The 114,170-nt window shown below is 63.5% G+C and carries 112 protein-coding genes and 1 pseudogene (2 of these 113 running past the window's edge); 31 read left to right on the top strand and 82 right to left on the bottom strand.

The genetic code is table 11. The features are described from left to right. The 10 genes from DM806_RS25725 to DM806_RS25680 form a co-directional block, all read right to left on the bottom strand. On the bottom strand, nt 1-29 hold the 5' portion of the coding sequence (locus tag DM806_RS25725; RefSeq protein ID WP_372859777.1) for a TonB-dependent siderophore receptor. Its footprint begins 1,999 nt before the window's first position; 29 of the gene's 2,028 nt are visible here — the first part of the coding sequence; it begins with the start codon at nt 27-29; its stop codon lies off the left edge, out of view. A 411-nt stretch (nt 30-440) separates the two neighbouring features. Continuing rightward, entirely contained in the window at nt 441-1,628 is a 1,188-nt protein-coding gene (locus tag DM806_RS25720; RefSeq protein WP_256869499.1) for a GNAT family N-acetyltransferase, read from the bottom strand. Further along, entirely contained in the window at nt 1,625-2,461 is an 837-nt protein-coding gene (locus tag DM806_RS25715; RefSeq protein ID WP_179045991.1) for a cupin-like domain-containing protein, read from the bottom strand. The genes DM806_RS25720 and DM806_RS25715 overlap by 4 nt, the downstream gene beginning before the upstream one ends. A 125-nt stretch (nt 2,462-2,586) precedes the next feature. Continuing rightward, complete coding sequence (locus tag DM806_RS27495; RefSeq protein ID WP_179045990.1) at nt 2,587-2,748, bottom strand: hypothetical protein; 162 nt, start codon at nt 2,746-2,748, stop codon at nt 2,587-2,589. Nucleotides 2,749-3,202: 454 nt separating this feature from the next. Next, nucleotides 3,203-3,259, bottom strand: a complete 57-nt coding sequence (locus tag DM806_RS27490) for a hypothetical protein (RefSeq protein ID WP_372859790.1) — start codon at nt 3,257-3,259, stop codon at nt 3,203-3,205. Nucleotides 3,260-3,761: 502 nt separating this feature from the next. Continuing rightward, nucleotides 3,762-5,123 carry an MFS transporter gene (locus DM806_RS25700; protein WP_372859775.1) on the bottom strand — a complete coding sequence of 454 codons (1,362 nt, stop codon included), beginning with the start codon at nt 5,121-5,123 and terminating at the stop codon, nt 3,762-3,764. Nucleotides 5,124-5,182: 59 nt separating this feature from the next. Beyond that, complete coding sequence (locus DM806_RS25695) at nt 5,183-5,428, bottom strand: hypothetical protein (RefSeq protein ID WP_218647662.1); 246 nt, start codon at nt 5,426-5,428, stop codon at nt 5,183-5,185. Nucleotides 5,429-5,485: 57 nt separating this feature from the next. Beyond that, entirely contained in the window at nt 5,486-8,341 is a 2,856-nt protein-coding gene (locus tag DM806_RS25690; RefSeq protein WP_179045989.1) for a TonB-dependent receptor domain-containing protein, read from the bottom strand. 51 nt (nt 8,342-8,392) lie between these two features. Next, nucleotides 8,393-9,715, bottom strand: a complete 1,323-nt coding sequence (locus DM806_RS25685; RefSeq protein WP_179045988.1) for an MFS transporter — start codon at nt 9,713-9,715, stop codon at nt 8,393-8,395. Further along, on the bottom strand, nt 9,712-10,554 hold the full coding sequence (locus DM806_RS25680) for a substrate-binding domain-containing protein (protein ID WP_179045987.1): 843 nt from the start codon (nt 10,552-10,554) through the stop codon (nt 9,712-9,714). The genes DM806_RS25685 and DM806_RS25680 overlap by 4 nt, the downstream gene beginning before the upstream one ends. 195 nt (nt 10,555-10,749) lie before the next feature. On the opposite strand from DM806_RS25680, the gene DM806_RS25675 reads away from it, so the two are divergent. Next, a complete protein-coding gene (locus DM806_RS25675; protein ID WP_179045986.1) occupies nt 10,750-11,994 on the top strand; it encodes a cation:dicarboxylate symporter family transporter in 1,245 nt (414 codons plus the stop codon). Here DM806_RS25675 and DM806_RS25670 read toward each other — a convergent pair. Together DM806_RS25670 and DM806_RS25665 are read right to left on the bottom strand one after the other, a co-directional pair. Continuing rightward, nucleotides 11,960-12,862: a LysR family transcriptional regulator gene (locus tag DM806_RS25670; protein WP_218647661.1), complete on the bottom strand. Its 903-nt coding sequence runs from the start codon at nt 12,860-12,862 to the stop codon at nt 11,960-11,962. The genes DM806_RS25675 and DM806_RS25670 overlap by 35 nt on opposite strands. 203 nt (nt 12,863-13,065) lie before the next feature. Then, entirely contained in the window at nt 13,066-14,826 is a 1,761-nt protein-coding gene (locus DM806_RS25665; RefSeq protein ID WP_179045985.1) for a porin, read from the bottom strand. 360 nt (nt 14,827-15,186) lie between these two features. On the opposite strand from DM806_RS25665, the gene DM806_RS25660 reads away from it, so the two are divergent. Next, the gene (locus tag DM806_RS25660) at nt 15,187-15,813 is read left to right on the top strand and encodes a carbonic anhydrase (RefSeq protein ID WP_179045984.1); all 627 of its coding nucleotides are present in this window, start codon (nt 15,187-15,189) and stop codon (nt 15,811-15,813) included. On the opposite strand, the gene DM806_RS25655 is transcribed toward DM806_RS25660, so the two are convergent. The 16 genes and pseudogenes from DM806_RS25655 to DM806_RS25585 form a co-directional block, all read right to left on the bottom strand. Further along, a complete protein-coding gene (locus DM806_RS25655) occupies nt 15,795-16,073 on the bottom strand; it encodes a hypothetical protein (RefSeq protein WP_179045983.1) in 279 nt (92 codons plus the stop codon). The genes DM806_RS25660 and DM806_RS25655 overlap by 19 nt on opposite strands. A gap of 575 nt (nt 16,074-16,648) precedes the next feature. Beyond that, nucleotides 16,649-17,191, bottom strand: coding sequence for a hypothetical protein (locus tag DM806_RS27895; protein ID WP_218647660.1), 543 nt, complete (start codon nt 17,189-17,191; stop codon nt 16,649-16,651). Further along, a complete protein-coding gene (locus DM806_RS27030; RefSeq protein ID WP_218647659.1) occupies nt 17,185-17,340 on the bottom strand; it encodes a hypothetical protein in 156 nt (51 codons plus the stop codon). Before DM806_RS27030 ends, DM806_RS27895 begins: the two co-directional genes overlap by 7 nt. Before the next feature lie 145 nt (nt 17,341-17,485). Continuing rightward, nucleotides 17,486-17,841, bottom strand: a pseudogene (locus DM806_RS25645) (IS5 family transposase); the annotation flags it as partial. Nucleotides 17,842-17,915: 74 nt separating this feature from the next. Further along, the gene (locus tag DM806_RS25640; RefSeq protein ID WP_256869498.1) at nt 17,916-18,218 is read right to left on the bottom strand and encodes an acyl-CoA dehydrogenase family protein; all 303 of its coding nucleotides are present in this window, start codon (nt 18,216-18,218) and stop codon (nt 17,916-17,918) included. Between the two features lie 4 nt (nt 18,219-18,222). Further along, nucleotides 18,223-19,212 carry an ABC transporter substrate-binding protein gene (locus tag DM806_RS25635; RefSeq protein ID WP_256869497.1) on the bottom strand — a complete coding sequence of 330 codons (990 nt, stop codon included), beginning with the start codon at nt 19,210-19,212 and terminating at the stop codon, nt 18,223-18,225. A 404-nt stretch (nt 19,213-19,616) separates the two neighbouring features. Then, nucleotides 19,617-20,432, bottom strand: a complete 816-nt coding sequence (locus tag DM806_RS25630) for a thioesterase family protein (RefSeq protein WP_256869496.1) — start codon at nt 20,430-20,432, stop codon at nt 19,617-19,619. Next, nucleotides 20,422-22,053 carry an AMP-binding protein gene (locus DM806_RS25625; RefSeq protein ID WP_179045982.1) on the bottom strand — a complete coding sequence of 544 codons (1,632 nt, stop codon included), beginning with the start codon at nt 22,051-22,053 and terminating at the stop codon, nt 20,422-20,424. Before DM806_RS25625 ends, DM806_RS25630 begins: the two co-directional genes overlap by 11 nt. Continuing rightward, complete coding sequence (locus DM806_RS25620; protein WP_179045981.1) at nt 22,050-23,453, bottom strand: aldehyde dehydrogenase family protein; 1,404 nt, start codon at nt 23,451-23,453, stop codon at nt 22,050-22,052. Before DM806_RS25620 ends, DM806_RS25625 begins: the two co-directional genes overlap by 4 nt. A 22-nt stretch (nt 23,454-23,475) precedes the next feature. Then, nucleotides 23,476-25,665, bottom strand: a complete 2,190-nt coding sequence (locus tag DM806_RS25615; RefSeq protein ID WP_179045980.1) for a TonB-dependent receptor — start codon at nt 25,663-25,665, stop codon at nt 23,476-23,478. A 17-nt stretch (nt 25,666-25,682) separates the two neighbouring features. Next, entirely contained in the window at nt 25,683-26,150 is a 468-nt protein-coding gene (locus DM806_RS25610) for a c-type cytochrome (RefSeq protein WP_179045979.1), read from the bottom strand. After that, nucleotides 26,147-26,596, bottom strand: coding sequence for a c-type cytochrome (locus DM806_RS25605; RefSeq protein WP_179045978.1), 450 nt, complete (start codon nt 26,594-26,596; stop codon nt 26,147-26,149). Before DM806_RS25605 ends, DM806_RS25610 begins: the two co-directional genes overlap by 4 nt. Further along, nucleotides 26,593-27,138, bottom strand: a complete 546-nt coding sequence (locus tag DM806_RS25600) for a methylamine dehydrogenase light chain (protein ID WP_179045977.1) — start codon at nt 27,136-27,138, stop codon at nt 26,593-26,595. The genes DM806_RS25605 and DM806_RS25600 overlap by 4 nt, the downstream gene beginning before the upstream one ends. A 3-nt stretch (nt 27,139-27,141) precedes the next feature. Next, on the bottom strand, nt 27,142-27,729 hold the full coding sequence (locus tag DM806_RS25595; protein WP_179045976.1) for a methylamine dehydrogenase: 588 nt from the start codon (nt 27,727-27,729) through the stop codon (nt 27,142-27,144). Then, the gene (locus DM806_RS25590; protein WP_179045975.1) at nt 27,723-28,217 is read right to left on the bottom strand and encodes a MauE/DoxX family redox-associated membrane protein; all 495 of its coding nucleotides are present in this window, start codon (nt 28,215-28,217) and stop codon (nt 27,723-27,725) included. Before DM806_RS25590 ends, DM806_RS25595 begins: the two co-directional genes overlap by 7 nt. Further along, nucleotides 28,217-29,401, bottom strand: coding sequence for an amine dehydrogenase large subunit (locus DM806_RS25585; RefSeq protein ID WP_179045974.1), 1,185 nt, complete (start codon nt 29,399-29,401; stop codon nt 28,217-28,219). Before DM806_RS25585 ends, DM806_RS25590 begins: the two co-directional genes overlap by 1 nt. A 112-nt stretch (nt 29,402-29,513) precedes the next feature. Between DM806_RS25585 and DM806_RS25580 the strand changes: the two genes are divergently transcribed. Then, nucleotides 29,514-30,212 (top strand): TetR/AcrR family transcriptional regulator, encoded by a 699-nt coding sequence (locus DM806_RS25580; RefSeq protein ID WP_256869495.1) that lies wholly within the window; start codon nt 29,514-29,516, stop codon nt 30,210-30,212. A gap of 245 nt (nt 30,213-30,457) precedes the next feature. Here the strand turns inward: DM806_RS25580 and DM806_RS25575 are convergent, their stop codons facing one another. The 8 genes from DM806_RS25575 to DM806_RS25540 all read right to left on the bottom strand — a co-directional run bounded on the left by DM806_RS25575 (nt 30,458) and on the right by DM806_RS25540 (nt 39,774). Next, a complete protein-coding gene (locus DM806_RS25575; RefSeq protein WP_179045972.1) occupies nt 30,458-31,276 on the bottom strand; it encodes a TorF family putative porin in 819 nt (272 codons plus the stop codon). 157 nt (nt 31,277-31,433) lie between these two features. Beyond that, a complete protein-coding gene (locus tag DM806_RS25570; RefSeq protein ID WP_179045971.1) occupies nt 31,434-31,736 on the bottom strand; it encodes a hypothetical protein in 303 nt (100 codons plus the stop codon). Nucleotides 31,737-31,919: 183 nt separating this feature from the next. After that, nucleotides 31,920-32,648 (bottom strand): response regulator, encoded by a 729-nt coding sequence (locus DM806_RS25565; RefSeq protein WP_179045970.1) that lies wholly within the window; start codon nt 32,646-32,648, stop codon nt 31,920-31,922. Continuing rightward, the gene (locus DM806_RS25560) at nt 32,645-35,314 is read right to left on the bottom strand and encodes a sensor histidine kinase (RefSeq protein WP_179045969.1); all 2,670 of its coding nucleotides are present in this window, start codon (nt 35,312-35,314) and stop codon (nt 32,645-32,647) included. Before DM806_RS25560 ends, DM806_RS25565 begins: the two co-directional genes overlap by 4 nt. A 5-nt stretch (nt 35,315-35,319) precedes the next feature. Then, the gene (kdpC, locus tag DM806_RS25555) at nt 35,320-35,901 is read right to left on the bottom strand and encodes a potassium-transporting ATPase subunit KdpC (RefSeq protein WP_179045968.1); all 582 of its coding nucleotides are present in this window, start codon (nt 35,899-35,901) and stop codon (nt 35,320-35,322) included. Between the two features lie 11 nt (nt 35,902-35,912). Continuing rightward, nucleotides 35,913-37,949, bottom strand: a complete 2,037-nt coding sequence (gene kdpB, locus DM806_RS25550; RefSeq protein ID WP_179045967.1) for a potassium-transporting ATPase subunit KdpB — start codon at nt 37,947-37,949, stop codon at nt 35,913-35,915. A 16-nt stretch (nt 37,950-37,965) separates the two neighbouring features. After that, nucleotides 37,966-39,669: a potassium-transporting ATPase subunit KdpA gene (gene kdpA / locus DM806_RS25545; protein ID WP_179045966.1), complete on the bottom strand. Its 1,704-nt coding sequence runs from the start codon at nt 39,667-39,669 to the stop codon at nt 37,966-37,968. Nucleotides 39,670-39,684: 15 nt separating this feature from the next. Further along, nucleotides 39,685-39,774, bottom strand: a complete 90-nt coding sequence (locus tag DM806_RS25540; RefSeq protein ID WP_179045965.1) for a potassium-transporting ATPase subunit F — start codon at nt 39,772-39,774, stop codon at nt 39,685-39,687. Nucleotides 39,775-40,213: 439 nt separating this feature from the next. Here DM806_RS25540 and DM806_RS25535 point away from each other — a divergent pair, with 439 nt between their 5' ends. Beyond that, entirely contained in the window at nt 40,214-41,566 is a 1,353-nt protein-coding gene (locus tag DM806_RS25535; protein WP_179045964.1) for an FAD/NAD(P)-binding protein, read from the top strand. Nucleotides 41,567-41,669: 103 nt separating this feature from the next. Then, nucleotides 41,670-43,007 (top strand): LLM class flavin-dependent oxidoreductase, encoded by a 1,338-nt coding sequence (locus tag DM806_RS25530; RefSeq protein ID WP_179045963.1) that lies wholly within the window; start codon nt 41,670-41,672, stop codon nt 43,005-43,007. Nucleotides 43,008-43,046: 39 nt separating this feature from the next. Here DM806_RS25530 and DM806_RS25525 read toward each other — a convergent pair whose 3' ends face one another. Beyond that, complete coding sequence (locus DM806_RS25525; RefSeq protein ID WP_179045962.1) at nt 43,047-44,468, bottom strand: globin-coupled sensor protein; 1,422 nt, start codon at nt 44,466-44,468, stop codon at nt 43,047-43,049. Between the two features lie 317 nt (nt 44,469-44,785). Between DM806_RS25525 and DM806_RS25520 the strand changes: the two genes are divergently transcribed. After that, nucleotides 44,786-45,052, top strand: a complete 267-nt coding sequence (locus DM806_RS25520; RefSeq protein ID WP_179045961.1) for a hypothetical protein — start codon at nt 44,786-44,788, stop codon at nt 45,050-45,052. Nucleotides 45,053-45,093: 41 nt separating this feature from the next. Here DM806_RS25520 and DM806_RS27890 read toward each other — a convergent pair whose 3' ends face one another. The 8 genes from DM806_RS27890 to DM806_RS25480 form a co-directional block, all read right to left on the bottom strand. Continuing rightward, nucleotides 45,094-45,747 carry a flagellar hook assembly protein FlgD gene (locus DM806_RS27890; protein ID WP_179045960.1) on the bottom strand — a complete coding sequence of 218 codons (654 nt, stop codon included), beginning with the start codon at nt 45,745-45,747 and terminating at the stop codon, nt 45,094-45,096. 11 nt (nt 45,748-45,758) lie between these two features. Beyond that, nucleotides 45,759-47,195 (bottom strand): flagellar hook-length control protein FliK, encoded by a 1,437-nt coding sequence (locus DM806_RS25510; protein ID WP_179045959.1) that lies wholly within the window; start codon nt 47,193-47,195, stop codon nt 45,759-45,761. 75 nt (nt 47,196-47,270) lie between these two features. Continuing rightward, nucleotides 47,271-49,364 carry a flagellar biosynthesis protein FlhA gene (flhA, locus tag DM806_RS25505; RefSeq protein ID WP_179045958.1) on the bottom strand — a complete coding sequence of 698 codons (2,094 nt, stop codon included), beginning with the start codon at nt 49,362-49,364 and terminating at the stop codon, nt 47,271-47,273. 122 nt (nt 49,365-49,486) lie between these two features. Continuing rightward, nucleotides 49,487-49,930: a helix-turn-helix domain-containing protein gene (locus tag DM806_RS25500; RefSeq protein WP_179045957.1), complete on the bottom strand. Its 444-nt coding sequence runs from the start codon at nt 49,928-49,930 to the stop codon at nt 49,487-49,489. Further along, the gene (gene fliN / locus DM806_RS25495) at nt 49,930-50,220 is read right to left on the bottom strand and encodes a flagellar motor switch protein FliN (RefSeq protein WP_372859789.1); all 291 of its coding nucleotides are present in this window, start codon (nt 50,218-50,220) and stop codon (nt 49,930-49,932) included. Before fliN ends, DM806_RS25500 begins: the two co-directional genes overlap by 1 nt. A 79-nt stretch (nt 50,221-50,299) precedes the next feature. Beyond that, entirely contained in the window at nt 50,300-51,907 is a 1,608-nt protein-coding gene (fliF, locus tag DM806_RS25490; RefSeq protein WP_372859770.1) for a flagellar basal-body MS-ring/collar protein FliF, read from the bottom strand. A 98-nt stretch (nt 51,908-52,005) separates the two neighbouring features. Continuing rightward, nucleotides 52,006-52,689, bottom strand: a complete 684-nt coding sequence (locus DM806_RS25485) for a FliH/SctL family protein (RefSeq protein WP_179045955.1) — start codon at nt 52,687-52,689, stop codon at nt 52,006-52,008. A gap of 7 nt (nt 52,690-52,696) precedes the next feature. After that, nucleotides 52,697-53,725 (bottom strand): flagellar motor switch protein FliG, encoded by a 1,029-nt coding sequence (locus DM806_RS25480; RefSeq protein WP_372859788.1) that lies wholly within the window; start codon nt 53,723-53,725, stop codon nt 52,697-52,699. A gap of 113 nt (nt 53,726-53,838) precedes the next feature. On the opposite strand from DM806_RS25480, the gene DM806_RS25475 reads away from it, so the two are divergent. From DM806_RS25475 to DM806_RS25460, 4 genes are all read left to right on the top strand, one after another. Then, entirely contained in the window at nt 53,839-56,541 is a 2,703-nt protein-coding gene (locus DM806_RS25475) for a hypothetical protein (protein ID WP_179045953.1), read from the top strand. A 14-nt stretch (nt 56,542-56,555) separates the two neighbouring features. Beyond that, on the top strand, nt 56,556-56,981 hold the full coding sequence (locus DM806_RS25470; RefSeq protein WP_179045952.1) for a flagellar biosynthesis protein FlgB: 426 nt from the start codon (nt 56,556-56,558) through the stop codon (nt 56,979-56,981). A 487-nt stretch (nt 56,982-57,468) separates the two neighbouring features. After that, complete coding sequence (locus DM806_RS25465; protein ID WP_256869494.1) at nt 57,469-58,578, top strand: helix-turn-helix domain-containing protein; 1,110 nt, start codon at nt 57,469-57,471, stop codon at nt 58,576-58,578. A 68-nt stretch (nt 58,579-58,646) separates the two neighbouring features. Then, the gene (locus tag DM806_RS25460) at nt 58,647-59,975 is read left to right on the top strand and encodes a putative bifunctional diguanylate cyclase/phosphodiesterase (protein WP_179045951.1); all 1,329 of its coding nucleotides are present in this window, start codon (nt 58,647-58,649) and stop codon (nt 59,973-59,975) included. A gap of 67 nt (nt 59,976-60,042) precedes the next feature. Here the strand turns inward: DM806_RS25460 and DM806_RS25455 are convergent, their stop codons facing one another. The 8 genes from DM806_RS25455 to flgC all read right to left on the bottom strand — a co-directional run bounded on the left by DM806_RS25455 (nt 60,043) and on the right by flgC (nt 64,959). Continuing rightward, a complete protein-coding gene (locus DM806_RS25455) occupies nt 60,043-60,465 on the bottom strand; it encodes a flagellar biosynthesis protein FlgN (RefSeq protein WP_179045950.1) in 423 nt (140 codons plus the stop codon). 1 nt (nt 60,466) lies between these two features. Next, nucleotides 60,467-60,754, bottom strand: coding sequence for a rod-binding protein (locus DM806_RS25450; RefSeq protein WP_179045949.1), 288 nt, complete (start codon nt 60,752-60,754; stop codon nt 60,467-60,469). A 1-nt stretch (nt 60,755) separates the two neighbouring features. After that, nucleotides 60,756-61,877 (bottom strand): flagellar basal body P-ring protein FlgI, encoded by a 1,122-nt coding sequence (locus tag DM806_RS25445; protein WP_179045948.1) that lies wholly within the window; start codon nt 61,875-61,877, stop codon nt 60,756-60,758. A gap of 62 nt (nt 61,878-61,939) precedes the next feature. After that, on the bottom strand, nt 61,940-63,016 hold the full coding sequence (flhB, locus tag DM806_RS25440) for a flagellar biosynthesis protein FlhB (protein ID WP_179045947.1): 1,077 nt from the start codon (nt 63,014-63,016) through the stop codon (nt 61,940-61,942). 3 nt (nt 63,017-63,019) lie between these two features. After that, nucleotides 63,020-63,775 carry a flagellar biosynthetic protein FliR gene (gene fliR, locus DM806_RS25435; protein ID WP_179045946.1) on the bottom strand — a complete coding sequence of 252 codons (756 nt, stop codon included), beginning with the start codon at nt 63,773-63,775 and terminating at the stop codon, nt 63,020-63,022. Nucleotides 63,776-63,779: 4 nt separating this feature from the next. Then, nucleotides 63,780-64,043 (bottom strand): flagellar biosynthetic protein FliQ, encoded by a 264-nt coding sequence (locus DM806_RS25430; protein ID WP_179045945.1) that lies wholly within the window; start codon nt 64,041-64,043, stop codon nt 63,780-63,782. Nucleotides 64,044-64,214: 171 nt separating this feature from the next. Next, nucleotides 64,215-64,541, bottom strand: a complete 327-nt coding sequence (locus DM806_RS25425) for a flagellar hook-basal body complex protein FliE (RefSeq protein WP_179045944.1) — start codon at nt 64,539-64,541, stop codon at nt 64,215-64,217. 10 nt (nt 64,542-64,551) lie between these two features. Further along, nucleotides 64,552-64,959 (bottom strand): flagellar basal body rod protein FlgC, encoded by a 408-nt coding sequence (flgC, locus tag DM806_RS25420; protein ID WP_179045943.1) that lies wholly within the window; start codon nt 64,957-64,959, stop codon nt 64,552-64,554. Nucleotides 64,960-65,073: 114 nt separating this feature from the next. On the opposite strand from flgC, the gene DM806_RS25415 reads away from it, so the two are divergent. The 3 genes from DM806_RS25415 to fliP are packed head-to-tail and all read left to right on the top strand — an operon-like array spanning nt 65,074 to nt 66,335. Beyond that, nucleotides 65,074-65,307, top strand: a complete 234-nt coding sequence (locus DM806_RS25415) for a FliM/FliN family flagellar motor switch protein (protein ID WP_066863417.1) — start codon at nt 65,074-65,076, stop codon at nt 65,305-65,307. 7 nt (nt 65,308-65,314) lie between these two features. Next, nucleotides 65,315-65,599, top strand: coding sequence for a flagellar biosynthetic protein FliO (locus tag DM806_RS25410; protein WP_179045942.1), 285 nt, complete (start codon nt 65,315-65,317; stop codon nt 65,597-65,599). Continuing rightward, nucleotides 65,592-66,335, top strand: coding sequence for a flagellar type III secretion system pore protein FliP (gene fliP, locus DM806_RS25405; protein WP_179045941.1), 744 nt, complete (start codon nt 65,592-65,594; stop codon nt 66,333-66,335). Before DM806_RS25410 ends, fliP begins: the two co-directional genes overlap by 8 nt. Nucleotides 66,336-66,371: 36 nt before the next feature. Here fliP and DM806_RS25400 read toward each other — a convergent pair whose 3' ends face one another. The 13 genes from DM806_RS25400 to motA are packed head-to-tail and all read right to left on the bottom strand — an operon-like array spanning nt 66,372 to nt 75,626. After that, on the bottom strand, nt 66,372-67,001 hold the full coding sequence (locus DM806_RS25400) for a PilZ domain-containing protein (protein WP_179045940.1): 630 nt from the start codon (nt 66,999-67,001) through the stop codon (nt 66,372-66,374). A gap of 13 nt (nt 67,002-67,014) precedes the next feature. Beyond that, nucleotides 67,015-67,440 carry a hypothetical protein gene (locus DM806_RS25395; protein ID WP_179045939.1) on the bottom strand — a complete coding sequence of 142 codons (426 nt, stop codon included), beginning with the start codon at nt 67,438-67,440 and terminating at the stop codon, nt 67,015-67,017. A 13-nt stretch (nt 67,441-67,453) separates the two neighbouring features. Further along, nucleotides 67,454-68,317 (bottom strand): flagellar motor protein MotB, encoded by an 864-nt coding sequence (locus DM806_RS25390; protein WP_179045938.1) that lies wholly within the window; start codon nt 68,315-68,317, stop codon nt 67,454-67,456. A 17-nt stretch (nt 68,318-68,334) separates the two neighbouring features. Beyond that, nucleotides 68,335-68,607 (bottom strand): hypothetical protein, encoded by a 273-nt coding sequence (locus DM806_RS25385; RefSeq protein WP_256869493.1) that lies wholly within the window; start codon nt 68,605-68,607, stop codon nt 68,335-68,337. A gap of 34 nt (nt 68,608-68,641) precedes the next feature. After that, nucleotides 68,642-69,169 carry a chemotaxis protein CheD gene (locus tag DM806_RS25380; RefSeq protein WP_179045936.1) on the bottom strand — a complete coding sequence of 176 codons (528 nt, stop codon included), beginning with the start codon at nt 69,167-69,169 and terminating at the stop codon, nt 68,642-68,644. 5 nt (nt 69,170-69,174) lie between these two features. Then, complete coding sequence (locus DM806_RS25375; protein WP_179045935.1) at nt 69,175-69,564, bottom strand: response regulator; 390 nt, start codon at nt 69,562-69,564, stop codon at nt 69,175-69,177. Nucleotides 69,565-69,579: 15 nt separating this feature from the next. Next, nucleotides 69,580-70,599, bottom strand: a complete 1,020-nt coding sequence (locus DM806_RS25370) for a protein-glutamate methylesterase/protein-glutamine glutaminase (RefSeq protein ID WP_179045934.1) — start codon at nt 70,597-70,599, stop codon at nt 69,580-69,582. Next, nucleotides 70,596-71,489, bottom strand: coding sequence for a CheR family methyltransferase (locus tag DM806_RS25365; RefSeq protein WP_179045933.1), 894 nt, complete (start codon nt 71,487-71,489; stop codon nt 70,596-70,598). Before DM806_RS25365 ends, DM806_RS25370 begins: the two co-directional genes overlap by 4 nt. Then, nucleotides 71,486-71,980: a chemotaxis protein CheW gene (locus DM806_RS25360; RefSeq protein WP_179045932.1), complete on the bottom strand. Its 495-nt coding sequence runs from the start codon at nt 71,978-71,980 to the stop codon at nt 71,486-71,488. The genes DM806_RS25365 and DM806_RS25360 overlap by 4 nt, the downstream gene beginning before the upstream one ends. Continuing rightward, on the bottom strand, nt 71,977-74,091 hold the full coding sequence (locus DM806_RS25355; protein WP_179045931.1) for a chemotaxis protein CheA: 2,115 nt from the start codon (nt 74,089-74,091) through the stop codon (nt 71,977-71,979). The genes DM806_RS25360 and DM806_RS25355 overlap by 4 nt, the downstream gene beginning before the upstream one ends. Beyond that, nucleotides 74,088-74,453 (bottom strand): response regulator, encoded by a 366-nt coding sequence (locus DM806_RS25350; RefSeq protein WP_179045930.1) that lies wholly within the window; start codon nt 74,451-74,453, stop codon nt 74,088-74,090. Before DM806_RS25350 ends, DM806_RS25355 begins: the two co-directional genes overlap by 4 nt. Next, a complete protein-coding gene (locus tag DM806_RS25345; protein ID WP_179045929.1) occupies nt 74,450-74,758 on the bottom strand; it encodes an STAS domain-containing protein in 309 nt (102 codons plus the stop codon). The genes DM806_RS25350 and DM806_RS25345 overlap by 4 nt, the downstream gene beginning before the upstream one ends. Further along, nucleotides 74,742-75,626, bottom strand: a complete 885-nt coding sequence (gene motA / locus DM806_RS25340; RefSeq protein ID WP_179045928.1) for a flagellar motor stator protein MotA — start codon at nt 75,624-75,626, stop codon at nt 74,742-74,744. The genes DM806_RS25345 and motA overlap by 17 nt, the downstream gene beginning before the upstream one ends. A 188-nt stretch (nt 75,627-75,814) precedes the next feature. Here motA and flaF point away from each other — a divergent pair, with 188 nt between their 5' ends. From flaF to DM806_RS25325, 3 genes are all read left to right on the top strand, one after another. Further along, the gene (gene flaF / locus DM806_RS25335) at nt 75,815-76,177 is read left to right on the top strand and encodes a flagellar biosynthesis regulator FlaF (RefSeq protein ID WP_179045927.1); all 363 of its coding nucleotides are present in this window, start codon (nt 75,815-75,817) and stop codon (nt 76,175-76,177) included. Between the two features lie 226 nt (nt 76,178-76,403). Next, nucleotides 76,404-79,064, top strand: a complete 2,661-nt coding sequence (locus DM806_RS25330; RefSeq protein ID WP_179045926.1) for a PAS domain-containing sensor histidine kinase — start codon at nt 76,404-76,406, stop codon at nt 79,062-79,064. Further along, complete coding sequence (locus DM806_RS25325) at nt 79,061-79,681, top strand: response regulator transcription factor (RefSeq protein WP_179045925.1); 621 nt, start codon at nt 79,061-79,063, stop codon at nt 79,679-79,681. Before DM806_RS25330 ends, DM806_RS25325 begins: the two co-directional genes overlap by 4 nt. 8 nt (nt 79,682-79,689) lie before the next feature. On the opposite strand, the gene DM806_RS25320 is transcribed toward DM806_RS25325, so the two are convergent. The 6 genes from DM806_RS25320 to DM806_RS25295 all read right to left on the bottom strand — a co-directional run bounded on the left by DM806_RS25320 (nt 79,690) and on the right by DM806_RS25295 (nt 85,385). Continuing rightward, nucleotides 79,690-81,108, bottom strand: coding sequence for an alginate export family protein (locus DM806_RS25320; protein WP_179045924.1), 1,419 nt, complete (start codon nt 81,106-81,108; stop codon nt 79,690-79,692). Nucleotides 81,109-81,213: 105 nt separating this feature from the next. Beyond that, entirely contained in the window at nt 81,214-82,092 is an 879-nt protein-coding gene (locus DM806_RS25315; RefSeq protein WP_179045923.1) for a sigma factor, read from the bottom strand. A gap of 151 nt (nt 82,093-82,243) precedes the next feature. Continuing rightward, nucleotides 82,244-83,203 (bottom strand): peptidoglycan-binding protein, encoded by a 960-nt coding sequence (locus DM806_RS25310; protein ID WP_179045922.1) that lies wholly within the window; start codon nt 83,201-83,203, stop codon nt 82,244-82,246. Next, a complete protein-coding gene (locus DM806_RS25305; protein ID WP_179045921.1) occupies nt 83,200-83,631 on the bottom strand; it encodes a hypothetical protein in 432 nt (143 codons plus the stop codon). Before DM806_RS25305 ends, DM806_RS25310 begins: the two co-directional genes overlap by 4 nt. Then, complete coding sequence (gene fliI / locus DM806_RS25300) at nt 83,615-84,952, bottom strand: flagellar protein export ATPase FliI (protein ID WP_179045920.1); 1,338 nt, start codon at nt 84,950-84,952, stop codon at nt 83,615-83,617. Before fliI ends, DM806_RS25305 begins: the two co-directional genes overlap by 17 nt. A gap of 31 nt (nt 84,953-84,983) precedes the next feature. Beyond that, nucleotides 84,984-85,385, bottom strand: coding sequence for a flagellar biosynthesis repressor FlbT (locus DM806_RS25295; protein WP_179045919.1), 402 nt, complete (start codon nt 85,383-85,385; stop codon nt 84,984-84,986). 289 nt (nt 85,386-85,674) lie between these two features. Here DM806_RS25295 and flgE point away from each other — a divergent pair, with 289 nt between their 5' ends. The 3 genes from flgE to DM806_RS25280 all read left to right on the top strand — a co-directional run bounded on the left by flgE (nt 85,675) and on the right by DM806_RS25280 (nt 90,158). After that, a complete protein-coding gene (flgE, locus tag DM806_RS25290; RefSeq protein WP_179045918.1) occupies nt 85,675-86,991 on the top strand; it encodes a flagellar hook protein FlgE in 1,317 nt (438 codons plus the stop codon). 148 nt (nt 86,992-87,139) lie between these two features. After that, a complete protein-coding gene (gene flgK, locus DM806_RS25285) occupies nt 87,140-89,236 on the top strand; it encodes a flagellar hook-associated protein FlgK (RefSeq protein WP_179045917.1) in 2,097 nt (698 codons plus the stop codon). Between the two features lie 13 nt (nt 89,237-89,249). Beyond that, nucleotides 89,250-90,158, top strand: coding sequence for a flagellin (locus DM806_RS25280; RefSeq protein ID WP_179045916.1), 909 nt, complete (start codon nt 89,250-89,252; stop codon nt 90,156-90,158). A 1,315-nt stretch (nt 90,159-91,473) separates the two neighbouring features. Here the strand turns inward: DM806_RS25280 and DM806_RS25275 are convergent. Together DM806_RS25275 and DM806_RS25270 are read right to left on the bottom strand one after the other, a co-directional pair. Further along, the gene (locus tag DM806_RS25275; RefSeq protein ID WP_179045915.1) at nt 91,474-93,228 is read right to left on the bottom strand and encodes a hypothetical protein; all 1,755 of its coding nucleotides are present in this window, start codon (nt 93,226-93,228) and stop codon (nt 91,474-91,476) included. Then, the gene (locus tag DM806_RS25270) at nt 93,225-93,479 is read right to left on the bottom strand and encodes a hypothetical protein (RefSeq protein WP_179045914.1); all 255 of its coding nucleotides are present in this window, start codon (nt 93,477-93,479) and stop codon (nt 93,225-93,227) included. Before DM806_RS25270 ends, DM806_RS25275 begins: the two co-directional genes overlap by 4 nt. Before the next feature lie 207 nt (nt 93,480-93,686). Between DM806_RS25270 and DM806_RS25265 the strand changes: the two genes are divergently transcribed. Then, nucleotides 93,687-94,082 carry a hypothetical protein gene (locus DM806_RS25265; protein ID WP_179045913.1) on the top strand — a complete coding sequence of 132 codons (396 nt, stop codon included), beginning with the start codon at nt 93,687-93,689 and terminating at the stop codon, nt 94,080-94,082. 55 nt (nt 94,083-94,137) lie between these two features. On the opposite strand, the gene DM806_RS25260 is transcribed toward DM806_RS25265, so the two are convergent. Genes DM806_RS25260 through DM806_RS25245 form a run of 4 tightly spaced genes read right to left on the bottom strand, consistent with a single transcriptional unit; the run spans nt 94,138 to nt 96,777 of the window. After that, entirely contained in the window at nt 94,138-94,773 is a 636-nt protein-coding gene (locus tag DM806_RS25260; protein ID WP_256869492.1) for a MotE family protein, read from the bottom strand. Beyond that, nucleotides 94,770-95,240 carry a hypothetical protein gene (locus tag DM806_RS25255; protein WP_179045912.1) on the bottom strand — a complete coding sequence of 157 codons (471 nt, stop codon included), beginning with the start codon at nt 95,238-95,240 and terminating at the stop codon, nt 94,770-94,772. Before DM806_RS25255 ends, DM806_RS25260 begins: the two co-directional genes overlap by 4 nt. Beyond that, nucleotides 95,237-96,259, bottom strand: a complete 1,023-nt coding sequence (gene fliM / locus DM806_RS25250; protein WP_179045911.1) for a flagellar motor switch protein FliM — start codon at nt 96,257-96,259, stop codon at nt 95,237-95,239. The genes DM806_RS25255 and fliM overlap by 4 nt, the downstream gene beginning before the upstream one ends. Then, complete coding sequence (locus tag DM806_RS25245; RefSeq protein ID WP_179045910.1) at nt 96,256-96,777, bottom strand: flagellar basal body-associated FliL family protein; 522 nt, start codon at nt 96,775-96,777, stop codon at nt 96,256-96,258. Before DM806_RS25245 ends, fliM begins: the two co-directional genes overlap by 4 nt. 188 nt (nt 96,778-96,965) lie before the next feature. Between DM806_RS25245 and DM806_RS25240 the strand changes: the two genes are divergently transcribed. From DM806_RS25240 to DM806_RS25195, 10 genes are all read left to right on the top strand, one after another. Then, nucleotides 96,966-97,709 carry a flagellar hook-basal body complex protein gene (locus DM806_RS25240; protein ID WP_179045909.1) on the top strand — a complete coding sequence of 248 codons (744 nt, stop codon included), beginning with the start codon at nt 96,966-96,968 and terminating at the stop codon, nt 97,707-97,709. 37 nt (nt 97,710-97,746) lie between these two features. After that, on the top strand, nt 97,747-98,532 hold the full coding sequence (gene flgG / locus DM806_RS25235) for a flagellar basal-body rod protein FlgG (RefSeq protein ID WP_179045908.1): 786 nt from the start codon (nt 97,747-97,749) through the stop codon (nt 98,530-98,532). Continuing rightward, a complete protein-coding gene (gene flgA / locus DM806_RS25230) occupies nt 98,532-98,963 on the top strand; it encodes a flagellar basal body P-ring formation chaperone FlgA (RefSeq protein WP_179045907.1) in 432 nt (143 codons plus the stop codon). Before flgG ends, flgA begins: the two co-directional genes overlap by 1 nt. A gap of 13 nt (nt 98,964-98,976) precedes the next feature. Continuing rightward, the gene (flgH, locus tag DM806_RS25225; RefSeq protein WP_179045906.1) at nt 98,977-99,735 is read left to right on the top strand and encodes a flagellar basal body L-ring protein FlgH; all 759 of its coding nucleotides are present in this window, start codon (nt 98,977-98,979) and stop codon (nt 99,733-99,735) included. Between the two features lie 257 nt (nt 99,736-99,992). Continuing rightward, nucleotides 99,993-100,832, top strand: coding sequence for a flagellin (locus DM806_RS25220; RefSeq protein WP_179045905.1), 840 nt, complete (start codon nt 99,993-99,995; stop codon nt 100,830-100,832). Between the two features lie 181 nt (nt 100,833-101,013). Further along, the gene (locus DM806_RS25215) at nt 101,014-102,861 is read left to right on the top strand and encodes a methyl-accepting chemotaxis protein (protein WP_256869491.1); all 1,848 of its coding nucleotides are present in this window, start codon (nt 101,014-101,016) and stop codon (nt 102,859-102,861) included. A gap of 229 nt (nt 102,862-103,090) precedes the next feature. After that, nucleotides 103,091-104,185 carry a glycosyltransferase family 4 protein gene (locus tag DM806_RS25210; RefSeq protein ID WP_179045904.1) on the top strand — a complete coding sequence of 365 codons (1,095 nt, stop codon included), beginning with the start codon at nt 103,091-103,093 and terminating at the stop codon, nt 104,183-104,185. An 8-nt stretch (nt 104,186-104,193) separates the two neighbouring features. Beyond that, on the top strand, nt 104,194-106,410 hold the full coding sequence (locus tag DM806_RS25205; RefSeq protein WP_179045903.1) for an amylo-alpha-1,6-glucosidase: 2,217 nt from the start codon (nt 104,194-104,196) through the stop codon (nt 106,408-106,410). A gap of 204 nt (nt 106,411-106,614) precedes the next feature. Continuing rightward, the gene (locus DM806_RS25200; RefSeq protein ID WP_179045902.1) at nt 106,615-107,694 is read left to right on the top strand and encodes a type III polyketide synthase; all 1,080 of its coding nucleotides are present in this window, start codon (nt 106,615-106,617) and stop codon (nt 107,692-107,694) included. After that, the gene (locus DM806_RS25195) at nt 107,694-108,842 is read left to right on the top strand and encodes an NAD(P)/FAD-dependent oxidoreductase (protein WP_179045901.1); all 1,149 of its coding nucleotides are present in this window, start codon (nt 107,694-107,696) and stop codon (nt 108,840-108,842) included. Before DM806_RS25200 ends, DM806_RS25195 begins: the two co-directional genes overlap by 1 nt. On the opposite strand, the gene DM806_RS25190 is transcribed toward DM806_RS25195, so the two are convergent. Next, on the bottom strand, nt 108,772-109,470 hold the full coding sequence (locus tag DM806_RS25190; protein WP_179045900.1) for a methyltransferase domain-containing protein: 699 nt from the start codon (nt 109,468-109,470) through the stop codon (nt 108,772-108,774). The two genes, DM806_RS25195 and DM806_RS25190, sit on opposite strands and share 71 nt — an antisense overlap. Before the next feature lie 70 nt (nt 109,471-109,540). On the opposite strand from DM806_RS25190, the gene DM806_RS25185 reads away from it, so the two are divergent. Continuing rightward, entirely contained in the window at nt 109,541-109,942 is a 402-nt protein-coding gene (locus DM806_RS25185) for a DUF2147 domain-containing protein (protein ID WP_256869490.1), read from the top strand. Here DM806_RS25185 and DM806_RS25180 read toward each other — a convergent pair. The 3 genes from DM806_RS25180 to DM806_RS25170 form a co-directional block, all read right to left on the bottom strand. Beyond that, complete coding sequence (locus DM806_RS25180; RefSeq protein WP_179045899.1) at nt 109,899-110,777, bottom strand: class I SAM-dependent methyltransferase; 879 nt, start codon at nt 110,775-110,777, stop codon at nt 109,899-109,901. The genes DM806_RS25185 and DM806_RS25180 overlap by 44 nt on opposite strands. Nucleotides 110,778-110,888: 111 nt before the next feature. Then, complete coding sequence (locus tag DM806_RS25175) at nt 110,889-111,824, bottom strand: diguanylate cyclase (protein ID WP_179045898.1); 936 nt, start codon at nt 111,822-111,824, stop codon at nt 110,889-110,891. Beyond that, nucleotides 111,821-114,170, bottom strand: partial view of a response regulator gene (locus tag DM806_RS25170; protein WP_179045897.1) — the 3' portion only. It continues 479 nt past the right edge of the window; only the last 2,350 of its 2,829 coding nucleotides appear in the window; its start codon lies beyond the right edge, outside the window; the stop codon is at nt 111,821-111,823. The genes DM806_RS25175 and DM806_RS25170 overlap by 4 nt, the downstream gene beginning before the upstream one ends.

Raw genomic sequence — 114,170 nt, 5'->3', positions numbered from 1 at the left:
TGGCCGGCATCGCCTGCTTCGGGCGCCACGACCAGCGCCTCCTGAGCAGAAGCGACAGACGCGCACAGGCAAGCAGACGCCAGAAGCGCTGCACGAATGATGGACAAAACGACCCCCTATTATTCGACTCGCTAATGAGAGTTATTCGCGCTATCTATTTTAATCCAAGAATGCAAGCCAACGGCCATATGCAGCTTCGATTGGTCATCACAATGGGAAAGCGGACCGACCGCACCTGGGAACGGGAATTAGATGGTTGAGCGTCTTTTAAGGGGCGACGTCAGACGCTGGGCATGGGGCGGCGGGTTAGCGCCAATTGCCGATATCAGGAAGTCCAATTGCTTTGTCCGCAAAATGCCGTCGTCCAGCACTTCTTATGCTGACTGTGGAGGAGAGCGGCCGTTCGACCCTATCGACAAGGCCGCCGTCAGGAAACACACTTACCGCTTTAGTGGCCTGGAAAGATGGGTTTTGACCGCCGCATAGGCCGCCCGCGCCTTTATCAAGGCGTCGAAATGCAATCGTTGCCATGGGGAGCCGATCGCCACAGCTCCATCGATGATCCGCCGATTGCCGCGCCACAGCCGATGACAATGGCTCGCGTCGCGTGGCACGCACGTGTCGAAAGACAGGTCGGGCCGGCGCCTGATCCCATCGCTAATGTCCCGCATCAATAGCTGGCCGGGGGCATAGGCACGATAATCTTCATCGAAACTCATCTTGAAGCCATGGCCCCAGGTCATGGATTCGAACCAGCACGACATGGCGACCACGCGACTGCCAGCCGACAAGCTGCACAATCGCGCGCTGCCATTTGCGTGGCCGCGCGCAATAACAGTGCGGAACAACGCCTCCGTTGCCGCGTCGCGACTAAGCGCACTGCCCATGCGCCCCTTCCAGCCGGATGCCTCCATTGCCAGAAAGGCGTCGATCCAGGACGCGCATGGCTCACCGGGATCGAGCATCGTGACCGCAACGGGACCATGATCGCTCTCCAGTCGCCGCGACAGGCTGCGCAGTCGGCCTTGCGTCTTGGCGTCGCTGCACGCTTCGGCATCGTCGCCAGCACGATGTGCCGGGCGCTCGACGCACTGGATGGTGTGAACCGCACGACCTTCCCGCTTGCAACGGTCGAACAGCGCGGTGCTGACAGGATCATCCGCGTCGAATTTCTCGAAATGCAGCAATATCGCGCCACCCGCACGCGTATCAAGAAACGCAAGCAAAGTGTCCCAGAAAATATCGGCAGATTGCGCCGCCACCAATGGCGTACCCAGAAACTGGTTGGTTGCCGACCAACTGTGCCAGATGCGCGCAGGCCAGCGCCCGAATCGCCATTCGGCCATCAGCGGCATCACGCCCAGCCACGGCCCATGCCCATGGCTGACGACAGCAAGCAGGGCGTCACAGCCATCGTCCGACTGGCGTAGCGCGGCTTCCATGAACCAGTCCTGCGCAAATACGTTGGCGTCCCCGGCCTGTGCGGACAGCGCCGCCCAGCACGCCCGATCATGCGCTGTCAGGTCGGCATGACGCAACATGCGAACGATTGGCTGGCCGACATCTGCAACCGGCCAGTCATGGCGATTGCCCGCATGAAATATGCTGGCGGGGGACAGGCGGCTCATAACAGCCCCACCTTGCGGGCGACACGGCAACCGAGCGAACGCCATTTCGGCGTCTTTGGCCATGCGGGCAAGTCGCCGGCCGGCAACCCGCAACGGCGCAACAGCGGATTGATCTGCATGGCGGCCCCGACCGACTGGCTCCATGCGCTCTGCCAGGTTATCGACAGCGAAATGGTCGGCTCCGCGCCTGCCTTCACCCAATGCGGCGATGCATAAGGAATGAAAAGCGCATCGCCGGGCCGCAGCGTGTGAATATTCGCCTCCGCCTCATAGGCGTCGTTCCAGGGCAACATATTGTCACCCGCGCCATAATAGGCTTCATGCCGGTCCAACGGTAGCCAGGGCGCCATAGGGGGATAGGTCGCGAAATGCTTTTCGCCCGCGATCTGGAACAGGATATTATATTCGCAGTCGAAATGAAACGGCGTCAAAGTGCCAGGGGACGAAATGAAGATAAACCCTCTGACCGTCAGGCTCGGACCGGTCGCTGGAAAGATCGCAGGCCCAATCTCGTTCATCACCCTGTCCAGCAAGGCGCGATAGGCCGGCAATTGCTCTACGAAGCGGAGCATGACCCAGTTGCCGCTTGTATGGATTGCACGAATGACGCTTGCGGCATCGGCGTCGTCCGATCGGTCCATCGCGAATTCGCCGCCGTTAGGGGCGTTCGAAATCCGGCGCTCTACATATTCCGGTGGCAGTTCGAGCGCCGCCTTCGCCAGCGCCTCGATTGAAAGGAGCGGTTGATCCATGAGGCTGTGCCGGAGCATCGCAGGCGACTGGGGATAGGCACTGGCGAACGGGCCTAGACTGGATGAGGCGAGAAAGGTCATGGCGGCAATTCTTCAGCGACGACGGGGCGATGGCCTCAGCATTGCCGATGAAGGCTGAAAATCCAGTTAAATAGCCCGCGCTTGTTCTGGCGCATGCGTTATCTCATATATCACGCACTCAACCTTTAGACGACGCAAGGCAGAATATTCACATCTGGAAGTAGATCCTTGTAACCGATGATTTGTATGTCCTCGGCTTCCTTCTGCAGCCGGCCGCGCATCGCGATCATGGACACCGCCATGATGCCGACGGTAGATTTCGAAGCGGTCGGGCCACGGGATGCCATTTGCCACGCCCGTCTCATCTTCGATCGTGACGAACAGCATCCCCTTTGCCGAGCCGGAACGCTGGCGAAACAGGGTGACACCGGCCACCTCGATATTGCGCCCGTCGCAGATCGACCGTAGATCACCGCAGCGCACGCCCCTCATCGCAACAAACTGCGGCCGAAAAAAGCTCACCGGACGACCGCGCAAGGATAGCTGGAGAGACCGGTACGCCCGTGAGCTTGAATGTCGCCATAGCGCGACGTAGCTGGTCCGCCTAAGCCGGGGAGAAGCATGCGCCCACGATCGCGACCTTCATTGCCTGCTCCTGAAACAGAGGCACGCCGAACGTCTTCCAGCACCGCGTGCAACTCGGATTAAGGATTCCTTGCCCTTGCCGAGCCACAGATAGGGATGGACCACGTCGCCCTGGATTTAGCCACGCCGAACAACCGCGACCTCAATGACGAAATCTTAGAAACGGGCAGGCTCGATGCGGGGCAGTATCGACATCTGCGCACGGCTCTCGATCTGAAAGACGCCCAGCGTGTCCGCTTTTGGATCATGCCATAGACGCCCGGATCATTATCCTGAAGGTCGGCCGTGCCGCCCTTGACGCCCTTATGCTCCGTCAGCAGATTGCACGCCATGTGCATTCAGCCAGCATTACGAGGCCCTGCACGCCGACCTTCCTGAATTTCAAGACATCAATGTCATCTCCATCCCATTCAATGATTTGACGATCTTCCATCCGGACAGGCTTCATCGCACAAGATCCTCGAATCCGTCCTAGATGAGCACGGAGCCGCCAGGATGTTGCGAGACATGGCGCGGCGTACCGATCAGCTGGCGCGATAGTTACAGCGTCAGCTTCAGGCGATAATCATCTGCATTGAAATTGATGCTCTCATTCTTATCATCGGACACCGTCCATAGACCAGCCCTTAACCAAAACTGTGAGCATTTTGGTTAGGCCGCGACAGGCCAAGCGCCTTCCAACATATGCGAGCGCGCCGCGCGTCCGTTTACCAAGTCAAGTCCCCGCATCAGCGGCAAAGCGGCGATTCAGGATCGTTGCTGCTGCGGAAATGGCGCCCACAAGCAAAAACGCAATCATGAAACCGGCATAGGGGTCAGATGGTCGCGCTCCCAGTTCGAGGGCGGCGGCGGCGACGCAGATGCCGAGCGAAAGGCTGAGTTGCTGAAACGTCCCATAGAGACTGGTCGCTACGCTCATCTGCACTGGCTCGATATCGACGAAGGCGACTGCATTGTAACCCGTAAACAGGAGCGACATGCAAAATCCCGACGCGACCAATATCGCGACGATCGCCGCCAATGGCCAGTCGGGGCGGAAAAAGGCGCAACTGGCGTAGCCGATACTGGCGGTCAGAGTGGCCAAGGTGAGGCTGTCGCGATAACCGAAACGGCGGATGATAGCTGGGGCTATCGGTTTCATCGCCAACGCCCCGACCGCGCTCGCCATCATGATCGTGCCGGTCGTCGCCGCGGACAGGCCCAGGCCGATCTGGAACAGCAGCGGTAGCAGGAAGGGCTGCGCGCCCTGAGTGATCCGGGCCAGATTGCCCGCCGCCACCGATAGCCCGAATGTCGGGATGCGCAGCAGCGACAGGTCAAGGATAGGGTCGCTGATCCGGCGCGCATGGCGCAAATAAGCGAAGGTCAGAGCGCCCCCGCTGCCCAGCAGCAGCACGATGGCCGGGACGGGCAACGGACGGCTTGCCAGTTCGAAGCCGAAAATCAGACACCCCAACGCCATGCCCGACAAGATGAATCCCTTGCCGTCGAACCGACCTGGCTCATCATCCTTTAGCTGGGGAATCAGCATGAGCGAAAGGACAAGTCCCACCACGCCGATAGGGATATTGATGTAGAATATCCATCGCCAGTCCAGATAGGTGACGATCAGGCCGCCCACCGGCGGTCCCACGATCGGCCCGACGAGAGCGGGCATCACCAGCCAGGACAGGGCGGCGACCAAATCCTGCCGCGCGACGCTGCGCAACAGGACGAGGCGACCGACGGGAACCATCATCGCCCCGCCCAGCCCCTGGATGAAACGGGCCGCGACCAGCATGACAAGACTGGTCGACTGGGCGCAGGCGATTGATCCGGCCATGAAGACGGCGATCGCGCCACAAAAGATGGTGCGGGAACCGAAACGGTCGGCCAGCCCCCCGCTCGCGGGAATGAACACCGCGAGGGACACCAGATAGGCCGTCAGCGCGAGGCTGAGGCTGGACGCGGTCACGCCCAGATCGCGTGCCATGGCAGGCAGGGCGATGGTCAGCACCGTCGCGTCGAGTTGCTGCATGAACAGCGCAAAAGCGACGACCAGCGCAATGATACGGTAATTGCGGGGACGATCAGGCACCGGGCCGCCGGCCCTTGTCTGGAACGGAAACGATCAGGCCGACGGTTTCGGTCGCGATGCTATCCAGTCGGATTACCCGCGCCCGACATATCGCACATTGCGTCGTTACCAAGAACACGTCGCTCCAATCGTTGCGCAACCGAATCCCGGATCGGATCGCCCGCCAGAATCTTACGCCATGTATTATAGCTGATGCCAAATTGCATCATCAGCACGTCGCTCGTCTGGCCGCGCATCCCGGCCACCATATGATCCACCACATGCTGCGGCACCGGCCGCATCGTGGCGAGACGGGCATTGGTCATCGTCTCCTCCCTATAAGGTCGCGGGCGCGACACTAATGCCGCGCCCGCGATGGTTGGTCAGAAAGAAACCCGCACGCCCGCCGTGATGTAACGGCCGATAGGGTCGTAGGCGCTGCTCGCCGCCGTGGTGAAGGTGGTGACGGGCGGCGGCGACAGCGGCGGCGCGCGATCGAACAGATTGGCGACCGACAGGTAGATCTGTTGCTTTCCGCCGCCGATGTTCAGATTATAGGTGCCGGTGACGTTGGTGTAGAACACCGCCGGCGTGCTGTTGTCGTTGATGTCGATCCCCTCGACACGGGTGGCATCCAGTTTCGCCGCACTGATGAAGCGTTCCTGCACAAACAGGGAAAAGGCCTCGTTCGACCAATTGGCCTGAAGCACCCCGCTCCATTTGGGCGTGATCGTCTCGCCCAGCCCTTCGCGAACCGGCGAACCGGGCGTCTGCGAATTGTTCGTCGTCGCATGATTGCCGATCAGACGCACATTAAGGTCGCCGCCGGCAAAATCGGTCTTGTAGCCGATCTCGAAATCTATGCCGGCGACGGTCTGCACCGCCAGATTGAGGTTGGGGCGCAGGATGCTGAGCGATCCCGAAGGCAGCACCGTGATATTCGCGCACTGGACCTGGTTGCCCGCCGCGCATTCGTCCACCACCCGCTGTTCGGCCAGCGTGGTGATGGCGTCTTTCAGCTTGATCTTGTAATAGTCGAGCGACGCCTGAAAACCGGACAGCCAGCCGGGTTGGTACACGCCGCCGAAGGTCAGCGTGCGCGCCCGTTCCGGTTTCAGATTGGGATTGCCGGTGGCGAAGTTCACCTGCGGCGTGGTGACGCCATTATAGACAACATTGCCGTTGAGCTGCGTCGCGGGATTGAACAGTTCGAGCAGGTTGGGCGCGCGAATATCCTGCGACACGGTGCCACGCAGGCGCAGGGCATCGTTCAATTCCCAGCTTCCGCCCAGCTTCCATGTCGTGACGCCGCCTGACGTGCTGTAATCGGCATAGCGCACGGCGCCATTGAGATCGAACGACTGGGCGATCGGGCTGTCCTTCAGGATCGGGATCGCGACTTCCAGATAGCCTTCCCGGATATCATATTCGCCGGAAAAAGGCAGCGGGTTGAAGAAGCGATAGGGCCCCTGACGCCCGGACAGCGCGGCTGGCCCGCCGCGGATGCCGGTGAAATCGATGCGCGTGGGCGACAGGGCGTCGGTGGTCTGGTGCGCCGTTTCCTTACGATATTCAACACCGGCCGCGATCGCGATCGGCCCGGCCAACTGGATGTTCTCGCCCAGATCGCCATTGATATTGGCGGAAACGACATGCTGGCGCAGGCGCAGGTTCAGCACATTATCGCCGGTGACATAATCGGTGATCGCCTGATTGGCGGCCTGCGGCCCGAACAGGTTGCGTGGGGTGCAGCCCGGATCAAGGCCCGCCAGCGTGGAGCGGCAGACGATCTGGCCAGATACGTTCCGTACCGCGTCGGCGGAGGCATAGAGGTTGCGCGCGATCGTCAGATTGTTGGACCGCAGTTCCTGATCCGACTGGCCGAAATTATAGGAGGCGTCCCATTTCCACGTGCCGCCCAGTTCGCCCCGCACGCCGACCGAACCATGATAGACGTCGATTGTCGATTCATTCTCCACCAGCGGCAATTCTTTTTCGAAACGGCCAAGCTGAAACGACTGGACATTGGCCGCAATCATGCGAGCGAGGATGTCGGCGGGCAGATAGGCATTGTCGCGATAGATGGTGTAGGCTGCGTTCGACCCTACGTTCTGACTGACGAACGCCCCCTGATTGGTGTGGCTACGGGCATACAACCCTTCGACGAAGAAAGTCGCCGCCGACGACAGGTCGAATTCGGCGCGGGCGAAACCGTTATAGCGCTCCTGCGTGGGTTGCAGGCCGATATTAGCGCGCGCGCCGTCGCCCCCGCTCTGGAAGGCCGTGCCCGTCACCGTGCCATAGTTGAAGGGTGCGGATACGCCACCCGCAAGGAACTGTGTGCCCTTGAGCGGACCCGAACTGATCAGGCCGCCATAGGTGCCGATCGAACTGCGGATCGAGGGGATGATGAGGTTGAGCGGACGCGCGCCCGCCACCGGGTTCACGATCTGGCCCGCATTGTCGTCGAACCAGTCACGACCAGTCTTCTGATCGGCGCGTAACCCCTTCTGGTAGAAATAATCCACGCCCGCGACGAAACGCAGCCGGTCGTCGGCGCCGGACGTGCCATAGGCCAGCGATCCACCGAGGGAAGGCAGGTCGCCATGCGTCGAAATGCCAGTCAGCGCCTCGGCCTTGAAGCCTTTGAATTTGGTGTCGAGCACGAAGTTGACCACACCCGCCACCGCGTCTGAGCCATAGGCCGCCGACGCGCCGCCGGTGACGACGTCGACCCGGCTGACCAGCCCCTGCGGAATGATGTTGATGTCGACCGAGCCGCCGCTGTTGGTAGCCGGCAAGCGACGGCCGTCGAGGAGGATCAGCGTGCGCTGCGCGCCAAGGCCACGCAGGTTGAGCAGGTTCTGGCCACTGCTGCCGCCGCGGCTGTTGGTCGTTGACGGGCTGGACGTTTTGGTGCTGCCGTTGAAGGCGGGCAACTGGTTCAGGCCGTCCGCCAGGTTGGTGGGGGCCGCCACGCGCAATTGCTCGGAACTGGCCATCGTCACCGGGGTCGGCGTCTTAAAACCATTGGCGACGCGGCTGCCGGTGACGACGATGGAGGCATCGTCGACCGCGGCTGCGTCTTGGGCGAGCGGCGCACTGGTATCTGGTGCAGGCGTTTCCGCAACTGGTGCGGCCGCATCCTGCGCCATGACCGGCGTCGTGATCGCCAGCGCCAATGCCATCGGCATCAGCGCTGCCCCTTGCGCGAACAGGCTTTTCAGTTTGGTGTGCATCTCAAATTCTCCCGGATTTTTTATCGTTGGTATTAAAAAGTCAGTGAGTGTTTAGGCCTGATCCCCCGCGTGGCGGTTGATACGGCTGCCGATCAGCAGCGCGAGCAGGGAAATGAGGGCGGCGGCGGCGCACCATGCGCCGGGGATCGCCTTGTCCCCCGTCACGCCGATCAGCGCGGTGCTGATCGCAGGGGTGAAACCACCGAAGATCGCCGTTGCCATGCTGTAGGCCAGGCTGAAGCCGACCGTGCGGACATGGCCCGGAATGATCTCAGTCAGATAGACGATGAAGGCGCCGTTATAGGTGGCGTAGATGGCGGCCAGCAGCAGTTCGACGGCCAGCAGCTTGCCGAAGCTCGGATCGGCCACCAGCCAGCTCATCAGCGGATAGGCCAGCACCGCACCCAGCACGGTTGCGGTGATCAGCAGCGGACGACGACCGACCTTGTCCGACAGCGCCCCCATTACCGGGAGCAGGATGAAGTTGGTGAGGCCGACGCAGGCGGTGACGAAAAGCGCGTCGCCCGCACCCAGGTTCAGCACCTTGCTGCCAAAAGTGGGCGTGTAGGCGGTGATCATGTAGAAGAAGACAGTCGTCATCACCGCCATCAGAGCGCCTTGAAGGACGATGCCCCAGTTATTGCCGATGATCCGCATGATCTGGCCGATCTTGGGATGTTCCTTGCGGTTGAGGAAGGCTTCGGTTTCCTCGACATGGCGGCGGATGATGAACAGGAAGGGGATCATCACGCAGCCGATGATGAAGGGGATGCGCCAGCCCCAAGCCTGCATCGTTTCGGGCGACAGGCTGGTCGACACGATCAGACCGATCAGCGCGGCGAACACCACCGCCGCCTGCTGGCTGGCGGACTGCCACGAGGTGAAGAAACCCTTGCGGTGCGGCGGCGCGATTTCGTTGAGGTAGACGGATACGCCGCCGACCTCGACCCCTGCCGACAGACCCTGAACGAGACGTCCGGCCAGAATGATCAGCGGCGCGGCAAGGCCGATCTGCTCATAGGTGGGCGTGATGGCGATGGCCAGCGTGCCGAGCGCCATTAGGCCTAGAACCAGTAACAGCCCCTTGCGGCGACCATGATGATCCACATAAGCGCCCAGCACCAACGCGCCGACCGGCCGCATCAGGAAGCCCGCGCCAAAGGTCATCAAGGTCAGCAGAAGCGACGCGAATTCGCTGCCGGTGGGGAAGAAAGCCTTCGAAATATAGGTGGCGTAATAGCCGAACACCATGAAATCGAACATCTCCAGAAAGTTACCGCTGGCGACGATGAAGATGGACTTGAAGGCGGATGTCTTTTTTTCCGCCGTGACTTCGGCGATGTCGCCGCCAGTCAGGGTCGTTTGCGCAGTCATGGTTTCGCCTTTCGTGATGCCGGTTCCAGCCCGCTTTCACGGATGACGGCATCGGCCTTGGAGGAGGAAAGATAGTCCAGCAGGGCGCGAGCCGGCTGCTGTCTGGAGGAATAGGCGACGATGCCGCCGGAGAAGGCCGTGACCTTCTGAAGGGAGTCGGGAAGCAGGCCGATAATGCGGATCCCCTTGACGGGTTTCAGTTCCGACAATTGCTGGAAACCGATTTCGGCCTGCCCGCTGGCGACGATCTCGCCGACGGGCGTGGCGGGAATCATGCGGCCCTTGGGGCGGACCTGATCGGCGACGCCCAGTTTATCGAGCATCGTTGTCTGGATGTAGACGCCGCTCGCACTGTCCGACCACGCAACCGATTTCGCAGCGATCAAGGTGGCGCGCAGAGCCTGCGGCGTCGAAATGTCGGGAATGGGCGCGCCTGCCTTGATCGCGACCGCGATCTTCGAGAGGCCCAGGTCGACCTGCGTGCCGGGTGTCACCTTGCCCTCGGCCGCAAGACGGTCGAGCGCGGAGCGCGCAAGGATCACGACATCGGCATCTTCATGCCGTGCAAGGCGCGCAGGAATGGCCTGGGGCGTGTCTCCCATGGAGGGGCCATGTCCCGTGACGATGCGCGTGCCGGTTTCAGCCGTATATTGCTTTGCCAACGCGTCGAACGCGATGTTGAACCCGCCTGATGTGAAGACATGCAGTTCAGCGGAGGACGTCACCTTCGGGGCGGGCGTAATGGATAGGGTCTGGCACCCGAAGAGCAGGGGCGCGGCCAACAGGGCCAGCGCCGATCCCATGCGCCGCCGCAAGCGGAACGATCGCAGGGCCGTCATGAAAAATTGTTCGATGGCCGTTGCATTGCCGTTCCGCTCCCTTGCGCATGCCTCTATGGGCGATCCTTGTGTCGGTGGATGCAAACTGATCCGCGACGCGACATTCGTTTGACGATAGAAGCGGCTGGCGATAAATTTATCAAATGCAATGACCGGGGCAGTTAATGTACATTGCGCATAAATCGGGAGAACAGGGTGCTTCGTCAGCTCTATGTCCAGATGATCCTGGGCATCGTCGCCGGTACGATCGTAGGCCATGTCTGGCCTGCGGTCGGCGTCGGGCTTGGTCCGCTGGGCATCGCCTTCATCAAGACGATGCGCATGATGGTGCCGCCGATCCTGTTCTGCACCATCGTCGACGGCATCGTGCTGCATGGGGGGGCGCTGCGCACAGGATCGACCATCGCCCGTGCATTGATCATCTTTTTGGCGATAACGATCATCGCCCTGCTGGCCGGCACGACCGTCGCCAGCCTGATGCGGCCCGGCGCGGGATTGAGCCTGCCGCCGGTTCCCGTGAACCTCGACCTGCACCGACAACTGGCCGCCGCCCCCATCAACGGTCCGGGCGAATTCCTGCTGCGGATGGTGCCGGAAACCTTCTTCTCCGCCTTCACCGCCGGAGACGTGCTGCCGGTGCTGTTTATCGCGGGACTGGTCGGCTTCGGGCTGGTCCGCATCGGGCCGGCGGGCGAACCGATCGCCAAAGGACTGCGGGCGCTGACGCAATTGCAGTTCGCCATTTTCGGCTTTCTCGTGCGGATCGCACCCGTCGGAGCCTTTGGTGCTATCGCCTATACGGTCGGCACCTATGGCATCGGCTTTATCGGATCGCTGGGTATGCTCGTGGCTACGCTGGCGCTGGCCTGCCTGACCGTAATATGCGTGCTTCTGATCGTTGTCCGCGCGGTGACAGGCCTGTCGCCCTTACGGCTGCTACGCTACTTTCGCGATGAACTGCTGATCGTGGTGGGCACGTCATCCAGCGAGGTCGTATTGCCCCGGCTGATGACGAAGCTGGAAACGCTGGGGGCCAGCCCTGCGGTGGTGGGGTTGGTCGTGCCGCTAGGCTACACGCTCAATTTGGCGGGGACGGCGATCTATCTGGTGGTGGCGACGCTGTTCCTGTCCGAAGCGCTCGACATAGCGATGCCGCCGGACCGGCTTGCACTGTACCTGATCGTCATGCTGGCAACATCGAAAACGGCGGCGGGCGTGACGGGGAGCGGCTTTTCCGCCCTGCTTCTGACCCTGTCGCTGCTGCCCGACATACCGGTGGGCGCAGCGGCGATGCTGATCGCAGTCGATCGCATCCTGTCGACCATGCGGGCGCTGACCAGCGGGCTTGCGAATATCAGCGCGTCGCTGCTGGTCGCCCGATGGGACGGCGCGGCGATCCGGCTGGTCAGGCCGCAGTCCACGCCGCCGTCAGCAGATTGACGAGCCGCGACGCGGCGGGCGACAGGGGCGCAGCAGGCCGTTTGAGCAGGCCGATCGTGCGCGCGATCACCGGTTCTCCCAGCGGCCGCCAGACCAGATCGCGCGCTTCCGGCCCTTCGCAGGCGAGACGCGGCAGGATCGACGGTCCAAGGCCAGCATCGACCAGCGCCAGAGCAGACGTCAGCCGCGTGACTTCATAAAACCATGTCAGATTGATGCCCTGCGCGGCAAGGCCCGCTTCAAGCGTCGTGCGATTGCCGCTGGCCCGGTGGACGGTGACGAGCCGCATGCCGATCAGGTCGGCCCATGCCACATCCGGCTTCGTCGCCAAAGGATCGTCCTTGCGGCAGATCAGGCCATAGGGATCTTCATGCAGCGGGGTGTAGGACAAATCGGAATCGACGGAAACGGGCAGCGACAGGCCGAATTCCGCTTCCCCCGTCCGCACCGCCTCCGCACATTCGGTCGCGGACAGGTCGAGGATACGGACGCGAGTGTTGCGATAATCCTCCCCGAATTGCTGGAGCACCTGCGGCAGGAAACGCACCGTCGCGCTGGGCACGCTGGCCATGGTTATGCGCCCGGCCTGACGCTCGCCCTGCGCCATCAGCCCCACCAGCGACCCATCGATTTCGTCGAGCATCCGGCGAATGAGCGGAATAACCTCCTGTCCCGACGGTGTCAGCCGGACGGTACGCGTCGTCCGCTCGATCAGCAGGGTTCCCACCGCATTTTCAAGCTTCTGTATCCGCCGGCTCAGCGCGGGTTGCGAAAGGTTGAGCTGCTGCGCCGCCCGATGAAAGCTGCGCCCGTCCGACACGGCGACAAGGGCGCGAAGGTCGAGCAGTTCACAATTGATCGTCAGCATGAAGGCACCGGAATATCGCGTGAGGGTCGGCCACTCGATACCATAAGCGGATCATATTTGAGAAATTATTCCATTGACCGCATGTATAGTGCTATTTTATCCAACTGATCATGTCTAGCAGGCATGAATGGAAGGCCAATTTCGGGAATCCGCCTTATGCGCGTTCCGGTCTGGAGCCGATCATAAACCGCAGGCGATGCCGCTCAGAACGATATCTGCGCGCGCGTCACCACCGTTCGGCCATGGTCGGTTCCCATGATCATGCCGCTGGGGTTGTGCACCGACCATTCTATGGCGTTCAATTGTAGCCGGACGAAGTTGTTCAGATACCAGTTAAGGCCTAGAGTCGAGGCTGCGCCTCTTCCGCCAGTCGGATTGTCGCTATAATCGATGGTTTCGTATCGCACGGCGATCTCGAACGCACCGCTGCCGCCGCCGGTAAGCGGATCGATTACATTTGGCCTGCTCCATATCCCGCCTCGCGCCAGATAGGGGGTGGTTTCGCCCGTCAGGAACCATCCCGCCGCCACGGCCCAGGCAGACTGCTTGGTCGAAACAGCCGTCTCGCTCATCAAACGCCTGTTTCCGAATTCACCATAAGCCCATAGTGAACGATTAAACAGGCCTGCCTCGAACCCGTATCCGGTCCCTTTGTTCGGATCGGCGAATGTACCGGGCGTGACCCGCAAACGGTCGTTGAAGAAGCCGCCGATAGCGATAGCGCGCGTTGGCCGCGTGACGTCGCCCGCGATATGCTCGTAGAAACCCCAGACACCCAGATGGAGTATCAGGTCGTCGGTTTTGACCGGGTTCCAGTGCATGCGTCCGGCCAGTGTCACGCCGTCGCTGGCCGTTTCCGGGTTTGTGATATCGTCGCCGGACAACTGGACCCCGACATGCCAGTTACGGCCATATACGCGCGCCGCGACGCCGAGTCCGAAAAATCCGCGCACCGGAATGATGCCTTGCCCCACGACATTGCGCTCGATGAAGGGCACAGAGATGGTGCCGCTCGACCCGTCAAGGCTGCGGTCGTTCAGACGGTTGCCCAGCGCGAATTCGGCCTGTTGCCCCAGCAATCTGGCCGTCCAGGCCATATAGGCGGATTTGATGGAAACGGCATTGTCCGCAAAGTCCCCTTCCAGCACATAGGACAGGTGCCTGCCGATGGACCCCTCCATGCCGAGGCGCAGCGAACGCGCCTGCGTCGCCGTGATGTTGCGGCTGGAATCGCTGGAGCCACTGGTGTTCCCTAGGTCGATCAGGATGCGTCCACGGGGGCGGAACGTCAGATTGCCGTCGCTGCTGGAAAACTCTGGCGTTCCCTTGGACCAGTTGACGTGCACCATATCCTTCTGCGCGGCCTCGATCTGTGCGAGCCGTTCGTCCAGCGGAATTGGGTGGACATCCGATGGCAGAGGTCGGCCCAGCGGTGAGGGCTGATTGCGCGCGCGCGCCATGTCGGTCGGCGCCGTCTCAGGAAGATGCAATGGCTGGGCGGAGGCTGCGAGCGGCTCGCGCGGGTGTGTGGCCGCCATCATCCGTTCCATCACGGCCAGCCGTGCTTCTAGATCGGAAATGTGGGTGCGCTGGTCCTCGACCATCCGTCTGAGTTGCGAAACCTCGTCCGCCGTCTGTGCGGCGGCGGGCATCGACAGGACGGCCGAAAGGTACAGAGCGGCAGCGAAAGCCTGTTTTTTAGACATGCTCGACAGCGAACAACCCAAAAGTGGACGTAAATCGACCTGAAGTGATCGCATCAGCTTCAGCCAAGGCGGACTGCACGCTAACCCCGCGTTGCATGGCCTGACATCTGGGTAAGGCTGAGAAGACCCTATGCAGCATGGCCAACGGACGTAATGCCGTGACAGGATCAATAAGATGCCGACGGTGAATAAACGATGGAATGTGCATTTGCTCTTCTTCGCTGTTGCTCTTCGCAAGAACGCCAAATCGTCGATCAAGCGGCCGATAAGCGACGGCCAAGCGCATTATCCAATGCAATTATCGGACATGCCCATGCGCATGTCGCATGAGTTGTCGGAGAGATCGCCGCGACGTATCGCGCAGGCAAACGCGCAAAAAATCGACCACTCAGGTCAATCTGCGTTCCCTTGAAGTCATGCGGTGTGTGTTCCCGCTCACCTATCCGTAGCTGATAGCTTTGAAAACCATTTGGCGGGAAGCTTGTCCGTGGATCAGTGGGCCGGCTTGCAAGCCACGCCGCATTTTATGCAGCGCGGACACGAAACGTCACAAAAGAGCTATGCGTTTTTGATCAACGATACCCAACTTCTTTGCGACCGTTAAAAAGGAGAATATCGGTGGCGACATCTGTCAACGCACTTGCCAACCAGCCGACCCCGGACGAAGCCTTGCAACTGCTGGTCAGCGGCAACAACGCCTTCGTGGCTGACCAGCCGTTAACGTCCGATCTGTCGCGCGAGCGGCGACTTGCTCTCGCCGAGGGGCAGCAGCCGTTCGCCACTTTGGTGGGCTGCTCGGACTCCCGCGTAGGTCCGGAGCAATTGTTCGGAGCCGGCCTTGGCGAACTATTCATCGTCCGCACGGCCGGGAACAATGTAGATACCGCCGGCATGGGATCAATCGAATATTCGGTCGCCGTGCTGAAGGTGCCGCTGATCGTGGTTCTGGGGCATGAGAAGTGCGGAGCCGTCGCCGCAGCGGCCGATGTTGTGACGAAGGACGCGCGGTTCCCCGGGAGCATTGCCCGCATGATCGAGCCTATTGTTCCGGCGGTTCTGGCGGCGCAGCGCAATGTCGGTGAGGCGCAACTGGTCGACGCGGCGGTCGAGGAAAATGTGCGGCGGATGGTCGAACGGCTCCAGAAATTCTCTGAACCCATGCTTATCGAGCCGCAGGAGCGTGGCGAGTTAAAGGTTGTCGGCGCTGTTTATGAGCTGGCGACCGGTCAAGTCCGCTGGCTCTGACGAAACTGCCATAAATCAGCAACAGCGACAGGTCTTCCTGGCAGGCGGTGTGCACGCATCGTCTGCCAAAAACACAAAGGTTCGTCCCTTGCGACGGGCATGAAAATCGCGGAGATCTGCTTTTCAAAGACCGGCCTGCCACCCATATTTGTGCCGAGGTCGAGCGATTGTCGGGATTTGCGCAGGCGGAATTTCGTCTGCGGGCCTTCATCCTCCATTCCCGCGACCTCGGCTTTTCGCTTGAATAGGTTCTTGGCCAAGCGGAATAGGTAAACGGGCCGCCAGCATCCAGGAGCGGTCTCAACTCACGCCGCCAATGGCCCCTGACGTCAGGATCAGGGTGAGGAGAATGAGCGCCAGACCACGCGGATGACCAGCCCTTGGTACGGCGCACTAAGCCTTAACCACTGAGCTATCTCAGGAAGCAAGAACGAGGTAGCGCTCCTAAAAAACGGAGGTAAAATCCGAAGGCCTTCGCAGCGCTGGAGATTGCCGATCACGCGACTGCGGTATCGTTCCTCATATCGTGCAACGCCGGGGTCGTGGCACGCCGCGCCATAGGGCAAACTGTTGTAGGACAGCACAGCGATCATTCGGGCGGTGCAGGGCGAACGGCCGCCAGTAAAACGCGCCTGGTGGCATATCCCTCCGACCGGCAGTGGTCGCGGCCAAAGTCCGTCACCCTAAGTGCGGCGGGTAGCAGGCATTCACATAAGCGTGGCGCAGCAACTCGATGCTCCGCCACGCTTGAACTAGGATCAGATCATTACAAACCGAAGCAATCCATCATGTTATGTCGGACCATACATGAACTTGGCTTGTGCCCGTGGCATTCTCATAGTCGCTGTAGAGTCGGCCTTTGGCCGCCCAGTCGCACCCGCCCAGCGCCCTTGCCATCATCAGATAATGGCCGAAACGGGCTTCGGGCACATGTTTCAGAAATTCCGGCATGGTTTCGATGACGGCGGCATGATTGCCCTGCCTGAACCATTCCAGCCGCTCCAGATCCGCCTCTCGCGCTTCCGGGCGGCTGATGTGATGAGGTCAGACGCCTCATGATCGGCCAGCTGCGAAGCGGCCAGAAACGATGGCTCATCGAGCCGCTGGCGATCAGGACGACGCGACGACCAGACCGCGCGACGGCCCTTCCCACCCCCCTTTCTACGCGCAGAAAATCGTCCGTTTCTCCGGTCTGGGCGCAGCTAACCGACAGCCATTCCTTCCCCCGGTTCAGAAAATGGGCGATGTTCACGGTCGGATAATGGATGGGCAGATAGGGATCTTCCACCGCGCTGGTGCGCACGCCCGCGGCTGTCGCTTCCTCCGCGATCAGCCGGGCAAGTTCGGGATTTCCGGGCAGATCATAGGCACCTAGCACATACCGCGCGGCAATTCGTCGTATGCGTATAGCCCTGTTCGCCTGTGCTGCGCGGTGACGCAGAATTCAACTGTCGTGAACCAGTGCGCGTCGAACAGGATGATGGTGGGCGCGTGCGCCAGCAGGCCCGCCCCGACGATATTTCCCATGACCTGTCCTTTCGATCAACCGGCCCGGCCGGTTACAGGCGTCTTATAGGCTCCCGCCGTTAACGGGCGGAAGGGCGGCAAAGGACATTGTCCACTTCTGCTAAGGCCGGCCCCTGCCCTTTTGCCTAGGGTCAGGACACGCTGATCAGAGCCAGAAGATGACGGTTGCGGCGAGTGCGATAGCGGAGAAGAGGGCTGTTGGGCGTCGGTCATAGCGGGTCGCGACGCGGCGCCAGTCTTTGAGACGACCGAACATGATCTCGATGCGGTTGCGCCGTTTGTAGCGGCGCTTGTCGTATTTGACGGCCTTATTCCGGGACTTTCGGCCCGGGATGCAGGGGGGTGATGCCCTTTTCCTGCAAGGCTTCGCGGAACCAGTCGGCATCATAACCACGATCCGCCAGCAGCCATTGCGCTTTGGCAAGCTCGTCGAGCAGGTCGGCAGCACCGATATAATTGCTGACCTAGCTCGCACATAAAGAAACTGATCGGGCGGCCGTTCTCCTTACAGAGCCTGAATCACAGCGCGCCTCTCACATCAATGGGTCCTGACCCTAAGCTAGAAAATGCACCTATCAGTGATAGGTCATGAAGAGGATCAGCGCAGTCGACGGCTCCCCCTTCGCCACCGCGCCCAGTACACGGATCGCCTCGGAAAGCGACGCTGCCCGGCCGCCAAGCTCGCGCGAAACGGTAAGGCCGATCAGCCCCTCCTTCGCCAGCATATCGAAATTGGCACGGGGGAATTCGGCGCTGCGGTCATATTGCTCGACCGTCCCTGCCAGCTGCCTTGTCAGCCGGTCGAGTTGTTCGGCGCTCAACGCCAGTGCGCTGGCAGGATAGGTTTCCTGATCTGGGACAATTGCCTGGCTTGCCATGATGTCAGACTCTCTTCGGAATGGCGTCGTTGAAACGGGCATCCCAGAGCGGACGAACATCCACCGCCCTGGGAAGGAGTTTTTGCTGAAAGAATAGGTCGGCGACCTGCTGTTGCGAGGCGACGGCCTGATCGGTCACTGGTCGCAGTTCATAACTGGCGCTCTTGCGCTTGAACTGGTCCAGCACATAATCGCGCGGCACCCCGATATCCTGAGCGATGATGCCCGCCCATTGATCCTGATTAGCTGCGGCCCAGCCATAGGCCTTCTGAACCAAGGAGAGATATTCGCGGATGATCTTCGTCTTTTCCGGGTCGGCCAGCGCATCGACATGAGCCGACACCAGATAATTGCCAGACAATATGCCATAGGCCGTCTTCAGGATGCGCGCTCCCTCGGTCGCGATGGCGCGCTGGATCGGAAAACCATAGATCGCCCAGCCATCCAACGCCCCCTGGGAAAAAGCCGCAGCGCCGTCCGAAACGCCCATGGCAACCGGCTTGATGTCGTCCCAGGTCAGACCCACCTCTTCCAACATCCGGATCAGGAAATATTGAGACGTGGTGGCGCGCACATAGCCGACGCGCTTGCCCTTGAGGTGAGCAATGGATGTCGCCTTCGATCCCCTGGGAACCAACACGACCTGATTGTTGACGTCGCCATGGGCCACGGCGATCTGGCGGAAGCTCTGGATGGTCGACGCCGCCGCGAAGATCGGCGGAATTTCGCTCATGCCGCCATAGTCGAGCGACCCGCCGTTCAACGCTTCGACGACCAGATGACCGGACTGGAACTCACTATAGGCAAGGTCAAAGCCTTCCGGCCTGATGCCGGCTGCCTTGAACAGCAACCGCGTATCCCCCTCGCCCTTGCCGGTGACGGATACTCGCAGGACCGGGCGACCACCCTTGCCGGCAGCGCAACCAGCCAGAAGCAGGCAGGATACGGCACTGGCGCCGACAAAGTCCCGCCGGGTCAGCATTTCAGCGACCATGAGCCGTTTCGCGAACTGCCACCGATGCCTTCTCCGAGCCATGCTCGAACAATATGATGTAAGGTTCACGCAGAAACTCCTGCCGCGCCACCTCCCGCAATCGATTCCACCTTTGGCTCCAGAACCGGAACAGGCTCATCATCATCCTTCCGACACACAACAATGCCGGTTTATCTATTTATAAAGTAGAGATATGTCTCACAAGCATTGCTGCCAGAAGCATTAGAAATCTTTGATCGAACGGCCGTTTTGCAGTCCGAACGACATATAGATCGGAATAATATTACATATTATCAATTTCTTATATCAAAAAATAGGAAGCCATCACTATCGGCGCCGTGGTCGCAAAAATCATTCGTCCAGACACCGGCGGTCTTTCTCGCCACCGCAGGTCGCTGCAACATTTATTCCCGGCCGTGGGCCTTCAATGCGGGACGCACTGTCAGGCATTGCGACAGCGTGCCAAGGGGGCCGCTTTCGTCGTGAAGGATGCTGTGGGTGAGGCCCACGCCCGTCGGACCGCTCGAAACGGAAATATCGAAGCCAACCCACTCCCCTATGGGAGAACGGAAGAAATGGGCGGTGAGGTCAAGATTGGGGAAGGCGACGTCGGCCGGCGACGCGATCGGGGTGAGGCCGTTGGCGATATCGATCAAGCCCATGATCCTGGCCGTCGCCGACACCGGCTCCCCATCGATCAATGCCAGCTGCGATCGCACCCAGCAACGGGCGCGGCCTGGCCGTTCCTGCTCGCGCCTGACCTCGACACTGGCGATGAAGCCGCCAGCCCAGAGGCTGGATGGGGTCCAGGCGGACAGCGTTTCGGGTAAGGGCAGGGTCGGAAAATTGTCAGCAGCGATAGTCGCGCTGTCATATGCCTGCGTCAGCCAGGCGCGCAGGACGATCGCCGGGCGACCGTCATGGCAGAGCCGGGCTTCCACCAGCTCGATAGTCCGCCCCGGTCGCAACACCGTGATCTCGACACTGACCGCGTCCATCGGGATCGTGCCCCAAATGTCGTAGGACAGGCGCGCGACCTGAAGCCGGTCCGTCCGTCGCGCCGCATGATCAGCCTCGACCGCATGGGCAAGCAAGCCAATCGCCGGAGCGACATGCTGTTCGGTGACGTTCCAGGCGCCACCGACATGGTGCGTCGGCATGAATTGCCCATCGTCCATTCGCCGGAAATAAGCCTGCGGGTCGCTGGTGTCAGATGGCAAGGCCCAATTCCCGTTCCATGATCGCCCGCATCTCGAACTTCTGCGCCTTCCCCGTCACCGTCATCTCGAACCGTTGGACGATACGCACATAACGCGGAATCTTGAAATGAGCGATGCGTCCTTGACAATGATCGAGAATATCCTGTTCCGTCAGGCACGCGCCCGGCCTGGAAATGATCCAAGCACACACCGCTTCACCGAACTTCTCGTCTGCGACGCCGAAGACCTGTGCGTCGGCGACGGCGGGGTGGCCGAGCAGATATTCCTCTATCTCGCGGGGATAGATATTTTCGCCGCCACGGATGATCATGTCCTTGATCCGTCCGGTGATGCGAACATAGCCGCGCGAATCCATCGTCGCCAGGTCGCCTGAATGCATCCAGCCTTCTGCATCGATCGCTTCCGCCGTGCGATCGGGATCGTTCCAGTATCCAAGCATCACGGCATAGCCGCGCGAGCAATATTCGCCCTGCTGGCCGATCGGGAGGATCGCACCATCGGGACCGACGACCTTCGCCTCCGCATGGGGGTGGACGCGGCCGACCGTCGTCACCCGTTCCTCCAGCGGGTCGTCGGTGGCGGTCTGGGTGGTGAGCGGGCTGGTTTCGGTCATGCCGTAACCGATGGTGATCTGCCTCAGATTCAGCCGGTCCATCACCTGCCGCATCACCGTTTCCGGGCATGGCGATCCCGCCATTATGCCGGTGCGCAGGGTCGATATGTCGAAGGCGTCGAGGTCGGGCTGGTTCAATATGGTGATGAACATGGTCGGCACACCGTGCAGCATGGTGCAGCCTTCCCCCTGCACCGTGTCCAGCACCAGCCGGGGATCATAGGCTTCGCCGGGATAGACCATCGCCGCGCCACTGGTCAGCGCCGCCATATTGCCCAGCACCATGCCGAAACAATGATAAAGCGGTACCGGAATACAGAGCCGGTCGGCGGCGGTGAGGCGCATCGTGCGGGCCGAGAAATAGCCGTTGTTGAGCACGTTGCGGTGCGTGAGCGTCGCGCCCTTGGGCTGGCCGGTGGTGCCGCTGGTGAACTGGATGTTGATCGCGTCGTTGCGGTCGAGTGTCGCTTCGATCGCGGTCAGGCGGTCGGGATCGGCCTGCACCAGCAGGTCGGTCCAGTTCAGCCAGCCGTCATGCCGTTCATCACCCAGCACGACCACATGGCGCAGCGCGGGCAGCCGGTCCGGCCCGATTTCCCGCAACATGGCGACATAGTCGCTGCTCTTGAAGCGCGGCGCCGTAACCAGCAAGCTGCATCCGACCTTGTTCAACGCATAATCGACTTCACTGGTGCGATAGGCCGGGTTGATGTTGACGAGGACAGCGCCGATCCGTGCCGTCGCAAACTGGATCACCGTCCATTCCGCGCAATTGGGCGCCCAGATGCCGACCCGGTCGCCCTTCCCGACACCCAGATCCAGCAGGCCGGTAGCGACGGCATCGACCTGCGCCAGCAATTGCGCCCAGGTCCAGCGGATCGCCTGATGCCGCGACACCAGCGCCAGCCCGTCGCGATGGTCCGCCACGACATTCAGCAGCGCCTGACCGATGGTGGTTTCCAGCAGCGGAACGTCGGTGGCGCCCCCCGCGATCGACAACGCGCTCATCGCTTGATGTTGATGACTTGCAGCTGGGTATATTCGGCAAGCCCCTCTTCGGCCTGTTCGACGCCAAGGCCGCTATTCTTGAAGCCTGCCATCGGGATGTGCGGACCGATGGCGATATGCTGGTTGACCCACACCTGCCCGCTTTCGATCCGTGCGGCGATGGCGGCGGCGCGTTCCACATCCGCGGACCAGACCGACCCGCCCAGCCCATAGTCGGACGCATTGGCGCGGGCGATCACATCCTCCACATCGTCGAACCGGATGAGCGGAAGGATGGGGCCGAACTGTTCTTCATCGACGATCTTCATGCCGTCGGTCACGTCGCGCACGATGGTCGGCGCGATGAAATAGCCGGCACGCTCCATCGCCTGCCCGCCCGCGACGATCGTACCGTCGGCCCGTGCGGCATCGAGGAAGCCCTTCACCTTCTCATATTGGGCCGCGTTCTGGATCGGGCCGATTTGCGTCCCCTGCTCCAGCCCGTCGCCGACGATCGCCGCTTGCGCCAGCGCCGCCAGTTCCGCGCACATGGCGTCGTAAATGTCGGCATGGACATAGGCGCGCTTGACCGCGAGGCAGACCTGCCCGGCATTGAGGAAGGCGTTGCCGAAAATGGCTTTCGCCGTTTCGCGCACATCGACATCCTCCAGCACGATCGCCGGGTCGTTTCCGCCCAGTTCCAGCGTCACGCGCTTAAGCCCATCGGCGCTGCCGGCGGCGATGCGCTTGCCGGTCGCGGTCGATCCGGTGAAGCCGATCTTGGCGACGTCGGGATGGGCGGTCAGTTGCGGGCCGAGATCGTTCGCATCGGTGATAATGTTGACGACGCCGGCCGGGAAGATGTCGCGGCAAAGCGCACCCAGCGCCAGTGCCGTGACGGGCGTGGTGGGCGCAGGCTTCAGCACGATCGCATTGCCCGCCAGCACCGCCGGCCCGATCTTCCAGCAGGCGACCAGCAGCGGAAAGTTCCAGGCGATGATGCCGACGACGACGCCCAGCGGCTTGTGCTTAACCCCGATATAGCCGGCTTCGTCGTCCTGAATGATCCGGTCGGGCAGCTCCAGCGTGGCATAATGGCGCAGGAACCCCTCAGTCCAGGCGACTTCCCCTTGCGCCTCGGGCAGCGGCTTGCCCTGCTCCAGCGTCAGCAATCGGGCGAGGTCATGGGCGTTGGCGGCGATGGCGTCGGCCAGCGCCACCAGCTTGCCCTGCCGATCCGCATAGGGCACGGCCGCCCAGCCCGGCTGGCCTGCCTTGGCGGCGGTGATCGCCTGATCCGCCTGAGCGGGCGAGGCGCGCGCCACGGTGACGAAAGGCGCGCCGGTCGCTGGATTGACGACCTCCATCTGGAGGTCGCCATCGATCAGTTCGCCGCCGATCAGCAGCTTATATTCCGCCATGTTCCTCTCCTTGCGCCTTTTTTCAGAATTTTGCGCCGACCGTCACGCCATAGGTGCGCGGATTGCCGATATGATTATAGTCGAAACCGAAGCCCGCGAGCAGATCAACCCGCGAAGTGAAGTAGAATTTCTTCGTAAGATTCCTTGCCCAGAGCGAAACGTTGAACCGCTCGTCCGCGCTTTCCCAGTCGAGATGGCCGCTGAGCAGCGCATAGCCCTTCTGTTTCAGGCGGGGGATGTTGAGCACTTCGAAATATTGGCTCGACTGATAGGCGACTTCGGGATGGAAGGAGAGGCTGCCGAAGCCGCCCTGCGCGACCGTCCAGTCGATCCCGCCATTGACCGTCAGGCTAGGCGCGTTGGACAGGCGATTGTCGGATACATCGACGCCGCTGACGGTGCCCTGCTTTATCTTGGCCGATAGCACGCCCATGCCCGCGCGCAGCGTGAGCATGTCGGCGGCTCGGATGGTCAGTTCCGCTTCTCCGCCATAGATGCGCGACTTGGGTATATTGAGCAGCGTCTGGGCGGCGCTGGCCGGGTCGACATTGATGAACTGCTGGTTCTTGTAGTCATAATAAAAGCCGGCGACGTTCAGCGTGACGCGGCGATCCCAGAACTGCGTTTTCGCGCCGACTTCATAGGATGTCACTTGCTCCGCCTTCGCCACCGACAGTTCGGACGGATCGAAGAAGGCCTGGGCATTGAAGCTGGGCGCGCGATAGCCGCGGCTGACACTGGCATAGAGGAGATTGCCGTCGGCCAGCTTGTAATCGAGGCCGATCTTGCCGGAAAAATTATCCTTGCTGAAGCGCAGGTTGGATAGCGGGATCAGGGTCGCGACGACGCTGTCGTCCACGCCCAGCGCCTGCGAGATGAAGCCGTTCTGACGGCCCGTATCATGCGTGTAGCGAAGGCCGCCGCGCAGCGTCAACGCCTCCCCGATCTTGTATTTGAGGTCGGAGTAGATGGCGACGCTCTTCTTCACCTGGCTGAACTGGTTCTGCACCTTGCAGGCCAGCGGCAGGCCGTCGGCGCAATCCTGCGCATCGATCGTGCCGTCATCATTCACGTCCACATCGGTCGCGATTTCAAAGGCGGTGCGGTTGAAGACTTTCTCCCGGTTGAAATAGACGCCCAGGATGAAGTCGAACGGTCCGCCGGTATCGCTGGTCAAGCGCAGATCCTGCGCAAACTGGTTCGCCCTGTCATAATAGGGAATCTCCAGCAGCTTCGTCGCCGTGCCGTCCGTATCCTCGCGGAAGAAGAGCGTGCCCTTGTCATAGGAGGTGATGCTGGTCAGCGCGATCGCATCGGACAGGTCGACATTGGTGGTCAGCGCCACCGATGTGGTGCGGGCGCGGCGGCGGGTGGCGACGTCGGACGCGATCTCCCAGCGGGACAGGCCGGGGCGATGGTCCGCCTCGGGCTGGGCATAGATGCCGTAATTTTGCGGATTCTGGAAACTGGTTGAGGCGCGCAGCACGAAGGTTAGCCCCTCGACCGGCTCGGCCTTCAGCGTGCCGCGAAACGCATATTCGCGGGTGCTGGCGAGGTCCGGCATGCCCGGCTCGACATTTTTGAACCAGCCGTCCGCGCGGGCGAAGGTGCCCGCTACGCGCAGCGCCGCTTTCTCGCCGAGCGGTACATTGACCGCGCCGTTCGCCTCATAGCGGTTATAATTGCCATAGCCGGCGTTCACATATCCGCTGGTTTCGCCTAGCTTCGCCTCGCGGCTGATGATGTTCACCGCGCCGCCGGTGGTGTTCTTGCCATAAAGCGTGCCCTGCGGTCCGCGCAGCACCTCGACCCGTTCCAGATCATACATGGCGACGCCCAGGAAGGCGAAATTGCCCTTATATACCTCATCATAATAGGTTGCGACCGGGCTGGACTGGTTGAGGCTGTAGTCGGACATCGACACGCCGCGCAGCGCGAAGATCGGCGTATTGTCGCCCACGATAGAGGTAAGCTGGAGATTGGCGACCTTCGTCACCAGACTGTCGACATTGCTGATGCGGGACTTGGCCAGCGCGTCGCCGCCGATGGCGGAAACGGAAATGGGAACGGATTGCACATTTTCGGATCGCTTGGCGGCGGTGACGACGATGTCGCTTGTAGAGGCTTCCTGCGCGGACGCGGGATGTATCCATGCCAGTCCCGTCAATAGCGTGCCGCCGAGCGCCAGCACCCTGGTGGAGATTTTCCCCATGTCTCTTCCCTCCTATTTTATTGTGTCTGTTTCGCCTCTTTCGAAGAAAAGCCCTCCACCAACCGCGTTCTTGTGGCGACGCGGTCGAGACGGATGGGATTGCGCCGCAGCGCCGCGATTTCCGCCGCCGAATAGGGTTGAAAATCGCGCGGCAGATGCTCCGCGTCGAACCTGTGCAGCGTCCAGTTGACGAGGTCGGCGAGGCGTTCGTCATCCAGATCGACGGTCGCGACGCCCGGCACCCGGCCGATAAAGGCCCGCCCGCCCGGCACCGTCAGAAAACGGGCGACGACGCCACGCATCGGCGGATTGGAGCGATCGTCACCGCTACCGTCCGGTCGGTGGCACCCCTGGCATTTCAATATATAGTCCTGATGCGCTCTGGCCGGATTGGTAACGCCCGGTATCGTCCGATCGCTGGCCTTGGCCGCCAGCGTCGCGGACAATGCGACAAGGCCTGCCAGAGCGAGCGGGACCAGCTTCATTTGCCGCCCGCCCCTTCATGAAGCTTCGCGACGTCGGCGGCGCCCAGCGTCTTCGCCCCAGCCCGATAGCCGGCCACTTCCTGATCGGTGAAGGGCTTGAAGGCCGGCCCTGTCCTGGCGATCGTGCCGCCGACATGGTTAAGTACGGCGGCGATCCCGGCATCGTCCAGCCCGCCCTGCGCCGGCATCATGCCGCGATAGGCCTTGCCCTCCACGCTGATCGGACCGTTCAGCCCCTTGATAACGGCCAGCGCCAGATAGCGGCGGCCGCCCGGCTTCGCTGCCAGCGCGCGGAAGTCAGCGCCGAGCGGCGGATAGGCGCCCGGCACGCCGGCACCGGTGCGGGTATGGCAGGCGGCGCAGCGATTATAGATGGTCGCGCCATCGGGCGCCGCCTGCGCCATGCCGGCGCTCATCAACAGAGCGAGTGCGACGGCCGCCTTCATTTCGGCTGGTCCAGCGCGGTGCCGACGATCGCCGCAACCGAACAATTGTAGATGCTACTTTCCGTCCCCAGACACCAGTTATAGTCGTTGTTCGACTGGGGCCGGACCTGCGGCCGGTCGCCTTCATTGCGGTTGCACAGGCACTGGCCGCAGGAGGACACGCCGCAACAATCATTATAGCTGATAATATAGGCACGGCCGTCCGCCGGGTTGGTGCAGGTGCCGATCCAGGTGATGGGCGACATTTCCGTGCCGGGCGGGCAGCTGTTGACCGTGCCGCCGCAGCAGGAGCAGAGGAAGCCGTCGATCGCGCAATAGCGCCAATAGTCGCAGCTGGCCGGATTGCCGGGATCCTGCGGCGTGCCGGATGTCATTTCCGGCCGGGCCGCATCGGGATGGGTAGAGGCGCGCGCCACCGGCAAGGCGGGCAGCAGGGCCGTGCCGGTCATCCCCGCGCCCAGCCAAGCCAACAGCGACCGGCGGGAGGTGCCACGCGCTACGCCGCGCGCCATGCGTTCGGCGAACTTGTCGAAACCGGCCATGGCTCAGGCCTCCTTCCGGCGGGCGAGATAATCCTGAAGCGAGGCGACACCGCGCTCCTTCGCCTCGAACAGGCTTTCCAGATGCTCGCGGCTGTTGATGAGGCCGAGCGAGGCGATCCTGCCGCTTTCGTCCAGCAGCACCGCATAGGGTAGCTTCGCGACGCCGAAGGCGCGCCCCAGGGCCTCGGACAGGATGATCGGAAGGCCATCGAGGCCATGATCGGCCGCCATGGCGCGATAGGCGGGCTTCGTGCCGTCACCGGCGATCATGACGTCGATCCAGTCCGCCTCCGCGCGGGCGGCGGAGCGCAGCACCGGCAGCAGCGACTTGCAGACCGAACAGTCGGGCGAGGCGAAGAAGAGCAGCTGGCTGCGCCCGTCCCGCTTGCCACCCACGCGCAGCTTGGCGTCGTCGATGGTGAGGAGATCCATGGGTGTCGCCACTTCGCCGATCTTCACGCCCTGATGCAGGGTCAGAGCACCAGCCGGGGCGATCCGTTCATGCAATATGCCGACTTGCCGGGCGAGTGCGGCGATGAGCAAGGCCTGGGCGATCACCGCCGCCCACAGCAATATCTGGGATGTCAGCATCTGTTCTTCCTCCAAACGGGCCGGGGAATGGCAAGGAGTTCGGCCGCACCGAACCAGAGCGCAAGGAAGCCGGCGGCGGCGAACGGCGCATCGAGGCTGAAGGGTGCCGGCGGCAACAGGGCCGCTGGCGCCGCAAGACCGGCGAGCAACACCGGGCGGGCGATCTGGCCCCAGCCGACCGGCCGTTCCCGCGCGACAAGATCACAGCCGCAATCGAGCGACTGACCACGGCGGCGTAGCAGTAGCAGGGCGTAGAGCGCCCAGAGCAGCAGGGCGATGAGCGCGCCGGCCAAGCGCAATGGGGCGAGCAGCAGGCAGAGGGCGGCCGTGCCCTCCGCAACACCTGCCGCAATCAGCAGCAGGGAGCCGGTCGAGACCGGTGCCCCTGCGAGCCGCGCCGCCGCGATGCCGAGCCGTTGGCGATCGATCGCCTTGTGCAGCGCGGAGACGCCGAGCAGTAGGACGAGGAAAAGAGGGAGCGCGGCCATCAGGGCACCGTGATGACGATAGGGTTGGCCGCGACCGTGGCGCCCAGCGTCCGCACGAAAGCGCCGGTCGCGGCGTCATGCACATCGACTACGCCGTCCGCCCGCGCCACGATCAGTTGCGGCGCATCCTCGCGCGTCACCGCTATGGCCAGCCCCTGTCCCTTGAGCGCAATGCGGGACAGGCGGGCTTTTTTTACCGGATCGACAACCCAGACTTCGGTGCCGCCATCCTTGTGGCTGCCTTCCTTGCCGTTGGGGCTCATCAGCACATAGAGCAGCCCTTTCGCGTCGGAGGCGATGACCTGCCAGCCGCCTGGCCGCCATTGCGGCGTGCCGCCATCCGCCTTCGCCCCATCCCCTTTATCAACGCTGAAGGCGCCGGGTAGCGGTTTGGCGACCGGGCCGGACAGGTCGATGCCCTGCACCATGCCATAATAGCTGACGAACCAAGCGGTGCGCCCGACCATGGCAGGGGTGCCGAACAAGGGCTGCCGGTCGATATCCTGCACCTTGGCCACGCTGCTGGAGGAAGCCGCCTGCCCTTTGTCATCCAGCGTCACGCTGAACACCGATCCGTCAGCACACAGGCTGCTGAAGCCGCGCTCACCGCTGGGATAGATTTGGGTGCAGCCGGGCAGGTCGATCTCACCCAGCACCTTGCGGGCGTGCAGATCTACCACCGTGACCGACTGGGCAGGGGTGAAATTAGCGACCAGCGCCCATTTGCCGCCATTAGTGAACTGGAAGACATTGGGATAGGTGACAGACAGCTGCCGCTTGCCGTCGGGCAGGATGATCTCACCTTTAGGCTGGAGCGTCTTCATATCCCATATGGTTATGGCGTCGGTGCGTTTACCACGGGTCAAGCGGCCATAGAATGTTTCTGCTGTGTAAATCTCGCCACGGTCTGGCGCGACCAGCTCATTGGCGAACTGGGCCGCGCGCACCAGCCCCTTGAGTGGGCGATCGGCCGAGCGGGTGTCGACCAACGCCAGCTTGCCATCGAGGATCGACGCGAAGTTAAGATCATGGATCAAGACCCAGCTTTTCGGCCAAATACCCGGTAGTACCGCAACGTTGGGCAGCACCTCTTCAGGCAAAGGGGTGGGGAATTTCCGGGTGTCGGCAGATGCCGACTGGGGCACTGCCGCGCCAAGCAGCAAGCTCAGGCCAATGGACCGCATCTCTTCCTCTCCTGTCGCGGATCTCGTCCGCTTGAGAGGAATTATGAAGAAGTGGCAACAAATCTGTCAAGTGACCTAAATTTGTCACTCGACATAATTTTAACGAACCCATATGATCCATTCGATCGAACAGGAAACATCGAGAAATCAGATGGATGAGGCTGAAGGCCAAACTGCGGCGCTGATCATGGCGGATCGGGATGGCGGCTATTCCAAAGGGAACGAGACCCGCGAGCTCATCCTGCACACTGCCCTCACCATATTGATCGAGGATGGCTATCGCGCCATGAGCATGCGCCGAGTCGCAGCTGATAGCGGCATCAAGTTCGGCAACCTGACCTATCATTATCGCAGCCGCGAGGATCTGGTCCGCGAATTGCTGGAAGCGGTAATCCGCAGCTATGAGGTCGAATTCGACCAGATCATTCACATGCGCGGCGCGCCCGTGGAACGCCTGCGACGGATTTGCAGGTTCATTCTGGAGGATATTCGCAGCAAGAAGACAACCAATGTCTTCCCCGAACTATGGGCGCTTTCCAATCATGATGCCTTCATACTGGGCCGCGTGCAGGATCTCTATCAGAGAGCACGGGCGCCTCTTGCCGACATTGTAGGGGAAATGCGGCCGGATCTCCCATCCGCCGATCGCGCCGCCATCGCCCTTTTCATCTCCGCATCGATGGAAGGAACAACCCCTTTCGCAGGCTTTGAAAAGCCCTTCGAGCCGCTGATGCCGAGGCTTGAAGATATCGCCCTTCATTCCTTCGTGCTTCTCGTGGAAAGCTATGGCGGTTATCGCGGTGGCGAGTGACTACCACGCGACGGCGTTTCACGAACAGAAATGGATTCTGAAAACTTTAATTCGGCCATTCGGAAATCGAAGCCAAGGACTGGCCGGATACATACCGCCACCCGGATCATGGCGCATGATGTGTGTGTTCCGAGCGGTCATCTTCGGGAAAGCAAGGCCGCGACACCGCAGAATATTGCACATGGTATCGCGAACATGAAAAACCGGGCGTGCCCCGGGAGATCGAACGCCATCCCCCGGCATGTTCAGAAGGCGGCGGTCAATGAAGCGACAATTGCGCTATCCGCGATGGAACCGACGCCATCCTGCCCCTTGCTGAAATTGGGTTGCAGGCGCGCGGCTTCTCGCGTCGAGATGTCGGTATCGACATAGGATATATTCAGCGTCAGGTTGCGCCATGTTGCCTCCATGCCGAGCGACCAGTCCCAATACTCGCCCGTCGGGGCCAAGCTGGTTCCGTTCGGACCCAGTCCCGGATTCCCGTTCGAATAGCCGATATGTGCCTTTGCAGCGAACGGCGTGCCGGCAATCGCCACGACACCATCTCCCCAAAGACACAGATTGTCCTTCTTCTGACCGCGACTGTCAGGATGACCGGACATGTTGGCCAATGCTTGTTGCCTGGGCGCATAGGCTGCCCCTACGGTGAACGTCACAAGGCCGGTCGTCCTGCTGAACTTTATGAAGGGCTCGGCGAAATCCGTGTCGTCGGCGCCACCAGGATACATATACCAGACCATGCCGATATCGAGCGTGGCATTGGCCGCCAGCGGCGTCTTATAGCCGGCGATCAGATCCAGTTCCATATTGGCGCCGCCAAATGTGCCCCAGCCGGAGAGATTTGATCCCCAGGCGCCAGCGTAGATACCATTCTCATGGGCGATCGTAAGGCCGCCCTGGATCGCCATTTCCTTATCGGATTGGGAAACGCCGCGAAACCGATAGTCGGACGCTATCGTCGCGGTCCCCGTGACGGTGAGCTGCGAGGTCGCATCAGCCTGAGCCAGGGCGAATGTGGGAAAGGAGCCGAGCATCAGCAGCGGCGCGACAAAAGCGGTTTTCATGAAGCCCTCTTGAAAAGCTCCAGGCGGCGAAGTGCTGCCCGGCGAGGACTGTCATTAATGCAGGCCCGCATTTGATATCGAGATGAGGGAATAGCCTATCGCATTGTATTTTAACTATGATCCACTCCAGACGGCGACAGCATCGCTGCCCAACAATTCAGGCCGCGACGCGCACCGACGGATCGCGCCGAACAGGGAGCGGCACAGTCGCGGCCCAGCGATCCGACACGGTAACGGGCGCCCAGAGACCGGCCCCCATGACCGCAAGGGCCATGCCTGCACTTGCGGTCATGAACAAAAGGGCGGCCAGCAGGACTTGCGATGGCGAAGCCTCGCCCGCCGGGTTGGCCGAGACGAGCGTGCGCAGCAGTGCATCTTCCGGCCAGACCGATGCCAGGAGTGCGAGGCCGGCGAGCCTCAGTCCGATCCTTGCCGAAAGCCTTTCATGCCAATATGCCATGACAAACACCTCTCAAAGGAGGCCGTCAAAATACGCATCCGCGCATAATATCTCGAGATTGAGAAACAGCGATTTTAATTGAGATTGCATTGGAATCCCGACGACCGCCGAATTCGCACTAGGTTCGCCGCGCCTGCCGCCTGCTAGACGGAACCGGACGGCTGCCGGTTGTTTCTGCCGATTTCAGTGCGCGTGCGGCGCGAACTCTTCGGTTTCCCCTTCGACGTTGAAGCGCAGGCGATAGCCGATGCCGAGTTCATTGCCGATGATCCGGGGCCGCTGTGGATCGCTTTCCAGTTTCTGACGCAGCGTGCGGACCAGAACCCGCAGATATTCGACATGATGCTCCACTTCGTTGGGCCACACATGCGCCATGATCTGTGCATGGGTGATCACCCGACCGGGGAATTTGGCGAGTTGGGCCAGCACGGCATATTCCTTGGGCGTCAAATGCACTTCCTTTCCGGCCTTTAGGACGTTGCGGGCCATGAGGTCGATCTCGACATCACCCGCACGCACCATGGAGACGCCGCCATCCTTCGTCATGCGATTGCGCAGAGCCACGCGGACGCGCGCGAGCAACTCATCGGTGTCGAATGGTTTGGTCAGATAATCGTCCGCGCCCAGATCCAGCGCTGCGACCTTCTGATCGGTCGCGTCGCGCGCCGAAACGATGATGAGCGTCGTGTCCGAATGTTGCTTGAACAGGGGAACAAGTTCCAATCCGTCCCGGTCCGGCAGGCCAAGGTCGAGGAGACTGATGTCGGGGCGCTCCTCCTTCAGCTTTTCAAGCGCCTCGCGGGCATTCCCGGCCTCGACTGTCGCATAGTCGGCCCGCGTCAACGCGGCGAGGATGAGCTTGCGGATATGCGGCTCGTCATCGACGATCAACACCTTGTGACGCACTTTCATGGGATGTCCTTCTGGGGCAATTCGGCAATGATGAGAGGTTGCGGGATGGTGATCGTGAAGCAGGCGCCCAAAGGGTCGTGGTTGCTCGAAGCGGAGACGGTAAGGCCCATCGCTTCCGCAAAGCCCTTGACGATGGCGAGGCCAAGGCCGGTGCCATGCTTCGCCCTGTCCGATCCTTCCAGTCGCGTGAAGGTATCGAAGACCCTAGCCTCCGCACCGGTCGGAATTCCCGGTCCTTCATCGAGCACGGACAGCGTGATGGCGTCCGGCAGCCGCCTGCCCTGAACCCTGACGGGCGTGCCGGGGTCGGCATAGCGGCCCGCATTGTCGAGCAGGTTGATGAGGCAATGATGAAGGAGAGTCGGATCGACCCGGACAAGCGGAATGTCCGGCAATATGTCGACCTTGACCTCATGTCCCAGCAGGGACTGGCGCGTGTCGTGAACCGCCCCGGCCACGGCGTCGAACAGATCGGTCGGCTCGACCCGGAGCGGCAGGGCGCCGGCTTCCACGCGCGCCATGTCAAGGAGATTGGCGACGAACCGATTGAGGCGCTTCGCTTCCGCTTCCACCGTATCGAGCAGGTTCGATGGCTGTTGCCGCCTGAGTTCCTGCATCGCCGAAATGATCGTCGTCAGCGGGGTCCGCAAATCATGGCTGACCGATGACAGCAGCGCAGACCGCAGCCGGTCCCGCTCTCTGATCTGACGCACATCCAGCATCTCCTCCTCCAGCGCCATGCGATCGAAGGCGATCGATGCCTGATCCAGCAGGCTCATGAGCAAAGGTATCTGGTCCGATCGCAAGGGCTGACCCGCATCCTCGCGCGCCAGGCCCAGAACGCCCAGAACGCCGCGCGTGGTACGCAGCGGATGGAACAGCCAGTCGGATGCCGTCAGCGTGGATGATCCGCGCCCGGCCGGCTGTTCATTGTCCATCGACCATTGCGCAGCCGCCTTTTCGATCTGATCGAGCCGGTCTTCGGGGGGCACCGCGGCGCGCAACTGGGGGCCGTCCTTGGACGGGAGCAGCAGGACCGTTCGCACCGACAGCAAGCGCGCAACCTCGGCGCAGATGGCCTGCATCAATTCTTCCTGGCTCGCCGAAGCCGTGAGCTGGCGCGAGAAGCTGGCCAGTGCTGCGTTTTGGCGGGCGCTGGACTGGGCCAGATCGGCCTGCGCGCGAACACGCGCCGCGAACTGACTAGTCACGATGGCGACGCCCAGCAGCACCAGGATGCTGATGACATTTTCCGGATTGCTGACCGTCAGCGTGCCGGTGGGCGGGAGGAAGAAGAAATTATAGGCAAGGCTGGACACCAGGCCCGAGAACAGACCGGCGCGCAGCCCGAAGGTCGCGGCCGCGAACATGACCGGAATGAGGTAGAGCAAAGCGATGTTGCCAAGATCGATGATCTCGACCAGCAGCCGCCCAAGCGCCGTCATCGCAACGATCATCAGCGCCGACCAGATATAGCCGAGCGGATCGCCCCAACCCTGGCCCAAGGCCCCATCGGCCAGTGTCTGCCGTCTTGCCACATTGTCGCCGGGCAGGACATGGACGGCGACATCGCCAATCTCTCGCACCAGCTGGTCGACGACGGATCCATGGCGAAGTTCGAACCACCAGGGACGGGTGGACTTGCCGATGACAATCTGTGTTGCGCGCGCGTCGGCGACGGAGTGGCGAAGGCCTTCCACCACCGACGGCGCCGGAATGGTCGCGGTCGTCGCCCCCAACCGCGAGGCAAGGGCCATGGTGTCGGCCAGTTGCTCGCGCTCCTGTGCCGTAAAAGCAAGACTGCGCTGCGTTTCGATATGAACTGCCGACCAGGGGGCCTTGAGCGCGTCCGCAAGCCGCTTGGCCGCACGGACAAGGCCCTGGGCGCTCGGCACTTCGCTGATGGCAACGAGGATACGTTCGCCCGCCGCGAAGCTGCCGGCGAGCGCATGAGCCCGGACATAATCCAGCATCTGCGCATCAACGGCCTGTGCAGCCCGTCGCAGCGCCATCTCGCGCAGCGCGGTGAGGTTGGATTTGGAGAAGAAATGGGTGAGTGCGCGCGTCGCTTCCTGCGGGATATAGACCTTGCCATCCTTCAGTCGCTCGATCAGCTCGTCGGGCGGAATATCCACGACCTCGATCTCGGCCATTTCGAGAATGGAGTCCGGCACAGTCTCGCGCACGCGGACGCGCGTGAAGGAGGCGACGACGTCGTTCAGACTTTCGACATGCTGGATATTCACGGTCGAGTAGACATCGATCCCGGCATCAAGCAGTTCCTCGACATCCTGATAGCGCTTGGGATGCCGGCTCCCGGCCGCATTTGTGTGCGCCAGTTCATCCACCAGCACCAACGCAGGCGCTCGCTCCAGAATGGCGTCAATGTCCATCTCTCCGAGCCTGTGCCCCCTATGATTGATGTCGCGCCGTGGCACGATCTCATGCCCGGCCAGAAGCGCCTCGGTCTCCTTGCGCCCATGGGTTTCTACCACGCCCACCACGACATCGATTCCGGCCTTGCGGCGTTGCATGCCGTCGATCAGCATCTCATAGGTCTTGCCGACACCCGGCGCCGCGCCAAGGAATATCTTGAGACGGCCACGGCCTTCCTGCGCCACCTGGCGCAGGAAGGCCTCCGGGTCTCGACGGGTGGGATCGTTCATCAAGGCTATTTAGCGCCGATCTGGTCCAGCCGTCGATTGATTTCCAGGACGTTGACGCGGGCCTCGCCCAGGAAGCCGAGCAGCGGCGGCTCGATACTCTGATCGATCAGGGCCTTGACCTTCGCGCCGTCCACTCCGCGCACCCGCGCGATGCGATCGGCCTGATAATAGGCTGCTTCGGGTGTGATGTCAGGGTCGAGGCCCGAACCCGAGGCCGTCACGAGGTCGGTGGGCACTGGCTTGCCAGGATTGGATTGGCTCAGTTTCTCGCTATCCGCCTTCACACGATCGACGAGCGCCTGGCTCGTCGGCCCAAGGTTAGAGCCGGAAGAGGCAAGGCCATCATAGCCCTTGCCAGCCGCCGACGGGCGCGAGTTGAAATAACGGTCGCTTGAAAAGCCCTGACCGATCAGGGTCGATCCCATTATCTTGCCATCCTGTTCGATAAGACTGCCATTGGCCTGTGCCGGAAAGATCAGCTGACCGATCCCGGTCAGAGCCAGCGGATAGACCAGCCCCAGCAGGATCGCGAAGAGGATCATCATGACCAGCGCGGGCCTGAACGACGTGAGTATGTCCTTGTTCATGCTTTTGTTCCTCAGGCGAGGCCAAGGCCGTTGACGGCCAGGTCGATGAGCTTGATGCCAGCAAAGGGCGCTATCAGGCCGCCTAGGCCGTAGATTGCGAGGTTGCGCGCGAGCAGCGGACCCGCGCCTATCGGACGATAAGTCACGCCTTTCAGGGCCAGCGGCACCAGCAGCGGGATGATGAGCGCGTTGAAGATGATCGCCGACAGGATCGCGCTCTGCGGCGTGGCGAGGCCCATAATGTTCAGCACGCCCAACCCCGGATAAAGCACCACGAACATGGCCGGGATGATCGCGAAATATTTGGCCACGTCATTTGCCACCGAGAAGGTGGTAAGCGCGCCGCGCGTCATCAGGAGCTGCTTGCCGAGGCCAACGACCTCGATCAGCTTGGTCGGATCACTGTCGAGATCAACCATGTTGCCGGCCTCGCGCGCTGCCTGCGTGCCGGTATTCATGGCGACGCCGACGTCCGCCTGCGCCAACGCCGGCGCATCGTTGGTGCCGTCACCACACATGGCGACGAGGCGGCCGCCCTCCTGCTCCTTGCGGATCAGGGCCAGCTTGTCTTCCGGCGTCGCCTGGGCGAGGAAATCGTCCACACCGGCTTCCGCCGCGATCGACGCAGCGGTCAACGGATTGTCGCCGGTGATCATCACCGTGCGGATGCCCATCTGCCGCAGTTCGCCAAAGCGCTCGCGGATGCCGGCCTTGACGATATCCTTGAGGAAGATGGCGCCCAGCAGCTCGCCATTCTTCGCCACGGCCAGCGGCGTGCCGCCCGCCCGCGCGATCTCGTCGCTGACACGGCGCAGTTCCTCGGCCGTCCGGGTTTTGGCCGCATCGGGATAGGCGCGCAGGATCGAATCCACCGCGCCCTTCTGAATAGCGGAGCCATTGAAGCTGACACCGGAGACGCGGGTCTGCGCCGTGAAGGGAATGACCTCCGCTCCTGCTGGAAGCGCGTTAGCTGTCTGGCCGAACTTCTCGCGGGCAAGCAGCATGATCGACCGCCCTTCCGGCGTTTCGTCGGCCAGGCTGGCGAGCAGCGCGGCTTCTGCAAGGTCGGCCTGTTTCGTGCCGCCAACGGTGCGGAACTCGGTCGCCTGACGATCGCCGACCGTGATCGTGCCGGTCTTGTCGAGCAGCAGTACGTCGATATCGCCTGCCGCCTCGACCGCGCGCCCCGACTTGGCAAGTACGTTGAAGCGGACGAGCCGGTCCATGCCGGCAATGCCGATCGCGGACAGCAGCGCTGCAATGGTCGTCGGGATGAGGGTGATGAGCAGCGCGGCTAGGATCGACACCGGGATCGAGCCGCCCGCATAGCTGGCAAAGCCCGGAATGGTGCCGACCGCGATCAGGAAGATGATCGTAAGCCCCACCAGCAGCAGCGTCAGCGCAATCTCGTTGGGCGTCTTCTGCCGTTCCGCGCCTTCGACCAGCGCGATCATCCGGTCGAGAAACCCCTGCCCCGGATTGACGGTCACGCGCACCCGGATTTCGTCGGAGATGACGCGGGTACCGGCCGTCACCGCGGAACGGTCTCCACCCGCCTCGCGGATCACCGGCGCGGATTCACCGGTGATGGCGGCTTCGTTGACCGAAGCGACGCCTGAAACGACTTCGCCGTCGGACGGGATCAGGTCGCCCGTCTCGACCAGCACGATATCGCCGAGCTTCAGGGCACTGGCCGGGACATTCTCGACCTCGCGGCCGTCTCCCTTCAGACGCCTGGCGGTCAGTTCCGCCTTGGTCGCGCGCAGCGAGGCAGCCTGCGCTTTGCCCCGCCCCTCGGCCAGCGCTTCAGCGAAGGTGCCGAAGACAACCGTCAGCCAGAGCCAGATGACGAGTTGAAGCTTGAAGCCCATGCTCAGCCCGTCCTGCCCGACGGCAAGCAGGACGGTGAGCAGCACCGCCACGACGGCAGTGGTGAACATCACCGGATTGCGGATCAGTTCCCTGGGATTGAGTTTGCGGAACGCGTCTCCGATCGCCGGGACGATCAGGTCGGCGGTAAAGAGCGATTTGGACGCTTGGCGTGCCATGGATATGCTCCAATATTTAGAAAAGCTGGCCGTTGTTCATCGCAAGATGATCGGCGATCGGGCCAAGGGCGAGGCCGGGCAGGAAGGTGAGGCCGCCCACGATCAGGACGATGCCGACCAGCAATCCGGTCCAGAGCGGTCCGGTGGTGGGGAAGCTGCCTGCCGTCTCGGGCGTATATTTCTTCGCGGCCAGGCCACCGGCGATCGCCAGCATCGGCACGATGATGAAGAAGCGACCGATCCACATCGCGACCCCCAGCATGCCGTTATAGAAGGGCGTGTTCGCGGTCAGGCCGGCAAAAGCCGAGCCGTTGTTCGCCACGGCGCTGGTGAAGGCATAGAGGATTTCCGAAAAGCCATGCGGCCCCTTGTTGAGCGGTCCGGCAAGGCCGACGTCGAGCACGCTGGCGATGGCGGTGAAGCCCAGGATGATGAGCGGCAGGACGGCGATCGCCAGCACCGCCAGCTTGACCTCCCGGCTCTCGATCTTCTTGCCGACATATTCGGGCGTGCGACCGACCATGAGACCGGCAACGAAGACAGCCAGGATGGCGAACAGCAGGAAGCCGTAGATGCCCGCGCCGACGCCGCCGATCACGACTTCGCCCAGTTGCATGTTGAACAGCGGAATGAGACCGCCCAGCGCCGTGAAACTGTCATGCATCGCATTGACCGCGCCGCACGAAGCCGCCGTCGTGACAACCGAAAACAGCGCCGAAGCAGCGATGCCGAAGCGGACTTCCTTGCCTTCCATATTGCCCCCGGCGATGCCCATATTGTGGAGTACGGGGTTGCCGGCGGCTTCCTGCCAATAGGTGATCGTCGTCCCGACGAGAAACAGCAGCAGCATGGCCGCAAGGATCGCCCAGCCCTGACGGACATTGCCGACGGCCTTGCCGAACGTGTAGGTCAGGCCTACGCCGATCACGAAGATCGACAGCATCTGGACGAAATTGGTGAGCGCGGTCGGATTCTCGAACGGATGCGCCGAGTTGGCGTTGAAGAAGCCGCCGCCATTGGTGCCGAGCATCTTGATCGCTTCCTGGCTCGCCACCGGGCCAAGCGCGATAGTCTGCTTCACACCTTCGAGCGTGGTCACGTCGATCGATCCGGCCAGCGTCTGCGGCACGCCGCTCGCGATGTAGAAGAGCGCGATGACGAAGCAGACCGGCAGCAGCAGGTACAGCGTCACCCGGGTCATATCGGCCCAGAAATTGCCGACGCCGGAGGCTTCGCGCCGCGCAAAGCCGCGGAACAGGGCAAAGGCGAGCGCAATGCCAGTCGCGGCCGACAGGAAATTATGAATGGTCAGGCCCAACATCTGGCTGAGGTTCGACATGGTCGATTCCCCGCCATAGCTCTGCCAGTTGGTATTGGCCGTGAAGCTGATCGCCGTATTGAACGCAAGATGCTCGCTCACCCCGGCATAGCCCAGCGGGTTGAGCGGCAGGACGCCCTGCAAACGCAGGATCACATAGGTGAAGAACAGCAAGGCCGCGTTGAAGATCAGCATGTGCACCGCATAGCGACGCCAGCCCTGCTCCTCGGTCGGGTCAATGCCAGACAGGCTGTAAAATCCGCGCTCGACCGAGCCGAGCACGGCATGGAGCGGCGTGCGCCGACCTTCGTACAGCGCAAAGAGCCACAGGCCCATCGGCTTCGCCAGCGCCAGCAAGATGCCGACAAAGGCGAGGATCAGGAACCATCCGTGGAATGTCATTATCGTCGCCTCCCGTCAGAAGCGTTCGGGGCGTGCGAGCACGGCCACCAGATAGAGAAGAAGGCCGGCGGCCGTCAGCGCGGCCAACCAGAGGTCGATCGTCATGTGTCCGGCCCCCTATGCATTGTCGCAGAGGGCTGCGTAGCCAAGCGTCGCCGCCAGCAAGCCCAGGGTGAGGCCGATCCAGAGGATGTCCTGCATGTGAAATCTCCCGCACGGCATTGCGAGGCCGCAGGAGGTGCGGCACCCGAGTCGTGTGCAGTGTTTCAACTAGGGCAGGGTCGCATTTGAATTCGAGAGAGGGGAAATAGGAAACGCATAGTATTTGCGTATGATCGGCATATTTCCCGGGAGTGATCGCACGCCAGAGCGGGCAATGCAGTGACGGTAAAAGGGTGGCGCCTTTATCGGACGCTCATCGCCTTTTCTCTTGAACTGTCCCGTCCGGCAGGGCATGCCTTGAAAAACTGCAGAAATCTGCGGTTTGCGGCAGGGGTGTTCGCATGCTGTCGGGACTGGCTCTATATCTGGAATTGCTTGATTCATGCTAAGGGTCGATCATGTCGCCATCGTCGGTGGAGGCTTCAGCGGCGCGCTGCTCGCGATCAACCTGCTACGGCACGGCACGGTCCGGGTAACGCTGATCGAACGCAGGCCCGACCGGCTCGGTCGCGGCCTCGCCTATGGCGCCGCGCAGGAGGATCACGTCCTCAATGTCCGCGCCGCCAATATGAGCGCTTTGCCTGACCAGCCCGGTCATTTCGCCGAATGGCTTGGAACCCGGTCGCTTGGACAGGAGGGCAGTTTTGCGCGGCGGCGCGACTATGGCGCCTATCTTTGCGCGATGCTCGATGAAATGCGGTCCCTGGCCGGCGATCGGCTGACCATCCTGCAGGACGAGGCCGTCGACCTGACCACCGCAGCCGATGGCGCCTTCCTTACCCTCAAGTCCGGTAACAGGTTTACAGCCGACGTGGCCGTGGTCGCTTCGGGCAATCTGCCGCCCCATGATCTGCCTGCCTTGGTAGGAAAAGGGCGCCCCGCCTATGTCAACGACCCCTGGGCGACAGATATCGCGCAAGGGCTGGGCGCACAGGACAGCGTTCTGTTGCTGGGCAGCGGCCTGACCGCAGTGGACTGCACATTGAGCCTGGACAGCGGTGGCTTCAAGGGCAGGATCATTGCCATTTCCCGCCGCGGCCTCGCCCCCCATGCCCATGCGCAGACTCACCCCTATGCCGTGCGCGGTGAACGATTGAACGGGCCCGCGTCCGGCCTGGTCCACGCCGTCCGGGCGCGAAGCGCGGAGATTGGCTGGCGCAATGCCGTCGACGAGCTTCGTCCCTTCACGCAGGATATGTGGCGCGCCGCCAGTCCCGCCGAGCGGAGCCGGTTCCTGCGGCATCTTCGGCCCTACTGGGACGTGCACCGCCATCGTATCGCACCGGAGGTCGCCGCCCGGCTGGACGCCTTGCAGGTCGAGGGAAGGCTGAAGGTGCGCGCGGCAAAGATCGTCGCCGCGCAGAACGATGGCGATGAGCTGGCGGTGGATTTGCGCCCGCGCTGCCATGCTGCGATCGAAACCGTTCGGGTTGCACGCGTCGTCAATTGCACCGGACCATTGGGCGATCTCCGTCGGGTGAAGGATCCTTTGCTGCGCAACCTGTTCGATCGCGGCGACATTCGTCCCGATCCACTCGCCATCGGCATCGACGTCGACCGGCAATGCCACGCCATCGATGCGTCAGGCAATGCGCAGGAACGTCTGCTGATCGTCGGACCGATGACACGCGGCGCCCACTGGGAAATCGTCGCTGTGCCCGACATCAGGCGGCAGGTCTGGGCGCTCGCACGCCAGCTTACCAGCGCGCATTGGGTCGAGGCAGAGGGTCTGTAGGGCGCCTATTTGCCCAAATCATAAATCATCAAGGAGTCCGCGTTGGTCGCCTTTGCCGCTGCGTCCTACCGATAAGGGAACGCTCATCCCGAAAGGCACGGCCATGACTCAGCAACGGCATATCAAGCTCGGCTTCATCCTCCACGGTGTCGGGCGCACCTGGAACGACTGGCGGCATCCCGAACGCGATGTCAACGCCAGCACCAGCCTGGCCCACTATCAGCGACAGGCGGCAATTGCAGAGCGCGGCAAGTTCGATTTCCTGTTCGTGGCCGACAGCCTGTCGATCAACGAAAAATCCAGCCCCCACTATCTCAACCGCTTCGAACCGATCACCATCTTGTCGGCGCTGGCCGCCACGACATCGCGCATCGGCCTGGTCGCCACGCTGACGGTCAGCTATTCCGAACCCTTCAACGTTGCACGACAATTCGCATCGCTCGATCATTTGAGCGGCGGGCGCGCAGGCTGGAATGTCGTCACATCCTGGCTTGGCGACACGGCCGCCAATTTCAGCAAGACCGAACATCCCGCCCATGCCGTCCGCTATCGCATCGCTGCCGAATATCTGGACGTGGTTCAGGGACTGTGGGACAGCTGGGAGGACGGCGCCCATGTCGCGGACAAGGAAAGCGGGCGGTTCGTCGATCCGGACAAGCTGCACCAGCTGAACCACCAGGGCGAATTCTTCCAGGTGCGCGGTCCACTCAACATCAAGCGAACACCGCAGGGACAGCCCGTCATCTTCCAGGCTGGCGCGTCCGACGATGGCCGCAGCTTCGCTGCCCGCCGGGCCGAGGTGATATTCACCCATGCCGCCACGCAGGAAGAGGGCCAGGCCTATTATGCCGACGTCAAGGCGCGAGCCAGGGGCTTCGGCCGCGATCCCGACCGGCTTTTCATCCTTCCGGGCATTGCTGCGATCGTCGGCGATACGGACGAGGATGCGGAAGCGCGATATCGCGAACTGGCAGCGCTGGAATCGATCGAGACGGGGCTCGGCTTCCTGTCGCGCACCTTCAACGACCATGATTTCCGCCAATATGATCTCGACGCCCCCTTCCCCGATGTCGAGCATATCGGTCTCAACAGCCAGCAGAGCGGCACGCTGCGCATCCTGACCGAAGTACGGGCGGAAAATCTGACGCTGCGACAGGTGGCCGAGCGGCTGGCGACGCCGCGCGGCGCCTTTGTCGGCTCCGCAGAGACGATCGCGAACAGGCTGCAGCAATGGTTCGAAAGCGGCGCTGCCGACGGCTTCGTGCTGTTCGAACCGCTCCCCGGCCAGCTCGACCTGTTCGTCGAAAAGGTGATCCCGATCCTGCAGGCGCGAGGCCTTTTCCGGACCGATTATGAAGGAACGACCTTCCGGGAGCATTTGGGGCTCGCGGCGCCGGTCAATCGCCATTCGTCGTCAGGCGGGCGAAGAAACGCCGCCTGATGCGATGGCCGCGCCCGTGCGGATGCGGCGAAGGATCGTCTATCGTGACATCGTTTTTGCTGCACCGATGCGAAAGCGTCCCGCCTGGGCGGCAAGTTGAGCGGCATCGTCATGAAGGGACTGGGCGCCGACCGCAGCCTTCTCGATCATCGATGCATTTTGCTGGGTCGCGCGGTCCATCACACCCACCGCGCTGTTGACTTCGGTAATCGCATTGGATTGCGCCGCGTTATCGTTCGACATTTGCGCGATCAGGGCATGTACTCGTTCGAATTTCGAGGAGACGCCGTTCAACGCACCATCCACCCTTGTGACAGCGCCCACCGCGGCCGCAATTTCAGACTGAGTGGCCAACAACCCCTCGCGCGCCTTCCGGGCCTCTTCCTCGGCTCGCATCGCGAGCGCCCGGACAAGGTCGGCGACCACCGCAAATCCGCGCCCGGCATCCCCCGCGCGACCAGCCTCGACAGCCGCGTTCATCGCCAGCACGCGGGTCTGGAAGGCGATCTTGTCCACGCCCTCGATCACTGCGTCGATTCCCCGCGCGCTCTCATGCACCAGATGCATGGTGCGAACGGCATCGCCGGCCCCCGCCTTGCCCTGCCCCATGGCTATAAGCGCCTCGTCCGCTATGGATAATGTTTCCCGAGCGCCCGACGCGGTGGCTTTCACCCGGTCTTCGACCTGCCCCAGCGTCACCGCCGCCTGTTCCAGCGCGGCCGCATTGCTCTCCATCCGGCGCGCCAGATTCTCCGACGTGTCAGCAATGTCGCGCGATCCGCCCTTGATCGTGGCGGATGCGTGGACAACCGAACCGATGGTGTCGCGCAGATTGGACAACGTCTGATTATAGGATTTTTCGAGAGAGCAGAATGCCTGGGGCAAACCCCTCACATCTTCTGCCAGGTCGCCCAGAGCCAAGCGTGCCAACGCCCCGTCCAGCTTTGCGATCGCCTCGTTCCGTTCGATCGCGGCTTCTTCGAAATAGATGGAAATGGACAGTTCCATGTCCAGCAGCGCGGCCTTCACCAGGGCAGCGGTCATTTCACCGCCACCGCGCCTGCGCGCGAGCAATCTTTGCCATGGCGATGCGGCACGGTCCACCGCACGAATTATTTCGTCGAGGATGAGGGAATAGGCGCCAATATACCAGCGCGGTTCAAGACCGATACGGGCATGCACGGACCCGATGCGCCGGACGCTGTCATGATAGGTCGCATCGAACCGGGCATCGACAATATGCATCCAATGGCGGATCTGCGCCGATCGCGCCATCTCCATATGCGCCTTGTCTCGAAAGAAGCGCGCCGTATCCGGCGTCGCCCTGGCGCGCTCATAGAAGCGATCGAGGGCCGGCCCGATACACCGTTCAAGGATCGGTCTCGAAGCGCGAAGCAGGCTGCGCTGCCTGTCATCCAGTTCGAAAAAGCGAAGCCGTGCTTCGATGTCCGTGCCACTCATCATTGGTCCCCCTCTGCAATCAGGGCGGCAATTCCAACGAAGCGCCACCCGATTTCATGATAGGATGGGAAAGGCGAATCCGGTCATCGGCGACGACTAATCTTGGTACGATCCGGACGGGCTATCCATATACCGCGCCTTTTCCGGCCACATAAGGGAAAACCCTTAGTTGGAAGGATATCCCACATATAGCAGTAGATCGCCGGAGTTCGGGGGACGGTCTCTACTATCGGAAAATTTCCACGCCTTATCGGTTTGGGCATCATGATCGAGAGCGTATGTGAAAAATGTTCACTGACACAGACGACGCTGTCAATATGATTGAAGTATCGGACAGGGAATTTGAGTTCACACTGAAGTTGCGGGTAGAATGTCCAAATACCCTTTGGAAAGCGGCCGCCCATCATTGCATGAATATCTTCGATTATTCCAGGGATGACATAATCGACCTTATCGGCCCTGCCGAAGATCCTTCCATCGAAGACTGTCTGTTGATGCTCGCCCTGCCGGCACGGATGGCCGGCTGCACCATGCTGAGCACGGCCATAGATGCCGCCGGCGCAGCCAAAGGCATTTGCGGCTGATCCGGCAGCCCGGATCAGCCCTTCCTTACCTTACCTGCCGGTCAATCAATGGCGGAGACACCGACCAGGCCGTAAAGCGGCATGCGGATGCCATTCACGCCCAGCATGATGTCGGCGCCGCTGCTGACCACATCCGTGACCTTCGCCACCGAATTGATCGTCGAATCCAGCTTGTCACCACCAGCGGTCGTCGCCGCGAGCGACAATGTGTACGCCCCGTCTGCGGCGCGCGTCCCGTCACTCTTGGTCCCGTCCCATTCGAACCGCCCCTGCGCAGTGGGATCGAGCGTGACTGTGTTAACCACCTGGCCGGATGAATCCTTGATGGTGCCGGTAATGGCGCCTGGGGTGCCATTGATATAATAAGTCCAGGTCGCGGGATCGGTGCCGAGACCCGCAATAGCGGAATCGAAACGCGCTTCCTTGCCGATGAAGCTCGACGCCTGCGACATTTGCTGCGCGCTCAGCTGGGAGACGATATCCTGTAGCGACGCGCTTTGCTGGATCGCCTGTTCGACCTGCGAATATTGGACCAGCTGCTGGGTATATTCCGATGTGTCCATGGGATCGAGCGGATCCTGATTCTGCATCTGCGTGGTCAGCAGCTTCAGGAACATGGTGTAATCGGTAGACAGCCCTGCAAGCTGCGATGTAGCCGTGTTCGAGGCAGTCGTCGTCGTGTTGACCGTCGTCACTTCGTTGATCCTTATGCCATGAGGTCGACTTGGCCGCTGGCGCGCAGCGGCCGGTAATGGAGATCGGCAAGCTCATCGCCACCATTGTCGAAAGAAGCGCGCGCGCCCTGATCCTGCTGATCGCGCCGCGAGCCTTGGTCGAAGCCGCTATCCTGCCCTTGATCGCCCGAGCGTGCATCGAAACGGAAGGACTGGGCATCGTGGCGGACGCCCGCATCCGCGAGCGCTCGATTGAGGTCGCCACTCTCGCGCCGTAACATGTCGAGCGCTGCGGGACTATCGGCCGACATGACCGCGCGCAACATGCCGTCCCGATCAAAGGACAAGCGCACGTCGATGCGCCCCATTTCGCGCGGGTCAAGCCGGATCAATACATCCTCGCGGTCGCCCTTTGCGGCCCGGGCGATCTCGACGCCGATATCAGCGCCGATCCGGCCGGGCTGGGCCATCACGACAGGCGTCATGACCGCGGCTTGGGGCACAGCTGGATAAGGGCTGACGGCCGGGCCATTGGCAACCGGCGTCATGGCCTGCGTCAGCAAGGGGGATGGCAGCCCGCCATCGATCGTCGCCATCTTCGCAGGCACGGTCAGGCCTTCTTTCCCCGCCGCCACCATCTCACCATGAAACATGCGGGCACCAGGAAGCTTAGAGGTGGATCGCTCTTCTCCCTGCTCCGTTGTCTCCTGCGGCGATGCTTGCGTCGCGGCGGGCATTTCTCGCGCCGGATCGTCGATCGCGGGTTTGGCCGAAGCCGCTGGCCCGGTCATCGCGGTTTCGGCGAGCGGAACCCGCCCCTCAAGCCCGCTCTGTTGCGGCACAGAAGCCGGTGCTGGCTGCGCGGCAGCCACCGCCAGAGCCTCCACCGAAGCTGGCGAAGGCATCACCACCCTTGCCCCTTCCATCAAGGCGGCATCCCCATCCAGAACGGTGTCGTCCTCGTCGGACATTGCCTCCATGATCCTGGCGTCCGTCGATCGCGCGCCTTCGGGGCCTGGCTGCGTTACAAGGATCGACGGCATATCATGCGCGGCGACCCGTATCGCCGGCGTCGGCGACCTCTCGACAGGTTCCGCGCTTTCATCATGCTTCACCGATGCAGCTCCATCCGGCGATTGCAGCGTCGATGGATCGGCCTGCGCAACGACCACGCGCGACATCAACGCCGTGCCGCCGGTCGCGGCAAGACCGAGCTGAGGGAGCAGCGGCGCCTCCACATCCGGGCCGGCGGCGACGGGAAAATCGGCCAGTTCGCTGGCCGTGGGCATCGGCGTCGGGCTTGCCGGGGCCAGAGCTGGAGCCGGTGGCGTTCCGGCTCCGCTCGTCGAGGCGATATCGATCAGGGCGCGAAACGCCCCCGCCGGATCGGCCGATGGCGCAGCGACCTCTTGCGGCGCCATGGTGGCGGCTGGGGCGAGAGCGGATAAAATGATGGATGCTGCTGGCATGGTTTCTCGATCTTGGGGCGTCGTGCGCCACTTCTATACGGTCATTATAGACGGGTCGGCCCCACTCCGGTCACGTCAACCGATCGTTCCGAGGCTGCGCAGCCGCGCACGCGCGTGCACTTCATTCTGCGACAGCACCACTGTCGCCGGACGCACCCGCTCGATGATCGAGCGGACGAAGGGACGGAGCGGCGGACTGGTCAGCAGGCAGGGTATCTCGCCCTGCGTGGCGAACCGGTCATAAGTATCGCGGACGGCAGCGATGAACGCCTGAAGACTGGACGGCGCCATGGCAAGATGCCGCTCATCCCCCTGTCCGACGATACTCTCTGCAAACGCCTCATCCCATTGGCTGCCCAGCGTCACCACCGGGATGGTCCCGTCATGGGTCTGCTGCGCGGAAATCTGGCGAGCAAGGCGCGCGCGCACATGCTCGGTCACTTGCGTCAGGCTTCCGGTCATGGCTGTCGCTTCGGCTATGCCTTCCAATATCGTCGGGATATCACGGATCGATACGCCTTCGGACAGCAGGTTCTGCAACACGCGCTGGACGCCGGAGACAGAGATTTTCGCGGGAATGAGGTCGGCGATCAGCTTTTCGGCGTCCTTGTGGACCTCGTTCAGCAATTTCTGCGTTTCGGCATAGGAGAGCAGGTCCGCAACATTGTCCTTCACGATTTCAGTGAGGTGGGTGGTGACGACCGTCCCGCAATCGACCACGGTAAGGCCACGGAAGCCCGCTTCCTCCCGCATGTCGCGATCGATCCAGAGTGCAGGAAGGTGGAACACCGGTTCCTTGGTCGGCTCGCCTATGATACCCAGATCCTGGCCCGCCGCATTGATGACCAGCAGCTTGCCGATGCGCAGTTCGCCGCGCGCAATCTCGGTTTCCTTGACATAGACGACATATTCATTGGCCTGAAGCGCCATATTGTCGAGAATGCGGACCGAGGGCAGGACGAAGCCGAAATCGATCGCCATCTGTCGCCGCAGTGCGCGGACCTGATCGTCCAGACGCGGTTCGGCGCTGGCATCGTTGATCATCGGGAGCAGACCATAGCCCAGCTCGATCCGCAACGCGTCGATGGCAAGGGTGCGGGAAATCGGCTCCTCGACCTGCGCCACCTGCTGCTGCGCCGCCGCTTCCTCCATATGGGCCTGCACTATCGCGGCCTCCGCCTTCTTCGTCATGCTCCACGCCAGCCAGCCACAGATACCGCCGAACAGGGCAAAGGGTGCAAAGGGCAGGCCCGGCATCAGCGCCAGCACCAGCATCAAGGCGGCAACGACACCGAACGCCTTGGGATAGCGCCCGAGTTGCTCACCCAGCGCCGCGCCGGTCTTGCCCGCGATGCCGCCCTTCGACACGAGCAGGCCGGCAGCGGTCGAGACGATCAGCGCCGGGATCTGGCTGACAAGGCCGTCGCCGACGGTCAGGATCGTATAGGTCGTGAACGCCTCGCCAAAGGGCACACCGTGGATGGCGACGCCAATAATGAGGCCGACGACGATGTTGATCGCGGTGATCAGCAGCGCGGCGACGGCGTCGCCCTTCACAAACTTCGACGCACCGTCCATCGCCCCGTAGAAGCCGCTTTCCGCCTCGATTTCGGCACGGCGTTCCCTGGCCTGCGCTTCGGTGATAGTCCCGGCATTCAGGTCCGCGTCGATCGCCATCTGCTTGCCGGGCATCGCGTCCAGGCTGAAACGCGCACCGACTTCGGCGATGCGCCCCGCGCCCTTGGTGATGACGACGAAGTTGATGACGATCAGGATCGCGAAGATGGTGAGGCCGATCACCGTCTCCCCGCCCATCAGAAATTGGCCAAAGGCCGCGATCACCCCGCCCGCGGCCTGATGCCCCTCATGCCCATGGCCCAGGATCAGGCGGGTCGAGGCCAGGTTGAGGCCGAGGCGCAACATGGTGACGATCAGCAGGATCGTGGGAAAGCTCGACAGCTGGAGCGGCTTGTCGATGAACAAAGCGGTCATGAGAATCAGGACCGAAGCGGTGATCGACAGCGCCAGCCCCAAATCGAGCATCCAGCCGGGCATGGGCAGGATCAGCATCGCGATGATGCCGGTCACGCCCAGCGCCAGCGCTAGGTCGCGGCCGGGGCCGAGACGCGCGATCATCTCGTCGAATTTGGCGGGAAGTTGGACTTTCATGGGAGAGTTCCGATGAAGGGGGAGAGTGCGACCACATCCGTTCGCTTCGAGTGCAGTCGAGAAGCATGGAGCACATCGTTTCTCGACATGCTCGAAACGAACGGGGTTGGATCAAGCGTCGATCAATGTCGCAACAACCCCGGCGGCGGCGTGAAGTCTTCGGTCAGGAAGCTCCGCAGCTTGTTCCGGATCGTCCGCACCGAGATGCCGAGCATGGCCGCCGCAGTGGTCCGGTTGCCCCGGCAGCGATCCAGCGTCTGGAGGATCAGTGCGCGCTCCACCTGGTCGACGCTGTGGCCGACCAGCTGCTCGACGGCGACGGTGATCGCCTGACTGGCCGCACGCTCCCCGCGTAATCGCGAAATCACGTCGGGCAAGTTGACAGCGACATCGACAACTACAAGATCGCCCACCGTCCGACGCCAGCGGTCCAGCGCCTCGCAATCCGCTGTGCCGACCGCGATGCTGGCAGCGGAACCGCGCACCATTTCGACGGCGAGACCCATGGTCTTGTTGAGATCGCCGACCAGCAGCAAGCGGGTCGGGTCATGTTCCGATGCGGACATCAACGCTCCTGTCGCACGATTTCGGTGAGGGTGATGCCAAGCGCGCTGTCGATCAGCACCACTTCGCCGCGCGCGATCAGGCGATTGTTGACGAAGATGTCGACCGGTTCGCCGACGCGGCGATCGAGTTCGACCACCATGCCAGGCTTCAGCCGCAGCAATTCGCCAATATCCATCCGGGCGCGGCCCAATATCGCCTGCACCTTGACCGGCACGTCGAACACGGCCTGGAGATCGTCGGGCGTCGGCGGCGCGGAGGGACGCGGCGACCAGTTGGGATCGGCATTCATCTCCACATCATCGCTGCCGTCAGTCAGATGGGCCGGCGTCAGTTGCCGGGGTTCCATATCTTCACTCATTGCATCCCTTTCATGCATTCATCCATTGGCGGATCACCGAGGCGGATTCCGCCGGACCGGCGGCGATCGCGTCGCCGATGCGCTTCAGGGCCGAGACCTTGATCCTCCCGTCAATCTGGGCCAGCGCGATTTCCTCATCGAGCAGCGGCACGTCCTGCCGCATCTCTTCCAGCTGACGCATCGCGCCCTCGTCGCCGTCGGCCGCGCGCTGGGCGAGCGCCGCCATCTCATCATTTTCAGGCGTCAGCAGATGCTCGACCGGCTGGGCTTCCGCTTCCACAGGCGCAACCTTGGGACGCAGCATCCGGATGGCGAGCAGGATCACGCCGCCGATCAGCACATATTTGGCGAGGTCGAGCAGATTGCCGACGGTCAGACCGAAGGGCAGGCCGCCATCCGTGCCGTCCAGATCGCCCGGCGCGGCAAAGCTCATATTTTCCACGACCACGCTGTCGCCCCGTTCGGCATCGAAGCCGACCGCATTTTCGACCAGGCGCTGAAGCCGCTGGATTTCCGACTGCGGCAGGCCCTTGGGGCCACCGTCGACCATCACCGCGACAGTCAGGCGCGCCACCTTGCCCGGCGACCGGACGCTGACCTTCTGAGTTCGGCTATTCTGGTAGGTAATGTCTTCGGAGGTTTCGTTACGGGCCGATCGGCGGCTTTCGCCTCCCGTGCCGTTGATCGCCGCTTCATTGTCGGGCAACTGCGCGCCTACGGTCACGCCCTGCGCACCGGCGCCGCTCTCGTCATTCTGGTCACTGGATTCAACCGTGACCTGATGCGCGACGACCTGCGTATCGGGGTCGAAGGTTTCCGCTTCCTCGCGCACCTGGTCGCGTTCCAGCACAGCGGCGACTTCGGCGCGGACCTTGCCGGTGCCGACGATCGGCGCGACCATCGCCTCGATCTCCGCGCGCAGCTTGTCCTCGAGGGCCGCCTGACGCTCGTCAATCTCCGACGATCCCGCGCCGCCGCTTTCCCCGGCCCGCGCCAGCAGCGCACCCGACTGGTCGACGATGGACACGCTTTCGGGCGACAATTCGGGTACGGCGGACGCCACCAGATAGCGGATCGCCTGCACTGATTCCCCCGGCAGCCGGCCGGTCGTCTTGACCGTCACCGCTGCCGTCGCCTTGCGTCGTTCCGTCTCGAACATGGCGCGTTCGGGCATGACCAGATGGACGCGCGCCTTGCTGACGCGCTCCAGGCTTTCGATCGACCGGGCCAGTTCGCCCTCTACCGCGCGGGTTTCGTTGAGTTTCGCGCGCGAGGCCGACATGCCAAACGGCTGTTCGGCATCCAGCACCTCATAGCCGATCTTCCCGCCCAGTTGCTGGCCGGCCATCGCCATGCGCAGTTCCGGTAGCTTGTCGACCGGCGCCATGACCGACGTGCCGTCGGCCGAAATCTGGAAGGGAACACCCTGTCCCTTCAGCTTTTCGCTGATCGCCTGCGCGGCGGAGGGGTCGAGGTCGGTATAGAGAAAGCCCATCTCGCTCGATGGGCTTCGCAGAGCCAGATAGCCGATGCCCAGCAACAGGGCGGCGGCGACGCCCCCCATCAGCAGCGCGCGACGAGGGCCGATCTGCTCGATAAAATTCCGCAAAGCGTTCAAGGCTGCCTCTTTGTGAGAGAGTGGGCGGCCCCCCTGGCCGTCCCCCTGATCATTATAGGAGGAGCGGCTAGGCAATAGTTGCCGGACGCGGGAAAAGTTTACGCGCCCTCACCCTCCCCGATCAGGCCGCCCAGCTCGCGCGCAACCGCCGCGCGGCGCGCGGCGGCGTCGACCACCAGCCCGCCTTCGGCCCAGCCGATATGGGCATCGTGCGGGGCGATATCCGCATCCGCGACGATGCCGATGTTGAGCGCGCGCCGTTCCCCGACGCGGCGCTCCGCTACCAGCCGTTCGACATCTTCCAGACTGTCGGGATGCACGCGGATCAGCACGGCAGTGCCGCGCGCCACCTGTCGCAGCGCGCGGCCCAGAGCTTCATCGATCGCCCGCCCCGGCTCCTGACGGATAGCATGGCCGGCAATCATCTCTGCCGCGCAGAGCGCCACCTCGGCCGCATCCTGCATCAATCGGTCGCGTTCGGCGCCCCATTGTCCACCAAGGTCGTCCAGTGCGGCGTGCAGCGCGTCGGTCGCGGACAATATGGCCTCCGCCCGCTCGCCCCGCGCCTGCGCCAGCCCCTGCGCAACGCCTTCGGACCGCGCCCTGAGCAAGGCCGCATCCTGATCCTGGCGCATCTGCTCGATCCGCTCCTGAAGCGCCACGATCTGCGCATGCAGTTCCTCGACGGGCGGCGCGACCGGCCCATGCTCCTCTTCCGGCGCAGCGCCGAAGCGGAACACCCGGTCGAAACCGAAGGGCTTTATCGAAATGGCAGCCTCCATCATCGGTTCAATAGATCATCGCATCGTCGCTCTTGGGATCGACGAGCATGATTTCGCCCCGATCACCAAGCAATTTGGCAAGACGCACCAGCGACGTCTGCGCTTCCTCGCATTCGCGTGCACGCACCGGCCCCATCGCCGCCATATCGTCGCGCATTAGCTTGGCCGCGCGTTCGGTCATGGCATTGAAGAAGATCTGCTTCATCTCCTCCGGCGCGCCCTTGAGCGCCAGCGCCAGATCGCGCTTGTTGCAGTTGCGCACGATCGTCTGGATCGCGCCCGGCAACAGGTTCGCCAGATCCTCGAAGGTGAACATCAGCGCGCGGATACGTTCGGCCGAATCCGGCGCCTTGTCGTCCAGCGCGACCAGCATCGCTTCCTCGGTCGACCGGTCGAGCGCGTTGAACAGTTCGGCCATCGTCTCATGCGGGTCGCGGCGCTGGGCGCGGGACAGGTTGGTCATGAATTCGCTCTTCAACGTCTGTTCGACCTGAAGGATCACATCCTTCTGCACCGTATCCATCTTGAGCATACGCATCACGACATCGGTGGCGAGTTCGCGAGGCAGTTCGGCCAGCACGCGGGCGGCATGGTCCGACCGCAGCTTGTGCAGGATGACGGCGACGGTCTGCGGATATTCATTCTTGAGATAGCCCGCGAGCACGGATTCGCTAACGTTGGATAGCTTGTCCCACATGGTCCGGCCGGACGGACCGCGAATATCCTCCATGATCTCGCGCACGCGATCTGCGGGCAATATGCCCTCCAGCAACCGTTCCGCCGTGTCGAACGATCCATGGAGCGAGGCCATGCTCGACACCTCGCCGGAAAACTGCACCAGCAGATGCTCGACGACGACCGACGGCACGCGGCCCAACTGGGCGATCGCGGCGGACAGTTCCTTGATCTCCTCGACCGATAGCTGCTCCCAGATCGGACCGCCATGTTCGCGACCAAGCGCCAGCATCAGCGCCGCCGCCCGCTGAAGGCCCGAATATTTCTTCAGTTCTGGCGGCTCGCCGATCTGCGGCGTCATCATGTTCATCTGCGCATATTCCCCAAAATATTGCCCTGCCGGCGCACCGGATCAGGGCTGCATTCCTCTATCTTATAGGAGAATGCCGGCAGCTTCCGGCGATGGAGGATCGGTTGACGATAAATTTATCCAATGGCCTAGTCGGCCTCTCCCTGCTGGGCGGCACCAATGGCTTCACATCCTATTATAGCGCCGCGACGGAGACACCGGCGGTGATGGAAGCGAAGAAAGCCTTTACCCTGCCGGAAACCACGCCGCCATGGCAGGAAGACCCCAGCGATGCGCCGCTCAGCACACAGATTGCAGCCATCAAGCGGCTCAAGACGATCATCGACACCGAAACCGACAATGGCCTGGAGGATCTGCCCGACGTGCAGACCGCCTTCACCACCTACAAGGCGCTCGACGCCCTGCGCCTGCTGGCAGAAAGCGCCGCCAAGAAGACCACCTCCTCGACCGAACGGGCCGCTCTGCAAAAAATATTCGCCAAGGGATTGAGTGATCTTCAAACCTATCTGGGTCAGGCGGAAACCGATCTTCTGACGCTGAACTACGGTCTCGTCACGCGTCGGTCGGAAAGCATCGGTATCCAGCCTGTCGATCTTTCCGGGAAAATCTATGCCGAAGGCGTCAGCAAGACGCGCGATGGGGCCTTGTCGGGCCTCAGCGGCAATGAAATCTTCAGCATCAAGCTGACACGCGGCACGGCAACGGAGACGGTCACGGTCGACCTGTCGACCACGACACAGCCGCCGACGCTGGACAGCGTGGCCAATGCCCTGAACGCCGCCATCGGCGCGACGCCGGCGCTGGACAGCAGCGGCAATCCGATCCTGGATGGCAACGGCAACCCGACCACCCAATGGAAGTCGCGCTTCAACGTGGAGAAGACCGGCGACACCTGGGGGCTTGCCTTCACCGCCGCGGGCATCGAAAAGGTTTCGATCGATCAGGTCAATTCCACCGACGCGCTGATGATCGCCAGCGGACGCACCGCAACCGATGGGCCAACCTCCGCCCAGATCTTCCGGGTCGACGATCCGGCCTCCTCGCTGGAGGCCGCGCGACTGAACACCATCAACGCCATCGACAGCAAGGCGACGGCGCAGGCGCAAGCCGCGGCGGCAGCCAATGCCGACGAGGATGACGGGGATGCGACAAAGCCCACCGTCTATGCCGGCACCACGGCGCGCGCCATCGCGACCGACGCGCAGGGCTTCAGCTATGTCGTCGGCACCACGGCCGGCGACCTTGGCAGTTCGCTTTCCGATGGCGTCAACGATCTGTTCCTGACCAAGGTCGACAGCGAGGGCAAGGTCGTCTGGCAACGCAGCCTGGGCGCGGCCGGAACCGGCGAAGGCGCCGCCGTCACCATTGCCGCCAATGGCGATATCGTGGTCGCAGGCACGGTCAGCGGCGCGTTCAACGGCAGCGACGACAGCCAGACCGACATGCTGGTCGCGCGCTTCACCGCCAACGGGACGCAGACCTTCGCCACCGCCATCCGGCAGGTCGGCAATGAAAACGCAACTGCGGTGGCGGTCGGTGACGACGGCAACCTATATGTCGCGGGCCGCGCCTCGACCGGCGGAGGCGACGCAGTGATCGTGCGGCTGGACGCGTCGGGCAAAGTCCAGGAGAAGCGGACGATCGACAGCGGAGGAGCGGACTCGATCACCGCGCTCGCCATCGACGGATCGGGCGAGCTGCTGGCGCTCACCAAGCAGGGCGGCAATGCCACGCTGATGCGGATGGATGCGCAGGCATTGTCCACCGATCTTGGATCGGCCAATCTGGGCGCCGTCGATGCACGCGCCATCGCCGTGTCGGATAGCGGCGAGATCGCTGTAGCTGGCGCCACCAGCGTTGCGGTCAACGGCGATCAGGCCAATGGCATGAGCGGCGGGCGCGATGCCTTCGTGACGCGGATCGCCGCCGACCTCTCTTCGGCCAGCACCAGCTATATCGGCACCGCCAATGACGATCAGGCCGACAGCATCACCTATATGAACGGGGCGCTCTATGTCGGCGGCCGCACGACTGGCGCGCTTGAAGGCAGCAAGAGCGGCAAGGTGGATGGTTTCGTCGCCCGGATCGATCCGGCCACCGGCATTGTCCAGGCCGTCGACCAATGGGGCCTTGTCACCCATACGGTCGAACCGGTGAAGATTGCCGCCGTGACGGGCGGCGCGACGGCGCTGGGCGCGCTCGGCCTCAGCAGAGGAGCGCTCAACCAGACGGTATCGGCAACCATTTCATCCCAGACCACGCTCAAGGAAGGCGACAAGTTCAGCCTGCGTGTCGATGGTGGCGCGACGCGGACAATCACCATCGGCAAGGATGAGACGATGGCCACGCTGGCGCAGAAGATCCAGCGCATTACCGGCGTGAACGGCACGGCCACCACCGCCAAGGTCGATGGCGAGCAGGTGCTGCGGATCGACGTCAAGACCGGCCACAACATTGAACTGATCGCCGGAGCGGACGGCCACGACGCGCTCGCCAAGCTGGGTATGGCACCGGTCCGCCTCGTGGCCGCGGCCCCCAAGGACAAGAATGCGCCGAAGGTGACGCCAGGCGGCAGCTATAGCCTCAATCTGAGCGACCTGCTGAGCCTGACCGACGCGAAATCCGCCAGCGCGGCACTTTCGCGCGTCAAGGCGGCCTTGTCGATGACCCAGAGCGCCTACCGTTCGCTATATTGGGACTCATCCAAGGAAGCGCAGGTAAACGGCACCATCACCGGCAGCGGTTCCGCCTATCAACAGACCCGGCTTGCCCAATATCAGGCAGCGCTCAGCCGCCTTTCCGCATAAAGGAACAGACCGCGATGACCTCCACCCCATCCCTGCTGGCCGGCATCGGCCAATCCATGAAGCATCTTTCCGAACGCCAGCGTGTGATCGCGGAAAATATCGCCAATGGCGAAACGCCCGGCTTCAAGGCCCGGACCGTAGAAGCCCCCGACTTTTCGTCACTGGTCGACGTCTATGGCAGCATTGGCGGCAAACCCCGCATCAGCCGGCCGCAAGTGCACCTGTCGGGCGGGATGGCAGCGCTGGGCGCGCGGGCGCCGCAGGCGGGCAGCGGCGTGACGCTGGAAAGCGAGATCAGCGAGACCAAGCCTGATGGCAATAATGTCACGCTGGAAGACCAATTGCTCAAGATGGGCGAAGTGCAGTCGAATTTCGCCGCGATGACCAACCTCTATCGCAAGCAGATCGGCCTGTTAAAAACGGCCATCGGGCGGGGCTGATCCCCGTCTGCGGGCGTTTGTCGTTATAGGGACGTGACATTTTGCCCGCGCATTTTTCGATATGCGCCGTTCATCCTCTGGAAACGCTGCAGCGATATGAGACGAAATAGGAGAACATCCTATATCGCTGCCGGCGGCCATTTTAGACCGCCAAGGCTTCAAACAGTGAAGTGACGAAAAAAACGTGACGTTTTGTGAAATTTTCGGGAAACATCGGGCCCATACACGCGTTCTGCATCGCAAGTCCGGACAACAAATGAACTGCGATATATCTCCTATAGGATGATGCAAATCAAGGCGCCGCAATTCATATCCTTTACAAGTCATTGACCATGAGCGGACGCCGTGGAATGATAGCGATCAAGGGAGTGACGGGCTGTTCCTGGAATATCTGCGTGCAGAGGGCAAAATGACACAGAAAAATGGCCGTTCACGTTCTAAAGACATCAGGGTGAAGACCGGCCTGCGGCCAATTTCAGGCATAGACATGTTTCGCACTTTCCTATTCCCGAACAATATCCGGGAATATCGGAAGAAAAAGAATATCGGCTCGCTGTTGCAGCTTTCACAGGTCATTCCGACCATCACCTATATTCGCCTGTCAAAGATCGAACGCGGCGAAATCTTCGCCCGCGCGGACGAGATCAGGGATATCGCCGCGGCACTGGATGTCGCGCCTGAGCGGTTGCTGATCGACATTGACGATCCGGCCTTCGACATTGCCGTCTGGGCTGCGGATTTTCAGGCCCCCGGCGGCATGGATCCGCTGGCGGACAGTCTCGCCGTGCTGGTCGCTGCGGCCGTACGCGCGCGCCGCGCCGCCAATGCGTCACTGACGATCGCCGCGCTCGAACTGGATTATGGCATCGCCCCGGTCATCCTGTCGCGTATCGAAAATGCCTATAAGCCGATCGATAGATGGAGCGCCGATATCCGGCAGGCCCTCTATGGTTTGCTTGGCGTGGCCAGCGCAGAGGAACTGGAACAGCATATGATCGCCGTCCATGCGCAGGGGGATCTCGACACCACATTGCCGCTGGTCGCCAATCCGGAGACGAGGATCGCGAAAACCCGGAGGAAGGTTCTGGCATTGCGGCATGAACTGATCGTGCCTGACGGATCGGGCAAACCCCGTCGGAAAGCGCGCGCCGCACAGCCGGCTCTGGGGACTCTCTCGTCCGGCGAGACGCCCGCCCCCGTGCTGGATGCCATTCATGCGTCGGACAATGCGACTGTCCGACTGCTCCCGGTGTTCGGCGCGCCGCTGAACGACGGCCTGATCGCCCGGATCGCAACCGGGGAACAGGTGGAAGCGCCCCGCAATGCCGGGCTGCGCGCCTATGGCCTGCGCATCTGCCGCCCGACATTGGGGGCCGGCCTGCCGGGACGGTCGATCATCGTGGTCGATCCGGATCGCTTTCCATCAGCCGGTGGCCTCGCGGTCATTCGCGAGGAAGAAGGACTGAGGCTGCTCTCCATCACGTTCGACCGACAGGGTCGAATGCTGGGCTATAGCGAACATCCCGATCGCGAGATTGCGATCGACGATATCGCCCCCGAACATGTCGCAACCGTCCTTTCGGCCCAGTTCGAATAAGATAGATCTCGATCAGGCGTCGATCGCCCTTCCATTCTCTATAATGGGAATTGGAGGGTGATCGACCTATGTCCATTTCCGGCTTCATCAAGTCCGCGCTGGAACGCGTGTCGCGCAATCCCGCCTCACACGTCCTCGACGGATTGAGCGGGTTGTCGCCGCGGCAGCGGCTGCAACGTGCCATCGACGATATTCGCGGGACCATGTGCCCTACCGCTCGCCTGGCGCTGCTGCTGATCGACCTTGACCGTTTCAAGCTCGTCAACGACCTGTGCGGGCCGGCCAAGGGCGATGCGGTATTGAGCATCGTGGCGCATGATCGGCTGGGCCGGATGCATGCAGCCCGGACGCTGCATCTGGCCGCGGACGAATTTGTCTGCCTGCTTCCTTTTGCGGAGCAGGACGAGGATGTCGCCGTCGGCTTCGCCCAGCAGGTCCAGCAAGTCATCGGCGAACCCATCCATATGGGCCAGCATGTCATCCACCTCACCACATCCATCGGCCTGGTGACGGAGGATGGGCCAGGCCGATCGGCCGACGACCTGCTCCATGCCGCGTCGGTCGCCCTGTCCCATGCACGGCAAGCCGGCGGTGATACGGTCGGCCGCTTTTCTCCCGACATGTTCATCGATCTCGGCAATCGCGCCGAACTCGAAAATGATCTGCGGTCCAGCATGATGCGGGGCGAGATACTACCCTATTATCAGCCCATCGTGCGGCTCGACAGCGGCCAGCCCAAGGGGTTCGAGGCGCTGGTGCGATGGCATCATCCACGACAGGGACTGATCGGCCCGGACCGCTTCCTGCCGATTGCAGACGATATGGGGCTGGACCGCGACATGCTGTTCATGCTGCTGCGGCAGGTCTGCCGGGATGCGCGCAACTGGCCGCCCCACTTCACCGTTTCGATCAACATATCGCCATCACAGCTCTGCGATCCGGATAATGCGGTGATGCTGCTCCAGATTCTCTTCGCGTCCGGGCTGGCGCCGGGGCGGCTGATCGTTGAAATCACGGAAAGCGCGCTGATCCATAATCTGGCCAGCGCTCAGGAAACCATCCGTTCGCTGCGCAATACCGGGATCCGCGTCGCGCTCGATGATTTCGGCACAGGCTATGCCAGCCTCAGCCGCCTGTGCAATCTCGAGATCGATCATCTCAAGATCGACCGCACCTTGATCCAGTCGTTGAACCGGGAAGCCGGCCGGAAGCTGGTGAAGGCCGTGGTCGATCTGGGTCGCAGCCTGTCCATGCCCGTCACCGCCGAGGGCATAGAGACGCCGGAGCAAGCGCAGTTCCTGCGCGATCTGGATTGCACCTTTGGGCAAGGCTATTATTTCGGCCGCCCGGCACCCGTCACCGTCGCAAAGGCCTCGCTTCTCGACCTCCCCGCCTGATGCCGGAGAGCATCGAAACAAAAAGGGCGCGGTCGATGCCGCGCCCTTTTCCCCCTGACATGAACCTTCAATATTCCGTGTTGAAGGATATGGGCGTCGCCAGGTCCATTTTTGCGAGGTCGCCGCGCGCGCCATAGGTATAGGCGCGGTTGCCCGCCAGTCGCCGGGCTTCATTGGCGATAGCGGTCATCATCTCCATCGACAGGTCGATCTGGCGTTCCAATATGCTGGCATTGGTCGCCGACGCCGTCCGCAGGTCGGCCAGGCATTCGGTCAGCCGCTCCCGCGTGTCGACGTCCATCTGATCGGCCCATTGGGGATGATGGCGATTGCGGCGCGCCAGCATTTCCTCCAGCCTCGCGACGAGCCGCGCCTTGGCCGCTGCCAGCTGAGCCAGATCCAGCACGCGCTCCTGCCCGCGCAGGCGCTGCGTCTCCTCATTCATCAGCGCCGTCAGAGAGGTCATGATGTCGATCATTTCATTGGGCATCCTATTGTCCTCCCTGCATGCGGATAATCTGGGCCTCCACCGCCGCGGCCAGGCCAAGTCCGCGCCCCTGCGCGATCTGGTTGCCGATCTGCTCCGCCAGGATGCCGCGAAACATGCTCTCGCCCGAACCGCCGGTGAAATCACCGTCCATCTCGGCCGATTCCATCATGATCTTGGCGATCTGGCCTGCGAAGACCCCTTCGAACTCGCGCGCGACCTTAGCTGCGCCGCTGTTGGTGCGGGGCATGGCCGGCGACGTAGACAAAGGGAGATTGGTTGGATCCGCCATTTTATTGCACCGCGATTTCGGCCTGCAGCGCACCCGCGCTGCGCAGCGCCTGAAGGATGGTGATCAGGTCGCGCGGGCTGACACCCAGCGCATTCAATCCCGACACCAGCGACTGGAGCGAAGCCCCGCCGCCCAGCATGGCGAGCGATGCGCCATTGCCATCGTCCGCCGTGATCTGGGTACGGGGAAGCGTCACCGTCTCGCCATTGGAAAATGGTCCGGGCTGCGAAGCGACCGGATTTTCGCTGACGCTGATGGTAAGGCCGCCCTGCGCGATCGCGACTGGACTGATGCGGACATCGGCCCCCATGACGACCGTGCCGGCGGCTTCGTTGATGACGATACGCGCGGGCTGGTCGACCTCCACGGTCATATTCTCGACCCGCGTGACGAGGTCGACCACCGTTCCGGCGAAACCGCCCGCAGGATGAATTTCGACGGTCGCCGGGTCCAGCACCTCGGCGGTGCCGGGCAACTGACGGTTGATGGTGCCGGCGATCCGGTCGGCCGTGGTGAAATCGGGGTTCTTTAGCGCCAGCTTGAGACTGGTGGCGGACTTGAGCGCGAAGGGCACTTCCCGCTCGATAATCCCGCCGCCGGCAATCCGGGCGGTGGTGGTGACGCCCCGGCTGAGGCGCGCGGCAGCACCCTGCGCCTTGAAGCCCGACACTGCCACCGGCCCCTGCGCCACCGCATAGATCTCTCCATCGAGCGCGCGGAGGGAAGACACAAGCAGCGTCCCGCCCTGAAGACTGGTGGCATCGCCCAGCGCGGATACCTGCACATCGACGGTCGATCCGGCGCGGGCAAAGGGCGGCATGGTCGCCGTTACGGAGACGGCCGCGACATTCTGGGTCAGCATCTGCGTGCCACGAATATTGACACCCATCCGCTCCAGCATCGCCTGCAACGTCTCCTCGGTGAAGGGGATGTTGCGAATGCGGTCGCCCGTGCCTTGCAGGCCGACGACCAGGCCGTAACCGACCAGTTGGTTGGGCCGCACATTCTGGACATCGACAATGTCCTTGATGCGGGGTGTAGGACCGGCCTGCGCCGGGACCGGCGCCAGCGCCGCGCTCAGCGCAGCAAAGGTCAGGATCGGCGATCTCATGAGCGTCTTCATCTTAGTCCTTATAGGATGATGGAGAAGGAAAGCGGGGTGCTAGGCGCGGGCAATTTACGCGCCTAGCCTGCACGGCGCCCCTGCCTGGCTAGCCGCATGACATAGCCGATGATTTCGGCCACGGCGGCATAATGATCTATCGGAATGGGTCGGTCGATCTCGACCGACCCATAGAGGGCGCGGGCGAGCGGCGGCGCCTCGACGATGGGAATATTCGCCCCCTTTGCCACTTCGCGAATGCGCAGCGCCACGGCGTCCACACCCTTCGCTACCACGACCGGCGCGGCCATGGCGCCATGGTCATATTTGAGCGCCACGGCATAATGGGTCGGATTGGTGATGATGACGCTGGCTTCGGGCACGGCGGCCATCATGCGGCGGCGAGCGCGCTGCATCTGGATCTGGCGGATTTTCGCCTTGATCTTGGGATCGCCCTCGCTCTGCTTATGCTCGTCCTTCAGTTCCTGAAGCGTCATGCGCATCTTCTTTATGAAAGCGCGGTTCTGGTAGATGAAATCCACAATGGCGAGCAGCACCACCAGCAGGGCGACGGCGCGGATCGCCTCGAACGCCATGCGACCGGCCGCCATGCCAACCGCGCCGGGGGTGTAGCCCACAAGTTGGTCCAGGCCACCGAAGCGCGGCCGCAGAACCAGGAAAACCACTGTCGCGATCGCGCTGAACTTGGCGAGCGTCTTGGCGAATTCCACCAGCGCCCGGGTTCCCAGCAGGCGCTTGAAGCCGGACATTGGATTGAGCTTCGACCATTTGGGCGAAACCCGCGACCAGTTCAGCGTCACCCGTCCTTGCAGGAACAATGTCGCCAGCGCGCAGGCGAACAGCACGCCCATGACAGGCGCCAGGCTGAGCGCAACATGGCTCATGATCCCTGCCGTCAGGTCGCGAGCGCCATGGCTGTCGAGGCGAAAATCGTCGGCGCTGCCCCAGAGGCGGGTGAGCATCGTCCCCAATCCCGACAGGGCCGACAGGCCGACCCAGCCAATCACGATGGTCGCGCCGGTCATCATCGTGGCGTGGCGCATTTCCGGCGAGAGGGCGACTTCGCCCTTCTTGCGGGCGTCGTCCAGTCGCTTTTGCGTCGGCGCGTGGGTGCGCTGATCCTTGTCGGCCTCAGCCATGGGTCAGATGTTCCAGCCGCTGGCCATGAAATCGGTCATGGCGGCGGCAAAGCCGGTCAGCATCGTGCCAGCGACCATCGCCAGCAGCGACAGGCCAAGCATCAGGTTGAGCGGCTGGGTGATGAAGAAGACCTGGATCGCCGGGGCCACGCGGGCGGCAAGGCCAAGGCCCAGGTTGAAGATCGCGCCATAGAGGATCAACGGCGCGGCCAGGCTGACGCCGAGACTGGTCGCCTGCCCCAGCACGCGCACGGCGAGCATCGCGAAATCCTGCGCTTGCGGCAGCCCGCCGACCGGGAACAGGGCATAGCTGTTGACGATCGAGGCGATCCAGAGATGGTGGACGCCAACACTCATGCAGACGATCAGCGCCGCAAGGCCGATTAGCCGCGCAAGTAGTGGCGACTGGCCGCCCAGCGATGGATCGGCCACGAGCGCGGAGGCTAGGCCGATCTGCATGGAGGCGATGGAACCGGCCATGGCGGCGGCGCTGAAAAGCATTTTCACGATCATGCCCATGGCGATGCCGACCAGCATTTCGGCGATGACGATCATCGGCAACGCGGCCTCAGCATGGGCGGCAGGCGTGATCTTCGGACCGAGCAGGCCATAGAGGCCGATGGAAAAGCCCAGCGCCGCCATCAGCCGGATTTGCGCGGGCACGCTTTCTTCGGAAAAAGCGGGAAGCAGCATCAATACCGCGCCCACCCGCGCAAAGAGGATGAGGAAGGTCGCCGCGTCGATGGGGATCTGGTCCATACCGCTATCCGTGGGCGATCGCGTCGGCGATGCGGTCCATGAAGACCGCCAGCGCCTGACCGATCATCGGCAGGCTGAGCAGCAGGACGATACCCAGCACCACCAGCTTGGGCACGAAGGTCAGCGTCATTTCCTGCACCTGCGTCAGCGCCTGGAGCAGACCGATGGCCACGCCGACGATCAGCGCGGCGATCAACATCGGGCCGGCAATGGTCAGCACCAGCATCAGCGCGGCGCGGGCGATTTCGATGGCGTCCGTGGAGGCCATGGTCTGTTCCTTTGTGATGATGGGAGAAAGCTTGTCCTTCCCCGTTCGCCCTGAGCCTGTCGAAGCCTGTCCTGAGCGCCTGCCTTCACAGGCAGTCGAAGGGGTCTACACTTCTCATCAGAAGAAAATGCAGGGCTTCGACAGGCTCAGCGCGAACGGAGGAGAGGAGAATTAAATCTGCATCCGCATGATTTCGGAATAGGCGCTGACCACACGGTCCCGCACGGCCACGACCGTATCCAGCGCCGTTTCGGCGGCGCCGATGGCGGTGACAACGTCGATCATGTCGCCCTTCCCCGCCACCTGCTTGGCGCTTTCCGCTTCGGCGGTGCGCAGCGATCCGGCGGCGTCGCTGACCATCGTCTCGATCATCGATCCGAAACTGTTGCCACCGCCCGCATGCTGCTCGGTCGCGGCGGTACTTTCGCCGATCGCGGGCGCAAGGGTCTTGAGCGAGCGACCATAGGCGGCGGCCGCGTCTAAGGTTCCGATTGCCATATATTTTCCTTTATTTCAGCAGATCGATCGTCCGCATGGTCATGCCGCGCGCGGATTCGATGGCGTTGAGATTGGCCTCATAGGATCGTTGCGCCGCCTTCATGTCGGCGGTTTCGATGAGGCTGTTGACGTTGGGGCGCTGGACATAGCCGCTGGCGTCGGCGGCCGGATTCCCCGGTTCATAGACGCGCTGGAACTGGCTCTTGTCGCCCTCGATCGACTTCACGGTGACGGTCGTCGCGCCGGTGGCGCGGTCGACCTCGCTCTTGAAGGTGGCGACGCGCCGCCTGTAGGGGTCGCCCCCCGGCTTGGTTGCGACGGAATCCGAGTTCGCCAGATTTTCGGCGATCACCCGCATCCGAAGCGACTGGGCGCGCAGGCCGGAAGCCGACACGCCGATGGATGAATCCAGGTCCATTTTCCTATGCTCCTGACTGCGTGAGGCAGACAGGAACCTTATAGGCAATTTTTGCCGGTCGCCGAACATGATCCTATAAAATTATTCCTATAACAAAGCTGAAAGGAGACCCTTATGTCGGTCCTTGAAGGCATTCCCATCGATCTGTCGATCGTACTTGGTTCCACCGACCTGCCCATCCGCCAGGTGCTGAAAATGAGCCGCGGCGCGATGATCCCGCTCGATTGCGATCATAATGATCCCACGCGCGTCTATGTGAACAACGAACTGGTAGCCGAGGGCAAGATACTGGTCGACGGCGAACATATGTCGCTGGAAATCACCCGCGTCATCCAGCGCAAGAGCTGATCGACCCATGGATATATTGTCGCTGCTGCGCATGATCGGCGCGCTGGGGGTGGTGCTGGGCATACTCGCGGGCGGCCTTTGGGTCGTGCGCCGCCATGAGATCCGCCTGCCGCAGAAATTCCTCACCGGCTTCGCGCGCCAGGGCGCGGCGCGCCGCATGGAACTGGTCGAGCGGCTGGCGCTCGATCCACGCCGCTCGGTCGCGCTGATCCGCAAGGATGGGCGCGAACATATGCTGCTGATCGCGCCGGAAGGGCTGCTGGTCTTGGAGGGGAATAAAGACCATGCGTAAAGGCCTGTTGATCGGTAGCGCCATCGCCGCGACCACAATGATACTGGCCCTGCCGCAGGCGGCGCTGGCCAAGGATATGCTGCCCGGCAGCGGAGACGGATCGCTTTCCGGCCGCGCAATCCAGATGGTGCTGATGCTGACGGTGCTCAGCCTCGCGCCCGGCATCCTTATGACCATCACCTCCTTCACCCGCATCGTCGTGGCGCTCTCGCTGCTGCGTTCGGGACTGGGCGTGCAGGGCGTGCCGCCCAATCCCGTGGTCATCAGCCTGGCGCTGTTCCTGTCCTTCTTCGTGATGGGGCCGACCTTCGACGCTGCGTGGAAGCAGGCGATGGTTCCCTATAATGAAGGGCGGATCACGGAAACGCAGGCGCTGGAACAGGGCAGCAAGCCTTTTCACAGCTTCATGCTGAAGCATGTACGCGACGAGGATATCGGCCTGTTCGTACAGCTTTCGGGCAAGCCCGCCCCAAATCGCGCCGAATTGCCGATGACGACGCTGATGCCCGCCTTCATGATTTCCGAATTGCGTCGCGCGTTCGAAATCGGCTTCCTGTTGCTGCTGCCTTTCCTGGTCATCGACCTTGCCGTGGCGGCCGTGCTGATGGCCATGGGCATGATGATGCTGCCGCCCGCGACGATATCCCTGCCGATGAAGATCATCTTCTTTGTATTGGTCGATGGCTGGGCCCTGATAGCGGGGTCGCTCGTCAAGAGTTTTGGCGCCCCAGGATGACATTCCCCAAAGTCCGGCATCGCTGCCGGGCCTTTTTTAAGACCGCATATTTCTCTGCGCGAGCCAGACGCCCAGTTCGTCGAAGGACAGCGGCTCCACAAAGGCCAGGCCCAGCGCGCCGTCGCGCGCCCAGCGGATGCCCCCCATGCGATCGGGCAGGCCGGCTATGCTGAGCGTCAGCAACTGATCCCGCTCCAATTCCATATCCACATGCAGCCGCGCCCCGCCTTGCGACAGGTTCACCAGTCGCCCGACATGGCGCCGGCCGTCGCCGCGCAAGTCGACCGGACATTCCGCTGCGAAACGGGGGGCACGCACCAGCCCCTGCTCGCTGCTGCGCGCGGCGGCCCGTGCCAGCAGAGTTCCCACCTCCACCGGCGCGTCGAAGGCGATGCCCATGCGGCCAGCCATAATCCAGCGAACTTCCCCGGACAGCCTGTCACCAGCCTTCAGTTCGATCTCGACAATATCCCCCTCGGTCAGCGGCACATGGACCTCCGCCATGAGGCCACCGCTCGACAGGTTCCGGATACGGCAGAGCGATTCTCCATGCTGGCTCCGCATCTTGCCGATCAGCAACAGGGTGGTGACGCGGGATTCACGCGGTGCATGCGGGCGGTCAGGCGCCGTATCGGGACCATTTCCAGAGTGTTCGACCAATATCACCTATCTTCCTTTCCTAGACCGGCGATGCCTGCGTCACCGCCGCGCCGCGCACGATGTCCGGGCCATAGGTTTCCCTGGCCGCATCGACCACCAGTTTGCGAAAGGCGTCGAGGCTGGGGATCAGGCCGTCCCGGCCACTCGCCAACGGCGTCCGATAGGTCCGCATGTTGACGGCGTTGAGCAGCAGGGGAAGTCTGGCCTTCACATTTTCTCCTTCGCCCTTCAAGACTTCGAGCTGGACTTCAAAGGATACATAGCCGGACAGACGTCCGTCCGCAAAGACTAGCGGAGCCATCATCGTGCCGGTAGGAACAAATTCTGTTATATTTTCCATCCCCTGTGTACCATCGGGATACATCATCCCGACACCATAGGCGCTCGCACCGCCGACACCGACGCCCGATGCAAGGGCGAACAATGCTCCCAACAATTTCTTCATCCACCATGTTCCATCAGAATTTGAAGCTGGCATCGCGCGGCAGCGCCGATGGTTCGGCCATGACGACGATGGTGATGCGGCGATTTTCCGGCAGGTCGGGACGATCGGGATAGACGGGTTCGCTCCCCGCCTTCGCCACCACCTCGCCGAAGCGATCGGGCGTCAGCCCGGCCGCGACCATGGCGGATCGCGCCGCCAGCGCCCGCTGCGCGGACAGCAGCCAGTTGGCGTCGCTTTGCCCGCCGGTGCTGTCGGTATGCCCCTCGATCGCGATCTGCGCCCTGGTTCCGGCCAGCTTCCGCGCGACTCTCGTCAGCATCTCGCGCGCGAAATCGTTGAGCTGTGCAGTGCTGCCCCGGAACATGGACCGTTTGGCGCTGTCGACCAGATGGATGCGCAGCCCTTCGCGGCTCTGTTCGATGTCGACATTGCGCTTGGCGTCGATCGGGGTGATCGCCGGCTCGATCGACAGGCGCATTTCCTCGGCGAGGACACGCAGCGCCGCTTCCGGCACCTCCGCCGTGCCGCCGCGCGCCGCGCCCTTGACGCCCGATTCGGCCGAAGGCTCGCCGACCGGATCCTTGTCGGCCGCCTGCGCATGGCGTGCATGGCCGCCCAGCCCCGGCTGCGAGCCGGGAAGAGAGGTCAATGTCGTGGCGGGCGAATCCTTCGCGGATACGGGCGAGAAATAGTCCGCCAGCCCCTTCAACTGCGCCTTGTCCGGATTGGAAAGCAGCCACAGCAGCATGAAGAAGGCCATCATCGCCGTCACGAAGTCGGCATAGGCGACTTTCCAGGCCCCGCCATGATGGCCGCCATGCTTCGCCTTTTTGACCTTGCGGATGATGATGGTCGGTTCGTCGCCGCCGCTGCTCATGATGCCATTTCCCCGTTTCAGGCCAGCGCGCTGCGCAGCCGCTGCTGCACCACCGCCAGCCGGACACCGTCGACCGCGCTGTCCAGATCCTGCCCCGTCGCCACGCGATCGAGCAAAATCGCGCTTTCATCGACATGCTGGACGATCAGGTCGAACGCCTGAAGCTGGTCCAGATAATCCATGGCGAAACGCTCGTCGGCGACCAATACGGCCGCCAATTCCTCCACCAGCCCGCGCGTCACGCGCATTTCCTGCGCCAGTGCGGCGCACAAAGCGACGTCCCTGGTCATGTCCCCCGGCCTTGTCATGTCTTCCCCCGGTTTCTCAAAATAGCTCGACATCGCCCGCCACAGCGAGCGCCGGCGCGGGCCGGACCTTGCGGGGCAGCAGCGGCGCTTCGGCGACGCTGGTCGATCGGACCCGCCCCTCGAAGGGCATATATTCGACCTTGCGCGCCTGGACCCCGCCCAGTTCGCAGCGCCCGATGGCGATGCCCTCGGTTTCCATGAAATTGCGAGCAAAGGCGGCATTGCTGCTGCCGATGCCGCCCAACCCCGCGATGATATTGGCGCCGCCATAGAGATGACCACGCAGGCGCGATCGCTGCGCGCCTCGCTGCATCATCGCGTTGATCAGCAGTTCCATCGCATGCACGCCATAACGCTGCATATCTGCCGGGCCGACCGGTGCATCCGCACCCGGCTCGCCCAGCAGGAAATGGTTCATGCCGCCGACCCGCGCGACCGGATCCTGCAGGCAGGCGGCGACGCAGGAACCGAGTAGCGTCGTGATGACGACATCCGGTTCCGACACGACATGAAATTCGCCCTGGACGATGGACACGCGGCGCATGGGCGTCAGGCCAACTCGCCGAAGACGCGCTCGATCTTCTCCTTGAGCGCGGCAGGCGCGAAGGGCTTTACGACATAATTGTTGACGCCCAGCGCCGCGGCCTTCTGCACGACTTCCTTGTCGGCTGAACCGGTGAGCATGATGAACACCGTCTTGCCGATGACCGGATCGGCGCGCACCGCTTCCAGGAACTGAAGCCCATCCATGTCGGGCATATTATAGTCCGAGATGATCAGATGAACGCGATCCGCCTTGATCGCGGCCAGCGCCTCGACCGGCCCGGCCTTGTCGCGAATATCCTTGAACCCCAGATCCTGGAGCGTGCGGCGGATCATCGCGCGCATGCTCGTCTGATCGTCGACCACCATTACCTTTATTGCAGACGCTGCCGGCATGAACCCTATCCCAATTTAAAGCCGACACAGACCGAGGATCGCCTCGGGCATGGCCGACAAAGTCACTTCCTTTTCCACCGCGCCCAGCTCGAAGGCGGCGCGTGGCATTCCGTAAACGACGCAGCTTTCGCGGCTCTGGCCCAGCGTGCGGGCGCCGGCGTCGCGCATGGCCCGCAGGCCCATCGCGCCGTCGCTGCCCATGCCGGTCAGGATCACCCCAACCCCGCGCGACCCCAGCGGCGCGACCGAGCGGAACAGCATGTCCACCGAAGGCCGATGCCCCGATACCGGATCAGCGGGCAGAAGGCGTATGCGCCCGCTGCTGCCGCCGACCAGTTCCATGTGCCGCTCCCCGCCCGGCGCGATGTAGACCGTGCCGCGCTGCAGGGTCATGCCATGGGCCGCTTCCACCACCTTGACGCGGCAGTCGCGATCCATGCGGACAGCAAAGCCGCTGGTGAAGGCGGCAGGCATATGCTGGACCACCAGAACCGGGGGGCAATCGGGCGGCAACGCGCCGATCAGCGAAAAGAGCGCCTCGACCCCGCCGGTGGACGCGCCGATGGCGATCACCACGTCGCGGAGCTTGCCCGACGATGCCAGCTGGGCCGGCGGCGCCGGCGCGCGGCGAACCGAGGATCGCGCGGCAGCCTTCACCATCTTGCGCAACAGTGCGCCATGCTGCGCCATTTCCTGCGCATTGCCCGATGGCTTGGCGATGCAGTCGACCGCGCCCAGGCGCAGCGCCTCGATCGTCGCCTCAGCGCCACGCGCCGTCAGCGTGGAACACATGATGACCGGCATCGGCCGCAAGCGCATGATCTTTTCCAGGAAGGACAGACCGTCCATCCCCGGCATTTCGATATCCAGCGTCACCACATCGGGGTTCAGCGTCTTGATCATCTCACGCGCGGCATGGGGTTCGGGCGCAGCGCCGATCACCTCGATCGCCGGGTCGCTGCTCAGCAATTTCGTCAGCATCGCGCGCATCGACGGGCTGTCGTCGACGATCAGGACGCGGGTCGTCTCGCTCATCGCGCGCCTCCCCTTCGCACATAAATGGTCTGGCCAGCCGGCTCCATCAGCGCAGCCGCCGGCCCGATCAGCCTTTCGCTATGCCCGATATAGAGCGTCCCGCCGGGCGCGAGCATCTCCACGAAACGCGCCTCCAGCTCCGCCTTCGCCTTATCGTCGAAATAAATCATGACGTTACGGCAGAAAATCGCGTCATAGGTCTGTCGCATCGGCCAGGATTCGAACAGGTTGAGTACCCGCGCCGTCACCAGCGATCGCAGGGCGTCCGACACGACATGGCTGTCCGCGCCCTCCTGTCGCAGCCAGTGCTGGCGGTAGGGAGCCGGGATCGGCTGAATCGTGCCGGTCGAATAGCGCGCGTCGCTGACCGCCTGCACCACATGGGGCGCAATGTCGGTCGCCAGCAGGCGCACATCGCCCTGCTTCAGCCAGGCGGCGCTCGATGCGCTTTCGCCAGCCAGCGTCATGGCGATGGAATAGACTTCCTCGCCGCTGGAACAGCCGGCCGACCAGATGCGCACCTTTTGTCCGGCGCGCGCCCGCGCCTGAAGGCCGGGCAGCACCTGGTCGCGCAAATGATCGAAATGATGGCCTTCGCGGAAGAAATGGGTGTGGTTGGTGGTCAGCGCGACCACCATCGCCCCGCGTTCCTGCGCATTGTCGCGCACCAGCGCCAGATAATCCGCGAAGCGCGTCAGCCCATTTTCGCGCAACCGGCGGCTGAGGCGCGAATGGACCAGCGTCATCTTCGCTTCCACCAAATGGATGCGCGCGTCCTGCTGCATGATCGCGGCGATCTCGCGGAACTGGGCGGTGGTCAGCTCGCCCTGCGCGGCGAGCGGCGACCCGGCTCCAGCACCGTCGCCGCTGATGGCGACGGCCTGTTTCACGCGGCGAGTTCCATGATATGGCGCGTCAGGCTGAGCGCGTCGAGATCGAGCAACAGCACCATGGTTTCGGAATGGCTCGCATCCGAAGTGCGGCGTTCGATGCGGACCAGACCCGCGATCGCGCTTTGTTCGCTCACCTCGACATCGGGTGCCGGCTGAATGTCGGCGCTGTCGATGACGACGATATCCGCCACCTCATCGACCAGGAAGCCCGCCTGCCGCTGGCCGATCGCGACCACGAGGATGCAGGAACGCGAGTGCAGCACGCTGGGCGCCCAGCCCAGACGCTCGGCCAGGCCGACCACCGGCACCACCGCGCCGCGTAGATTGGTGACGCCCTTCACATAGCTGGGGACGCTGGGCAGCGGCGTGGGTTCGTCCCATTCGCGGATTTCGATCAGCGCGCGCATGTCGATGCCGAACATCTGGTTGCCCAGGGTGAAGGTCACGATCTTGCGCTCTTCGCCTTCGGTTTCTTGCGTCTTGCTCATGCAGCCATTCCTTTCAGGGCAGATTTGAAGCCGGTCGCGACGACCAGCGCATCAATGTCGAGGATCAGGGCGATGGAGCCATCGCCCAGCACCGTGGCGCCGCCAAGGCCGCGAATGGGATGGAGATTGTCCTCCAGGCTCTTGATGACGACTTCCCGCCGGTTATCGATGGTGTCGACCATCAACCCGACATGGCCCGCCGCCTCGCTCTCGACGATGATGACAAGAGATTCCTCGGGCTTGCGATGGTCGCTGAGGCCGAACATCTCGCCTACCCGTCGCACGGGCAGATAGTTGCCGCGCAGCTCGATCACCTCGGATGTAGGCGATGTCGCCTGCACCTGACCGGGTGCGGGCTGGACCGTTTCGATCACGTTCGTCAGCGGCAGGACATAACGCTGCTTGCCGAGCCGCACGATCATGCCGTCCAGGATCGCCAGCGTCAGCGGCAGCGCCATAGAGAAGGTCGTCCCCTCCCCGGGCACCGAGTGAATTTCCAGACGGCCGCCCAGCGCCTCCACATTGGAACGCACAACGTCCATGCCGACGCCCCTGCCCGAAATGTTGGAAATGGTCTCCGCCGTCGAGAAGCCCGGCGCGCAGATCAGGCTGTCGATATCCTCGTCCGAAAGCTGGGCATCGGCGGCGATGATGCCCCGTTCCACCGCCTTGGCCCTTACCCGCTCCCGATTGATGCCGCGCCCATCGTCGGCAATGCGCACGACGATGCGCGCGCCTTTCTGCTCGGCGGACAGGCGGATCGTCCCTTCGGCCGGCTTGCCGGCGGCGATGCGCTCCTCGGGGCTTTCGATGCCGTGATCGACGGCGTTGCGAATCATGTGGGTCAGCGGATCGCCGATCTTCTCGATCACGCCCTTGTCGACCTCGGTCATCTCGCCGGTCGTTTCCAGCGATACCTGCTTGCCGGTTTCGGCCATCAGGTCGCGCAACATGCGCGGCACGCGGGAAAATGCCTGGCGGATCGGCTGCGCGCGCAGCGACATGACATTGTCCTGAATCTGGCGTGTCAGGCGCGACAGTTCGGGCAACTCGACCCGCTCCTGATCGGTAGGCGACAGCCGGTCCGACAGGATCGATCCCCGGATCACCAGTTCACCGACAAGGTTCAGCAGCTGGTCCAGCTTGCCCAGATCGACGCGGATCGTCTGCCCCGGTACGTCGGCCTTCGCCTTCTCGACCGCCGGCGCGATATTGTCCGCCACCAGCGTCAGCGCCGGGCGTTCCACTTCCTCAATGACCGGCATGGCGATGGGCATAGTCGCATCAGCGACAGGAGCGACGGCCGACAGCTCCGCCCGGCCAATCTCGATCAGCGAATCCGGCGCAACGAAGTCGAAACAGTCGCGGATTGCCTGCTCGTCAACCGTGGCGGGCAGGACGATGGTCCAGATCAGATAGCCATCCTCCGGGTCGAGATCGCGCAGCCCCGGCAGGCGGCTGATATCGACGCCCATGACCTGGCCGCCCATATCCTCCAGCTCGCGGATCACCAGCATCGGCTCCGCACCATTGGCCATGGCACCGCGCGACGGGCCGAAGCGCACCGTCCAGCCCGCGGGCTCTGCGGGGGCCAGATCGTCCAGATCGACCATCACCGGCTCGAAGCCGAAGGAATCGAAATCCTCGACCACGGCCGCGACCGGGGTAAAACCGAATTCATCCGCCTCCGCGACCGGCGCCGGAATGCTATCCTCGATTGCCGCGCCCTTGCTCGCAAGGATCGCGTCGAGCTGTTCCAGCATGGCAGCGTCGTCCGGGAAGGCCGATCCGCTCTGCGCCGCCGCGACATGATCGGACAACAGGTCGAAGGCGCCCAGCATGATGCGCGTCACATCGGCGGTCGGCGGGATATGCCCCGCGCGCACCTCGTCCAGCACATTTTCAAAGCGATGCGAGAAGGCCTGCAACGCGCCATGGCCGAACGCGCCCGACCCGCCCTTGATCGAATGGACGGCGCGGAAGACACCCGCAATCACATCGGCCGATACATCGCCCGCCGCCATGGCGGACAGGCCTTCCTCGGCGATCGTCAGTCCTTCAGTGCATTCCTCGAAGAAGATCGCCTGGATTTCGTCAAGTTCATCGCTCATGGGCACACGCGGCGGATTGCCGCCCCCAGCTTGGTCGCGTCGAACGGCTTGGTGATCCAGCCGGTGGCCCCGGCCTCACGCGCGCGCGCTTTTTTGTCGTCGGAAAATTCGGTCGACAGAACCAGGATCGGCGTGCCGCGAAACTCCGGCACGGCGCGAACCGCCTCGATCAGCTCGAAACCGTCCATCCTGGGCATGTTGATGTCGGTGATCAGCAGGTCGGGCTTCACCTCATGCATCCGCTCCAGGCCATGCTGGCCGTCATCGGCGCTTTCGATCTTGAAGCCCTGCGCGGTCAGCGATGCCTTGAGCAGCATCCGCATGGAGGCGGAATCATCGACGGTCAGGATCAATTTGCTCACGAAAGAATGTCCTTTTCCACGGAAAGGCCGATGGCCGGCGCCAGCCCGCAGGCGGCCACACGGTCGACAAAGGCGGGACTGGGATTGCAAATGGCGAAGCTCTGGCCCTGCGCGTCAGCCTCGACCTTGGCGGCGACCAGCAGTTGCAGCACGGCCTGCCCGACGCTTTCGACGGCGCCGGCATCGACTTCCATCACGCCATCGAAATCGCTGGCGAGCACCAAACGGACGCGCAGATCCTCGGCGGTTACGGTCGTGCCATGCGGCGGCAGGATCAGCGACCGGTCTTCAGGCAGGCTTTGCATTGAGCTGGTCCTTCACATCTTCGAGCGCGCTTTCGAGCTGCGCGAATGAGGGGGCATAGGCGGATGGTGTCATGCGCCGCGCCAGTTCGATCGCAACCTGGGTCGGCTGCCCCTGGGCGTGGCCGATGATCGCAGTCTTGACGATCAGATAGGGCTTGAAGTCGGCATCGATGATCTGTTGCAGCTTCGAGGCGATCGGCCCGACCAGGCAATAAGCGAGCAGCACGCCCAGGAAGGTGCCGACCAGCGCGCCGCCGATCATCGCGCCCAGTACCTCGGTCGGCTGGTCGATCGAACTCATCGTCTTGATGACGCCCAGCACCGCCGCGACGATGCCCAGCGCGGGCAGGCCGTCGGCCATCATCTGGATCGCATGCTGGGGCAGCAATTCCTCAGCATGGTGGCGTTCGATATCTCCTTCCATGGCCTCGGCAAGCTGGTGAGGATCCTCGAAATTGACCGTCATCATGCGCAGATAGTCGCAGATGAATTCGATCAGCCCCTTGTCCTGCAACAGCTTGGGATAGCGGCTGAAAATGCTGCTCTCCTCCGGCTCGTCGAGATGCTTTTCGATCGCGTTGGCGCCGTCCTTCCGGAAGGTCGAGAGCAACGTGTAGAGCAGCGCCAGAAGGTCGCGAAAGTCCGCCTCGGTCCAGCGCACCCCCTTGAAGACGCGCATGGTGCCTTTCCACGCCTTCTTCACCGTGCTCAACGAATTGCCAAGGATGAAGGCGCCGACCGCTGCGCCGGCGATGGCGATCATCTCGTGCGGCAGCGCATGAAGGATGACGCCGAGATTGCCACCCGACATCAGGAAGCTGCCGAACACGCACAGCAGGATGACGACTAGGCCAATGGCATTGAGCATGGATCAGTCCATTTGAGATGAGTGGCCGAGGCCGATGGACTGATTATAGGAAGATTGTCGGGACCACCGTGCAACCGCGCATCTTTTTCAAGCGCTCACCTTCCTGGCCTCACAGATCGGTGCCGCCTGCGACCGCCCGGCGATTTTTCATCCTATTATGGGGGGACAAACATGCCGGGGACCATTTCATGTCAGTCAATGCCTATCGCCGCGCGCAGGAAATCGGCGCGACCCCCAGGGGCAACGAATATCGCCTGATGAGCCAGATCACGTCCGAGATGATCGCCGCGCGCGACGCAGGCCTGTCCGGCGTCAGGCTGATGCCCGCCTTGCATCGCAACCGCAGTGCATGGACCCTCTTTTCCAACCTGTGTGCATCGCCCGAAAATCAGCTGCCCGAAGATTTGCGCGCCCGCATCATCTCCATTGCCATCTGGGTCGAACGCTACACGTCCGATGTCGTGCGCGGACGCGAGACCGTCGATGCCCTGATCCTGGTCAATCGCGCCATCATCGAGGGACTTTCCCATGAAAATGGAAAGCCAGCTTGATATAGTTACGATATCGTAACTATATTTTTATAGATTTTATTCAGACATCTATCTCACTTCCCCCTTCCATGGGGGCATTTCAAACTGTCGGAAATATTTACAATTCGGGCCAATCATTCCATGCGCGCCGTCCTGGCAGATTACTGTGCCATGACAGCAATTGTGAGTGGGAATGCAGTTTTTGATACCGCCGTCTCGAAGCGCCGGCGGGACTCCATCTGTCCGGATGGCCCCGGCCGTCCCCGCCCTGATCGCCGCGGCGCTGATCATGTGCGTGGCCGTCCTGATGGGCTGGTTTACAAATAGCCTGGAGATCGCAGGCTTCGGCCGCAACGAGATTTTCATGCAACCCTGGACTGCGGTGGCCTGCATCGGTCTTAGCCTGTCCGTTTTCAGCGGTGCGACCGGCCGCCTATCTGCCGCACGTCTCATAGCCATCCTGCCCCTGGTCATTTCGCTGGCGACCCTGATCCTGGAATGGGTGGACGCCCCCATGGCGATGGACCGATGGCTGTTTCCCGACCATATTCTGGGCCAGTCCCGCATCTATCCGGGCAGGCCGGGCCTGATGCCCGCCATCGCGACATTCCTCCTCACTCTGGCATCGCTGGCAGCGACATCCCGCTACGACAGCCTGAAACGGTTCGTCACGATGCTTGGCTGCCTCGCCTTGTCCGTTGCGGTCATATCCGGCACGCTGCTGCCGCTGGGCGTCAGTTCGATGGAAAGCACGACGCGACGCACCTTGATGTCGGTGCCGACCGCATCGACATTGATTGCCATCGCAGTCGCCCTGATTGCGCAGCGTCGCCATGTCGCCTGGCCGGGCAATCCCTGCTGCGGCATCAACAGCCGAACATTGCAGTGGATGTTGGCTCCCTGCATTCTGCTGCCCGTCACATCGGCGCTGTGGCAGCTATGGATCTATAAGAACGGCCAGTTGACGCGGGAAATGGCCGAAATCATCCAGGCTGCAATGCAGGTCAGCATTTCCTGCGCGATCGTCGCCTGGGCCTGGGTTCGGATCGGCCGTGAAAGCACCGCGCGCTGGGCGTTCAGCACCGCCATCGACTCTGCTCCGATCGCCATTACCGATATAAATGGCCGTATCATTCGCTGGTCCAAGGGGTGCGAGCGCCTTTACGGCTGGACCGCGAAGGAAGCGCAGGGACAGCGCAAGCATCAACTTACCGATGCCCTCATTCCCCAAGGCCCTAAGCGCCCATTGGCGCCGCATACGGCTCAGGAGGCCGAGATTACGGAACGCCGCCGCAACGGAACGAGGCTGCGCATCCTCGAATCCCGTGAGATCGTGCAGCCCCGGCCGGACATCGCACCGATGATCGTTCTGTCCATGACAGACATCACCGAACGGCAGCGCGCAGAGCAAGCCATGCTGGCCAGCGAGGCTCGCCTCACCTTTGCCGCCGATCTACATGAACTGGGCCTGTTCGAATGGCAGCAATCGACCGACAAAATCGAATTTTCACAACATGCAAAACGACTTTTCCAGCTTCCGGCTGAAGATTTTTCCGGCGGAATGGAGGCGTGGCGCAGTCATATCCGCGCTCATTTCGGCATCGACATCCTTTCGGAAGAATCCTTGTCGGCCAGTCTCCAGCGCCGCGCCTTCCGCCTCTGTTCCATGAACGCGGATCAGCCCCTGATCGTCGAAGGCTCCATTTTCTTTCACGAACCGCCCGGCGACCAGGGCCTGTCCATGCTGGGCATCATCATGGACGCGACGGAACGCGAACAACGAACCGAAATGCTGAAGGCGCGCGAATTCGAACTGCGCTCCATCCTAGAAACCGTACCCGAAGCGATGATCACGGTCGATGAAGCGGGGCGTGTACGGTCCTTTTCCACGGCGGCCGAAAAGCTGTTCGGCTATCGGGCGGAAGAAATCACGGGACGCGACGTGCGCACGCTCCTGCCCGACTATGCGAAGCCCGCCGCCGCCGATGACAGGATGCCGCCGCCCAGGGAATCGACGCCACAAACCACCGCCGGGCGGGACCGGCAGGGCAATTCCATGCCCCTGGAACTGGTGGTCGGCGAAACCAGGATCGGCAGGGAGCATATTTCGATCGCGTTCGTCCGCAGCCTGCGTGAACAGATCGCGACCCAAACCCGCCTCAACGAGTTGCGGGAACAACTGCTGCACGCCTCGCGCGTCAGCACCATGGGCGAAATGGGCGCTGGCCTGGCCCATGAGCTCAACCAGCCGCTGACCGCGACCGCCAATTTCCTCGGTGCGGCGCATATGCGGCTCGACATGAATGCATCGGCGGACCAGATCAGGGAACTGATCGACCTCGCTAATCTCGAAGTGCTGCGCGCGGGAGAGATGATCCGGCGGATGCGCGCCTTTGTCGCCAAAGGCGAACTGGACATTCGATCCTGCCCGCTCAACGAACTGATCGCCGACGCCCTGCAACTGGCCTGGTCGGGATCGCGCCATGCAGGCGTCAATCTCCATTACCAGCCGAGCATGGTTGACCCCAATGTGCTGGCCGACCCCATTCAGATTCAGCAGGTGCTGGTGAACATCATCGGCAACGCGCTGGAGGCCTTCGCCGCGCGCAGGACGGAGAAACCGGAAATCATGATTTCCACGACCCAGCGTCCGGACGGCCATGTGCTGATCCGCCTGAAGGACAATGGCCCCGGCTTTCCCTCCCCCATCATCGGGCGGCCGTTCGAAGCCTTTGTGTCGACGCGTCCCCATGGCCTGGGCCTGGGCCTGTCCATCTGCCGGCGCATCGTGGAAGGCCATGGTGGCGTGCTGACGCTCGCCAATGGCCCGGAAGGGGGCGCGATCATCGAATTCACGCTTCCGGTCTACCGCGAACCGGGAGACAGCGAATTGAAGGCAGCAGAATGACGGCGCGACAGATCTTCATCGTGGACGACGACAATTCCGTCCGCACATCGCTGGTGCATCTTCTGTCGATCCTGCCGGATCACCGGATCCACAGCTTTGCGTCGGGCGACGCCTTCCTGACTGCGGCGGACCGGCTGGGGTCGGGTTGCCTGCTGCTCGACCTGCACATGCCAGGCACGACGGGCATCGGCGTGCTGGAGGCGCTCGCCCCCATTGCCGATCGTTTCGAGACCATCGTACTCACCGGCGAGGGTGAAGTCGGCACCGCGGTGCAGGCGATGAAACTGGGGGCCTTCGATTTTCTGGAGAAGCCCTGCAACCACCTGCGTCTGCTGGAGACCATCGACATGGCCTTTGCCAAACAGGCGGCGTCCTACCGCACGGTGACGCGGCGGGCGCAGGCGCTGGCAAAGATCAACTCGCTCTCCCTGCGGGAGCGCGACGTGCTGATCGGGCTGATGGAGGGCCATTCCAACAAGGTGATCGCCCATGACCTTGGCATCAGCCCACGAACCATCGAGATCTATCGCGCAAAGCTGATGGAAAAGCTTAACGTCCGCAGCCTTTCCGAAGCACTCGGCATCGCCTTTGCCGCCGGCCTCTATTCCGACGGCTGACCGGCAGATCAGAACTCCAGATAGAGGTCGACATAGCCATAGCGCGTGTCGCCCGTGCGCGGGGCATTGGCGGCGTCGGTCAGGAAGCGACCCTTCACCAGATAGGCAAGCCCCGTGTCTACCCGCAGCAGATCGGGGATCAGCCAGCGGCGCAGGCGCGCTTCGAACTGATGGCCGGCAAAACGCCCGGAATCGCCGGCACCGTCCTTGACGTTCGTGGCAGAGAAGCTGTCGGCTTTGGATTCAAGCCAGAGCGCGCGATACATCGCCATCACGTCGGACGATTTACCCGGCTTTGCCTCCAGCCTCACGCCACCGGAAACGACATTATAGCGATGCACCGGCCCGTAAAGACCGGTTGGGCCAAAGTCGAAACGGCGCGGGCCATAGAGGGTGTCGAACCGGTTGTAGCTGCGCGCATTACCCTTGTCCCCGGTCGCCAGATCGAAATCGACGGAAAGACGCGGTTGCCATTTGGCTGGCCAGGTGCGCCCCGCTTCCGCATGGACCAGCCAGGCGGACACATTCATATCGGTCAGGTCAGTGGCCCTGGTGGTCGCGCGGGTCTTGCCGAACTGATAGGCGGCTTCCAGATCATAATCGACCTGCCCCGCCCTGGGCTTGCGCCACGCGCGCAGGCCCGGCGTCCAGAGCCTGCGGTTCCGGGTCAGCCGGTCGGCCCTATCCTCTTCCTTCAGGCCATAGGCATAAAGTTCCAGCGTCCCGCCCAGAACGCCGCCCTTGGTCAGGCTGCCGCCGAAAAATTGCAGCGCGCTGCTTTCCTTGTCCCATTTGACGCCATTGTCGAAAATGCCGTCATGATCTTCCGGCAGGCGGATTTGCGGCAGCGTCCAGAAAAGGACCAGCCGATCGCCCCCCTTCCCGTTCACCACCAGATTGGCGCCGGTGAAGCCGTTGGTCGTATTGCGGAAGGTCTGCCGCCCCACGAGGCGCCGTGATCCGATATCCATGGTGAAGCGTCCAGCGGTCAATGCCGCATTGGCCTTGTCGCTCAGAGCGACATCGAAACCGACATAGGCCTGAATCAATTCCAGCGCGTTGATTTCGCTCGTTCCGGCAGAACTGCTCTGCTTCTCGCCATAGCCGCGCGCGTCCCACAATTCCCCGCCGATACGGAGCGGTCCGCCATCATAATCGACCAGCAACGTGGTCTTGAGCGACCAGAGAAAGTCGCTTTCCGCCATGTTCGGCCGGAACTGACCGTCAATTCCTTCCACTCGCGACCGGACCATGCCCTTGATCGTCAGTTCGTCCGGGGCGCCCAGGGCGTCGTGCAGGGCCGTACCCGCCATGGCCGGGGCACCGGACAGGGCAAGGGCAGTCAGGCCCATGGCCACGGACCGGCGGGCGCGCAGGAACGGCGTGCGACGGCCATTGCGGCGCGTCGCCCGGAAAATATCGGGCATGTCGGAAACTCCAGGGATGATGATCCCTTATAGAACGTCGATGTGGAGGCGGACGCTCACGCCGGAGGAAATTTTCGGACCTTCGCCGATCATCCTATAATTTTGTCAGTGAATGGTCGGCTGTGTGGGAACAGAGTCGCGATGATCGGTCATGAGCGCGAAGCGCGGATCCTGCGCGGCAAGTTCGGCCATGGTCTTGGCCGCGCGCTTGGCGATCTGGCGCACCCGTTCCTTGTTGACGCCGGTGTCGCCTTCCAGCGTATCCAGCGTCGTGATGTCGAACAGCCGGCGTTCGATCACTTCGCGATTATGCGTCAGGCGCATTTCCAGTTCTTCCAGTTCGGCCGGATCGATGGCCAGATTGTCGGCACGCCAGACCGATGTCCGCATTTCGCCCGCGACCTTGGCAGCACGCTTGGGCCGTGCCTGGCGACGCATCCGGTCGAGCGCCACATTGCGCAGATGTTCGATATAGCCGTCGATCAGCGTGATCGTCGCCGCTTCCGCCAGATAAGCCGATGCGCCGGCTTCGGTGCGGAACAGCGCTTCCTCATCTTCGATCATCCCGACGGCCGAGATATCCTCGCCATCCTCGCCGGTGCTGATCGCCTCGATCGAGACGGTGGTCGCCTCCACCTTGCGCGCCGAGGGGCGCTGGTCGGTCATCAGGCGGAAGCGCAGGCTCTGCAATTCGCCCCGGATCTGCCAGTTCACGAAGGTCGTAAATTGGGCCTTTTCCGGGTCATAGGCCTCGATCGCGCGATGCACGGCGATGGAGCAGACCTGCTCGGCATCCTCCCAATGACCGACCAGGCCATATTGGCGGATGAAGTGGCGGATGCGCGGCGCGATGAGCGTCAGGATGCGCGCGAACGCCTTGTCGACGGCGGCCCGCTGACGCGCGGTCTGCTTCTGGCCGTCCTCAGGCAGATTGGCCTTCACCGTGGCAACGGCCGCTTCCAGTGCAATGGTGGTCTTCGACATGTTCGGTCCTTCGATCACGGCATCGCGACTCTCGCGTGCCCCCCTTCGACGGGAGCCTTTTTCGTCGCCACTGGTTAACGACTCACTAATCCTATATTTAATTTTTACCTAAATCCTATATTTCTTGCCGCCTGCGCGAGGCGACGGCGGATCAGGCGTCGAACCGCTCGGGACGGATGTTACGGCCCATGAAATCAAGCAACCAGGCGCGATGCGCGGCCGCCGCATTGCCGGTGGCGGCAATTTTTTTCCCGGCACTGGCGGCTCCGACCTGCACATTCAACAGCGTGCGGGCGCGGTCTGGATCGAGCCCTCCTTTAAGAAATCGGATCGCATCGCCGCGTCCCAGATGGTGGCCCAGATAGGCGGCCTGGGCGATCGCCTGAGCGCTTTCGCCGATTGAGATGCCCGCCCGGCCCAAGGCGTCCAGATTGGCCTTGGCATAATCGGCGGTCGCCTGGATCGCGGCTTCGGGGTTGTAGCGCAATGCCAGCAGGGCGGCGCAATCCTCGCCCTTCACCTTGCCATGGTCGTTGAGCCACCCTTGCTGTCGCGCAACGTCGTTCAGCCAGGTGCCTTCACGCTCGGCCTCGCCGCGCCAGGTGCCGCTCAGAAACTGCCCCAGCCCGGCAGCACTGGACCGCGGGTTGCGTGAATAAGGAAGCCAGCGTCCGTCCGATCCCTTCGCCGCCTCGGCATGGACGATGGTCGCGAGCGCCGCTGCCGGCAGGCCGGTGCGCTGCGCCGCCGCGCTCAACGCCCCGGCATAGCCGGCATTGGGGCCATAACCGCGCTGCCCATTGGCAGGGGCTTGCCCTTGCTGCCCTTGCCCGTCCCAGCGCGCCGGAGCGTTCCTTTCCTTCTCGACCGTGGGCACAGGCGGCTGTGGCGCAGCATGCGCCGTCGCGCCCTTGCGCTCGTCGAGCAGCGACAACAGCGCGTCGAGGCTCATCGGCAGCTTCGTTTCGCCGCCAATGGCCTTGGTCCCATCTTCCTCGCCGCCCAGCGCCGCGCGCCACAGCCGGTTCGTCAATTCGCTGCGCGCCTGCGTGTAGATGACCTCCGCCTTCTGCGCGGCGCTCAGGGCAGGCAGCCCCGTCGCGCCGATCATCGCCCGCCCCGCAAGGCCCGCCGCGACTTCAGGAAAGCGACCGCAGCACTGTCATCCACCCCCGCCTGCTCGGCATTGGCGCTGCGCCGGTTGGCGTCTTCGCGGAAGCCTTCCGCCGCCACCTCGACCGCGCGGAATGCGCCATAGGCGGCCGCTGCCTTGCCGCGCATCTGGTCGAGCCGGGCGTTCTGCACCGCGCCGTCGCGCTTCAGCCGCTGCTGTTCGGCGCGGATGCGTTCCATATAGGCGTGGGAGGACAGGCCAAGGTCGCCAGCCGCCACATCGGCTTCGCGCTGGATGCTAGCGTGCGCTTCGTCGCGCGCCGTCTCGATCTGGTTCAGCAGGTTGATCTGCACGTTGATGGCCACGCCCATGGCGTCGATCTCGCGGCGCTGCACGCGCATCGCAGTGTCATAGGGTGTCTTCATCGGTCGTCTCCAATAGCGCCGCGAGCGCCGTAAAACTGTCCTGCGCGAAGCCGCGCTCCTGCTTGCCCTGCTTCAGCAGAGCCTCGATCTGCGGCGCGATCGCCACGGCGCGATCGACCTCCGCACTGGAGCCGGCGCGATAAGCGCCCAGCCGCACCATCTCTTCCATGTCGCGGAAGGTCGACAGTTCGCGCCGCGCCGCCAGCCGCACTGCATTTTCCTCCTCGGACAGGCAGTGGGGCAGGGTTCGCGACACGGATTTCAGCACGTCGATCGCGGGATAGCGGCCGCGCTCGGCGATCTGGCGGGTGATGACGACATGGCCGTCCAATATGCCGCGCACCGCGTCCGCCACCGGCTCATTATGATCGTCGCCGTCGACCAGCACGGTGAAGAGGCCGGTGATGCTGCCCTGCCCCGGCAGGCCCGGTCCGGCGCGCTCCAGCATCCGCGGCAGTTCGGCAAAGACGGTCGGCGTATAGCCCTTGGTCGCGGGCGGTTCGCCGCTGGCAAGGCCGATCTCGCGCTGGGCCATGGCGAAGCGCGTCACCGAATCCATCAGGCAGAGGACGTTCAGCCCCTGATCGCGGAAATATTCGGCGATGGTCAGCGTGGTCCAAGCCGCCTGCCGCCGCATCAGCGCCGGCTCGTCCGAGGTCGCGACCACCACGACGCTGCGGGCAAGACCTTCCGCGCCGAGATCGTCCTGCACGAACTCCTGCACTTCGCGGCCGCGCTCGCCGATCAGGCCGATCACCGCCACGTCACAGTCTGTCCAACGCGCCAGCATGGACAGCAGCACCGACTTGCCGACGCCCGATCCGGCGAACAGACCGAGGCGCTGTCCCCGGCAGAGCGGTGCGAACAAATCGAGCGCACGGACGCCGGTGCCCAGCCGCTCCCCCACCCGCGCCCGCGCCGAGGCGGGCGGCGGCGATGCCTTGATAAGCCGCATGTCCGCGCCCTGCGGCAGCGCGCCCTTGCCATCGACCGGACGGCCCAGCCCATCGACCATGCGGCCGAGCCAGCCGGCGCTGGGGCGCAGTCCGAACTGGCTGGCGGCAAGGTCGGCGCGGGTGCCCGACGCGATGCCCTGCGGCTCGCTGAAGGGCATGCAATGGGCGATGCCGTGGTCGAGGCCGGTGACTTCCGCCTCGACCCGGCCCGCCTGCGTATCCAGCGAGACGCACGAGCCGATCTGCGCCGCGCCGGCCAACCCCTCCACCTCGATCAGCGCACCGCGCACCGCGACGACATGGCCGAAGCGGCGATCGGGGCTGAGCAGGCGCAGCCCCGCGGCCGCCGCTGCCAATGTGGTCATCGGACGTTTTCCTTCAGAAATGGCGAAGATTTCAGGCGGCTTTGGCGGTCCGGCCCAGCACGTCGGTTTCATAACCGATGAGCCAGCGGCAATCGGCGAGCGCGGGATAGAATTGGCCGGTCGCGACCTTCTGGGCGAAGCGGATACAGACCGCCTTGGCCTCCGGCGCCTCCAGCGCCGCCATCAATCCCTCCAGCCGCGCCAGCAGCGCATCCTGATGCTTCTGCAACTCGCTCTGGTCGATATAGGCCATCATGCAGGCGAAATAGAGCTGGCGCGCCGGCGTATCGGCTTCCTCCGGCTTCATCACCTCGCGCCCGCGCAGGATGGTGGCGCCATTTTCCACCACCAGATCGGTGCGTCCGACCGACCGCAGCACCGCGCCGTTCACGATCAGCGGCTCTCCATTGCGAAGCGAAATGCGAAGCGTCATCCGATTATCCCCACTTGAGCGTTTTCGAAGCAGGCGGACTCGCCTGCTGGCTCGGAAAACGCGGCACACAAAAGACCGGAGCAAATTGACCCGATAGTCGGGGCCAGGCTGCTCCAGCACGCCGCAAAGGCGCAGTCATGTCCAGATTATAGGATGATCGGCCCGGCAGCTTTTGCCGGGTACAGCTTTTTTTTGAAGCCTCTCAATAGGGTGCGGGGAATCCCTCCTACAATGAAGCCGTAACCGGGTCGGGCATGCCGAGCACGCCGCCCACGCATGGGAGAATGATATGAGCCTCTATTCCGCCCTTTATGCCGGCGTTTCCGGTCTTGGGGCACAGGCGGGCGCCATGGCCACCGTCGCGGACAATATCACCAATGTGAACACGGTCGGCTATAAGGGCGTATCGGCCCAGTTCCAGACGCTCGTGGCCGGCGGCCAGCTGAGCACCGGCTATTCCGCAGGCGGCGTGTCGGCCGCGCCCAAGGCGCTGATCTCCAAGCAGGGCCTGCTCCAGGCGTCGAGCAGCCTGACCGATATCGGCATCGACGGATCGGGCTTCTTCGTCGTGCGGTCGGGCACCGACACGGGCGACACCGTATCCTTCACGCGCGCCGGCTCGTTCGTGCCGGACTCGCAGGGCTATCTGCGCAACGCAGCGGGCTATTATCTTCAGGGCTGGCCGCTCGACGCCGACGGCAATTATGTCGACAACGGCAATCTCAACACGCTGGAACCCATCCGCCCGAGCGCGCTGACCGGATCGGCCCAGCCGACCACGAAGATCGCGCTGCGCGCCAACCTCCAGTCGACCGCCGAACCGATCACCGGCGCTTATGTGCGCGGGTCGATGGCGTCGGGCACGCTGTCGCCGCAATTCTCCCGCTCGGTCGAAGTCTATGACTCGCAGGGCACGCCGCACCAGCTGACCTTCAACTTCGTCAAGACCGCCGCCAACGAATGGGTCGCGGAAATCTCCGGCGATCCGGCCGACATCACCAGCGTCGGCGGCGCGGCCATCACCGACGGCGTACTGGCGAGCGGCACGGTCAGGTTCAATGCCGACGGCAGCCTGGATCTGGCCGGTTCCGACCCGGCGCTGTTCAGCGACCTCGACATCGGCTGGGCCAATCAGGCCGGCTCCAGCCCGATCCGCCTCAGCCTCGGCAGCAACGACGGGCTTGATGGCCTGACCCAGTTCGGCAGCGATTCCGCCCTGCTGTCCTCGACCGTCGATGGCGGTATGCTGGGCACGGTAGCGTCGGTCGAGATTTCAGACCAGGGCATCGTCAGCGCCATTTTCGAGGACGGCACGTCGCGCGCCATCTATCAGTTGCCGATCGCCACCTTCCAGAATCCCGACGGCCTGACCCGCATCAGCGGCAACGCCTATATCATGTCGTCGGAATCCGGGAATGTCGCGATCAACAAGCCGGGTGCACTGGGCGCGGGCACCATTGCGGCGGGCGCGCTGGAAGCGTCGAACGTCGATCTGGCGCAGGAATTTTCGAACATGATCCTGTTCCAGCGCGCCTACAGCGCATCGTCGAAGATCATCACGACCGTCGACGAGATGCTGCAGGAAGTCAGCAACCTGAAGCGCTGATTAGAGCAGCTTCCGATCCGACTGCATCGGCTCGGCTGCTCTAAGCTTTTGGTTTTCCGCGTTTTCCGAGCCAGCAGAAGATTCCTTCTGCTTCGAAAACGCTCTGGCGCCCCGCCCCTTTCCCTGATTTGTCGAAGGACCAGCCGCCTTGTCCCTGAACGAGATATTGAATTCCGCCATGTCGGGCCTGTCCGCCTCGCAGGCGGGGCTGCGGTCGGTGTCGAACAACATCGCCAATGTGGGAACCCCCGGCTATGCCCGCGAGCGCGTCTCGCTGAGTACCGGGGTGACGGGCGGGCGCGTGTCCGGCGTGATCGTCGGCGAACCGTCACGGGTCGCCGACAAGTTTCTGGAAAATGCCGTCTACCAGCGCGGCGGCGCGGCGGGCCGGTCGGAGGTCGTATCCTCCTATCTCGACCGGCTCCAGTCGCTGCTCGGCGCGCCGGATTCCAGCGCGGGCCTGGCCGCCCGACTGAGCGCCCTTTCCTCCTCCGCGGCGGAAATCACCAGCCTTCAGGGGTCGGCTCAGTCGGTGGCGCTGTTCACCGGCAATGTCGCCGACAGCCTCGACACGCTCAACCAGTTGCAGAAGGATGTGTCGAGCCTGCGCGCCGACGTGGAGACGGAGGTCGGCTACAGCGTCGACCGGGTCAACACGCTGTTGCGCCAGATCCACGACCTGAACAGCGAAGTCGCCCGGCTCGACGGCCTTGGTCGCAGTTCCTCTGGTCCTGCCGACCAGCGCATGAGCGCGCTGGAGGAACTGAGCGGCCTCATTGATATCAGCGTGCGCGAACAGCCTGATGGCCGCGTCACCATCGACAGCGCGTCGGGGCAGGTGCTGCTCGACAAGCGGCTGCGACAACTCAGCTATCCGTCGGGTGCGGGCGCGTCGCAGAACAGCTATCCGCCTATCGACATCCGCTTCGCGTCCGACAATGGCGTGATGGGCGCATCGACCGGCGAGCAGATCGATTCCTCCGCCGTCGGGGGCAAGCTGGGCGGCCTGCTCGATATGCGCGACCGGGCGCTACCCAATTTCTCGGAACAGCTTGGTACGCTCTTTTCGGGTGTTGCCCAGAGCCTCAATGCCGTTTCGAACGCCGGCACCACCCTGCCCCCGCCAAACAGCCTGACCGGCGAAGCCAATGGCCTGATCGGCACCGACCGGCTGGGCTTCACCGGCAAGGCGGTGTTCGCGGTCGCCGCGGCGGACGGCACGCTGGTGCAGAAGGTGACGGTCGATTTCGACGCGCTGGGCGCTGGCGCGACCGTCGATGACGCAGTGGCCGCGATCAATGCCGGCCTTTCGCCGGCCGCGACCGCCAGCTTCACCGACGGCGTGCTGTCGATCAAGGCGACCGACAGCAGCCAGGGCATCGCCATCGCGCAGGATCCCGATGCGCCCAGCGACCGGGCGGGTGTCGGCTTTTCGCAATTTTTCGGCCTCAACAACCTCATCCGGTCGGACGGCAGTTCGCTGGCGCCGTCGGGCTTCACTGCTGCCGACCCCCATGGCTTCGGCACGGGCGAGACGACCGAGATCGCCCTGCGGGATTCGACCGGCAAACTGCTCGCCAGCTACACCATGATGGGGTCGGCCGGCCCGACTTTCGGCGATCTGATGACCGAACTGAACGGCAGTCCGCTTGGCCAGCATGGCAGCTTCGCGCTCGACGACCAGGGCCGGGTCCGGTTCACGCCCAACAGTATGAGCGCGGGATCGACCCTGTCCATCCCGTCGGATTCGACCAGCCGCCATGGCACGGGCCTGTCCTTTTCCGCCCTGTCGGGGCTGAGCGGCGCAGCGAGCGGCCTCAGCACCGCCGAAGTGCGCGCAGACATCGCCGCCAAGGCCGGCAACCTGCCGCTCGCCCGGCTGCAACTGGACGTGCCGGTCGGATCGAAGGCGATCGGCGCGGGCGACCTGTCGGGCGCGACCGGCTTCATCGACCAACTCGCCAAAAGCTTCGACTTTGGCAAGGACGGGTCGGCGACGATCGAGACCTTCGCGAGCCGCCTGCTGGGCGGTGCGGGGACCGAGGCGTCGCTGGCACAGACCAACTATGCCGGCGCGGCGGCGCGCTTCGACGACGCGGTCGGCCGGCGCGACAGCTATGCCGGCGTCAATGTCGACGAGGAACTGGCGCAGATGGTGGTGTTGCAGAACAGCTATTCCGCCTCCGCCCGCGTCATGACCACCGCGTCGGAAATGTACGACACCCTCCTCCAGATGCTCAGATAAGGAGTCTAGAGCGATGACACGCGTAGCCACCATTCCCCTGCAACGGACCTTGTCCAGCGCCATGCAGCGGTCGCAGCAGAATCTGGCGGCCAGCCAGTTGCAGCTGACCACCACCAAGAAGGCGCATGACTATGCGGGCCTGGGCATCGACGCGGTGCGCACCCTGTCCGCCCGGTCGATGCTGGAACAGCAGAAAAGCTATCAGTCGGTGGCGAGCCGGGTCAGCACGACCCTGTCGCTCTACGACGCCAATATCAACCAGATCGACGACAGCCTGTCCCATCTGCGGACCGAGCTGATGACGGCGCTGGGCACGGGGGATTCACCGGGGCTTCAGGGTCTGGTTGAGGGCAGCTTCGCCGATGTGCGCAGCGCGCTCAACGCGACCGAGGCGGGCCTGCCGATCTTCGCCGGGTCGCAGACCAACGACCTGCCGGTGGTGCCCGCAACGCTCGCTGACCTGGCCGCGATGGACCCGGCCGATATGTTCGTGAACGACAAGGTGCTTCAGTCGGGTCGCATGGGCGACGGCGTGGATGTCGAATATGGCATCGGCGCGAGCGATGTCGGGGCGAAGCTGGTTCCCGCCTTCCAGACGCTGGCGGCCGCCGGGCCGTTTGGCGAACGGCTGACCGACGCGCAGAAGGATGCGATCCGCAAGGCGCTCGACGAACTGGACGTGGGCCTGACCAACGTCCGCGCGGTCAATGCCGAAAATGGCCGCAAGCAGAAGCAGGTCGAGATGCTGGAGACCCGCGCCAAGGACCGGGAAATCCTGCTGACCGACGTGATCGGATCGGTCGAGGACGCCGATCTGGGTCAGGTCGCGCTCGACATCTCGCAGCGCCAGACGATCCTCGAAGCCTCCTATTCGGTCTTCTCCCAGCTTTCCAGCCTGTCGCTCACGCGCTTCCTGGACTGATCCGCCGCCGCCCGGCCCGGCCTCCCACATTCGGGCCGGGCGGTTTCGGGACCGCGCCGTCCGCTTGCCCCCCACACGGACGGCGCATCCACACGTTCCGTCAGGCTGCCGCGCAGCCTACAGTCCCCACTGTTGCCCGGCAGCAGGCGGAACGGGGAGAGGGCGATCCCCCCGGATCACCCTCTCCTTTCGGGGTGGCCGGCGCCGCGACAGGTGATCAGGGCCGGAGCGGCAAATAGGAGATCGCGGGCTTAACTTCGCACGTTTCCCGCAGATTTTGTCATTTCATTATACATGTTGGAAATAATATTATCGTCGGCATGATGCGGCTGGCAGTGCGAATGAACCGTGGGCCGATGTAGCAGGTCTGGCGGATGTAGGACAGGATGTTGGGTGCGGAGCGGAGAGCCGATCCTCGACTTCGTCATCCCGGCGCAGGCCGGGTTTCATCTCCCCAGCGCTGCATTGGACGCAAGGTCAGGAGATGGGTTCCCGCGGTGGCCTGCGGCCGCCCTTCGGGTCGCGGGAATGACGAAAAGGGTGATTGGGAATGTCAGGATCTGAGCAGCGATAGACGATAGCTACCATTCACCAGAGCGATAAATGATCTTTGTTGCGATAACCTACGCAATTTATGACCGATTCTAATCGGATTTTGCTTGCCATCGCCTAATTTACTTGCGTGATCTTGTCCGCCACCAACTCAGTTCGCCTTCCATCATCGTAGAGCTGTCCGATTACTTTTACTTTGTATCGCGGCCATCCATCGGCTTGGGCCATACGATGGAAATCCATGCGCAACGCGTCATCCATGGCCCACGGCGTTAGGCGAAAAGAATCGCCCACTACGCGCTCATCATCGGACACGAACGCCGTCACCTCTCTCCCTAATGTCAGCATCCCGACTGTATCAACTCGGATTATAGTCTTCGCGCATTCGGACGGGGATAGCTTTGCTGAAATAAAGCCTCCGAAAGCGCGATCCCAGAGGACCACGTCACATGGCCTGAGACGAACAGATGCATACCAAATTGAAAATGCGAGGAGCCATGCAAGACAAGCGCACAGGAGGAACCACAGCAACCGCTTGCCCCAAACCTTTGCAGGCAAATTGGATCGCGCCTTCATCTATTCCTCCGTTCACAAACTGTGATTACACAGACCTTGAACGTCCGCAAACGGGTAGTGGAGCGAAAGACCGGATTGACGATAAATGGTCGTTTGCTACCGCTTCGACGCGAAACGCCACAAAAGCAAAAGGCTTCGACAGGCTCAGCCCGAACGGGGGAGGAAACGGGAGCCAAAGCCTCCACCCTCACCCCTTCGCCGGCGCCTGGTCCAGCAATGCCGCCATGTCGCCGGCGGGGCTGGCGCCCGGGATGGCGGCCATGGCGCGGGCGAGGGTCTCGGGGTTGGCGGAGCCGGGCGAGCCGGTCAGCAGGTCGAACACGGCCGCCGTCCTGAGGCCGTGGAAGCTCGCCTGATAGCGGCTGCGCAGCGCGGCCAGCGCATCTTCCCGGCCCAGCATGGCGAGCGAGATGGCGTGGCGCAGCACCATGGTCTGGTCGACATCGCTGAGCAATCGGGCGGGCGGCAAGGCGGCCGCCGTTTCCGTCGCCAGCCCTTTCCAGTCGCGCTGTTTCCAGAGGATTTCCGCGCGCAGCGCCGTGGCGCCGGGGACGTCCTGTAGCACGGCCAGCGCTTCGGGGACGCGGCCGATCTGGGCGTAGGCCACCGCCTCCACCCGCTTGCGCGCGTGGATCATGGCGTCGGGATAGCTGGGGTCGCCGGAACGCTTGAGCAGGTCGATCGCCCGGTCCGGCCGCCCGGCCAGGATATGCAGGCCGGCGACCCGCGCCGACAGGGGACCGCGGGCCAGATCGCCGGCGCGGTTGAACAGCTGATATTCCAGCAGGTCCGCCGCGCGCGCATAGATGCCGGCCGCTTGCAGCCGTTCGGCGAGGCGACTGACCAGCAGGTCGCCCTGCGCGCCGCTCGGCGACAGGTCGCGATAGTCCCAATAGAGGCCCGCCGCCTGTTCCAGCGGCAATTTGCGCGCGGGATCGAGCGCGTCGGCGAGTTTCGCCTGAAGGCCGGGCAGGAAATCCGCGCCCTGCCGCGCACCATCGAAGAAGCGGAACAGGGTCGCGCCCGCCGACAGGCTACCGCGCAGGTCGCCGCCATCGGCGCTCAGTCGATAGGTAAGGCGCAGCGCACGTTCCTCTATCGCGTCCCCGCGCCAGGCATAGCGTAGCGCCGCCAGTCGCTTGAGCGCGGCCTTGTTGTCGAGCGTGCCATGCGCGACTTCGGCCTCGATCTCGCTCAGGCGCGCGTCCATGCGCAGCGCCATGCCGCCCGACTGCTCGACGCGGGCGAAGCGCAGCCGCGCCTGATCGGGACGGCCAAGCGCCAGTTCCGCCCGACCGCGATAAAGGTTGGCGGCGGGATCGCGATCGGGCACGCCGTTCAGCCAGCGCAGCGCATCCTCCGGCCGGCCGGCCTCTATCCCGGCGCGCGCGGCGGCGAGCGCGAACGCCTTGCGCCGGGGACCGGCGAAGGCAGGCGCGGCGCAGCGCATCTGTTGCAGCGCCTGATCGGCAAAGCCGCTCTGCGCCAGCGCGCGCATCCGCCAGATGCAGGCTTCGGCATTGCCGGCGAGCGTCGTCGCCGCCAGTTCCTGCGCCGCATCGTCATAGCGTTCCAGCTGGATCAGCGCAGCCCCGCGCGCGAGCCGCCAGGCGTCGACCATGGCGAGGTCGGGATCGTCCTGTCGCATCACATCGAGCACGCCGAGCGCCTCCGCACCGCGTTCCTGCCCGATCAGACTGCGCGCATAGTCCCAGCGCGCCTGCTGGCGATCGCCCCGCCGCGCGGTGGCGAGGATGCGCCACGCCTTGTCCTGCGGAATGACGCTCCATGCGGCAGGACCAGTGATGGCGGGCTGCTGCGCCAGATCGGCGGCGAAACCGGGCAGGCGAGCAGCGGATGGGCTGGGGGGCGGGCTGGCCGGTGGCGGCCGGTCGGCGCTGGTGAGTAGCGCGGTGGAGGCGAGCAGCAGGAAGCGCTTCACGATCCGGCCCCCGGCATCAGACCGAACCAGGCGATGAGGACGCCGCCGACCGCGCAGCCGATCAGGAACAGGACGGCGAGCAGCAGGGAGCCTCCGCCCGATGGCGGTGCGGCGGAAACCGGCGTCTGCGACGGTTCCGCGACGGGCGTGACATCCGCTTCCGCGCGGTCGCTGCGGCGGCGCGCCGGGGGCGCGGCCGCCGTGCCGGAGGAAAAGACCCGGACCTTGCCGGGCCGCTGATCGCTGCTCATCTGCACCTGCCTCAAGATATTTCCCTTTAGAGCACGCTGCGTTGAATCCGACGCAGGGCACGTGCTCTAAGTTTTTGTTGTCGCATCGTTTTAGGCGCAAAACCGGTTCCCACTTTTGCGCACGATGCTCTATTATAGAGGAAGAAGGGCGTCGAAGCGGTCGAACGGCCGCCCAAATCTGATGCGACGCCCGATCCGGAGGCAATGATGACTCGTTCCGCCCTGACCGTCAGCGCCATGCTGGCCGCGTCCATCGCGATCGCCGCGCCCGGCCAGGCGGCCGAAGCGCAGGGCACGGATTTCGTCACCATGGATGAGATCAGCGTGCCGATCGTCGACGCAAGCCGGGTCGAAGGCGTACTGCGCGTGTCGATCGTGTTGCAGATGCGGGACGCGGACGGCGCGGCGCGGCTGGCGCAGCGCATGCCCGAATTGCGGGCCGCGGGCCTGAGCGCGGCGGTGGAGTTTGCGCGGCTCCACGCCTCCCCCTTCACCCCGGTCGATGCGCGCAGACTGGCCGCCGCGATGACGCCTGCGCTGAGCCGCGTCGATGCCGGGATCGCCAAGGTGCTGATCGTCAGGCTGTCCGCCTTCAGCGCCTGATCCATCAGCATATGAAAATGAAAAAGGCCGCTCTCCTTCGGGAGAGCGGCCTTTTTCATTTGCCAGCGGCTGATGTGGTGGCAGGTGGTGGAGCGCGTCGGCGCGGCGGGATCGCGCGAGCGACCTGCGGCGCTTTCTGCTGGATCACCTTGCGTCCTGCGAGCGACATGGTGAGTTCCGCCGCTGCGTTCGGACTCATGGCCGCCATCAGCAAGGCCGTGGAGCGCTCGCGCATACGGCGGGCGACCTGGGTCTGCACTTCCAGCTCCAGCTTCTCGAAGATCGGCGCGGCGCGCGCGGGCTTCATCGTCTGGTAGATGCGGGCGAGATCGTCATAGGGCTGGTTCGGTTCGACCGCTGCCCCGCCCGTTTGCGGACCGGTGGCGTTCGCTTCCCCCTGCCGCGCGCGCATTTCCGCTGCGAGCCGCGCCTCACCCGCCTTCGCCGCCTGCTCGCGCATGTCGAGCTTGCGCTTTTCGGCGGCGAGGCTGCGGTCGCGCTGCGCCATGCTGTCCTGCAAGGATACGCCGAGCCGCGTCATGTCGCTGCCCGACGCCAGCGGCGCGGCGAGCGCCAGGGCGTTGGCGATGGCGCCGATGCCGGCCGCGCCGAGCAGCAGGGTGGACGGTCTGCGCAGGAACTGCCGCAGGCCGCTCCCCCCGGGCAGGGTCATGGCCTTGCCCGCGCTCATGCATGCCCCGCGACGGGCGTGTCGGCCGTTACCAGCGGCGTGGCGGCGGACGCGGCCTTGCCCCGGCCGGATGCGGGGCGCGAGCGGGTCTTGCGCGAACCCTGACGGCGCGTCGCGCTCTGCTTTTTGGCGGGGGCCGGCGCCTTCGCCTCATTCTGGGCGGCGACCGCGTCCATGATGCGATCAGCCACGGCATTGCCGATGCCGACCATCACCGACAATTCGTCGCGCAGCGCTTCGCTGCTGGCGGCGGCGCGGCTTTGCGCCACGACCTCGGTGGCGAGCACGATCTTGAGTTCGCCCAGCACCGCGCGGGCCTGGGCGGTGGCGCGTTCGAACTGCGCCACGCCGTCACCCAGCGGCGCCGCGCGCAGTTCGCGCACGCTGCGGCCCAGGCGCAGGGTCTGGACGATCACCGCCACGCAGAGCAGCATCATGAAGGCGTTGCTGATAGTCACGAAGCTCATCGGGGAAATCCTTTCGAGATGTCGGTCGCCATGCGGATGGCGATATTCTGGGAACGCTGGCCGATATGCGCCTGGCCGAGCGGCACACCGCCGCACTGGACCTGAAGCGCATCGTCGGGGCTGCGGTTGAGGGCGATGGTCTGGCCGACCTTGAGGCCGGTGACGGCGCGCAGCGGCATCTGCTTTTCCCCCAGCACCACGTCGACGGTGACGGCGGTGCTGGTGAGTTCGCTCGCCATATGGGCTTCCCACATGCGGTCGCGGCCGAGCTTTTCGCCCATGAAGCGTTGCAGCAGCTTGGCGCGCACCGGCTCCAGCGTGGCATAGGGCAGGAGGATGCTGAACTTGCCGCCCCGCCCCTCCATATCGACGCGGAAGGTGGCGACGGCGGTGATGTTGCTGGGACCGGCGATGGCGGCGAAGCGCGGGCTGGCCTCGATCCGTTCCAGCTCCATCGTCACCGGCTCGACCGCCTCGAAGGAGGCGGACAGTTCCTCCAGCGCCAGTTCGACCATCTTCCACACCAGCTGGGTTTCGATCGTGGTGAAGGCGCGGCCTTCGACCCGCATCGGCGCATTGCCGCGGCGGCCACCCAGCAACGCGTCGACCACGGCGTAGATCAGGCCGCTGTCGACGGTGATGACGCCGAAATTCTCCCATTCGCGGACCTTGAACACGCCGAACATGGCGGGCAGCGCGACATGGCTCATGAACTCGCCGAAGCGGGTGGAGGTGATCTCCTCCAGGCTGACGTCGATCGCGTCGGAGGTGAGGTTGCGCATGCTGGTCGCGAAGGTGCGAACCATGCGTTCGCACACCACCTCCAGCATCGGCAGCCGTTCATAGCTGATGACGTTGGATTCGATGACGGCCTTGAGGCCGCTCTTGGGCTGCGCGGGCGCGGCGTCGGCGAAACCGAACAGGGCATCGATCCCGGCCTGGTCGAACATGTCGCCGCCCTCGCCCGCCGTCACCTTCGGCGGGTCGGGAAGGACGAAATCGTCGAAATCGTCGCTCATTGCTGCACCAGATCCTGGATCAGCACGTCGCGGACGGTGCCTGCGCCCAGCGCCTGGGTCGTACGCGACATCATCTCCTCCTTGATGCGGAACACGGCGGCGGAACCGGCAAGGTCGTCCGGCCGCAATTCGCGCAGGAAAGGTTGCAGCGCGTCGAGCACGACGGGTAGCCGCTCCTTGATGCCGTCGACCTTGGCCGCGTCGGCGGCGACCAGGATGAAGCGCAGCTTCAGGAAGCGCGCCTGACCATCGCCGCTGCGCAGGTTCACGATGACGGGCGGCGCTTCTATATAGGATGAGCCGTCGGCGCCGGCCGACGCCGCGGCCGGCGCGGCCGCCTCATGCCCGCCAGCCTCTGTGCTTTCGCCACGCAGCATCCACCAGGCCGCACCGCCCGCCGCCGCCAGCAACAGCGCCGCCGCGCCGCCGACGATCAGCAGCTTCTTGCGATTTTTCGGCTTTTCCCTGGGCACCTCTATCGGCGTCACGTCAATGATCGCGTCACTCGCCACATTCATTCCCCTAAGAGCGTTTTCTAAGCAGGTGGGACACCTGCTGGCTCGGAAAACGCGTTGAACCAAGAACTTAGTATGGACCGGAGCATCGATTATCGCTGTCCGCGTCCGCTTTGGCGTTCACGCCTCTATTATAGGAGGGACGCACGGCAATTTCTGCCTAGCGCATCTTTTTCAGCAAGGTGCCCGTTATGGACGTTTCGACCTTCGTTCTGCTGAGCCATGAGCAGGCCCTGCGCCGGCAGATGGACATCACGGCGAACAATATCGCCAACACCAATACGGTCGGATTCAAGCGCGAACAGGCGCTGTTCCACGAATATGTCGAGGATCTGAAGCAGGCTCCGATCGAGGATGCGCGCAAGGCCAGCTTCGTGCTGGATTTCGGCGCGATCCACGATGCGCGGCAGGGGCATTTCCAGGCGACCGGCAATCCGCTGGACGTGATGATCGAGGGGCCGGGCTATCTGAACGTCGAGAGCGCCGACGGCAGCACCGCCTATACGCGGGCGGGCTTCGTCAAGATCCTGGAGAATGGCGATCTGGCGACATCGGGCGGGCAGAGGCTGCTCGATGAGAATGGCCGCGGGATCACCATTCCGCCCGACCAGATGCGCAACGTCACCATCGCACAGGACGGATCGGTGATGGCGGGCGACAATCCGGTCGGGCGGCTGGCCGTCACCAGCTTTGCCGACGAGAATATGCTCGACGTGCGCGGCGACGGAATGCTGACCGGCACCGGCGGGCAGTTGATGGCGGCGGCCCAGACGAAGCTGCGGACCGGCGGGGTCGAGGCGTCCAATGTCGAACCGATCGTCGAGACGACCAACATGGTCGACATATTGCGCGCCTACCAGACCAGCCAGCGCATGACCGAGGACATGGCCGACATGCGGCAGCAGGCCATCGGGCGGCTTGGCCGGATTAACTGATAACCAACCCACTATATTTCCACGCAAAGGAGTTCCCATGCGTTCGCTTTCCATCGCTTCGACCGGCATGCTGGCCCAGCAGACCAATGTCGACGTCATTTCCAACAATATCGCTAATATGAACACCACCGCCTTCAAGCGGCAGCGGGCGGAATTTCAGGACCTGCTCTACCAGCAGGTGTCGCGTCCGGGCGCGGCGACCAGCGCGGACGGGACCAAGGTGCCGTCGGGCATCCAGATCGGCGCGGGCGTGCGCACCGGCGGCGTCTATCGCATCACCGAACAGGGCGCGCTGACCAACACCGGCAACCGCTATGACATGGCGATCGACGGGCCTGGCTATTTCCAGATCATGATGCCCTCGGGCGACCTGGCCTATACCCGCGCGGGATCGTTCCAGCTGTCCGATCAGGGCGAACTGGTCACGACCGACGGCTATCGGGTGCAGCCCGACATCACCATCCCGCAGGGCGCGCTGGACGTCGTAGTGTCCAAGACCGGCGAGGTGCAGGTCAAGATCGACGGCCAGACCGAATTGCAGACGGTCGGCCAGCTCGAACTTGCCACCTTCGTCAATGAAGCGGGTCTGGAAGCGGTCGGATCCAACCTGTTCCGCGAAACCGGCGCGTCGGGCCAGCCCACCGTCTCGACGCCGGGCCAACCCTCCTTCGGTACGCTGACACAAGGCTTCGTCGAGGCATCCAACGTCAATCCGGTGTCGGAAATCACCTCGCTCATCACCGCGCAGCGCGCCTATGAGATGAACAGCCGGGTGGTGAAGGCCGCCGACGAAATGCTCGCCACCTCGACGCAGCTGCGCTGATGATCGCCCCCCTTGCCCTGCTCGCCGCGGCGGCGATCGCCCCCTCCCCCACGGTCGACACGCCGGTGCTCGCCCGCATGGTTGAGAAGGGCGAGATGCTGAGCGCCGCCGATTTCACCAGCGCTCCGCTGTCGCCCGCCACCGCGCGCGGCGCCACGGCGGTGCGCGACGCCGCCGGGCGGGAGGCGACCCGTCGCCTTGCCGCCGGCAGCCCGGTGCGCGCCAGCGACATCGCCGCGCCAAGCGTCATCCGTCGTGGCGAGGCGGTGACGATCGCGCTCATATCGGGCGCGCTGCGCATCACCGCCGGCGGCCGGGCGCTCGGCGACGCCGGCAAGGGCGAACCAGTGCGCGTCATCAACCTCAGCACCAACCGCACGATCGACGCCGTGGCCGACAGGCCGGGACAAGTGCGCGTCATGGCCCAGTGAGGAAGGACTTCCGATGAAACATATCCTGCCTGCCATCGTCGCGGCGTCGCTGCTGTCCGGCTGCGGTGCGGTCGGACGGCTCAAGACCGTCGGCAAGCCGCCGAAGATGAGCGAAGCCGAAACCCCGGTCGCGCCGCGCATCGAGCCGTCGATCGGCAACCAGTCGACATTGGGTCGCGCGGGCGCCGACAGCCCATCCGACAGCGGACCGCGCGGGGCATCGCTGTTCCGCACCGGCGCGGGCGCCTTCTTCCGCGACCAGCGCGCGTCGCGCGTCGGCGACATCGTGACGATCCGCATCAACATCGCCGACAATGCGACGGTGGACAACAGCACCACCCGCACCCGCACCGGCAGCGAGACGGGCGGCATCGCCGCCCTGCTGGGGCTGGAAAGCAAGATCGGGAAAATCCTGCCCGGCAATCCCGATCCGGGCAGTCTGGTCGATACCAGTTCCTCCTCCAGTGCGGTCGGCGCGGGCAAGACATCGCGCAATGAGCAGATCAACATGACGATGGCGGCATCGGTCGTCGGCGTCCTGCCCAACGGCAATCTTCTGATCCGCGGCCGCCAGGAGGTGCGCGTCAATTACGAGCTGCGCGAACTGGTCGTCACCGGCACCATCCGGCCGGAAGATATCGCGCGCGACAACAGTATTCGCCACAGCCAGATCGCAGATGCCCGCATCAGCTATGGCGGGCGCGGCCAGTTGACCGACGCGCAGCAGGCGCGATGGGGCCAGCAGATCTACGACGCACTGTTTCCCTTCTGACCCCGACAGGCTCGCTCGCCCCGTGACTGCACGCACGGGACGTTGCAGATCGGCCCGTATTCGCCAAGCGGCGGATGCGGGCCTTTTCCTTGGTCCCGCCCGCGCACTCTCAAATAAAAATGGCTGCCACCAACGGTCATCCCGAATCTCTTCCTAGAATGAAGCATGGCCCGCAGAAATCGGGTCATGCGGGTGGCAGCGTCCTCCTGCCGCAGGCCGCAGAAGTCGGCCTTAAACATTCTAGAAGGAATGAAGTAATGGCGTTTTCGGTTAATACCAATGCTGGTGCAATGGCGGCTCTCCAGAGCCTGAACGCAACCAACGGCAAGATGGAAACCACGCAGAGCCGTATCAACACCGGTCTGGCCGTCGGCTCGACCAAGGATGACTCGGCCAAGTACACGATCGCGCAGACTCTCCGGGGCGACCTGGGCGGCCTGAGCGCTGTCAGTTCCTCGCTCAACAATGCGAAGAGCGTGACCGACACCGCGATCGCGGGTGCTGAACAGATTTCCGACATTCTGAACCAGATGAAGTCGAAGGCTTATGAAGCGGCGGACGATGGTCTCGAGACCGACGCCCGCGCAGCGATCGACAAGGACTTCACCGCTCTGAAGGAACAGATCACCACGATCATCAAGTCGTCGGAATTCAACAACACCAACCTGCTGGATTCCACCTTCACCGGCACGACCTCGGTCGCCGCCCTCCAGTCGCTGAAGGTCGCCACCGGCACCGACACGCTGGACGTTGCGAACCAGGCGTTCGACACGTCGGTAGACACCGCGATCGGCACCGGTGGCATCAACTCGCAGGCTACCGCCGAAGCGATGGTCGCCACGATCGACACCGTGATCAGCGACGTCAACACCAGCCTCAGCGACCTCGGCGCGGCTTCGCGCAAGATCGAGGGTCAGCTGAGCTTCACCAGCAAGCTGTCCGACGTGGTGACGACCGGTATCGGTAATCTCGTCGACGCCGACCTGGCGAAGGAATCGGCGAACCTTCAGGCCCTGCAGGTCCAGCAGCAGCTGGGCGTCCAGGCCCTGTCGATCGCCAACCAGGCGCCGCAGACGATCCTGTCGCTGTTCCGTTAAGGTCCAGCCGGCCCTTCCGCCCCCCAATCAGAAGGGCCGATCGTCCGGGAAGGCCGGGATGGTTCGCCATCCCGGCCTTTTTCCTGCGCGTCTGGCGGACCGCATCCGCCCGCTACAGCCCGTCCTGTTTCCCCCCGCCGGCGGCCCGTACAGGCGCCGGCCTCCATCAAATGGAATGACCATGTTGGCTTTTCTCGATAGCTGGCGGTTGCCCAGAAAATTGCTGGCCGCCTTCACCATCATCGGGCTTCTGCTCGGCTTCGTCGCCTATGACGACTATTCTTCCACCAACACGATGAGCGCCATTGCCAAGGACCAGTCCGAAAAGGGCTTTGCCGGCATGTCGGAACTGACCGATATGATCAGCAACGTCAAGGAACTGCGCATCCTGGTCTACAGCTTCTACAATGTGGCCAGCGCGAAAGAGGAAGTCAGCCTGAACCAGCGGCTGGAAAAAGCGAGCGACGGCCTCAACACGGCGCTCCGCAACTTCAAGGCGCTGGGCCTGACGGAACTGGATGGCGACGTCCAGACGCTGGAACAGCGGATCACCGCGCTGATCGACGTCAATGAGGAAATCTACGCCAAGCGCACCAGCGGCGACCTGCCCGGCACGATGGCGCTGCTGAAGGGCGATGGCCGGGTCCGTTCGCACGCGACGATCCAGCAGACCAACCTGCTCATCAAGAAGATGCGCAAGAATTCGGACAAGATTGCCGCCGATGCCGCCGCCAAGGCAGGCTTTGCCCTGAAATTCACCATCGCGCTAGGCGCGATCGGCATTGCCGTCATCATAGGCATCTGGCTGATGATCGACCGTTCGGTCACGCGTCCGCTGGGCCGCATCACCGCCGTCACGACAACGCTCGCCGAAGGTGGCAAGGCCGACGTGCCCTATCGCGAACGCAAGGACGAGATCGGCGAGATCGCCGGCGCCCTCGACCATTTCCGCGCCGCTGCCGAAGCCCGCTCTGAAGCCGACGCCCGCGCCGCAGCCGAGCAGCGTGTCGTCACCACTTCGCTGCGCGACAGCCTGTCCGCGATGACCGAAGGCGATCTCAGCCGCTCGATCACCACGGAATTCCCGTCGGCCTATGGCGAACTCAAGACCAACTTCAACGCCGCCCTTGGTTCGCTGCGCGAACTGATCGGCGCGGTCGCCGAAAGCGCGGTCGCCATCCGCACCGGTTCGGGCGAAATCGCCCAGGCATCGGAAGACCTCGCCCGCCGCACCGAGAGCAATGCCGCAAGCCTGGAGGAAACCTCCGCCGCGATCACCCAGATGGACGACCGCCTGCGCGCCACTGCCGCCGCCGCCGGCCGCACCGTGCAGCGCGCCGACGGCGCGATGGCAGTGGTCGATTCCGGTCGCAGCGTCGCCGACGAAGCGGTGCAGGCCATGGGCCGCGTCAGCGAAAGCGCCAAGGGCATCGACAGCGTGATCGAGGGCCTGGACAAGATCGCCTTCCAGACCCGCGTCCTCGCCATGAACGCCGCCGTCGAGGCGGGCCGTGCGGGCGATGCAGGCCGTGGCTTCGCGGTCGTCGCCGACCTCGTCTCCGCGCTCGCCATGCGCTCGGAAGAAGAAGCCAAGCGCGCCCGCGAACAGCTGACCGCGACCCAGACCGACATCGGCACCGCTGTAGAGGCCGTGCAGAAGGTCGATGGCGCGTTGCAGAATATCTCGGCAGACGTATCGCAGGTCCATACGCTGCTGAGCGAGATCGCGACCGACAACCAGGCCCAGTCCTCGACCATCACGCAGATCAGCGCGGCGATCGGCACGATGGACCAGGCGACGCAGCAGAATGCCGCGATGGTGGAGGAAACTTCGGCCGCCGCGCGCAATCTGAGCAGCGAAGTGACCGCGCTCGCCGATCGCGCATCGATGTTCAGCATCGGCGACACGCCGGGTCGCACGTCGGCGCCCGCAGCCCGGACCGCTCCGGTCAGCTTCGCCCCCTCGGCCGCCAGTTCGCCCAAACCCCTGAGCGCCCGCGCCACCGCCGACGACTGGCTCGATTTCTAAACGGCGCAGCCATGTGAAGGAAGATGGAGGCTCAGGGATTCCTTGAGCCTCCATCCTTGTTTTTCCCGTAAAGTGCGCCGGACGAGCAGGGGATCGCTTGCGCTATTTCTGCAATTCGCGGTGAACCGAATGCCGGCATGCAACCCCGGTGACGCTTCGGGACTTTCAGCAGGGCAGCCTGCCGCGCGTCGGGGACGGAGGGCTTCACTCGTTCGAGAGGAATGCCTGTATGAAGATCGCGCAAATTGCTCCCCTGGCCGAAAGCGTGCCACCCAGATTCTATGGCGGCACCGAACGCATCGTTTCCTATCTGACCGAGGAACTGGTCGACCAGGGCCATGACGTGACCCTGTTCGCAAGCGGCGATTCCACGACGCGCGCGGAACTCGTGCCGATAACCGGCATGGCGCTCCGCCTCGATCCCGCCATCGTCGACCCCATTCCCTATCATATGATGATGCTCGAACAGGTCCGCCGCCGTGCCGACGAGTTTGATGCGCTGCATTTCCATATCGACCTGCTGCACCTGCCGATGATCCAGGATTTCATCGGTCGCACCGTGACCACCCTACACGGCCGGCTCGACCTGCCCGACCTGCCGCCATTTTATCGTATCTTTGCCGACCATAGCCTGGTGTCGATTTCCGATCACCAGCGCCTGCCCATGCCCCCGGTCAATTGGGCCGGGACCGTCCATCATGGACTGCCGGCCGGCCTGCTGCCCCCGCGGTTGGGGCAGGGCGAGGGCTATCTGGCCTTTCTGGGCCGCATTTCGCCTGAAAAGCGGCCGGATCGCGCAATCCGCATCGCCGCCCGTTCAGGCATGGCGCTGAAAATCGCGGCAAAGATCGACACCGTCGATCGCGGCTATTGGGAAGGCATGATTGCGCCTCTCGTGGATCGATATCCCAATGTCGAATATGTCGGCGAGATCAACGAACGACAGAAGGCCGATTTTCTGGGGCAGGCGAGCGCGCTGCTGTTCCCGATCGACTGGCCCGAACCCTTCGGCCTGGTCATGATCGAGGCGATGGCCTGCGCCACGCCCGTCATCGCATTCCGGTGCGGGTCCGTGCCCGAAGTGATCGAGCATGGCCTATCGGGCTTCATCGTGGATAGCGAGGACGAGGCCGTCGCCGCGGTGGCGGCGCTTCGCCATCTCGACCGGGCACGAGTGCGCGGCGCATTCGACGCACGCTTCACGGCGCGGCGTATGGCGGCCGATTATGTCGCGCTCTATCACGGCTTGCCCGGCGCCCGCACCGACGCGGCCCGCCTGCGCCGTCAGCGCGGCGAAGAAGCCGAGTTGCAGATCGTCGCATAGGAAACGCCATGACGCTGATCCAGCCGCATCCTGACACGCCCGGCATCGATGGAGGCCAGGCCCTGTCCCAGGCGCAGACCCAGTTCTTCATACCCGCGACGGCATCGCTCAACGAGCGCAGGCCGCGGACGCTGAAATATGGCGACAGTTTTGCCGTGTTCGACCATAGCGGCGACGCGATATCGGGGCCTGGCAGTCCGGAGGGGCTGTATCATCGCGACACCCGCCATCTTTCGCACCTGTATCTGACCGTCAACGGCATGCGGCCGATCCTGCTGAGTTCGGCGCTGCGGGACGATAATGCGATGCTGACCTGCGACCTCGCCAATCCCGATTTCTTCGGCGAGGATGGCAGGGTCGCGGTCGAGCATGATCTCATTCACTTTCGCCGCACCCGTTTCCTGTGGCGCGACGGCGTCTATGAACGGATCACCATCCGCAACTTCGATACGGAAACCCGCAAGATCAGCGTCGATCTGGGTTTCGCCGCCGACTTTGCCGATCTGTTCGAGATTCGCGGCATGACCCGATTGCGCAAGGGCACGATGCGCGATCCGCAGGTCGGCCCGGCGGACGTGCTGCTCGGCTATCTGGGACGGGACGATCGCGAGCGGCATACCCATCTGCATTTCGATCCGGCGCCGACCGAACTGACCGCAACTCACGCGCGATTCGACGTCACCATACCGCCCGGAAAGCGCTGCGCCCTGTTCACCCGGATCTGCTGCGGCAAGGCGCAGGCGGACGAAGCCCTGCCAAAACAGTTCCTGAAGTCGCTGCGCGAAGCGATGCAGGCGTTGCGGCAGGCGCGGCGGCGTGGCGCCACGATACGATCGTCCAACGACCTGTTCAACGAGGTCGCCCGGCGATCGGTGGCGGACATATCGATGCTGTCGACGGATACGGAATATGGCCCCTATCCCTATGCCGGCATTCCCTGGTTCAGCACGGTATTCGGCCGCGATGCGATTATAACCGCGCTGGAAACGCTATGGATGGACCCGGCGATCAGCCGTGGCGTGCTCGGTTATCTCGCGGCGCATCAGGCGACGGCCTTCGATCCTGCTGCCGACGCCGAGCCGGGCAAGATATTGCACGAAGTCCGTCATGGCGAAATGGCCGAACTGGGCGAAGTTCCCTTCCGCCATTATTATGGAAGCATCGATTCCACGCCGCTTTTCGTCATGCTGGCAGGGGCCTATCTCGAACGAACGGGCGACGCGCCCTTTCTGGCCGGCATCCTGCCCCATATCGAAGCTGCGCTCGACTGGATCGACAGGCATGGCGACCGCGATGGCGACGGCTTTGTCGAATATGGGCGGCTGACCGACCAGGGTCTCCAGAATCAGGGCTGGAAGGACAGCCATGATTCCATCTTCCATGCCGATGGCAGCATCGCCCGCGGCCCGATCGCGCTGGCCGAGGTGCAGGCCTATGTCTATGGCGCATGGCAGGCAGCGAGCGCGCTGTTTTCCGCCATCGGCGACATGGAACGCGCCACGGATTATCACGCGCGCGCAAACCAGTTGCGCGACCGGTTCGATGCAGCTTTCTTCGATGCGGCGCTTGGCACCTATGTCCTTGCGCTGGATGGCGACAAGCGGCCTTGTCGCGTGCGCTCGTCCAATGCCGGCCATGTCCTCTACACCGGGCTTGCAAGGAAGGAACGCGCCGACGCCGTCGTGCGCACGCTGATGGCGCCTGCCTCCTTCTCCGGATGGGGCGTGCGGACCATCGCGTCGACCGAAAAGCGCTACAATCCCATGAGCTATCATAACGGGTCGATCTGGCCGCATGACAATGCGCTGATCGCCGCCGGCTTTTCCCGCTATGGGTATCAGCGTCAGGCCGCGCAGATATTCGAGGGCCTGTTCGGAGCCGCCACCTATGTCGACATGATGCGCCTGCCCGAACTGTTCTGCGGCTTCCCGCGTCGCCGATCCCAGGGGCCGACCTTCTATCCCGTGGCGTGCACGCCGCAGGCCTGGTCAGCCGCAGCGCCCCTTGCCCTGATTCAATCGAGCCTTGGCCTGCGCTTCGACATCGCCGCCGGCCAGATTTCGCTCCACGAACCGACCCTCCCGCAATTCCTCCAGAATCTGACGATAAGGGATCTCCGCATCGGGACAGCCAGCGTCGATATCGGCTTCGACCGCCTGGGCGATCAGGTCGTGGTCAAGCCGATCGGTCGCGACGGCAATGTGCGGATCGTCACGGTCGCCTGACCGGTTGCGCTGGCTCGGCCCGAACCGGATCGGCGGATATCGGCTCGCTTCGAACTCGCCGCCGTGCGATACCGATTAAGCTTTGAGAAAGTTCGAAAAGTGCACAAGATGCAGTATCCGGTGAACCTTTTCCCACACGCCGCGCACAGAAACCCATAGCCGCCGAACGACAGACGGGGGTGAGAGACGAGGGTAGCCGAACCGATGACCGATACGCGCGCATGCATAAACGCCATCGGCTGCGCCGTGCCTACCCACGATATGCATGCGCCCTTCATCCATTGGGCGAGCGGCCAGCTCGACGATCCCCGCGAAAGGCAGATCTTCGCGCGGATGGCGGAGCGGTCGGGCATCGGCCATCGCTGGTGCGTACTGCCGCCGACGGCGGAAGGCGGATCGCCGGTCGATCCGGGCGGCTTCTATGCCGGCGCCATGCCGCCCACCTCGCTGCGCATGCGCCGCTATGCCCAATATGCCCCCGCACTCTGTCTGGACGCGATCGACCAGCTCGCCGGGCAGGTCGCCATCGACCGGATCAGCCATCTGGTGGTGGCGAGCTGCACCGGCTTTGTCGCCCCAGGCATCGACCAGATCATCGCCGACAGGCTTGGGCTGGAAGGCGTCGAGCGGACATTGGTGGGTTTCATGGGCTGCTACGCAGCGGTGGCGGCGCTCCGGACTGCGCGCCATATCGTGCGATCCGAACCGGCCGCGCGTGTGCTGGTGGTGACGGTCGAACTGTCTTCGCTGCATTTCCAGCCTGAAAGGCAGATCGAGCGGCTGCTGATGATGTTGCAATTTGGCGACGGCGCGGCGGCGGCGCTGGTAACGGCGGCGGAGGACGGGGCTGGAGGCGGCATCGTCATCGACCAGCCCTTTTCGCTCAATCTGGAAGATTCGGCCGACCTCATTCGGTGGGACATTGGCGACAGCGGCTTCGTGATGCACCTGTCCGGGGAAGTGCCGGGTCGCATCCAGGCGGCCTTAGCCACGGAGAAGATCCGGCAGCGGATATTGGGGTCTGACGATGTAACGGCGGTCGATGGCTGGGCGGTGCATGCCGGTGGGCGGTCGATCCTCGATGCGGTCGAACATGGCCTGGGACTGGACGAAGGCGCGCTGGCGCCATCGCGCAGCGTGCTCGCCCGGTTCGGCAACATGTCGTCGGCCACGCTGATGTTCATCCTGCGCGACATGCTGGGGCAGCGGGTGCGGCAAGGCGTGGCGCTGGCCTTCGGGCCGGGGCTGGCGGCCGAGGGTTTCCGGTTCGAAGGCGCGCAATAATGCCCCACGCGCCCGCCTTGATCGTCGGGGCCGGTCCCGCCGGGACGGCAGCGGCGATCATGCTGGCGCGGGCAGGCATGGCGCCCCGTCTTATCGATCGTCAGGCGGGGCCGCATGACGGCGTTTGCGGCGGGTTCCTCGGTTGGGATGCGCTGGCGGCGTTGCAGGAACTGGGGATCGATGCCCTGTCGCTGGGTGCGCAACCGATCGGGCGCCTGCGATTGCTGACCGGAAAGCACCGCGTCGAACTGGCCCTGCCGCATCAAGCGGCGGGCCTGTCGCGGCGATTGCTGGATGAGCTATTGATCGACCGCGCACGCGATGCGGGCACGGTCCTGATGCGCGGCCGCGCCGTGCGCACAGCCGATCCATCGCGACGCTCCGTCCGCCTCGACGATGGCGAGGAATGGACGGGCGAGTCGCTGTTTCTGGCGACGGGCAAGCATGAATTGCGCGGCCTGACGCGCGACCTGGCGGGGCGTCGGGAGCCACCCTCCGTCGGGCTGCGGACCCTATTGGCCGCCAGTCCCGCCCGGACGCGCGATCTGGCCGGGGTGATCGAGTTGCACTTGTTCGATCAGGGCTATGCCGGCCTGCTTCTGCAGGAGGATGGGACAGTCAATCTCTGCCTGTCCGTTGCGCGGGACAGGCTGAGCGCCGCCGGTGGGGTGCCGGCGCTGATGGCGCGGATCATGACCGAAGCGCCGTGCCTTGCCGACCGTATGGAGGGCGAACAGCCACGCCATTTCGAGGCGATCGCCGGCGTGCCCTATGGCTGGCGGGCGGCGGCAGGCCCGGCCGGCCTTTTCCGGATCGGCGATCAGGGCGCCGTGATCGCCTCTCTGGCCGGGGATGGCATCGCCATGGCGCTTGCCAGCGGGACGAGCGCCGCCCAGGCCTTTCTGACGGGAGGCGCGCAGGCGTCGACGGCGTGGCAAAGCCGGTGGCAGAGCCGCAGCCGCCTGCCGATCCGCGTCGCGGAGGCATTTCGTCATGGCGCGGCAAAGGCGAGGACGCGGGAATCGCTGATGCGCCTGCTGCAATGGATTCCGGGACTTGGGGCGCAGGTTGCGTTGCTTACCCGCGCACCCGCTCCACGCAGAGGCGAAAGGCGAAGCGACGCACGATCCGCACCTGGTCGAGCCTGATGCCCGCCTGGGGCAACAGGGCCGCCCAGTCGTCGGCGCGGAAGGCGCGGGCAATGGAAAGCTGCCCGTCTTCCCGCACGATGCGATGGACACGCAGCAGCCGGGCAAGAATGGGGAACCCCCAATGAGCAAAGCCATGCCGATGCAGATCGCAGATCAGCCAGCCCCGGCGGGCATGGACCTCCATATGATGCAGGAAGGTCATGAGCTGGGCATCGGTCATGTGATGCGTGACCTGACTGGAGATGATGAAGTCGAACGCTTCGGGCTGGTCGAGATAATCCCCCGCGCGATAATCGATCGCGAGGTCTGTGGGGGTCGCATGGCGGGCGGCGGCGAGGCTCTTTTCATTGAGGTCGACACCAATCAGTTCGGCCTCGATTCCCCGGCGCTTCGCCCAGCGCGCCACCGCGCGCAGCACGTCCCCATCACCGAAGCCGACATCCAGCAGGCGGAAATGACGGGCCGAACCAACGGCGCGATTGAGGAAGGCGATGGTCGGCCAGGCTGTGAAGGTCCAGCGATTGACCCGCGCCAGATCATGCAGCACGCGCTCATAGATGGCCGGGTCGAGATCCGGCGCGTCCATCTGCTCTTCCTGACGCGAACGGATCGAGAGGTTGGCCATGTTTTGCGCTCCCTTCCCCGTCATCCTACCATATTCCGCCCTTCATTTTCCTGGGTAAAGAGGTGAGGCCATGGGATTTTCGTCGTTCCTTCTGCTGCTGGTCGGGACCGGGCAAATGCCCGGTGTCGAGGGGGTCTGGCTGACGGACGACCGCAAGGGCGTGGTCCAGATCGCGCCGTGCGGCGACCAGATATGTGGCCGGATCGTCCGGGTGCTCGATAAAGGCCCCGGCGTGCCCGCGACCGACATCAACAATCCCGATCCCGGCTTGCGGCAACAGCCCATTGTCGGCCTGCGGACACTCTGGGGCTTCACCCGCGACGGCGCGGTGTGGAAGAACGGGCGGGCCTATGATCCAAAATCGGGACGAAGCTATCGGGCGACGTTGCAACTCGATCCCGACGGGTCGCTCAAGGTGACGGGCTGCGTCATGTTCCTCTGCCGGTCGCGTCGCTGGACGCGCTATCGCTGACCTTGTCCCAGACAAAAATGCCATAGCGCATCGCGCCGGTACGCAGCGCGACGATCAGGCGCGGCAGGCTGAGCATGAAGCTGCGGTTCGTCGTTGCGCGGCTGAACGCGAGCCTTCGCAGCGCAGGGTCGGTCAGCAACCCCCTGGCAAGCCGGCGCAGGCAGATGGTCCAGGTGCGGCGGACCCGTGCGCTGGCATCCTCATAATCGGTCAGGACGAAGCCCGCGCTGGCGGCCAGCCCTTCATAATCGGCGCGGCTGCCCATGCTGGGCAGCCTCCCTTCGCGACAGATGGGTTCGAGCAGATGGGCGATTTCCCAGGGACGAACGCCCTCCCCTTCCAGCCAGGCGCAGACCACCAGCCGTCCACCGGGACGCAATATGCGCGCCACTTCGGTGAAGAAGCGTGCCTTGTCGACCATATGCTCGGAACTCTCGATCGCATAAGCGCGATCGAAGCAAGCGTCGGCGAGATCATTGTGCAGCCAGTCCCGCCGCACGCAGGTAAAGCGGGGCGACGGGCGGGCGCTCGCGATCCGCTCCTGTGCGGCGGACAGAGTGAAACCGGTAATGCACACATCGTGCCGCGCCGCGATCCAGGCCGCGGTCGCACCATAGCCGCAGCCTATGTCGCACAGGCGTTGCCCCGGCTCCAGCGCCAGCCGCGCCTCGACGACCTCCGTCAGCGCGTCGGCCGCTTGCGCCGCGCTCTCGCGGCCGGTGCGCCAATAGCCATGATGCACATGCTCGCCCCAGATCCGCCGATAGGCGAGATCAAGCTCGTCATAATGGGTCGCGACGCCCGCCGCGGTCGAGGGCAGCTCCGGCTCGATCATGCCGCCCTTTATCCTCCGCCGGCACCGGGACGGCAAGCCTGATGGGCGGCAGGCCAAGGCCCCCATGCCGTCCTTCAGGAACATCCTGCCCGGACAGTCACCGCCGGATTTTCAGTTCACCGCAGAAATCTGCTCCTCCCCGCAATCGAACTCCGCCATGGATATCCGATTCCGCCCCTGCCTTTTGCTCGCATAGAGCTGCTGGTCGGCTTCGGACATCCAGCGCTCCGCCGACATGCCGGGCGAGCAACGCGCGCTGGCGACGCCGATGCTGACAGTGATGAAGGGGCTGACCTGCGACCGTTCATGGGGGATATTCAGCGACTGGACCTGAAGCAGGATTTCCTGCGCCACCATTTCCGCGCCCTTCGGATCGGTGTCGGGAAGAACGCATGCGAATTCTTCCCCGCCATAGCGCGCCGACAGATCACTCGCGCGCTTCACCGCCCGCGTCAGCGCCGCGGCGACCATCGTGATGCAGCGATCGCCAGCGGGATGGCCATAGGTGTCGTTGAACTGCTTGAAGAAATCGATGTCCAGCATGATGACCGACAGCCACTCGCCCGTCCGGGCGAGGCGACCGACTTCAGTCTGCAACGATCTTTCGAGATAGCGCCGGTTGTTCAGTCCGGTCAGGGCGTCCGTAACGGCCATCGACGCCAGCTGGTCGCGCAGGCGCTTGAGTTCGACATGGTTGCCGACCCGCGCCCGCAGGATAGCCGGCTGGATCGGCTTGGTCACATAATCGATCGCGCCGAGCGACAGACCCCGCATCTCGTCCTCCGTATCGCCCAGGCCGGTCGTGAAGATGACCGGAATATCGGCCAGCAACGGATCGGACTTGAGCTGGCGACAAACCTCGAACCCGTCGATCCCGGGCATCAGCACGTCCAGCAGGACAAGGTCGGGCTGGGCAGCGCGCGCCACGTCCAACGCCTGCTGTCCGGACGTGGCGAAGCACACGTCATAATCATCCTCAAGCACGGCATTCATGATCTCGATATTCGAAACTTCGTCATCGACGATCAGGATCGTGGCTTTGGTCATGGCATCACCCCTGCCTGTTCGACTGGTTCGGCTCCATCCGCGTCGATCAACGCGAGCGCGGTTTCATAGTCCAGCTTTTCCAGCGCCTGATATATGGGATGGCGCGCGCGCATGTCATCGGACAGGCCCAGCGCCTCGGCGAAGCGGTTGAAGCTGGCGCGCGCGCCAAGACTGCGGCGACGTAGCAACTCGCGCAGTTCATCGCGTGCGGCGACCGTCGCTTCACTGTCCGCAGGCAGGCTCTGCACCGGGGCCGCTTCCGCCCGGTCGGCGCTCAGGCTGCGCGCTGCCGCGACGGCGGGCGCGATGCTTCGCTCCAGTGCATCGACGGCCGCGCGTGCTGATTCCGTCTGATTTGCCGCCAGCATCCGTTCGATATCGGCCGCGATCCTCTGCACCTCCGGCAGTTCCAGCGATCCTGCCACCCCCTTCAGGCTATGCGCCAGCCGCCGCGCGTCGGGCAGCAGGCCGGTCGACATATGCAGGCGCAAGTCATGCGCGACCTCGGCATAGGTCTCGCCGAAAGTGACGATCAGCTTGCGCAACAACGGCGCCTTGCCATTCACGCGCACCAGCGCCGCACGGAGATCGAAGGGCGGCAGGCTGTCCGGCAGGACAGAGGCCGGCGCCCTGGCCGGGACGACGACCGGCTGCGGCACGGGCGGCGCCGCGGACGCCTTGAGCCAGCGGTTCAGCGTGCGCATCAGCATGTCGGGATCGACCGGCTTGGAAACATGGTCGTTCATTCCGGCGTCCAGACAGCGCTGCTTTTCCTCCTCATAGGCATGGGCGGTCATGGCGATGATAGGCAGGCGGTCGGCAGGCCAGCTTTCCCGAATGATCCGGGTGGCCGTGACGCCATCCATTTCCGGCATCTGCACGTCCATCAGCACCGCAGCATAGCCGTCGCCCTTGTCGCGCACCATGTCGCAGGCGACCTTCCCGTTTTCCGCGCAGTCCACGACCAGTCCCGCATCGCCGAGCAATTCCAAGGCGATTTCGCGATTGATCTCATTATCCTCGGCCAACAGGACCTTGAGCCCGCGAAGCTGCGGAGCCACGACGGGGAGCGCGACCGGCTCCGGGGTGCTGGCTGCGGCTGTCCCATCTTCCTGTGCGAACAGGTCCACGATGGTATCGAGCAATGCCCTGGGCACGACCGGCTTGGTCAGGAAGGCGGCAATATCGTCCTGTTGAACGGTCTTCACGAAATCATTTGCGCCATAGGCGGTCACGATCAACGTTTTGGGCCGCGTCCCTTTATAGGCGACCTGCCGCATCGCTTCGACCGTCTGCATCCCGTCCATGCCCGGCATCTTCCAGTCGAGCAGGACCAGATCATAGGGCCTGTCGCCTTCATCGGCCGCCTTGATCGCCGCCAGCGCCTCATCGCCCGACGCGACCAGATCGACCGTCATACCCCAACCGGCAAATACATCATGCATGATCTGGCGCGAGGCGGGATTGTCATCGGCCGCCAGCACATGCAGCCGCCCGATATGATCCGGCAGGGCGGCTTCAAGCGCGATCGCATCGTCCTCCCGCTTCATACCGATCTGGCAAGTGAAGGTGCTGCCCTCGCCCGGTGCGCTGTCGACGCGGATCGTTCCCCCCATCTGCTCGACGATCTGGCGGCAGATGGCCAGGCCCAGTCCGGTGCCCCCGAAACGCCGTGTGGTCGAACTGTCGGCCTGTGTGAAGGAATGGAACAGGGATTGCTGCTGATCGGGCGTCATGCCGATCCCCGTGTCGCGCACAGCCAGTTCCAGCATCAGCTGGCCATCGCGATCCTCCTGCAGTGCGACGCTGATCGTGACCGCGCCATCCTCGGAAAATTTGACCGCATTGCTGAGCAGATTAAGCGCGACCTGTCCGAAGCGCATCTCGTCGCCCACCACACGCTCGGGCACATCCGCCGCGATCCGCGAGATCAGCTTCACGCGTTTCGCTTCGGCGGCATCGGCAACCAGATGCAACTGATTCTCGATGGCGCCCCGCAGGCTGAAAGGATGAGCTTCGAGCGAAAGCTTGCCGGCCTCATTTTTCGAAAAATCGAGTATGTCGTTGATCAGGCGAAGCAGCGATTGGCCGGCATGGTTGATCTTGCCGACATAATCCAGCTGCTTGGGATCAAGGTCCGTGCGCAGAACCAGATGGCAAAATCCCAGGATCGCATTCATCGGCGTGCGGATTTCGTGGCTCATATTGGCCAGGAACAGGCTCTTGGCCTTGCTCGCATCCTCGGCCTCCCGCGTGCGCGCTTCCAGCGCCACATTCTTGGCCAAAATCTCTTCACTCATACGCTGGTTGCGTTGAAAACTCTCGACCAGCTTGTCGCTCAGCCAC

The sequence above is a fragment of the Sphingobium lactosutens genome (assembly GCF_013393185.1).
GTDB lineage: Bacteria > Pseudomonadota > Alphaproteobacteria > Sphingomonadales > Sphingomonadaceae > Sphingobium > Sphingobium lactosutens_A.
The sequence above is the reverse complement of the archived record's forward strand: the minus strand, read 5'-3'. Positions and strand labels throughout refer to the sequence as shown.

Coding starts and splice junctions, on each gene's coding strand:
- DM806_RS25185 (WP_256869490.1), top strand. CDS start 109,541: ATGGGATTTTCGTCGTTCCTTCTGCTGCTGGTCGGGACCGGGCAAATG.
- DM806_RS25375 (WP_179045935.1), bottom strand. CDS start 69,564: ATGCCGGCAGCGTCTGCAATAAAGGTAATGGTGGTCGACGATCAGACG.
- DM806_RS25465 (WP_256869494.1), top strand. CDS start 57,469: ATGTTTCGCACTTTCCTATTCCCGAACAATATCCGGGAATATCGGAAG.
- DM806_RS25195 (WP_179045901.1), top strand. CDS start 107,694: ATGCCCCACGCGCCCGCCTTGATCGTCGGGGCCGGTCCCGCCGGGACG.
- DM806_RS25280 (WP_179045916.1), top strand. CDS start 89,250: ATGACACGCGTAGCCACCATTCCCCTGCAACGGACCTTGTCCAGCGCC.
- DM806_RS25430 (WP_179045945.1), bottom strand. CDS start 64,043: ATGGCCTCCACGGACGCCATCGAAATCGCCCGCGCCGCGCTGATGCTG.
- DM806_RS25240 (WP_179045909.1), top strand. CDS start 96,966: ATGGACGTTTCGACCTTCGTTCTGCTGAGCCATGAGCAGGCCCTGCGC.
- DM806_RS25320 (WP_179045924.1), bottom strand. CDS start 81,108: ATGCCCGATATTTTCCGGGCGACGCGCCGCAATGGCCGTCGCACGCCG.
- DM806_RS25525 (WP_179045962.1), bottom strand. CDS start 44,468: ATGAGTGGCACGGACATCGAAGCACGGCTTCGCTTTTTCGAACTGGAT.
- DM806_RS25470 (WP_179045952.1), top strand. CDS start 56,556: ATGACCTCCACCCCATCCCTGCTGGCCGGCATCGGCCAATCCATGAAG.
- fliI (WP_179045920.1), bottom strand. CDS start 84,952: ATGACCACATTGGCAGCGGCGGCCGCGGGGCTGCGCCTGCTCAGCCCC.
- DM806_RS25210 (WP_179045904.1), top strand. CDS start 103,091: ATGAAGATCGCGCAAATTGCTCCCCTGGCCGAAAGCGTGCCACCCAGA.
- DM806_RS25670 (WP_218647661.1), bottom strand. CDS start 12,862: ATGCTGACGATCAATTGTGAACTGCTCGACCTTCGCGCCCTTGTCGCC.
- DM806_RS25530 (WP_179045963.1), top strand. CDS start 41,670: ATGACTCAGCAACGGCATATCAAGCTCGGCTTCATCCTCCACGGTGTC.
- DM806_RS25200 (WP_179045902.1), top strand. CDS start 106,615: ATGACCGATACGCGCGCATGCATAAACGCCATCGGCTGCGCCGTGCCT.
- DM806_RS27030 (WP_218647659.1), bottom strand. CDS start 17,340: ATGGGAAATATCGTCGGGGCGGGCCTGCTGGCGCACGCGCCCACCATC.
- DM806_RS25715 (WP_179045991.1), bottom strand. CDS start 2,461: ATGACCTTTCTCGCCTCATCCAGTCTAGGCCCGTTCGCCAGTGCCTAT.
- fliN (WP_372859789.1), bottom strand. CDS start 50,220: ATGAATGCCGATCCCAACTGGTCGCCGCGTCCCTCCGCGCCGCCGACG.
- fliM (WP_179045911.1), bottom strand. CDS start 96,259: ATGAGCGACGATTTCGACGATTTCGTCCTTCCCGACCCGCCGAAGGTG.
- DM806_RS25635 (WP_256869497.1), bottom strand. CDS start 19,212: ATGGTCGCTGAAATGCTGACCCGGCGGGACTTTGTCGGCGCCAGTGCC.
- DM806_RS25390 (WP_179045938.1), bottom strand. CDS start 68,317: ATGAGCAGCGGCGGCGACGAACCGACCATCATCATCCGCAAGGTCAAA.
- flgC (WP_179045943.1), bottom strand. CDS start 64,959: ATGGACCTGGATTCATCCATCGGCGTGTCGGCTTCCGGCCTGCGCGCC.
- DM806_RS25685 (WP_179045988.1), bottom strand. CDS start 9,715: ATGACTGCGCAAACGACCCTGACTGGCGGCGACATCGCCGAAGTCACG.
- DM806_RS25480 (WP_372859788.1), bottom strand. CDS start 53,725: ATGACGCCGCAGATCGGCGAGCCGCCAGAACTGAAGAAATATTCGGGC.
- fliP (WP_179045941.1), top strand. CDS start 65,592: ATGCGTAAAGGCCTGTTGATCGGTAGCGCCATCGCCGCGACCACAATG.
- DM806_RS25410 (WP_179045942.1), top strand. CDS start 65,315: ATGGATATATTGTCGCTGCTGCGCATGATCGGCGCGCTGGGGGTGGTG.
- DM806_RS25570 (WP_179045971.1), bottom strand. CDS start 31,736: ATGGCATATTGGCATGAAAGGCTTTCGGCAAGGATCGGACTGAGGCTC.
- flhA (WP_179045958.1), bottom strand. CDS start 49,364: ATGAAAGTCCAACTTCCCGCCAAATTCGACGAGATGATCGCGCGTCTC.
- flgH (WP_179045906.1), top strand. CDS start 98,977: ATGAAACATATCCTGCCTGCCATCGTCGCGGCGTCGCTGCTGTCCGGC.
- DM806_RS25605 (WP_179045978.1), bottom strand. CDS start 26,596: ATGAAGGCGGCCGTCGCACTCGCTCTGTTGATGAGCGCCGGCATGGCG.
- DM806_RS25615 (WP_179045980.1), bottom strand. CDS start 25,665: ATGGGGAAAATCTCCACCAGGGTGCTGGCGCTCGGCGGCACGCTATTG.
- DM806_RS25370 (WP_179045934.1), bottom strand. CDS start 70,599: ATGAGCGAGACGACCCGCGTCCTGATCGTCGACGACAGCCCGTCGATG.
- DM806_RS25690 (WP_179045989.1), bottom strand. CDS start 8,341: ATGCACACCAAACTGAAAAGCCTGTTCGCGCAAGGGGCAGCGCTGATG.
- DM806_RS25575 (WP_179045972.1), bottom strand. CDS start 31,276: ATGAAAACCGCTTTTGTCGCGCCGCTGCTGATGCTCGGCTCCTTTCCC.
- DM806_RS25215 (WP_256869491.1), top strand. CDS start 101,014: ATGTTGGCTTTTCTCGATAGCTGGCGGTTGCCCAGAAAATTGCTGGCC.
- DM806_RS25380 (WP_179045936.1), bottom strand. CDS start 69,169: ATGCGCCGCGTGTCCATCGTCCAGGGCGAATTTCATGTCGTGTCGGAA.
- flgG (WP_179045908.1), top strand. CDS start 97,747: ATGCGTTCGCTTTCCATCGCTTCGACCGGCATGCTGGCCCAGCAGACC.
- DM806_RS25450 (WP_179045949.1), bottom strand. CDS start 60,754: ATGGCGGATCCAACCAATCTCCCTTTGTCTACGTCGCCGGCCATGCCC.
- DM806_RS25595 (WP_179045976.1), bottom strand. CDS start 27,729: ATGCTGACATCCCAGATATTGCTGTGGGCGGCGGTGATCGCCCAGGCC.
- DM806_RS25680 (WP_179045987.1), bottom strand. CDS start 10,554: ATGACGGCCCTGCGATCGTTCCGCTTGCGGCGGCGCATGGGATCGGCG.
- DM806_RS25305 (WP_179045921.1), bottom strand. CDS start 83,631: ATGAAGACACCCTATGACACTGCGATGCGCGTGCAGCGCCGCGAGATC.
- DM806_RS25415 (WP_066863417.1), top strand. CDS start 65,074: ATGTCGGTCCTTGAAGGCATTCCCATCGATCTGTCGATCGTACTTGGT.
- DM806_RS25175 (WP_179045898.1), bottom strand. CDS start 111,824: ATGACCAAAGCCACGATCCTGATCGTCGATGACGAAGTTTCGAATATC.
- DM806_RS27495 (WP_179045990.1), bottom strand. CDS start 2,748: ATGGCATCCCGTGGCCCGACCGCTTCGAAATCTACCGTCGGCATCATG.
- DM806_RS25560 (WP_179045969.1), bottom strand. CDS start 35,314: ATGAACGATCCCACCCGTCGAGACCCGGAGGCCTTCCTGCGCCAGGTG.
- DM806_RS25190 (WP_179045900.1), bottom strand. CDS start 109,470: ATGGCCAACCTCTCGATCCGTTCGCGTCAGGAAGAGCAGATGGACGCG.
- DM806_RS25460 (WP_179045951.1), top strand. CDS start 58,647: ATGTCCATTTCCGGCTTCATCAAGTCCGCGCTGGAACGCGTGTCGCGC.
- flhB (WP_179045947.1), bottom strand. CDS start 63,016: ATGGCTGAGGCCGACAAGGATCAGCGCACCCACGCGCCGACGCAAAAG.
- DM806_RS25510 (WP_179045959.1), bottom strand. CDS start 47,195: ATGCCAGCAGCATCCATCATTTTATCCGCTCTCGCCCCAGCCGCCACC.
- DM806_RS25360 (WP_179045932.1), bottom strand. CDS start 71,980: ATGAGCAAGACGCAAGAAACCGAAGGCGAAGAGCGCAAGATCGTGACC.
- DM806_RS25345 (WP_179045929.1), bottom strand. CDS start 74,758: ATGCAAAGCCTGCCTGAAGACCGGTCGCTGATCCTGCCGCCGCATGGC.
- DM806_RS25600 (WP_179045977.1), bottom strand. CDS start 27,138: ATGGCCGGTTTCGACAAGTTCGCCGAACGCATGGCGCGCGGCGTAGCG.
- DM806_RS25520 (WP_179045961.1), top strand. CDS start 44,786: ATGATTGAAGTATCGGACAGGGAATTTGAGTTCACACTGAAGTTGCGG.
- DM806_RS25220 (WP_179045905.1), top strand. CDS start 99,993: ATGGCGTTTTCGGTTAATACCAATGCTGGTGCAATGGCGGCTCTCCAG.
- DM806_RS25245 (WP_179045910.1), bottom strand. CDS start 96,777: ATGAATGTGGCGAGTGACGCGATCATTGACGTGACGCCGATAGAGGTG.
- DM806_RS25540 (WP_179045965.1), bottom strand. CDS start 39,774: ATGACGATCGACCTCTGGTTGGCCGCGCTGACGGCCGCCGGCCTTCTT.
- DM806_RS25310 (WP_179045922.1), bottom strand. CDS start 83,203: ATGATCGGCGCGACGGGGCTGCCTGCCCTGAGCGCCGCGCAGAAGGCG.
- flgE (WP_179045918.1), top strand. CDS start 85,675: ATGAGCCTCTATTCCGCCCTTTATGCCGGCGTTTCCGGTCTTGGGGCA.
- DM806_RS25695 (WP_218647662.1), bottom strand. CDS start 5,428: ATGACCAATGCCCGTCTCGCCACGATGCGGCCGGTGCCGCAGCATGTG.
- DM806_RS25500 (WP_179045957.1), bottom strand. CDS start 49,930: ATGTCCGCATCGGAACATGACCCGACCCGCTTGCTGCTGGTCGGCGAT.
- DM806_RS25580 (WP_256869495.1), top strand. CDS start 29,514: ATGATCCATTCGATCGAACAGGAAACATCGAGAAATCAGATGGATGAG.
- DM806_RS25535 (WP_179045964.1), top strand. CDS start 40,214: ATGCTAAGGGTCGATCATGTCGCCATCGTCGGTGGAGGCTTCAGCGGC.
- motA (WP_179045928.1), bottom strand. CDS start 75,626: ATGCTCAATGCCATTGGCCTAGTCGTCATCCTGCTGTGCGTGTTCGGC.
- flaF (WP_179045927.1), top strand. CDS start 75,815: ATGTCAGTCAATGCCTATCGCCGCGCGCAGGAAATCGGCGCGACCCCC.
- DM806_RS25260 (WP_256869492.1), bottom strand. CDS start 94,773: ATGAGCGCGGGCAAGGCCATGACCCTGCCCGGGGGGAGCGGCCTGCGG.
- flgA (WP_179045907.1), top strand. CDS start 98,532: ATGATCGCCCCCCTTGCCCTGCTCGCCGCGGCGGCGATCGCCCCCTCC.
- DM806_RS25485 (WP_179045955.1), bottom strand. CDS start 52,689: ATGGAGGCTGCCATTTCGATAAAGCCCTTCGGTTTCGACCGGGTGTTC.
- DM806_RS25610 (WP_179045979.1), bottom strand. CDS start 26,150: ATGAAGCTGGTCCCGCTCGCTCTGGCAGGCCTTGTCGCATTGTCCGCG.
- DM806_RS25265 (WP_179045913.1), top strand. CDS start 93,687: ATGACTCGTTCCGCCCTGACCGTCAGCGCCATGCTGGCCGCGTCCATC.
- DM806_RS25255 (WP_179045912.1), bottom strand. CDS start 95,240: ATGAGCTTCGTGACTATCAGCAACGCCTTCATGATGCTGCTCTGCGTG.
- DM806_RS25590 (WP_179045975.1), bottom strand. CDS start 28,217: ATGGCCGCGCTCCCTCTTTTCCTCGTCCTACTGCTCGGCGTCTCCGCG.
- DM806_RS25330 (WP_179045926.1), top strand. CDS start 76,404: ATGGCCCCGGCCGTCCCCGCCCTGATCGCCGCGGCGCTGATCATGTGC.
- DM806_RS25180 (WP_179045899.1), bottom strand. CDS start 110,777: ATGATCGAGCCGGAGCTGCCCTCGACCGCGGCGGGCGTCGCGACCCAT.
- DM806_RS25295 (WP_179045919.1), bottom strand. CDS start 85,385: ATGACGCTTCGCATTTCGCTTCGCAATGGAGAGCCGCTGATCGTGAAC.
- DM806_RS25640 (WP_256869498.1), bottom strand. CDS start 18,218: ATGGCAAGCCAGGCAATTGTCCCAGATCAGGAAACCTATCCTGCCAGC.
- DM806_RS25620 (WP_179045981.1), bottom strand. CDS start 23,453: ATGGCGGAATATAAGCTGCTGATCGGCGGCGAACTGATCGATGGCGAC.
- fliR (WP_179045946.1), bottom strand. CDS start 63,775: ATGGACCAGATCCCCATCGACGCGGCGACCTTCCTCATCCTCTTTGCG.
- DM806_RS25355 (WP_179045931.1), bottom strand. CDS start 74,091: ATGAGCGATGAACTTGACGAAATCCAGGCGATCTTCTTCGAGGAATGC.
- kdpC (WP_179045968.1), bottom strand. CDS start 35,901: ATGAACAAGGACATACTCACGTCGTTCAGGCCCGCGCTGGTCATGATG.
- kdpA (WP_179045966.1), bottom strand. CDS start 39,669: ATGACATTCCACGGATGGTTCCTGATCCTCGCCTTTGTCGGCATCTTG.
- DM806_RS25565 (WP_179045970.1), bottom strand. CDS start 32,648: ATGAAAGTGCGTCACAAGGTGTTGATCGTCGATGACGAGCCGCATATC.
- DM806_RS25325 (WP_179045925.1), top strand. CDS start 79,061: ATGACGGCGCGACAGATCTTCATCGTGGACGACGACAATTCCGTCCGC.
- DM806_RS25625 (WP_179045982.1), bottom strand. CDS start 22,053: ATGAGCGCGTTGTCGATCGCGGGGGGCGCCACCGACGTTCCGCTGCTG.
- DM806_RS25720 (WP_256869499.1), bottom strand. CDS start 1,628: ATGAGCCGCCTGTCCCCCGCCAGCATATTTCATGCGGGCAATCGCCAT.
- DM806_RS25425 (WP_179045944.1), bottom strand. CDS start 64,541: ATGGCAATCGGAACCTTAGACGCGGCCGCCGCCTATGGTCGCTCGCTC.
- DM806_RS25270 (WP_179045914.1), bottom strand. CDS start 93,479: ATGAGCAGCGATCAGCGGCCCGGCAAGGTCCGGGTCTTTTCCTCCGGC.
- DM806_RS25205 (WP_179045903.1), top strand. CDS start 104,194: ATGACGCTGATCCAGCCGCATCCTGACACGCCCGGCATCGATGGAGGC.
- DM806_RS25315 (WP_179045923.1), bottom strand. CDS start 82,092: ATGTCGAAGACCACCATTGCACTGGAAGCGGCCGTTGCCACGGTGAAG.
- DM806_RS25385 (WP_256869493.1), bottom strand. CDS start 68,607: ATGACCAGGGACGTCGCTTTGTGCGCCGCACTGGCGCAGGAAATGCGC.
- DM806_RS25395 (WP_179045939.1), bottom strand. CDS start 67,440: ATGAAGAAATTGTTGGGAGCATTGTTCGCCCTTGCATCGGGCGTCGGT.
- DM806_RS25585 (WP_179045974.1), bottom strand. CDS start 29,401: ATGCGGTCCATTGGCCTGAGCTTGCTGCTTGGCGCGGCAGTGCCCCAG.
- DM806_RS25455 (WP_179045950.1), bottom strand. CDS start 60,465: ATGCCCAATGAAATGATCGACATCATGACCTCTCTGACGGCGCTGATG.
- kdpB (WP_179045967.1), bottom strand. CDS start 37,949: ATGGCACGCCAAGCGTCCAAATCGCTCTTTACCGCCGACCTGATCGTC.
- DM806_RS25445 (WP_179045948.1), bottom strand. CDS start 61,877: ATGAAGACGCTCATGAGATCGCCGATCCTGACCTTTGCTGCGCTGAGC.